This window comes from Polaromonas sp. P1_F8, from assembly GCF_056405635.1.
This window is the reverse complement of sequence record NZ_JBFUBS010000001.1, coordinates 846969-960378: the sequence shown is the minus strand read 5'-3', so window position 1 is coordinate 960378 and position 113410 is coordinate 846969. Positions and strand designations below refer to the sequence as shown.

Annotated in this window: 103 protein-coding genes and 2 tRNA genes (1 of these 105 running past the window's edge); 66 read left to right on the top strand and 39 right to left on the bottom strand. The window is 60.9% G+C overall.

Translation table 11 applies throughout. The annotated features are described in order from the left end of the window. Nucleotides 1-108 precede the first annotated feature (108 nt). The 11 genes from AC1D1J_RS04530 (at nucleotide 109) to AC1D1J_RS04480 (ending at nucleotide 11060) form a co-directional block, all read left to right on the top strand. Nucleotides 109-540, top strand: a complete 432-nt coding sequence (locus AC1D1J_RS04530) for a gamma-glutamylcyclotransferase family protein (RefSeq protein ID WP_477693987.1) — start codon at nucleotides 109-111, stop codon at nucleotides 538-540. A 316-nt stretch (nucleotides 541-856) separates the two neighbouring features. Further along, nucleotides 857-2176, top strand: coding sequence for an isocitrate lyase (gene aceA / locus AC1D1J_RS04525; protein ID WP_477693986.1), 1320 nt, complete (start codon nucleotides 857-859; stop codon nucleotides 2174-2176). A gap of 639 nt (nucleotides 2177-2815) precedes the next feature. Further along, nucleotides 2816-4723 (top strand): threonine--tRNA ligase, encoded by a 1908-nt coding sequence (gene thrS / locus AC1D1J_RS04520; protein ID WP_477693985.1) that lies wholly within the window; start codon nucleotides 2816-2818, stop codon nucleotides 4721-4723. A gap of 95 nt (nucleotides 4724-4818) precedes the next feature. After that, the gene (gene infC / locus AC1D1J_RS04515) at nucleotides 4819-5418 is read left to right on the top strand and encodes a translation initiation factor IF-3 (protein ID WP_457280968.1); all 600 of its coding nucleotides are present in this window, start codon (nucleotides 4819-4821) and stop codon (nucleotides 5416-5418) included. A 207-nt stretch (nucleotides 5419-5625) separates the two neighbouring features. Beyond that, nucleotides 5626-5829, top strand: a complete 204-nt coding sequence (gene rpmI, locus AC1D1J_RS04510; protein ID WP_007870723.1) for a 50S ribosomal protein L35 — start codon at nucleotides 5626-5628, stop codon at nucleotides 5827-5829. Nucleotides 5830-5854: 25 nt separating this feature from the next. Continuing rightward, the gene (rplT, locus tag AC1D1J_RS04505) at nucleotides 5855-6214 is read left to right on the top strand and encodes a 50S ribosomal protein L20 (protein WP_348046678.1); all 360 of its coding nucleotides are present in this window, start codon (nucleotides 5855-5857) and stop codon (nucleotides 6212-6214) included. A 175-nt stretch (nucleotides 6215-6389) separates the two neighbouring features. Then, on the top strand, nucleotides 6390-7454 hold the full coding sequence (pheS, locus tag AC1D1J_RS04500; protein ID WP_477685417.1) for a phenylalanine--tRNA ligase subunit alpha: 1065 nt from the start codon (nucleotides 6390-6392) through the stop codon (nucleotides 7452-7454). 32 nt (nucleotides 7455-7486) lie between these two features. Next, complete coding sequence (pheT, locus tag AC1D1J_RS04495) at nucleotides 7487-9913, top strand: phenylalanine--tRNA ligase subunit beta (protein WP_477693984.1); 2427 nt, start codon at nucleotides 7487-7489, stop codon at nucleotides 9911-9913. Nucleotides 9914-9961: 48 nt separating this feature from the next. After that, nucleotides 9962-10288 carry an integration host factor subunit alpha gene (locus tag AC1D1J_RS04490; RefSeq protein ID WP_457280348.1) on the top strand — a complete coding sequence of 109 codons (327 nt, stop codon included), beginning with the start codon at nucleotides 9962-9964 and terminating at the stop codon, nucleotides 10286-10288. A 171-nt stretch (nucleotides 10289-10459) separates the two neighbouring features. After that, nucleotides 10460-10948, top strand: coding sequence for a MerR family transcriptional regulator (locus AC1D1J_RS04485; RefSeq protein WP_477685419.1), 489 nt, complete (start codon nucleotides 10460-10462; stop codon nucleotides 10946-10948). 35 nt (nucleotides 10949-10983) lie between these two features. After that, a tRNA-Pro gene (locus AC1D1J_RS04480) sits at nucleotides 10984-11060 on the top strand. A 177-nt stretch (nucleotides 11061-11237) separates the two neighbouring features. Here AC1D1J_RS04480 and AC1D1J_RS04475 read toward each other — a convergent pair. The 3 genes from AC1D1J_RS04475 to AC1D1J_RS04465 all read right to left on the bottom strand — a co-directional run bounded on the left by AC1D1J_RS04475 (nucleotide 11238) and on the right by AC1D1J_RS04465 (nucleotide 14036). Further along, complete coding sequence (locus AC1D1J_RS04475; protein ID WP_477693983.1) at nucleotides 11238-12431, bottom strand: amidohydrolase family protein; 1194 nt, start codon at nucleotides 12429-12431, stop codon at nucleotides 11238-11240. Nucleotides 12432-12461: 30 nt separating this feature from the next. Beyond that, nucleotides 12462-13160, bottom strand: coding sequence for a TetR family transcriptional regulator (locus tag AC1D1J_RS04470; protein WP_477685421.1), 699 nt, complete (start codon nucleotides 13158-13160; stop codon nucleotides 12462-12464). 102 nt (nucleotides 13161-13262) lie between these two features. Then, on the bottom strand, nucleotides 13263-14036 hold the full coding sequence (locus tag AC1D1J_RS04465) for a ferredoxin--NADP reductase (RefSeq protein ID WP_477685422.1): 774 nt from the start codon (nucleotides 14034-14036) through the stop codon (nucleotides 13263-13265). Nucleotides 14037-14398: 362 nt separating this feature from the next. Between AC1D1J_RS04465 and AC1D1J_RS04460 the strand changes: the two genes are divergently transcribed. The 10 genes from AC1D1J_RS04460 to AC1D1J_RS04415 all read left to right on the top strand — a co-directional run bounded on the left by AC1D1J_RS04460 (nucleotide 14399) and on the right by AC1D1J_RS04415 (nucleotide 27292). Continuing rightward, on the top strand, nucleotides 14399-16036 hold the full coding sequence (locus tag AC1D1J_RS04460; protein ID WP_477694468.1) for a 6-hydroxynicotinate reductase: 1638 nt from the start codon (nucleotides 14399-14401) through the stop codon (nucleotides 16034-16036). A gap of 11 nt (nucleotides 16037-16047) precedes the next feature. Continuing rightward, complete coding sequence (locus AC1D1J_RS04455; RefSeq protein ID WP_477685423.1) at nucleotides 16048-16956, top strand: UPF0280 family protein; 909 nt, start codon at nucleotides 16048-16050, stop codon at nucleotides 16954-16956. A gap of 22 nt (nucleotides 16957-16978) precedes the next feature. Next, entirely contained in the window at nucleotides 16979-17620 is a 642-nt protein-coding gene (locus AC1D1J_RS04450; RefSeq protein ID WP_477685424.1) for an amino acid synthesis family protein, read from the top strand. A 46-nt stretch (nucleotides 17621-17666) separates the two neighbouring features. Further along, complete coding sequence (locus AC1D1J_RS04445; RefSeq protein WP_477685425.1) at nucleotides 17667-18251, top strand: amino acid synthesis family protein; 585 nt, start codon at nucleotides 17667-17669, stop codon at nucleotides 18249-18251. An 82-nt stretch (nucleotides 18252-18333) separates the two neighbouring features. Then, entirely contained in the window at nucleotides 18334-19539 is a 1206-nt protein-coding gene (locus tag AC1D1J_RS04440) for an ABC transporter substrate-binding protein (protein ID WP_477685426.1), read from the top strand. Nucleotides 19540-19690: 151 nt separating this feature from the next. Next, nucleotides 19691-21586: an ABC transporter permease gene (locus AC1D1J_RS04435; protein ID WP_477685427.1), complete on the top strand. Its 1896-nt coding sequence runs from the start codon at nucleotides 19691-19693 to the stop codon at nucleotides 21584-21586. After that, nucleotides 21583-22362, top strand: coding sequence for an ABC transporter ATP-binding protein (locus tag AC1D1J_RS04430; RefSeq protein ID WP_477685428.1), 780 nt, complete (start codon nucleotides 21583-21585; stop codon nucleotides 22360-22362). Before AC1D1J_RS04435 ends, AC1D1J_RS04430 begins: the two co-directional genes overlap by 4 nt. Next, entirely contained in the window at nucleotides 22362-23099 is a 738-nt protein-coding gene (locus AC1D1J_RS04425; RefSeq protein ID WP_477646605.1) for an ABC transporter ATP-binding protein, read from the top strand. The genes AC1D1J_RS04430 and AC1D1J_RS04425 overlap by 1 nt, the downstream gene beginning before the upstream one ends. Before the next feature lie 57 nt (nucleotides 23100-23156). Beyond that, nucleotides 23157-23651, top strand: a complete 495-nt coding sequence (locus AC1D1J_RS04420; protein WP_477685429.1) for a (2Fe-2S)-binding protein — start codon at nucleotides 23157-23159, stop codon at nucleotides 23649-23651. Next, complete coding sequence (locus AC1D1J_RS04415; RefSeq protein ID WP_477685430.1) at nucleotides 23648-27292, top strand: molybdopterin cofactor-binding domain-containing protein; 3645 nt, start codon at nucleotides 23648-23650, stop codon at nucleotides 27290-27292. The genes AC1D1J_RS04420 and AC1D1J_RS04415 overlap by 4 nt, the downstream gene beginning before the upstream one ends. Before the next feature lie 6 nt (nucleotides 27293-27298). On the opposite strand, the gene AC1D1J_RS04410 is transcribed toward AC1D1J_RS04415, so the two are convergent. The 12 genes from AC1D1J_RS04410 to AC1D1J_RS04355 form a co-directional block, all read right to left on the bottom strand. Further along, a complete protein-coding gene (locus tag AC1D1J_RS04410) occupies nucleotides 27299-28009 on the bottom strand; it encodes an aspartate/glutamate racemase family protein (RefSeq protein WP_477685431.1) in 711 nt (236 codons plus the stop codon). A 19-nt stretch (nucleotides 28010-28028) separates the two neighbouring features. Then, on the bottom strand, nucleotides 28029-29015 hold the full coding sequence (locus AC1D1J_RS04405) for a recombination-associated protein RdgC (RefSeq protein ID WP_477685432.1): 987 nt from the start codon (nucleotides 29013-29015) through the stop codon (nucleotides 28029-28031). 147 nt (nucleotides 29016-29162) lie between these two features. After that, nucleotides 29163-29717: an NUDIX hydrolase gene (locus AC1D1J_RS04400; RefSeq protein ID WP_477646458.1), complete on the bottom strand. Its 555-nt coding sequence runs from the start codon at nucleotides 29715-29717 to the stop codon at nucleotides 29163-29165. Between the two features lie 130 nt (nucleotides 29718-29847). Then, nucleotides 29848-30816 carry an MBL fold metallo-hydrolase gene (locus tag AC1D1J_RS04395; RefSeq protein ID WP_477693982.1) on the bottom strand — a complete coding sequence of 323 codons (969 nt, stop codon included), beginning with the start codon at nucleotides 30814-30816 and terminating at the stop codon, nucleotides 29848-29850. Nucleotides 30817-31095: 279 nt separating this feature from the next. Beyond that, a complete protein-coding gene (locus AC1D1J_RS04390; protein ID WP_477685434.1) occupies nucleotides 31096-32148 on the bottom strand; it encodes a TRAP transporter substrate-binding protein in 1053 nt (350 codons plus the stop codon). Nucleotides 32149-32229: 81 nt separating this feature from the next. Then, nucleotides 32230-33549 carry a TRAP transporter large permease gene (locus AC1D1J_RS04385; RefSeq protein WP_477693981.1) on the bottom strand — a complete coding sequence of 440 codons (1320 nt, stop codon included), beginning with the start codon at nucleotides 33547-33549 and terminating at the stop codon, nucleotides 32230-32232. Beyond that, nucleotides 33546-34055, bottom strand: a complete 510-nt coding sequence (locus tag AC1D1J_RS04380) for a TRAP transporter small permease (RefSeq protein ID WP_477685436.1) — start codon at nucleotides 34053-34055, stop codon at nucleotides 33546-33548. The genes AC1D1J_RS04385 and AC1D1J_RS04380 overlap by 4 nt, the downstream gene beginning before the upstream one ends. 193 nt (nucleotides 34056-34248) lie before the next feature. Beyond that, complete coding sequence (locus tag AC1D1J_RS04375; RefSeq protein WP_477693980.1) at nucleotides 34249-34944, bottom strand: fumarylacetoacetate hydrolase family protein; 696 nt, start codon at nucleotides 34942-34944, stop codon at nucleotides 34249-34251. After that, nucleotides 34941-36035 (bottom strand): gentisate 1,2-dioxygenase, encoded by a 1095-nt coding sequence (gtdA, locus tag AC1D1J_RS04370; protein WP_477693979.1) that lies wholly within the window; start codon nucleotides 36033-36035, stop codon nucleotides 34941-34943. The genes AC1D1J_RS04375 and gtdA overlap by 4 nt, the downstream gene beginning before the upstream one ends. Nucleotides 36036-36071: 36 nt before the next feature. Then, nucleotides 36072-37430 (bottom strand): FAD-dependent oxidoreductase, encoded by a 1359-nt coding sequence (locus AC1D1J_RS04365; protein ID WP_477693978.1) that lies wholly within the window; start codon nucleotides 37428-37430, stop codon nucleotides 36072-36074. A gap of 218 nt (nucleotides 37431-37648) precedes the next feature. After that, on the bottom strand, nucleotides 37649-38647 hold the full coding sequence (locus AC1D1J_RS04360; RefSeq protein WP_477693977.1) for a Bug family tripartite tricarboxylate transporter substrate binding protein: 999 nt from the start codon (nucleotides 38645-38647) through the stop codon (nucleotides 37649-37651). Between the two features lie 26 nt (nucleotides 38648-38673). After that, nucleotides 38674-39867, bottom strand: a complete 1194-nt coding sequence (locus AC1D1J_RS04355; protein ID WP_477685441.1) for a 3-hydroxybenzoate 6-monooxygenase — start codon at nucleotides 39865-39867, stop codon at nucleotides 38674-38676. Between the two features lie 102 nt (nucleotides 39868-39969). Between AC1D1J_RS04355 and AC1D1J_RS04350 the strand changes: the two genes are divergently transcribed. After that, entirely contained in the window at nucleotides 39970-40413 is a 444-nt protein-coding gene (locus AC1D1J_RS04350) for a MarR family winged helix-turn-helix transcriptional regulator (protein WP_457280374.1), read from the top strand. 89 nt (nucleotides 40414-40502) lie between these two features. On the opposite strand, the gene AC1D1J_RS04345 is transcribed toward AC1D1J_RS04350, so the two are convergent. From AC1D1J_RS04345 to AC1D1J_RS04330, 4 genes are read right to left on the bottom strand one after another with little or no spacing between them, the layout of a single operon-like run. Further along, nucleotides 40503-40805, bottom strand: coding sequence for an antibiotic biosynthesis monooxygenase family protein (locus AC1D1J_RS04345; protein WP_477685442.1), 303 nt, complete (start codon nucleotides 40803-40805; stop codon nucleotides 40503-40505). Between the two features lie 19 nt (nucleotides 40806-40824). Next, nucleotides 40825-41163 carry a 2Fe-2S iron-sulfur cluster-binding protein gene (locus tag AC1D1J_RS04340; protein ID WP_477685443.1) on the bottom strand — a complete coding sequence of 113 codons (339 nt, stop codon included), beginning with the start codon at nucleotides 41161-41163 and terminating at the stop codon, nucleotides 40825-40827. Between the two features lie 10 nt (nucleotides 41164-41173). Continuing rightward, complete coding sequence (locus AC1D1J_RS04335) at nucleotides 41174-42658, bottom strand: glutamine synthetase family protein (RefSeq protein WP_477693976.1); 1485 nt, start codon at nucleotides 42656-42658, stop codon at nucleotides 41174-41176. Beyond that, a complete protein-coding gene (locus AC1D1J_RS04330) occupies nucleotides 42655-44067 on the bottom strand; it encodes a Rieske 2Fe-2S domain-containing protein (protein WP_477693975.1) in 1413 nt (470 codons plus the stop codon). Before AC1D1J_RS04330 ends, AC1D1J_RS04335 begins: the two co-directional genes overlap by 4 nt. 52 nt (nucleotides 44068-44119) lie before the next feature. Here AC1D1J_RS04330 and AC1D1J_RS04325 point away from each other — a divergent pair, with 52 nt between their 5' ends. Further along, nucleotides 44120-44842 carry a GntR family transcriptional regulator gene (locus AC1D1J_RS04325; RefSeq protein ID WP_477685446.1) on the top strand — a complete coding sequence of 241 codons (723 nt, stop codon included), beginning with the start codon at nucleotides 44120-44122 and terminating at the stop codon, nucleotides 44840-44842. 14 nt (nucleotides 44843-44856) lie between these two features. Here the strand turns inward: AC1D1J_RS04325 and AC1D1J_RS04320 are convergent, their stop codons facing one another. Both AC1D1J_RS04320 and AC1D1J_RS04315 read right to left on the bottom strand, forming a co-directional pair. Then, entirely contained in the window at nucleotides 44857-46134 is a 1278-nt protein-coding gene (locus AC1D1J_RS04320) for an SGNH/GDSL hydrolase family protein (RefSeq protein ID WP_477693974.1), read from the bottom strand. A 13-nt stretch (nucleotides 46135-46147) separates the two neighbouring features. Continuing rightward, complete coding sequence (locus AC1D1J_RS04315) at nucleotides 46148-47377, bottom strand: MFS transporter (RefSeq protein ID WP_477693973.1); 1230 nt, start codon at nucleotides 47375-47377, stop codon at nucleotides 46148-46150. 120 nt (nucleotides 47378-47497) lie between these two features. Between AC1D1J_RS04315 and AC1D1J_RS04310 the strand changes: the two genes are divergently transcribed. Then, nucleotides 47498-48451 carry a LysR family transcriptional regulator gene (locus AC1D1J_RS04310; protein ID WP_477693972.1) on the top strand — a complete coding sequence of 318 codons (954 nt, stop codon included), beginning with the start codon at nucleotides 47498-47500 and terminating at the stop codon, nucleotides 48449-48451. Between the two features lie 145 nt (nucleotides 48452-48596). Continuing rightward, nucleotides 48597-49085, top strand: coding sequence for an Lcl C-terminal domain-containing protein (locus tag AC1D1J_RS04305; protein ID WP_477685450.1), 489 nt, complete (start codon nucleotides 48597-48599; stop codon nucleotides 49083-49085). A gap of 38 nt (nucleotides 49086-49123) precedes the next feature. Here AC1D1J_RS04305 and AC1D1J_RS04300 read toward each other — a convergent pair whose 3' ends face one another. Continuing rightward, nucleotides 49124-50158 (bottom strand): NADP-dependent oxidoreductase, encoded by a 1035-nt coding sequence (locus tag AC1D1J_RS04300; protein ID WP_477685451.1) that lies wholly within the window; start codon nucleotides 50156-50158, stop codon nucleotides 49124-49126. Between the two features lie 283 nt (nucleotides 50159-50441). On the opposite strand from AC1D1J_RS04300, the gene maiA reads away from it, so the two are divergent. Both maiA and pgeF read left to right on the top strand, forming a co-directional pair. After that, on the top strand, nucleotides 50442-51080 hold the full coding sequence (gene maiA / locus AC1D1J_RS04295; protein WP_477693971.1) for a maleylacetoacetate isomerase: 639 nt from the start codon (nucleotides 50442-50444) through the stop codon (nucleotides 51078-51080). A gap of 115 nt (nucleotides 51081-51195) precedes the next feature. Then, complete coding sequence (pgeF, locus tag AC1D1J_RS04290) at nucleotides 51196-52005, top strand: peptidoglycan editing factor PgeF (protein ID WP_477693970.1); 810 nt, start codon at nucleotides 51196-51198, stop codon at nucleotides 52003-52005. Here the strand turns inward: pgeF and AC1D1J_RS04285 are convergent. Further along, nucleotides 51913-52251: a hypothetical protein gene (locus AC1D1J_RS04285; protein WP_477693969.1), complete on the bottom strand. Its 339-nt coding sequence runs from the start codon at nucleotides 52249-52251 to the stop codon at nucleotides 51913-51915. The genes pgeF and AC1D1J_RS04285 overlap by 93 nt on opposite strands. A 110-nt stretch (nucleotides 52252-52361) precedes the next feature. On the opposite strand from AC1D1J_RS04285, the gene phaC reads away from it, so the two are divergent. From phaC to AC1D1J_RS04265, 4 genes are all read left to right on the top strand, one after another. After that, a complete protein-coding gene (phaC, locus tag AC1D1J_RS04280) occupies nucleotides 52362-54128 on the top strand; it encodes a class I poly(R)-hydroxyalkanoic acid synthase (RefSeq protein WP_477693968.1) in 1767 nt (588 codons plus the stop codon). Between the two features lie 68 nt (nucleotides 54129-54196). After that, nucleotides 54197-55375, top strand: coding sequence for an acetyl-CoA C-acetyltransferase (locus AC1D1J_RS04275; RefSeq protein ID WP_477685455.1), 1179 nt, complete (start codon nucleotides 54197-54199; stop codon nucleotides 55373-55375). A 139-nt stretch (nucleotides 55376-55514) separates the two neighbouring features. Then, entirely contained in the window at nucleotides 55515-56252 is a 738-nt protein-coding gene (gene phbB, locus AC1D1J_RS04270; RefSeq protein WP_477685456.1) for an acetoacetyl-CoA reductase, read from the top strand. Between the two features lie 235 nt (nucleotides 56253-56487). Further along, entirely contained in the window at nucleotides 56488-58200 is a 1713-nt protein-coding gene (locus AC1D1J_RS04265) for a cation:proton antiporter domain-containing protein (protein WP_477693967.1), read from the top strand. Here the strand turns inward: AC1D1J_RS04265 and AC1D1J_RS04260 are convergent. From AC1D1J_RS04260 to AC1D1J_RS04240, 5 genes are all read right to left on the bottom strand, one after another. Then, the gene (locus AC1D1J_RS04260; RefSeq protein ID WP_477685458.1) at nucleotides 58197-58817 is read right to left on the bottom strand and encodes a DsbA family protein; all 621 of its coding nucleotides are present in this window, start codon (nucleotides 58815-58817) and stop codon (nucleotides 58197-58199) included. The two genes, AC1D1J_RS04265 and AC1D1J_RS04260, sit on opposite strands and share 4 nt — an antisense overlap. 33 nt (nucleotides 58818-58850) lie before the next feature. Beyond that, nucleotides 58851-59570 carry a glutathione binding-like protein gene (locus AC1D1J_RS04255; protein ID WP_477693966.1) on the bottom strand — a complete coding sequence of 240 codons (720 nt, stop codon included), beginning with the start codon at nucleotides 59568-59570 and terminating at the stop codon, nucleotides 58851-58853. A 33-nt stretch (nucleotides 59571-59603) separates the two neighbouring features. Then, the gene (locus AC1D1J_RS04250; RefSeq protein ID WP_477685460.1) at nucleotides 59604-60137 is read right to left on the bottom strand and encodes a cupin domain-containing protein; all 534 of its coding nucleotides are present in this window, start codon (nucleotides 60135-60137) and stop codon (nucleotides 59604-59606) included. A 75-nt stretch (nucleotides 60138-60212) separates the two neighbouring features. Further along, nucleotides 60213-60608 (bottom strand): RNA-binding protein, encoded by a 396-nt coding sequence (locus AC1D1J_RS04245; RefSeq protein ID WP_477693965.1) that lies wholly within the window; start codon nucleotides 60606-60608, stop codon nucleotides 60213-60215. Nucleotides 60609-60812: 204 nt separating this feature from the next. Further along, on the bottom strand, nucleotides 60813-62615 hold the full coding sequence (locus AC1D1J_RS04240; protein WP_477693964.1) for a M14 family metallopeptidase: 1803 nt from the start codon (nucleotides 62613-62615) through the stop codon (nucleotides 60813-60815). Nucleotides 62616-62905: 290 nt separating this feature from the next. On the opposite strand from AC1D1J_RS04240, the gene AC1D1J_RS04235 reads away from it, so the two are divergent. From AC1D1J_RS04235 to AC1D1J_RS04210, 6 genes are all read left to right on the top strand, one after another. After that, complete coding sequence (locus AC1D1J_RS04235; protein ID WP_477693963.1) at nucleotides 62906-63391, top strand: hemerythrin domain-containing protein; 486 nt, start codon at nucleotides 62906-62908, stop codon at nucleotides 63389-63391. A 75-nt stretch (nucleotides 63392-63466) separates the two neighbouring features. Next, nucleotides 63467-64537 carry a tRNA dihydrouridine(20/20a) synthase DusA gene (gene dusA / locus AC1D1J_RS04230; RefSeq protein WP_477693962.1) on the top strand — a complete coding sequence of 357 codons (1071 nt, stop codon included), beginning with the start codon at nucleotides 63467-63469 and terminating at the stop codon, nucleotides 64535-64537. Then, a complete protein-coding gene (locus tag AC1D1J_RS04225) occupies nucleotides 64530-65477 on the top strand; it encodes a DMT family transporter (protein ID WP_477685463.1) in 948 nt (315 codons plus the stop codon). Before dusA ends, AC1D1J_RS04225 begins: the two co-directional genes overlap by 8 nt. Nucleotides 65478-65929: 452 nt before the next feature. Next, nucleotides 65930-67852 (top strand): PrkA family serine protein kinase, encoded by a 1923-nt coding sequence (locus tag AC1D1J_RS04220; RefSeq protein WP_477651075.1) that lies wholly within the window; start codon nucleotides 65930-65932, stop codon nucleotides 67850-67852. Nucleotides 67853-67915: 63 nt separating this feature from the next. Continuing rightward, on the top strand, nucleotides 67916-69190 hold the full coding sequence (locus AC1D1J_RS04215; RefSeq protein WP_477685853.1) for a YeaH/YhbH family protein: 1275 nt from the start codon (nucleotides 67916-67918) through the stop codon (nucleotides 69188-69190). Further along, entirely contained in the window at nucleotides 69187-70746 is a 1560-nt protein-coding gene (locus AC1D1J_RS04210) for a SpoVR family protein (protein WP_477685464.1), read from the top strand. Before AC1D1J_RS04215 ends, AC1D1J_RS04210 begins: the two co-directional genes overlap by 4 nt. Nucleotides 70747-70779: 33 nt before the next feature. Here the strand turns inward: AC1D1J_RS04210 and AC1D1J_RS04205 are convergent, their stop codons facing one another. Continuing rightward, nucleotides 70780-71415: a GntR family transcriptional regulator gene (locus AC1D1J_RS04205; protein ID WP_477646492.1), complete on the bottom strand. Its 636-nt coding sequence runs from the start codon at nucleotides 71413-71415 to the stop codon at nucleotides 70780-70782. A gap of 220 nt (nucleotides 71416-71635) precedes the next feature. On the opposite strand from AC1D1J_RS04205, the gene scpA reads away from it, so the two are divergent. The 9 genes from scpA to AC1D1J_RS04160 are packed head-to-tail and all read left to right on the top strand — an operon-like array spanning nucleotide 71636 to nucleotide 81093. Next, nucleotides 71636-73801 (top strand): methylmalonyl-CoA mutase, encoded by a 2166-nt coding sequence (gene scpA, locus AC1D1J_RS04200; protein WP_477693961.1) that lies wholly within the window; start codon nucleotides 71636-71638, stop codon nucleotides 73799-73801. A gap of 7 nt (nucleotides 73802-73808) precedes the next feature. Beyond that, nucleotides 73809-74285, top strand: a complete 477-nt coding sequence (locus AC1D1J_RS04195) for a GNAT family N-acetyltransferase (protein WP_477685467.1) — start codon at nucleotides 73809-73811, stop codon at nucleotides 74283-74285. A gap of 20 nt (nucleotides 74286-74305) precedes the next feature. Next, nucleotides 74306-74800 (top strand): hypothetical protein, encoded by a 495-nt coding sequence (locus tag AC1D1J_RS04190; protein ID WP_477685468.1) that lies wholly within the window; start codon nucleotides 74306-74308, stop codon nucleotides 74798-74800. Nucleotides 74801-74804: 4 nt separating this feature from the next. Next, nucleotides 74805-75824 (top strand): methylmalonyl Co-A mutase-associated GTPase MeaB, encoded by a 1020-nt coding sequence (gene meaB / locus AC1D1J_RS04185; protein ID WP_477693960.1) that lies wholly within the window; start codon nucleotides 74805-74807, stop codon nucleotides 75822-75824. Then, on the top strand, nucleotides 75821-76693 hold the full coding sequence (locus AC1D1J_RS04180) for an alpha/beta hydrolase family protein (RefSeq protein WP_477685470.1): 873 nt from the start codon (nucleotides 75821-75823) through the stop codon (nucleotides 76691-76693). Before meaB ends, AC1D1J_RS04180 begins: the two co-directional genes overlap by 4 nt. Nucleotides 76694-76724: 31 nt before the next feature. Further along, entirely contained in the window at nucleotides 76725-78257 is a 1533-nt protein-coding gene (locus AC1D1J_RS04175) for an acyl-CoA carboxylase subunit beta (protein WP_477693959.1), read from the top strand. Between the two features lie 10 nt (nucleotides 78258-78267). Continuing rightward, nucleotides 78268-78564, top strand: coding sequence for a helix-hairpin-helix domain-containing protein (locus AC1D1J_RS04170; RefSeq protein WP_477693958.1), 297 nt, complete (start codon nucleotides 78268-78270; stop codon nucleotides 78562-78564). 4 nt (nucleotides 78565-78568) lie between these two features. Beyond that, complete coding sequence (locus AC1D1J_RS04165) at nucleotides 78569-80620, top strand: acetyl-CoA carboxylase biotin carboxylase subunit (protein ID WP_477693957.1); 2052 nt, start codon at nucleotides 78569-78571, stop codon at nucleotides 80618-80620. Then, entirely contained in the window at nucleotides 80617-81093 is a 477-nt protein-coding gene (locus tag AC1D1J_RS04160) for a VOC family protein (protein ID WP_477693956.1), read from the top strand. The genes AC1D1J_RS04165 and AC1D1J_RS04160 overlap by 4 nt, the downstream gene beginning before the upstream one ends. A gap of 7 nt (nucleotides 81094-81100) precedes the next feature. Here the strand turns inward: AC1D1J_RS04160 and rsxB are convergent, their stop codons facing one another. Then, nucleotides 81101-81790, bottom strand: coding sequence for an electron transport complex subunit RsxB (gene rsxB, locus AC1D1J_RS04155; RefSeq protein WP_477685474.1), 690 nt, complete (start codon nucleotides 81788-81790; stop codon nucleotides 81101-81103). Between the two features lie 51 nt (nucleotides 81791-81841). Beyond that, nucleotides 81842-83254, bottom strand: a complete 1413-nt coding sequence (locus AC1D1J_RS04150; protein ID WP_477685475.1) for a polyhydroxyalkanoate depolymerase — start codon at nucleotides 83252-83254, stop codon at nucleotides 81842-81844. A 272-nt stretch (nucleotides 83255-83526) separates the two neighbouring features. On the opposite strand from AC1D1J_RS04150, the gene ygiD reads away from it, so the two are divergent. Continuing rightward, complete coding sequence (gene ygiD, locus AC1D1J_RS04145; RefSeq protein ID WP_477693955.1) at nucleotides 83527-84381, top strand: 4,5-DOPA-extradiol-dioxygenase; 855 nt, start codon at nucleotides 83527-83529, stop codon at nucleotides 84379-84381. A gap of 133 nt (nucleotides 84382-84514) precedes the next feature. On the opposite strand, the gene AC1D1J_RS04140 is transcribed toward ygiD, so the two are convergent. Further along, entirely contained in the window at nucleotides 84515-85114 is a 600-nt protein-coding gene (locus AC1D1J_RS04140; RefSeq protein WP_477685854.1) for a nucleotidyltransferase family protein, read from the bottom strand. Then, complete coding sequence (locus tag AC1D1J_RS04135) at nucleotides 85111-86307, bottom strand: amino acid aminotransferase (RefSeq protein WP_477693954.1); 1197 nt, start codon at nucleotides 86305-86307, stop codon at nucleotides 85111-85113. The genes AC1D1J_RS04140 and AC1D1J_RS04135 overlap by 4 nt, the downstream gene beginning before the upstream one ends. A gap of 230 nt (nucleotides 86308-86537) precedes the next feature. On the opposite strand from AC1D1J_RS04135, the gene uvrB reads away from it, so the two are divergent. The 10 genes from uvrB to AC1D1J_RS04085 all read left to right on the top strand — a co-directional run bounded on the left by uvrB (nucleotide 86538) and on the right by AC1D1J_RS04085 (nucleotide 95311). Then, a complete protein-coding gene (gene uvrB, locus AC1D1J_RS04130; protein ID WP_477685478.1) occupies nucleotides 86538-88661 on the top strand; it encodes an excinuclease ABC subunit UvrB in 2124 nt (707 codons plus the stop codon). Between the two features lie 268 nt (nucleotides 88662-88929). After that, on the top strand, nucleotides 88930-89466 hold the full coding sequence (iscR, locus tag AC1D1J_RS04125) for a Fe-S cluster assembly transcriptional regulator IscR (protein ID WP_457280416.1): 537 nt from the start codon (nucleotides 88930-88932) through the stop codon (nucleotides 89464-89466). A 106-nt stretch (nucleotides 89467-89572) separates the two neighbouring features. Continuing rightward, nucleotides 89573-90790 carry an IscS subfamily cysteine desulfurase gene (locus AC1D1J_RS04120; protein ID WP_457280417.1) on the top strand — a complete coding sequence of 406 codons (1218 nt, stop codon included), beginning with the start codon at nucleotides 89573-89575 and terminating at the stop codon, nucleotides 90788-90790. Nucleotides 90791-90823: 33 nt separating this feature from the next. Further along, entirely contained in the window at nucleotides 90824-91210 is a 387-nt protein-coding gene (gene iscU / locus AC1D1J_RS04115; protein ID WP_007867013.1) for a Fe-S cluster assembly scaffold IscU, read from the top strand. Between the two features lie 52 nt (nucleotides 91211-91262). Next, nucleotides 91263-91586 carry an iron-sulfur cluster assembly protein IscA gene (gene iscA, locus AC1D1J_RS04110; RefSeq protein WP_074575253.1) on the top strand — a complete coding sequence of 108 codons (324 nt, stop codon included), beginning with the start codon at nucleotides 91263-91265 and terminating at the stop codon, nucleotides 91584-91586. A gap of 76 nt (nucleotides 91587-91662) precedes the next feature. After that, nucleotides 91663-92181 carry a Fe-S protein assembly co-chaperone HscB gene (gene hscB / locus AC1D1J_RS04105; RefSeq protein ID WP_477685479.1) on the top strand — a complete coding sequence of 173 codons (519 nt, stop codon included), beginning with the start codon at nucleotides 91663-91665 and terminating at the stop codon, nucleotides 92179-92181. A gap of 30 nt (nucleotides 92182-92211) precedes the next feature. Continuing rightward, nucleotides 92212-94074, top strand: a complete 1863-nt coding sequence (hscA, locus tag AC1D1J_RS04100) for a Fe-S protein assembly chaperone HscA (protein WP_477685480.1) — start codon at nucleotides 92212-92214, stop codon at nucleotides 94072-94074. A gap of 14 nt (nucleotides 94075-94088) precedes the next feature. Then, nucleotides 94089-94427, top strand: a complete 339-nt coding sequence (gene fdx, locus AC1D1J_RS04095) for an ISC system 2Fe-2S type ferredoxin (RefSeq protein ID WP_477685481.1) — start codon at nucleotides 94089-94091, stop codon at nucleotides 94425-94427. 55 nt (nucleotides 94428-94482) lie between these two features. Continuing rightward, nucleotides 94483-95190, top strand: coding sequence for a DNA polymerase III subunit epsilon (gene dnaQ, locus AC1D1J_RS04090; protein WP_477693953.1), 708 nt, complete (start codon nucleotides 94483-94485; stop codon nucleotides 95188-95190). Between the two features lie 46 nt (nucleotides 95191-95236). Continuing rightward, nucleotides 95237-95311, top strand: a tRNA-Val gene (locus tag AC1D1J_RS04085). Between the two features lie 105 nt (nucleotides 95312-95416). On the opposite strand, the gene AC1D1J_RS04080 is transcribed toward AC1D1J_RS04085, so the two are convergent. From AC1D1J_RS04080 to AC1D1J_RS04070, 3 genes are all read right to left on the bottom strand, one after another. Continuing rightward, nucleotides 95417-97099, bottom strand: coding sequence for a PhoH family protein (locus AC1D1J_RS04080; protein ID WP_457280422.1), 1683 nt, complete (start codon nucleotides 97097-97099; stop codon nucleotides 95417-95419). Between the two features lie 178 nt (nucleotides 97100-97277). Beyond that, entirely contained in the window at nucleotides 97278-97754 is a 477-nt protein-coding gene (locus tag AC1D1J_RS04075; protein ID WP_092128171.1) for a peroxiredoxin, read from the bottom strand. Nucleotides 97755-97877: 123 nt separating this feature from the next. After that, entirely contained in the window at nucleotides 97878-98276 is a 399-nt protein-coding gene (locus tag AC1D1J_RS04070) for an Mth938-like domain-containing protein (protein ID WP_477665775.1), read from the bottom strand. A gap of 197 nt (nucleotides 98277-98473) precedes the next feature. Here AC1D1J_RS04070 and AC1D1J_RS04065 point away from each other — a divergent pair, with 197 nt between their 5' ends. The 6 genes from AC1D1J_RS04065 to moaD all read left to right on the top strand — a co-directional run bounded on the left by AC1D1J_RS04065 (nucleotide 98474) and on the right by moaD (nucleotide 104772). Continuing rightward, on the top strand, nucleotides 98474-99697 hold the full coding sequence (locus tag AC1D1J_RS04065; RefSeq protein ID WP_477685483.1) for a pyridoxal phosphate-dependent aminotransferase: 1224 nt from the start codon (nucleotides 98474-98476) through the stop codon (nucleotides 99695-99697). A 93-nt stretch (nucleotides 99698-99790) separates the two neighbouring features. Further along, nucleotides 99791-101113 (top strand): homoserine dehydrogenase, encoded by a 1323-nt coding sequence (locus tag AC1D1J_RS04060; RefSeq protein ID WP_477694467.1) that lies wholly within the window; start codon nucleotides 99791-99793, stop codon nucleotides 101111-101113. Continuing rightward, nucleotides 101113-102528, top strand: coding sequence for a threonine synthase (gene thrC / locus AC1D1J_RS04055; protein WP_477693952.1), 1416 nt, complete (start codon nucleotides 101113-101115; stop codon nucleotides 102526-102528). The genes AC1D1J_RS04060 and thrC overlap by 1 nt, the downstream gene beginning before the upstream one ends. A 95-nt stretch (nucleotides 102529-102623) precedes the next feature. After that, the gene (gene mobB / locus AC1D1J_RS04050) at nucleotides 102624-103172 is read left to right on the top strand and encodes a molybdopterin-guanine dinucleotide biosynthesis protein B (protein WP_477685485.1); all 549 of its coding nucleotides are present in this window, start codon (nucleotides 102624-102626) and stop codon (nucleotides 103170-103172) included. Between the two features lie 60 nt (nucleotides 103173-103232). Further along, nucleotides 103233-104498 carry a molybdopterin molybdotransferase MoeA gene (locus AC1D1J_RS04045; RefSeq protein ID WP_477693951.1) on the top strand — a complete coding sequence of 422 codons (1266 nt, stop codon included), beginning with the start codon at nucleotides 103233-103235 and terminating at the stop codon, nucleotides 104496-104498. A 22-nt stretch (nucleotides 104499-104520) separates the two neighbouring features. After that, nucleotides 104521-104772, top strand: a complete 252-nt coding sequence (gene moaD, locus AC1D1J_RS04040) for a molybdopterin converting factor subunit 1 (RefSeq protein ID WP_477693950.1) — start codon at nucleotides 104521-104523, stop codon at nucleotides 104770-104772. A gap of 32 nt (nucleotides 104773-104804) precedes the next feature. Here the strand turns inward: moaD and dapA are convergent, their stop codons facing one another. Beyond that, nucleotides 104805-105716, bottom strand: coding sequence for a 4-hydroxy-tetrahydrodipicolinate synthase (gene dapA, locus AC1D1J_RS04035; RefSeq protein ID WP_477693949.1), 912 nt, complete (start codon nucleotides 105714-105716; stop codon nucleotides 104805-104807). Nucleotides 105717-106034: 318 nt separating this feature from the next. Here dapA and AC1D1J_RS04030 point away from each other — a divergent pair, with 318 nt between their 5' ends. The 3 genes from AC1D1J_RS04030 to AC1D1J_RS04020 all read left to right on the top strand — a co-directional run bounded on the left by AC1D1J_RS04030 (nucleotide 106035) and on the right by AC1D1J_RS04020 (nucleotide 110563). Further along, complete coding sequence (locus AC1D1J_RS04030) at nucleotides 106035-106607, top strand: molybdenum cofactor biosynthesis protein MoaE (RefSeq protein WP_477685489.1); 573 nt, start codon at nucleotides 106035-106037, stop codon at nucleotides 106605-106607. A gap of 147 nt (nucleotides 106608-106754) precedes the next feature. Next, nucleotides 106755-109355 carry an ATP-dependent chaperone ClpB gene (clpB, locus tag AC1D1J_RS04025; protein ID WP_477693948.1) on the top strand — a complete coding sequence of 867 codons (2601 nt, stop codon included), beginning with the start codon at nucleotides 106755-106757 and terminating at the stop codon, nucleotides 109353-109355. A 275-nt stretch (nucleotides 109356-109630) separates the two neighbouring features. Then, complete coding sequence (locus AC1D1J_RS04020) at nucleotides 109631-110563, top strand: histone deacetylase family protein (protein WP_477693947.1); 933 nt, start codon at nucleotides 109631-109633, stop codon at nucleotides 110561-110563. Between the two features lie 37 nt (nucleotides 110564-110600). Here the strand turns inward: AC1D1J_RS04020 and AC1D1J_RS04015 are convergent, their stop codons facing one another. Then, nucleotides 110601-111317 (bottom strand): YebC/PmpR family DNA-binding transcriptional regulator, encoded by a 717-nt coding sequence (locus AC1D1J_RS04015; RefSeq protein WP_477685492.1) that lies wholly within the window; start codon nucleotides 111315-111317, stop codon nucleotides 110601-110603. 286 nt (nucleotides 111318-111603) lie between these two features. After that, on the bottom strand, nucleotides 111604-113410 hold the 3' portion of the coding sequence (locus tag AC1D1J_RS04010) for a PAS domain-containing hybrid sensor histidine kinase/response regulator (RefSeq protein ID WP_477694466.1). The gene runs 86 nt beyond the window's last position; 1807 of the gene's 1893 nt are visible here — the last part of the coding sequence; the start codon falls outside the window, past its right edge; its stop codon occupies nucleotides 111604-111606.

The following is a 113410-nucleotide window of genomic DNA, read 5'->3' as shown; positions in this document are numbered from 1 at the left end:
AGGTTGAAATCATGCCTTAATTTTCTAATGGGTATGGCTGCGCACCTTGCCGGGCAAGCCACAATCCAATCACTGACATCTCTCGCGACGTCCTGAAACCTTCCAGCAATGCCTCAGCCTCTCGTCCGTTATGTTTTTGTTTATGGCACCTTGCGCAAGGGCGAGCAGCGCGATATCAACCGCCTGCAGCCGCCACCCCGCTGGATAGGGCGCGCCCGTGTGGCGGGCGTAATGCACCACCTGGGCAGCTACCCCGGCCTGACACTGACCGGCCCGGGTACGGTTTACGGTGAGGTGTATGCCGTGTCGCCCGAACTTGAGCGTGTACTGGACGAGATCGAAGAGGTCTGGCCGCAGCAGACTGGTGAGTACACCAAACGGGAAGTGGCCGTACAGCTGGAACCGGCATCGGAGTCCGGCCAGCCAGGGCACGCGACGGAACTGGTGTGTTTTCTCTATGAGATCGCCCCTGAGCGGATTCATGAAAAACCGGTGATTGCACTGGGGGATTGGGTTCTGCATCGCACCAGCGACAGCTGACCCGGCTGTGAGGACTGGCCCTTGGAATGCGAGCGTCTTGCGGTGACGTGGCCTGCCAATCAGGGGCGGGCGGTTCTATTTCACAATCCAATAAATCAATTTCGCAATGCGGGATAAGTAAATGCTGCAGTGCAAAATTTTTTCTCAATATGGGAGATGGATTTTTGTATTACGGGATAATCATTAAATGCCGTTGATTTTATTCAGCTTTATTTTTATCTTATATAAGACATAAGAGCTTCACAAGGTCTTGTAGAAGACTTAAAGTTGATCCATCGAATTCGCCATTTCTTTATTTCAACTTACGGAGCCCACCATGCCGCAAACCTTGACCGAACAATTAAGCCGTGATCAGCAAATTTCTGCCCTGGAAAAAGACTGGGCCACCAACCCACGCTGGAAAGGTATCAAGCGCGGCTACAGCGCTGCCGACGTGGTGCGTCTGCGCGGCTCTTTCCCGATTGAGCACACGCTGGCCCGCCGCGGTGCTGAAAAGCTGTGGGACCTCCTGCACAACGAGCCTTATGTGAATTGCCTTGGTGCGCTGACCGGCGGCCAGGCCATGCAGCAGGTGAAAGCTGGCGTTAAAGCCATCTACCTGTCGGGCTGGCAGGTTGCTGCCGACAACAACAGCTACTCCGCCATGTACCCCGACCAGTCGCTGTACCCGGTGGACTCGGTTCCCAAGGTCGTTGAAACCATCAACAACACTTTCCGCCGTGCGGACGAGATCCAGCACTCCAAAGGCATTGATGCTGGCGACAAGGAGTACATCGATTACTTCGCGCCTATCGTGGCGGATGCCGAGGCCGGTTTTGGCGGTGTCCTGAATGCATTCGAACTCATGAAAGCCATGATCAAGTCTGGCGCTGGCGGCGTGCACTGGGAAGACCAGTTGGCTTCAGTCAAGAAGTGCGGCCATATGGGCGGCAAGGTATTGCTGCCCACCCGCGAGTCTTGCCAGAAACTGATCGCCGCCCGCATGGCTGCCGACGTCTGCGGTGTGCCTACGCTGGTGATTGCCCGCACCGACGCGGAAGCCGCCGACTTGCTGACCTCCGACTACGATGAGATCGACAAGCCTTTCCTGACCGGCGAACGCACGGCTGAAGGTTTTTACAAGACGCGCAAAGGCCTGGAGCAAGCAGTAGCCCGCGCTAACGCCTATGCCCACTATGCCGACCTGGTGTGGTGCGAAACCGGTACGCCTGACCTTGACTTCGCGAAGAAATTCGCCGATGCCGTGCACAAGGTTCACCCCGGCAAGATGCTGGCCTATAACTGCTCGCCGTCTTTCAACTGGAAGAAAAACCTCGACGATGCGACCATCGCCAAGTTCCAGCGCGAGCTCGGCGCGATGGGTTACAAGTACCAGTTCATCACGCTCGCCGGCATCCACTCCATGTGGTACAACATGTACGACCTGTCGCAGGACTACGTCAAGCGTGGCATGACGGCATACATCGAGAAGGTGCAGGAGCCCGAATTCGCAGCACGCGACCGCGGCTACACCTTTGTGTCGCACCAGCAGGAAGTTGGCACCGGTTACTTCGACGAAGTGACCACCGCGATTCAGGGCGGCAAATCCAGCGTGACCGCACTGACCGGCTCTACCGAAGAAGAGCAGTTCCACTGATCCGGTCCACCCATTTGGCGATTACCCAGACGCTCGCCTCTTTTTGAGGCGCAGCTTTTAGCCTGGACAGGACTTAGGGCCTGACCGGGCTTTTTTATGGACGTTTTTAGCGTAGAGTGCAGTTTGTTACACAGAACACACTAAGTGCATCATTAACTGGAGGAGGTTGCCGTGTCGGAATTAACCGTGGGTTTCAAACGTGTCCCCTGTCCCGATTGCAATGGCACTGGCGAACTGCGCATTGAAAGCGAAAACATCAATGAGCATTTTGAAGTCGAAAAACAAACGGTGATCACCGAATGTCCGCGTTGCCTTGGCCTGGGATTTTTGCCGCCGGCCTCACCGCAATAGGGCTTTGTGGCGTGCGGCAAACAGGCCGCCGGCGAGCTGTCTGCAAGCTGCCGTAAAATAGCCGCATGCAATCAATCAAGCTGGAAACAGGAAGGATCGTTCGGGTTATGACACCGCGAACTACGCCCTCGTCCGTTTTCTGGAGTCATCCAGGGCGCTAGTCCGCACCCCTTGGTGATTGTTAGCTACTGATTTCATAGCTTAAATCCATATCCCCCCATCAAAGCGCGGCAGGTTCCGCGCTTTTTTGTTTTTCCTGATTCCAGCCTGCTTATAAAAGTTATTCCCATGATTCAAATCACGCTCCCCGATGCTTCCAAGCGCGAATACCCCCAGGCCGTCACGGTGGCCGAAGTCGCTGCATCAATCGGCACCGGCCTGGCCAAAGCGGCCCTGGGCGGCAAAGTTGACGGCAAGGTGGTCGACACCAGCTACCTCATCGACAAGGACAGCTCGGTTTCCATCATCACAGCCAAGGATGCCGATGGGCTGGACATGATCCGCCATTCCACGGCCCACTTGCTGGCCTACGCCGTCAAGGAGCTGTTCCCGGATGCGCAGGTCACCATAGGTCCGGTGATTGAAAACGGGTTTTTCTATGATTTCTCCTACAAGCGTCCGTTCACGCCGGAAGACCTGGTGGCGATCGAAAAGCGCATGACCGAACTCGCTGCCAAAGACGAACCGGTAACCCGCCGCGTGCTGCCGCGCGATGAAGCCGTGGCGCATTTCAAGAGCATAGGCGAGCATTACAAGGCTGAAATCATTGCGAGCATTCCCGCCAATGAGGATGTGTCTCTCTACCGTGAAGGCGCTTTTGAAGACCTGTGCCGCGGCCCCCACGTGCCCAGCACGGGCAAGCTGAAGTTCTTCAAGCTCATGAAAGTGGCCGGTGCCTACTGGCGCGGCGATCACCGCAATGAAATGCTGCAGCGGGTTTACGGCACGGCCTGGGCCACGAAGGATGAACTCCAGCAGTATCTGACGATGCTCGAGGAGGCTGAAAAGCGCGACCACCGCAAGCTCGGCAAGGAACTGGACCTGTTTCACATCGACGACCACGCGCCCGGCCTGGTGTTCTGGCACCCCAAAGGCTGGACGGTCTGGCAGGGCGTCGAGCAGTACATGCGCAAGGTCTACCAGGACAACGGCTACCAGGAGGTCAAAGGCCCGCAGATCATCGACAAGACGCTGTGGGAAAAAACCGGCCATTGGGACAAGTACCGTGACAACATGTTCACGACCGAGAGTGAAAAGCGCGAATATGCGCTCAAGCCCATGAACTGCCCCGGCCATATCCTGATCTTCAAGCAGGGCATCAAAAGCTACCGCGACCTGCCGCTGCGCTACGGCGAGTTCGGCCAGTGCCACCGCAACGAGCCTTCGGGCGGGTTGCACGGCATCATGCGCGTGCGCGGCTTCACGCAGGACGACGGCCATATCTTCTGCACCGAAGATCAGATCCTGAAGGAATGCGTGGACTACACGACCTTGCTGCAGAAGGTGTACACAGATTTCGGCTTCAAGAACATCATCTACAAGGTCGCCACCCGTCCCGAGGCCCGCATCGGGTCGGATGAAAGCTGGGACAAAGCCGAGCACGCCTTGATGGAAAGCCTGCGCGCGTCCGGTTGCGAGTTTGAGATTGCCCCCGGCGACGGCGCTTTTTACGGCCCGAAGATCGAATACACACTGAAAGACGCCATTGGCCGCCAGTGGCAGTGCGGCACCATGCAGGTCGATTTTTCGATGCCGGAGCGTCTTGACGCCGAATATGTGGGTGAAGACGGCGCCCGTCACCGCCCTGTGATGCTGCATCGTGCGATTGTGGGCAGCCTGGAGCGTTTTATCGGGATTTTGATCGAAGAGCATGCCGGCGCACTGCCGACCTGGCTGGCTCCCGAGCAGGTCTCGGTGCTCAATATCACCGATTCCCAGGCTGAATATGCCCGGGAAGTTGCCAAAACACTGCAAAATCAAGGGCTTAGGGTCAATCTGGACCTGCGCAACGAGAAAATTACGTATAAAATACGGGAGCACTCGATGAAAAAGCTGCCGTATATCCTTGTCGTAGGCGATAAGGAGAAAGCGGCAGGTGCCGTTGCAGTGCGCGCCCGGGGTAACAAAGACCTTGGAGTGATGCCTCTCGAAGCCTTCGCTGAAACGATCGCTTCCGACATCGCGAAAAAAGCCTGATTTTTAACAAAATTGTTGATGAATTTGGCCTGTCGTCCTTACGGGACGGGCGCAAGCAGCTATAGCTTTTATAGCAAGAGTTAAAGGATAGAACCATCGCTACTGAATTTCGTGACCGCCGTCACCGTGAAGAACGCAAGCATCGCTTGAACCGTGAAATCATGGCCCCTGAAGTACGTCTGAGCGGGCCAGACAATGAGCCGCTGGGCATTGTCAGCATCACCGAGGCACTGCGCCTTGCGGGTGAGGCCGATGTGGACCTCGTCGAAATCTCCCCCACAGCGGTTCCACCCGTGTGCCGGTTGATGGATTACGGCAAGTTCAAGTACGCCGAGCAGAAGAAGGCGGCGGAAGCGAAGTCCAAGCAAAAAGTGATCGAGATCAAGGAAATCAAATTCCGGCCCGGCACGGACGATGGGGACTACAACATCAAGTTGCGCAACATCAAGCGCTTCTTGGAAGAAGGCGACAAATGCAAGATTACCTTGCGTTTTCGCGGTCGCGAAATCACGCACCAGGAACTGGGCTTGGCCCTGCTGGCGCGTATTCGTGATGAGTTGGCCGATTTGATTGTGGTGGAGCAGTTCCCCAAGCTTGAAGGCAGGCAGATGGTCATGATGATCGCGCCGGGCCGTAAAAAACCGGGTGCTGCCAAGCCGGCGGCCGAGACGGCTCCGGCACCGTCCGCAGCCTGAGGCTGGCGGGCAGAGGGTAAAGATAAGGGGCGCTTTGCGGCGTTCCGGTGAAAGCAGGTGCAAGCCGGCTTTCCAAAAGCAGAAGGGTCAAACCTTTTGCGAGCAGTGAGAAGTCGCAAGATTTCTCGCTTAACAAGTGTCTCGGGGCCATCAAGTCTGCGGAAGGTTCGCAGCGCCTCACGAGCACAAATGAAAAGGAGCATTTACATGCCCAAAATGAAGACCAAGAGCGGCGCTAAAAAGCGTTTCCGCGTTCGTCCGGGTGGTACCGTCAAGCGCGGCCAAGCCTTCAAACGTCACATCCTGACCAAGAAGACCACCAAAAACAAACGCCATCTGCGTGGTGCGGTGACTGTTCATGAGACCAATATGGGTCACATGGCACAGATGCTCCCAGGCCAGGGCATTTAATTAACGACGAACAAGGAGTACACACATGCCTCGCGTCAAACGTGGTGTAACGGCTCGCGCCCGCCACAAAAAAGTTTTAGCCCTTGCAAAAGGTTTCCGCGGCCGCCGCGGCAATGTCTTCCGTATCGCCAAAGAAGCGGTAATGAAGGCTGGGCAATATGCCTACCGTGACCGCCGTACCAAGAAACGCGTGTTCCGCCAGCTGTGGATCGCCCGTATCAACGCTGCAAGCCGTTCATTCGGCTTGACGTACAGCCAGTTTGCCAATGGCCTGAAGAAAGCCGGCATCGAGATCGACCGCAAGGTTCTGTCCGATATGGCCATTCATGACAGCGCTGCTTTCGGCGCCATCGTTGAACAGGTGAAAGCCAAGCTGGCTGCCTGATTTTCAAGCCGGGCAGTGTTGGTGCTATTAAATCAATAGCTGCTTGCGCAAGAAAATAAAGGGCTGGAGCTTGAAAAGGCTCTGGCCCTTTTTCATGGCCCTTCCTGCAGTATTCCCGGAACAAGAGTGCTGCTGAAAGCGCCTTCGCTATTTTGTATTTCGAACAAGAGAACACATGACTCAACCCGATGCCCTCCAGGAACTGGTCAGCAGCGCCCAGGCCAGTTTTGCGCAGGCCAACACACCCGCCGATCTGGAAAACGCCAAGGCGCAGTTCCTGGGAAAAACCGGCCGCGTCACGGAATTGATGAAAGGCATGGCCGCGCTCAGCGTCGAAGAGAAGAAGTCCCGTGGCGCCGCCGTCAACCTGGCCAAGCAGGCCATCGAAGCCGCGTTGACCGAGCGCCGTCAGGCTCTGGCGGACGCCGAATTGCAAAAGCAGCTCAAGGCCGAGGCGCTCGACGTGAGCCTGCCCGGCCGTCAGCGCACGCAGGGCGGCTTGCATCCCGTGTCACTGACGCTGGAACGCATCGAAGGCATTTTCAGCTCCATGGGTTTCGACGTGGCCCAAGGTCCCGAGATCGAGACCGACTGGTTCAATTTCACTGCGCTCAATACACCTGAAGACCATCCTGCACGTTCGATGCACGACACCTTCTATGTGGAGGGCGGCACCGAGACAGCGCCCAACCTGCTACGCACCCACACCAGCCCCATGCAGATCCGCTATGCCGTCCAGCATGTCAAAAAGCACCGCGCGCTGATCGATGCCGGCGGCCGCATGCCGGAGATACGTGTCATCGCGCCGGGCCGCACTTATCGCGTCGACAGTGACGCCACCCACTCCCCCATGTTCCACCAGTGCGAAGGCCTGTGGATTGGCGAGAACGTCAGCTTCAAGGATCTCAAGTTCGTCTTTACCGATTTCTGCCGCACCTTCTTTGAAAGCGACGACCTGGTGCTGCGTTTCAGGCCCAGCTTCTTCCCCTTCACCGAGCCCAGCGCCGAGATCGATATTCAGTTTCAGACTGGCCCACTCGCAGGCCGTTGGTTGGAAGTAGCCGGCTCTGGCCAGGTGCACCCGAACGTGGTGCGCAACATGGGGCTGGACCCCGAGAAATACATCGGCTTTGCCTTCGGCATGGGCCCTGACCGCCTGACCATGCTGCGCTACGGCGTGAACGACCTGCGTCTTTTCTTCGACGGCGACATCCGCTTCCTCTCCCAGTTTCAGTCCTGAAATAACAAGAACAAGAAAAACAAGGTTAGACCATGCAATTCCCAGAATCCTGGTTGCGCGAATTCTGCAACCCGCCTTTGATGACCCAGCAGCTCGCCGACACACTCACCATGGCCGGCCTGGAGGTCGAAGAACTCAAGCCGGTGGCGCCTCCGTTCACCAGGATTGTTGTTGGCGAAATCAAGGAAGCCGTCCAGCATCCGGATGCCGATCGCCTGCGCGTCTGCCAGGTCGACGTGGGGCAGGGCAGCCTGCTCAACATCGTTTGCGGTGCACCCAACGCCCGCGTCGGCATCAAGGTGCCATGTGCCCTGGTCGGCGCCGAGTTGCCTCCCGGTGAAGACGGCAAGCCCTTCCTGATCAAGGTCGGCAAACTGCGCGGCGTGGAAAGCCAGGGCATGCTGTGCTCCGCGCGCGAACTCAAACTCTCCGAAGACCACGGTGGCCTGCTCGAACTGGCGGCCGATGCGCTGCTGGGCCAGGACATCCGTGAATACCTAAAGCTCGACGACACCCTGTTCACCCTCAAGCTCACGCCCAACCTGGCGCATTGCCTGAGCGTGTATGGCGTCGCGCGCGAAGTCGCGGCGCTCACGGGTGCCCCGCTGAAGACGCCGGCCATTCACGCCGTGACGGCCGCTGACACCACGAAGTTGCCGGTCAAGATCAGCGCGCCCGACTTGTGCGGCCGCTTTTCCGGCCGCGTGGTGCGCAACGTCAATACGAAAGCCACCACACCACAATGGATGGTCGATCGCCTGGCCCGCTGCGGCCAGCGCAGCGTGACGGCGTTGGTCGACATCTCCAACTACGTGATGTTCGAGCTGGGCCGTCCCTCGCACATCTTTGACCTCGAAAAAATCCATGGCGGGCTCGATGTCCGCTGGGGCAAGCCCGGCGAGACGCTCAAGCTGCTTAACGGCAATACCGTGACGGTTGACGAAAAGGTCGGCGTGATTGCCGACAACGCGCAGGTGGAGTCGCTGGCCGGCATCATGGGCGGCGATGCGACCGCCGTCTCGGACGACACGAAACATGTCTACGTCGAAGCCGCCTTCTGGTGGCCCAAGGCCATCGCTGGTCGCTCGCGCCGTTATAACTTCTCGACCGACGCAGGCCACCGTTTTGAGCGAGGCGTTGATCCCGGGCAGACCGTCGAGCACATCGAGCGCATCACCCAGCTGATCATCGACATCTGCGGCACACCGGAAACGGTGTGCGGCCCCATGGATGACCAGCAGATTAACGTTCCCAAAGCGGTGCCAGTCACTTTGCGGGTGGCGCGTGCAGCCAAGGTGATCGGCATGCCGCTCACACAGGCTCAATGCCTCGATGCGCTCCAGCGCCTCGGCCTGCCGGTGACGCAGGGCGAGGGCACGTTGACCGTGACACCGCCCAGCTACCGCTTTGATCTGCAGATTGAAGAAGATCTCATTGAAGAAGTGGTGCGCATGGTGGGCTACAACCAGCTTCCCGAGACGCCGCCGCTGGCCCCCATCACCGCCAGGTTGCGCGCTGAAGCCGAACGCAGCCCCTTTGGCGTGCGTCGCGCCCTGGCGTCACTGGGTTACCAGGAAACCATTAACTTCAGCTTCGTGGAAGAGCGCTGGGAGCATGAGCTTGCCGGTAATCCCAACCCCATCAAGCTGCTCAATCCCATCGCCAGCCAGATGAGCGTGATGCGCTCCTCGTTGCTGGGCTCGCTCCTGCAGGTGCTCAAGTTCAACCTGGACCGCAAGGCGCCCCGCGTGAACGTGTTTGAACTGGGCCGCGTTTTCCTGCGTGACGCAGATGCCCAGAACACCGATACCACCGTGGCCGGCTTCAACCAGCCCATGCGTGTGGCTGGCTTGGCCTATGGCCCTCGGGCGGCACTGAACTGGAGCCAGCCTGACAAGGGCGTGGATTTTTTCGACATCAAGGGCGACGTGGAGGCTTTGCTCGCGCCGCTTCAGGCTGTCTTTTCGCCTGCGGCGCACCCCGCCATGCACCCCGGCCGCTGCGCGAGCGTGTCTGTAGGCGGCAAGTCGATCGGCTTTGTGGGCGAGCTGCACCCGCAGTGGCGCCAGGGCTACGACCTGGCCCAGGCGCCGCTCCTGTTTGAGCTGGAATTGGATGCCGTGCTGCAACGGCCGGTGCCCGAGTTCAAGCCGGTCAGCAAGCTACAGCCGGTAGAGCGTGATATCGCCGTCATCGTGGCGGAGGGTGTCAGCCATGCCGCGCTGATGTCGGCCATCCATGGCGCCAATACGAAAGGACTGCTCAAGGGAGCGACGTTGTTTGACGTCTATCGGCCGCAGCAGGCAAGCGCGAACATGCAGCTCGGCGAAAAAAGCCTGGCGGTGCGCTTGGTGCTTTCGAGCGGCGCCGCTACACTGACAGACGAGGAGATTGAGGCGGCCGTTCAGTCGGTGCTCGACAATCTGCAAGGTCAGTTGGGTGCCCGCTTGCGGGCCTGACCTTTCACGAATACCGCTCACAATAAAAGTCGCCAGGAGTACCGTTGCATGGATTTTTCTGTAGAAAGCCTGGAAACCCCGGCGCTGACAAAGGCGCATCTGGCCGAACTTCTGTTTGAACAAATAGGGCTCAATAAACGCGAATCAAAAGACATGATCGACGCGTTTTTTGACTTGATCTCGGACAGCCTGGTGGACGGAAATGACGTGAAAATTTCCGGATTTGGTAATTTCCAGATTCGCACCAAAGCTCCTCGCCCCGGTCGCAACCCGCGAACCGGGGAAGCCATCCCCATTGAGGCCCGCAGGGTGGTGACATTTCACGCCAGCCATAAGCTCAAAGACCAGATCCAGGGCGAAACTGTTGCCGAATAAGTACTAAACCCGGTGGCTTCGTCCGCCGGATTTACGTATACGAGTAGGTGTTTGTAATTAAATGTCACCTGTGTGACGGAACAACACATACCAAAAAACCAGCGCAACTCTTTGCGCTAAGTTTCGACTTAGAGTAGATTTGGAGGTTTCCTCCTTAGCGCATTGATTTAATTGGAGAAAACGCTCCCACCCATTCCCGCGAAACGCTATTTCACCATCGGTGAAGTCAGTGATTTGTGCGGTGTCAAACCTCACGTGCTCCGTTATTGGGAGCAAGAGTTCACGCAACTACGCCCGATGAAAAGGCGTGGCAACCGCCGCTACTACCAGCACCATGAGGTGCTGATGATCCGCCGGATCCGTGATTTGCTCTATGACCAGGGCTTCACCATCAGCGGCGCACGCAACAAGCTTCAGGAAATCGTTCAGACCGAACGCGACAAGCGCCGTAATGGCGAAGTCATGCTTGATGGCGTGGAGGTGCTGGAAGGCGGCGAATCCCTGCTGGAGGATTTTGAGGATTCCAGTGACCACTCGGACTTCGAAGACAGCGAGCCGGATGGCGCGGATTTGCCCAGTGGCAGCGCGGCTCAGCAACGACTGCAATTGGTACGGCGCGAGTTGTTTGAAATTCGTGATCTCCTCAGCGCCGGGCACTGAGAAGCATTTTCGGCACGCTATAATAAAAGGCTTGTCGGTGTGTGGCGCAGCCTGGTAGCGCACTTGCATGGGGTGCAAGGGGTCGAAGGTTCGAATCCTTTCACACCGACCAATAAAACCAACAGATAGCCGGTTAGCTAACGCTAACCGGCTTTTTTGTTTGGATCGAATATTTGTTGAAGTATCCGGTCGGCGGTCTTTGAGATCGACGTCAGAGGATTGCCCGAAGATTAGCTCGACGCAATCGTGTCTGGGGAAAACGCGATGGCAAGTCGCAAGCGCCTGCGTATCAGGCCGGAACAATGCTGGGGATCTGCGTGGCCGGCGGGGTGTTGCGGCTGCGGCCGCAGCGAACCAGGCCGTCAATCATCACCATCCCAACGCCGGGAATATCCCCGCGTTGCACGCTGTCCAGCAGGTTGAGTCCCGCTGAGTGCTGGGCTTTGTCCATGAAGACCAGATCAGCATCACGGCCTGTTTCTATCAAGCCGCAATTGAGTTTGCGAATGCGCGCGGTGTTGCCCGTGGCAAAGCAAAAAACCAGCTCCGCCGGGATATTGCCCAGGCTGGAAAGGAGAGCGATAAGGCGCAGCATGCCCAGCGGCTGGACACCGGACCCCGCGGGCCCGTCCGTGCCGAGGATGACGCGGTGGGGGCACTTGAGTTGCAGTGCCGCCTGAGCGGCAGCAATCGCGACCTTCTCATTGCCGTTGTGGACAATCTCAATGGCGCGTGACGATTTCTCGCAGAGTTCGCAAACATGTGCTTCCGATAGCGCCGTGTGACCGCCATTGATATGGCCGATGACATCGGCGTCCGCTTCCAGCACCACGTCCTTGTCAATCAGGCCTGAGCCGGGAATGGAAGGGCCACCGGTGTGAATGGTGCTCTGGATGCCGTATTTCCGCGCCCAACCCACCATCTCCTTGGCTTCGTAGCCCGCCTTGACTGAACCCAGGCCCACCTCGCCTAGTAAGGTTACGCCGGCGTCGGCAAGGTCCTTGAAATCCTGTTCGGTCATGCCTTTTTCGATGATGGGTGCACCGGCAAGTACCTTGACGCCGCCTGGGCGGAAGTTGTCGAATGCCCGTTGTGCGGTTATGGCCAGCGCCTTGAGGCCGACAATGTCCTTGGGACGCCCCGGCAAGTGAACCTCGCCAGCGGAAATCATGGTGGTGACGCCGCCGTGCATGGTGGAGTCAATCCAGCCGATCTGGTTCTGGCGCGGCGTCCAGTCGCCAAAAACCGGATGCACATGGCTGTCGATCAAGCCAGGTGCCACGCAAGTCTGGTGCGCGTCAATCACGGTCTGCGCATGCACCGTATCGCAGTCCTTGGCCTTTCCGATAGCCACGATGAGGCCGTCATTCACGACAATGGTGTCCGCGTCCAGGACAGGTTGGTCGATGTCTCCGGAGAGCAGCAGGCCAATGTTCCTGATGACGACCTTTCCTGATTTTCCGCTTGATGCCGCTTCTGCCATGGGTGGCCTTTCAAATGCGTGGGGTTGAGCTCAAGGATTCAGCATGACGGTGCGCAGCACGGTGCTGATGATGAAGGCCTGCCATTGCGCCAGTGCCTCAGGCGTCTGCAGGTCTTCGCCGAGGAAGGCTGACAGCGTGTGGCGGTTCGAGATGTAGAAGTAGCCGGTGGCGGCGATCAGCAGATAGACATTGCGGGCGGAGATATCTGCCCGGAAAATTTTCTTGCGCACACCGCTTTCCAGCAGTTGCCGGATGATGGCGATGGCGGGAGACGAGTAATCCCGGGCGCGCTGGGATTTGGCAATGTGCTTGCCGCGGTGCAGGTTCTCGGTGTTGAGCAGCGTGATGAACTCCGGATTTTTGCTGTAGTAGGACACCACGAAGCAAATCACGTCTGTCAGTGATTCCACGGGGTGCTCGATGTCCAGCGACAACTCGAGCTCGGCATCATTCATGCGGCGGTACATGTCTTCCAGCACTTCGATGAACAAGCCTTCCTTGCTGCCGAAGTAGTAATAAATCATGCGGTCAAATGACTTGGCCGACCTGGATATTTTCTCTACGCTGCCGCCGTCATACCCGTAGCGCGCGAAGACGCGGGTGGCTGCGCGCAAAATGTTGTCGCGCGTGGTCTGGGCGGCTTGCTCCCGTACTCCGGGCCGCTTGGCTACCGTGCGTTTGTTTGTGGCAGTGCGCGGCTTGATGGTTTTGGCCGTCTTCGCTGTCATCTAGAGGTGTCCAGTCGCGGTTTATGCGTGATCAAGCGAGAAGGTGTGAGGAGCAATTTCCCACGGTAATGCAATGAGTTGAAAGCAAACGCTGGGCCATTTTTACTGTTCGGCAAAGGCGCGTTCGATCACAAAATCTCCCGGCTTGGATGTATTGCCTTCGATGAAGCCCTTGCCTTCGAGCATGTGCTTGAGGTCCTTAAGCATCGCGGGGCTGCCGCAGATCATCACCCGGTCATGCGCCGGATCCAGTGCCGGCAACTGCAGGTCGGTCAACATCTTCCCGCTTTCGATCAGGTCGGTGACCCGGCCCATGTTGCGGTAAGTCTCTCGCGTAACGGTAGGGTAGTACAGCAACTGCCTGGAGATCAGCTCACCGAGAAACTCATGTTGGGGCAAGTGGTCCACAACCAGGTCGTGATAGGCCAGCTCGTCTGCCTGCCGCACGCCATGGACCAGCACGATCTGTTCAAACCGTTCGTAAGTCTCCGGGTCCCGGATGATGCTCATGAACGGCGCCAGGCCCGTGCCGGTCGAGAGCAGGTAAAGCCGTTTTCCCGGCAGCAGGTAATCAATCACCAGTGTGCCGGTTGGCTTGCGCCCAACGATGATTTTGTCGCCGACCTTGATGTGTTGCAGCCGCGACGTCAGGGGGCCTTCCGCGACCTTGATGCTGAGGAACTCGAGATGCTCTTCATGATTGGGGCTCACGATGCTGTAGGCACGCAGCAAAGGCTTGTCGTTGACCCTTAACCCGATCATGGTGAAGTGGCCGTTGCTAAAGCGCAGTGAGGCGTCGCGTGTGGTGGTAAAGGTAAACAGGCGATCAGTCCAGTGATGGACGGACAACACGGTTTCTTCATTGAAAGCGCTCATGGTGTTATCAAGGAGTGACGGTGAATTAGAGCGGTTGCGTTAGTGTCTCGTAGCTTCTCGACCAGGATCTGCCAGTTTACGAGTCGATTTTTCCATTGCGCGGCCGATGGGAATGCATGTGACGGCCAAACGGCGTCGCTACAGGGGGAATGTGCCACACTAATGTAGTGAACGCAACATTTAAATTCAGTGTGCACAACATTTTTAGATAAGTTTACGAAGGCCATGTAAATACTATTGCATGAGAAATCCGTATGCGCTACATTGAATCTTACATGTAGTGAATGCAACATGTAAATTAAGTGAGCACTACATTGGTGAATTCGCCCCGGAATGGTGAAGGCGGCAGAAAGACGAGCACGATGACTGAACATACAAAGACGGACGGCTTGCCAGGCATGGATGCCTTGACGTTTCCGCAGGTTTTGGAAAAGGCCCGGCCGCGAAACGAGCGAATGAACAGCGAGAAAATCGAGTGCAATGCCTGCCCGGTTCTATGCCAGATTTCCGAGGGCCGCAGCGGAGCCTGCGATCGCTATGCCAACCATTGCGGAACGCTTGTCCGGGTCGACCCGGTGTTGCTGTTGCGCCGTACGCTGTCCGGCGAGGGGGCGCATATTGTGCCGTTTGCGGGGCGCACTGATGCCGGACTTTCCGCGCCGGAGAATCTGTCCGGTGACGTGGATGGTGCGTCAGTGGTTTCGTGGGATGGCGATCTTCTGCTGGCTGACGAAGTCTTTGTCACGGGTGTGGGTTCGTCCACAACCTATCCCGACTACAAGCCAGCGCCATTTATCGTTTCATCGAAAGCGGCCGGTGTTGATCTGGTCACTGTGGTCACCGAAGGAATTTTCAGCTACTGCAGCTTCAAGGTGAAAATTGACACTGACCGCTTCCTGGGTTCCGAGCAGGCCAATGTACGCTGCAAGGGGGAGGTAATCGGGCATGTGACGACGGCCGAGTATGGCTCGCAGATGTTGTCCCTGGGGGGGGTGCACCACCTGACGGGAGGCAGCAAGAAAGAGGGCCGTGTCACGGTCGAAATGATGAAGGCGCTCGGTAACAAGCAGGCCGTGGAGTTCACGATTGACGGTGGTTCCCAGATACTGATTCAGGCTGGCCGTGCGCCTGTCGTGAATGGCGTTGAGGAAGAACGCATGCGCGTGGGTTGCGGGTCGGCTACGGTCGGAATTTTTGCGAAGCAGTTATTCGGCAAGCTTGACGAGGTGGTGGTGGTCGACGACCACATTACCGGTGTGCTGACCGAGCATCAGGCGGGGCGTTGTCTCGATATGCGTGCGTCAGGTATCCGGATGCGCGGACGAAAGTCCACGCCGGGGCGATATTTTCAGGTGGCCAATCCCGGAACGGGCTGGGGTGGGACAGATATCGCCGATCCCCTGTCCATCATTGAGGCATGGGACGGGAACGTCGCCTGGCCAGGCCTGCGCCTGTTGATGACATCCACTACCGGTGAGCATGCAAGCTGGTATGTGCTCAATGAGGAGCTCGTTCCCGTTGAGCAAGAGATGCCGACGGAAGTACGCCATGTCGTTGAGCGTATCGGTGAAAACTGCGAGCCCTCGCTGGCGACGGTGCTCTTTCTTGCCGGAGCCGGCGGCAGCCTGCGGGCGGGCGTTACTGAAAATCCGGTTTTGCTGACCCGCGCCATCAAGAATTCCCTGGTGAATGTGACCTGTGGTGGGGCTCCTGCCTACGTCTGGCCCGGTGGAGGGATCACCCTGATGGCTGATGTCATGCGCATGCCGGACAACAGCTTCGGAACCGTTCCCACGCCGGCCATCGTGGCTCCCATTGAATTCAGCATGAAGCTTGACGACTATCGCGCGCTGGGCGGGCACATGGACTATGTGCGCACGCTGGAGGATGTGTTGCGTCGCGGTGCCTGGCACAACGAGGGTGCACCTGTAGCCCTGGAATGGGCCAAACTGCCTTCCGCCAACCCTTGGCCTCTGGCGCGTCCTCCCTTATTGGGCTGAGGCGCTTGCACATGAACCCTCAACGCATGCAACTTCCCGATGGGCGCTGGCATTTCCAGCACGGGCCGATGGATATCGTTATTGGCGCCCACGGAAGGCCGGCTGCGGTCGAGGCCGCACATGCCAAAGCGTGGGAGCGTTTCCGCAGTATCCTCGGCGAGCTGGTCGGGGAACTTCATCTTCTGCGGCAGCCGGTACTGGATGAATGCCATCTGGAAGGAGGCATTGCCCGGCGCATGTGGAATGCATGCCACCCTTACCGGCGTGATTTCATCACCCCGATGGCGGCCGTTGCAGGTGCGGTCGCGCAGGAGCTGGTCGCCTGTTATGCCAATAGCGGAATAGACCGCGCCTGGATCAACAACGGCGGCGATATTGCCCTGCATTTGGCGCCGGCGCAATCGGTGCGAATCGGGCTGTATGCGGATCTGGCACGCCTTGATGTAAACGAGGTATTGGCCGGTGTTCATACGGACGGGCAATTCGAGGTTTCCAGTGCAATTCCAGTTCGCGGCGTCGCTACCAGCGGTTGGCGAGGGCGAAGCTTTTCGCTGGGTATTGCCGACAGCGTCACAGTCCTCGCGCGTACCTCCGCGCAAGCGGATGCCGCAGCCACCATGATTGCGAATGCGGTCGATGTTGCCGATGTGCGGATCAAACGCAGCAGAGCTTGTGACCTGAAGGACGACACCGACCTTGGCGAAATGCTGGTGACAGTTGAGGTCCCGTTGCTGGAGGCGGAGACGGTTCGGCGTGCACTGCGCGCCGGGCTTGAACGCGCCCAGGCTCTGCAGGCGGCGGGACTGATTTGGTCGGCCGCGCTGGTTTGTCAAAACCAGCTGATAACCACCTCTGATAAAACATCGCAGCGATTGCAAAAACACAGGGCTGCAGTGCCGGCTGGTTCGGTATTTGCTTAATGAAATGAATGGACCCTACACCATGATTGAAATCCGGCGTATTTTTACGCACGTGGAGCAGATACGGCATGAATTCGGTCCGGTAGCGCCGGTGCCTCTGCTTCGCGGCGCAATTGGCGCGGTGCTAACCAACCCGTTTGCGGGGCGGTATGAGCCCAACATCCTGCCAATGATGGATCAGCTTCAGCCCGTGGGTATCCAGATGGCTGAGCGTTTGCGCGCCGCGATGGATGTGCCAGCCGAACATATTGAGGGTTACGGAAAAGGAGCGATTGTGGGCGCGGCCGGGGAACTGGAGCATGGTGCGCTCTGGCATGTGCCTGGCGGGTACGCGATGCGTGAACTGCTGGGCTGGAAAGGCGATCGCAACGCTTATGCCCGTGGACAGGCCGAGGAAAAAACCGGCCAGCCCGGTAACGCCTTGTCCATTGTTCCTTCCACAAAAAAGGTGGGTGCGCCGGGTACGGCGCTTGATGTTCCCTTGACGCACATCAATGCCAGCTATGTCCGTAGTCATTTTGATGCGATGGAGGTGCGCGTGCCGGGCGCCCCCTTGCCGGACGAAATTGTTTTTATTCTGGCCATGAGCACGGGGCCGCGCATTCATGCCCGGGTAGGCGGCCTGGCCGCCAGCGCCATTGCCAAATGGGATGGTTTGCGTTAAAGCCAATGCACCAGATACCTAGCACGCACTGAGACAAGGAAACACTATGGCAGCCATGATTCGAAAAATTGTTGTGCAGATCGACGAAACGCATATCGAAAATGGGAAAACCGTCACTCCGCCGACACGAAGGGCGTTGGCGATGGCAGTGATCGAAAATCCTTTTTCCGGGGTGTACGCGGAAAAACTCGATGCGCTGATGGACATTGGTGAGGAGCTTGGTGGGTTGCTGGGGCAAAAATGTGTGCAGGCCCTCGGGATTTCGCCGGGTCAGGCCCATAGCTACGGCAAGGCTGCCATCGTGGGCGAGGCGGGCGAGCTCGAGCATGCGGCCGCGATCCTGCATCCCAAACTGGGCGCACCGCTGCGCCTGGCGGTGGAAAAAGGCGCGGCACTGGTGCCCTCAAGCAAAAAACGAGGTGGCCTTGGTACCGCTATTGACGTGCCGCTGGGACACAAGGATGCCGCGTTTGTGCGCAGCCATTTCGATGCCATGGAAGCCCGCATCGCCGACGCTCCCCGCGCCAACGAAATTGTGGTGGCGGTCGTCGTTACGGACAGCGGCCGGCCCCTGCCGCGTGTGGGGGGGCTTCAAACCAGTGAAATCAAGGGGGAGGATGGGTTAAGGTAGCCCCGGGCTGCCAATCCATCGCTCACCGTCATGACCCATCGCCTTTCGCCTTCCATCTGACCCAAGACAACCAGGAGTACTTATGAAGCTGCACCACAAAATGCTGAGCACCGTCGCTTTCCTCGGGCTGATCACCTCATTCGTGAACGCGCATGCCCAAGGCGTCATCAAGATAGGGGAAATAAACAGCTACAAGGCCCAGCCTGCTTTCCTGGAACCGTACAAGAAAGGCATGGAACTGGCCGTTGAGGAAATCAATGCCGGTGGTGGCATCAACGGCAAGAAGGTCCAGCTGATTATTCGCGACGACAACGCAAACCCAGGCGATGCGGTTCGTGCGGCCGAAGAGCTTGTTTCGCGCGAAAAAGTCGACGTGCTGACGGGTTCCTTCCTTTCCAATATCGGTCTGGCGCTGACCGATTTTGCCAAGCAGAAGAAGTTCTTCTTTCTGGCGGCTGAGCCTCTGACAGACAAAATCGTCTGGCAAAACGGCAATCGCTACACATTCCGCTTGCGGACCTCCACCTACATGCAGGTTGCCATGCTGGTCCCGGAAGCCGCCGCGATGAAGAAAAAACGCTGGGCGGTGGTGTATCCCAACTACGAGTATGGGCAGTCCGCAGCAGCAACGTTCAAGACCTTGCTGAAAGCCGCGCAGCCCGATGTGGAGTTCGTGGCCGAGCAGGCGCCTCCATTGGGCAAGGTCGACTCGGGCAGTGTGGTGCAGGCCATGGCGGACGCCAAGCCGGATGCCATCTTCAACGTTCTTTTTGGTGCCGACCTCTCGAAGTTTGTTCGTGAAGGCAATACCCGCGGCCTGTTTCAGGGGCGTGAAGTCGTCAGCCTGTTGACGGGTGAGCCCGAATATCTCGATCCGCTCAAGGAAGAAACGCCCAACGGCTGGGTGGTTACCGGCTATCCGTGGTACGGCATCCAGACACCCGAACACAAGGCTTTCTTTCTTGCTTATCACGGCAAGTACAAAGACTATCCGCGCCTGGGTTCCGTAGTCGGCTATAGCGCCATCAAGTCCCTGGCCGAAGGCATGAAAAAAGCCAAATCAACCGATACGGAAAAGCTGATTACCGCTTTCCGCGGCCTGAACGTGACAACACCCTTTGGTCCCGTGGTTTTTCGCCCGGAAGACCACCAGTCCACCATGGGTGCCTATGTGGGACGCACAAAAAATGAAGGCGGCAAGGGCGTGATGGTCGACTATCGATATATCGATGGTTCAAAAGTTCAGCCCAGCAACGTCGAAGTGAAAAAAATGCGCGCTGCCGACTAGACCGAGGCAAGTGTTGACGGCGGCAGGTGCCGCACCTCGTGCATGCACTCATGGCGGTTGGCCGGCAGTTCCGGTGCCGCAGTCATGTTAAAGGTGTGTCCGCTGTGCGCTGCTTGCTGGCCATGCTATCCCGCAGAAAAAAGGTTTGTTCATGAGCTTCTCAGGCTTTATCGTGCAGTTGCTTAATGGCCTGGCCGGTGCATCGTCGCTGTTTCTCGTGGCGGCTGGTTTGTCGTTGATCTTTGGTGTTACCCGGATTGTCAACTTTGCCCATGGATCTTTTTTCATGGTGGGCATCTACGTTGCCTATTCATTGGTCAGTGCTCTCGGCAATACCTTGGGTTTCTGGCCTGCCTTGCTGATTGCCGCTTTGGCTGTTGGTGTTCTCGGCGGCCTGGTCGAGGTTTTGTTGCTGCGCCGTATTTACCGTGCACCGGAACTCTTTCAGTTGCTTGCAACGTTTGCGCTTGGCCTGGTGATCAAGGATGGCGTGCTGTGGTTTTGGGGCCCCGAGGAGCTGCTTGGCCCCCGGGCTCCCGGCCTGACCGGCTCTGTGTCGATCCTTGGGCGTCAGTTTCCTTCCTATGATCTTTTCCTGATCGTCGCGGGACCTGTCGTCCTCGGCCTGCTTTGGCTTCTGCTCACCAAAACCCGATGGGGTACCCTGGTTCGGGCGGCCACCCAGGACCGCGAAATGGTCAGCGCGCTGGGTGTGAACCAGGCGTGGCTGTTCACAGCCGTTTTTGCGTTGGGCGCACTTCTGGCGGGCCTTGGCGGCGCGCTTCAGCTACCGCGCGAACCGGCTAACCTGGAAATGGATCTCAACATCATCGGCGCCGCATTTGTGGTGGTGGTGGTCGGGGGCATGGGCTCCATCCCGGGTGCCTACGTGGCAGCACTGCTGATTGCCGAACTCAAGGCCATTTGCATCTGGCTGGGGCTGGTCGAAATTGCGGGCATCAGCATCTCTTTTTCCAAGCTGACCCTGGTGGTGGAATTTCTGGTGATGGCCGTTGTCCTGGTAGCCCGCCCCTGGGGGTTGTTCGGCAGGCCACAGGCACCCAGCCGGCATGCAGGTGTGGCCGAAGAGCCGCTGCGCCGGCCACACCGCTTGTACGCCTGGGGTTGTGCGGGCCTGCTGGCGTTGCTGGCTTTGATGCCTGTGCTGGCGGCACAGTCCCCTTACGTCACCGTGTTACTGATTGACTTGCTGGTTGCTGTCCTGTTCGCCTGCAGCCTGCATTTCATCATGGGGCCTGCCGGGATGCATTCCTTTGGGCATGCCGCTTACTTCGGCCTTGGGGCCTATGGCGCCGCGTTGCTGGTACGCAGCCTGAACATGCCCATGGAGCTGGCGCTGGTCGTCGCACCCTTCGTGGCGGCGCTGGGTGCTTTTGTCTATGGCTGGTTCTGCGTCAGGTTGTCCGGTGTTTACCTCGCCATGCTGACGCTGGCCTTTGCGCAAATTACCTGGGCGATTTGTTATCAATGGGACGTGTTCACCGGCGGCAGCAACGGATTAACCGGTGTATGGCCTTCCGAGTGGCTGGCGGACAAACGCATTTATTACTACCTCACCCTTGTCTTGGTGGCCGGGGGGGTCTTGCTGATGCACCGCATGCTGTATTCACCGTTTGGCTATGGCATGCGTGCTGCGCGCGACTCGGTGCTGCGCTCGGATGCCATCGGCATGAATGTCAAACGCCTGCAATGGGTCGCATTTGTGATTGCGGGCTCATTTGCGGGGCTCGCTGGGGCGCTTTATGCCTTTTCAAAAGGGAGTATCTCGCCCGAAAGCCTGCACGTCAGCAAGTCGATCGACGGTCTGGTGATGGTTTTGCTGGGCGGAATCCAGACGCTTTTGGGGCCTGTTGTGGGTGCAGTCACATTCACATGGCTGCACGATACCGTGGCGCGAAACACCGACTATTGGCGAGCCATGCTGGGCGCCATCATCCTGGTTCTTGTGCTGCTGTTTCCCCAGGGAATTGCAGGCTTTGCCAAACAGCTGCTGGCCCGCCGCCGCGGTGCGGGAGAGAAGTCATGAGCTTGCTGAAGGTGTCAGGGCTGGGTAAATCGTTCGGCGGTGTCAGAGCTGTCGATGGCGTGAACTTTGAGCTGGCAGCGGGCGAACTGCTGGCCTTGATCGGGCCCAATGGAGCCGGGAAATCAACCACGTTCAATATGGTCAACGGCCAGCTGCGCGCAGATACAGGCTCCATCCAGCTGGACTCGCAGGAGCTGATCGGCTTGGCTCCCCGTGAAATCTGGCGGCGCGGTGTCAGCCGGACATTCCAGATTGCCGAAACCTTTTCTTCACTCACGGTCGTGGAGAACGTCCAGATGACCTTGCTGTCCGCAGACCATCGGCTTTTTTCCATGTGGCGCCGTGCCGCTGATTACAAGCGCGACGAGGCCATGGCGCTGCTTGAGCAGGTCAATATGAAGCCGCAGGCTGACCGCCCTTGCAGCGTGCTGGCATATGGAGATGTCAAGCGTGTGGAATTGGCCATGGCCATGGCCAACAACCCCAAGTTGCTGCTCATGGATGAGCCGACAGCCGGTATGGCTCCCAGGGAGCGAAACGACTTGATGGCGCTGACCAAACAACTGGTCATTGACCGGGGCATGGCGGTGCTTTTTACCGAGCACAGCATGGACGTGGTGTTTGCCTATGCTGACCGCATGATCGTGCTGGCGCGTGGCCGGTTGATTGCGGAAGGCAAGCCGCAGGATATCCGCGACCACCCCAAAGTCCAGGAAGTCTATTTCGGCAGTGGCAAAACCTTCGAGAAAAAGGCCATTGAAAAGGAAGCAGCGTGATGGGCAACGGCAACAATATTCTGCTGGAGGCGAAAGACCTGTCGGCCTGGTACGGCGCGGCGCAAATACTGTTTGGCGTCAACCTTGCTGTAGGGCGCGGCGAAGTCGTCGCCCTGATGGGGCGCAACGGCGCCGGAAAATCAACCACGTTGAAGTCGCTGATCGGGATGCTCGACAAGCGTCGTGGCAGTGTGGCCTTTCTCGGTAAAGACATCTCCAGCAGTGAACCACACCATGCTGCCCGGATGGGCCTGGGCTTTGTGCCGGAAGACCGGCGGATCTTCACCGACCTGACAGTGACCGAAAACCTGGAAGTAGGGCGGCAGGCGCCGCGCCGCTGGCCCGACGGCAGTGAGGCCCCCTTGTGGACGCCGGAACGCCTCTTCAAGCTGTTTCCCAACCTGGGCGAGATGCCCACGCGTCCCGGCGGCCGCATGAGTGGTGGCGAGCAGCAAATGCTGACAGTGGCCAGGACCTTGATGGGCAATCCCTATCTGGTTCTGCTTGACGAGCCCTCTGAAGGCGTGGCGCCCGTCATTGTGGAGCAAATGGCCAACATGATCCTCGAGCTGAAGGCCCACGGCGTCAGCATTCTGTTGTCCGAGCAAAACATGCATTTCGCCGAACTGGTGTCCGACAGGGCGTATGTGCTGGAGAAAGGGCAAATCCGTTTTGAAGGATCCATGGCGGATCTGGCTGCAAATGAAGAAGTGCGCCGTGCCTATCTCAGTGTGTAGGCCGTATCTCATCGATATTGAGAAATCACCACGCGAGCCAGCTCTGGTTCGGTAAATATGGGTTTCATCGTCACACTGTCCGTTAACCAGCTGGAGCGTACGCTGCCCGTTGCGGAGCAGGCCAGCCTGCTGACGGTGCTGCGTAACGATTTCGCGCTGAATGGCCCGAAATATGGCTGCGGTCTGGGAGAGTGTGGCGCATGCACCGTGCTGGTCGACGGTGTGGCGGCACGCGCTTGCGTTATTCCGGCGTGCGGCGTGACGGGCCGCGAAATCACCACCCTTGAGGGTCTGGGTACGCCGGCGGCCCTTCACCCGGTCCAGCAGGCGTTTATTGAAGAGCAGGCCGCCCAGTGCGGCTACTGCCTGAACGGCATGATCATGATGACTGTCGCCTTGCTGGCGCGAAACTCCGCACCTGGCGAGGACGACATACGCAGCGAACTGTCCGGCAATCTCTGCCGCTGCGGCACGCACCTGGAGATCGTGAAGGCTGTATTGCGTGCGGCAGAGCTGACGCGCCAAAGCCTTGCCCGGGGGAACTCGCCATGACGCGTCGCGCCGATGCGCCCCTGACACGCGCCGATTTTCATGCGGCCAGCGGCGTCTTGCTGGTGAGTCGCGAGCCGCCGCCGGCGCCTCCACCCGCCCGTGGCCAACCTGCACTGGTCAGCGCCAATCCGCAAGAGGGCGTTGAAATACTGGTTGCCGTGTGGGATGACGGCAGCGTGACGGCCCTGAACGGCCATGTAGACCTTGGCACCGGTATCCGGACGGCCCTGGCGCAGATCGTGGCTGAAGAGCTGGACGTTGCGCTCGGGCAGGTCAACATGGTTCTTGGGGACACGACGCGCGCGCCCAACCAAGGGGCCACGATTGCCAGCGCGTCCATCCAGGTTCATGCCGTCCCTTTGCGGGCCGCGGCGGCGCAGGCACGCGCGTGGCTGGTGATGCGCGCAGCCGGCGTACTGCAGGCGGATCCCTCCCTGCTCGCCGTGCGAGACGGCGTTGTTTCTGTGGTGGGGCAGGAAGATAAATCGGTGACGTATGGCGCATTGCTGGCCAATGAGCATGCACATCTCTCGCTGGTGCCGGGCACTCCTGTCAAGGATGCAGCCGACTACCGCCTGGTGGGGACCAGCGCGGCACGCCTGGATATCCCGGCCAAGGCCACCGGGGCACTGACATTTGTGCACGACATGCGCTTGCCCGGCATGCTGCACGGCCGCGTCGTGCGGCCGCCCTATGCCGGGGCTGATCACGGCGACTTCATTGGCAATACGCTGGAATCGGTGGACGAATCATCGATTGCCCACATTCCGGGCATTCGCGCCGTGGTGGTGATCCGCGACTTTGTCGGCATCGTCGCAGAGCGGGAAGAGCAGGCCGAACAGGCGCTGCGTGAATTGCGTGTCAGCTGGAAGCCGTGGCCCGGTCTCGCCAATCTGGGCGACCTTGAGCAGGCGATCCGCAACAACCCGGCCACGCAGCGCAGGCTTGTCGACGACGGCAACGTGGACACCGCGATGGCAAGCGCGGCACAAGTCCTGGCGCGCAACTACGTATGGCCCTATCAAATGCATGGCTCCCTCGGGCCTTCGTGTGCCGTGGCCGATTGGCAGCAGGAGCGTCTGACGGTATGGGCAGGAACCCAAAACCCCCACGTGCTGCGGGCTGACCTGTCGCGCCTGACAGGCCTGGCCGATGTCGCCATTGACGTGATCCGCATGGAGGCGGCGGGCTGCTACGGACGAAATTGCGCTGACGATGTGGCGGCAGATGCCGCGCTGCTTTCGCGTGCTGTTGGCAGCCCTGTGCGTGTGCAGCTGACGCGTGAGCAGGAACATGCGTGGGAGCCCAAAGGCGCAGCCCAGCTCATGCAGGTCAACGGTGGCCTGAATGCCGACGGGTCGGTTGCCGCGTATGACTTCCAGACCTCCTACCCTTCGAATGGCGCGCCCACGCTGGCGCTCTTGCTCACCCGCACCATCGAACCGGTCGCGCAGGCCTATGAAATGGGCGACCGAACCGCCCGGCCACCCTACGAATACGCCAACATGCGCATCGCCGTCAATGACATGGCGCCGCTGTTGCGGGCGTCATGGTTGCGTGGTGTTTCGGCGCTGCCCAATTCATTCGCGCATGAGTCCTACATCGACGAACTGGCAACAGCAGCGGGTGTCGATCCGGTGGAGTTTCGGCTGCGGTACCTGAAGGAGCCGCGCGCCGCCGAGCTGGTGCGTGCCACGGCCGAGCGCGCCGGCTGGATGGCGCATACGACACCGCAGCAGCAGCCGGCCGCGCCTGGTGATCCACAGGACGTCGTGCGCGGCCAGGGCTTTGCGTATGCCCGCTACATGCACAGCAAATGGCCGGGGTTTGGGGCGGCGTGGGCGGCCTGGGTGGCCGACGTCGAAGTGAATCGCAAGACGGGCGAGGTGCATGTCCGGCGCGTGGTGGTGGGGCATGACGCCGGCACGCTGATCAACCCCGCCGGGGTTCAGCACCAGATCCATGGCAATGTAGTGCAGACGACCAGCCGTGCACTCACGGAGCAGGTCATGGTGTCGCCCAAAACAAATCAGGTGACCAGCCTGGAGTGGGGAAGTTATCCCATCCTGAACTTCCGGGACGTGCCGGTGATTGAGGTCGTGACCATGGCGCGCCCCGGTGAGCCACCGCTTGGCGCCGGAGAGTCGTCTTCGGTGCCGGGTACGGCTGCCATCGCTAACGCCATTTTTGATGCCACCGGCGTGCGTTTTCGCCAGCCGCCTTTCACGCCGGAAGTCGTACGTGCTGCGCTCAACCCGGGGCTCGCGGCCGAGCCAGCCATTCCGGCGGCTCCGGCCCGGTTGCCCAATCCCGTACCTGAGGGCGCGGCATGGCCGAAAGGCGTGGCCTGGTGGTCCCGCGCAGGCGCCTTGCTCGCGGGGGTTGTGGGCATCGTGTGGGCGCTGGCAGGTGGCCGGTCGGTCATCGCCCCGGTGGTGCAAAGCGGCGCATCCGTTTACACCGCCGCCACGCTGGAACGCGGCCGGCAGCTCGCGGCCGCGGGCGATTGTGTGGTGTGCCATACAGCACCTGGCGGCATACCCAATGCCGGTGGCAGGGCCATGGATACGCCTTTTGGAAAGATCATCACCACCAACCTCACGCCCGATGCGGACACCGGCATAGGCTTGTGGTCCTTCAGCGCCTTCCAGCGCGCCATGCGTGAAGGAATTTCCCGCGATGGCCACTATTTGTATCCCGCGTTTCCCTATACCGCGTTCGCCAAAACCAGCGATGAAGACCTGACCGCGCTGTATGCCTACCTGATGGCCCAGCCCCCCGTGCGATCAGAACCACCGGCCACACGGCTGGCCTTCCCCTTTGGTGTGCGGCCGCTGATGGCTGGATGGAATGCTCTGTTTCATGACCCGGCACCTTACAGAGCCGACCCGGCGCAGACTGCCGAATGGAGTCGTGGTGCCTACCTGGTCAACGGCCTTGGCCATTGCGGCGCCTGCCATACGCCGCGCAATGCCGCGGGTGCCGAGCGCAGCGGAAAGGCCTTTTTAAGCGGGGCCGTGGTGGATGGCTGGGACGCTCCGGCGCTGACCGCGCTCTCGCGTGCGCCCGTGCCCTGGAATGCTGCGGAGCTGTACCGCTACCTGCGTAGCGGCTACTCACCGCAGCACGGTATTGCCGCGGGCCCGATGGCGCCTGTGATCAAGGAACTGGCCGCCTTGCCTGAAGAAGATATTCGTGCGATGGCGACATACCTGGTATCTTTTAACGAGCCAATTGCAGAAACCGAAAGCGTCCAGCGTGCCAGTCAGGTCGTCTTGTCTGCGCAGCAATCTGCCGGCAGCTTACCGGGTCCTGGCCAGCGCCTGTTCAATGGCGCTTGCACATCGTGTCATCACGATGGCGACGGCCCGCGACTGCTGGGGGTGAACGTGCCCCTGGCCCTTAACAGCAAGCTGCACAGCGAGCGGCCCGACAACCTGGTGCGGGTGATCCTTGAGGGAATTCAGTCACCGGCGAGCAAAGACATCGGTTTCATGCCGGCGTTTCGCCATAGCCTGGATGATGCCCAGGTCGCAACGCTGGCTGCGTATATGCGCGGCCGCTATGCACCCTTGGAACCGGCCTGGCAGGATTTGCCGACAACCGTTTCACGGCTTCGCGCTACGCCGGGCCAGCACTGAATCTTTTCAATCAGGCGAAGGTCGCGCGGCCTGCGTCGCCCTGACAAGCGCCGCGCGCGCCAGCAGGCGGGTGGAGTCCAGAGTCGGCAGGGGCGAGTTTGAATCGCTCATGATCAGGGGGATCTCCGTGCAGCCCAGGACGACAGCATCGCAGCCGTCGCTTTTCATCCGTTCGACGACTTTCTGAAAATACGCGATCGCCTCGGGCTTGAAGACGCCATACACCAGCTCATCCATGATGATGCGGTTGATCTCGTCTCGCTCGGCGTCGGTGGGGCGCAGGTATTGCAACCCGCGCGCCGTGAGCTTTTCGGGGTAGACCTCGCTGTTCGTCAGCCATCGCGTGCCGGTGATGCCGATGCGCCGGGACCCGCGCCTGGCCGCTTCTTCGGCAACGACTTCTGCGATATGGAGCCAGGGCAGGGGGGATCGTTCCTGTACGTAGGCAAACGCCTGGTGAATGGTGTTATCGGGGCAGACCAGGAAGTCAGCTCCGGTTTTTGCGAGCTTGTGCGCGGAAGCGAGCATGATGTCGCCCACACCGTCCCAGTCGTTGCGATAGATGCACGCCATGTAATCTGAAAGCGACGGCGTATGCATCGACACTTCAGGATGGGCATGCGGCCCCAGGGTCTTGGCGCCTTCCACGCAGATGGTTTGATAACAAAGCGCAGCGCCTTCGGCGGAGCAGCCGACGATACCGATGTGTTGGGGCATGACCTGTCTTCCTTATTTGCTACGCGGGCTCTGGTACCGGGTCGGCAGCAGGCGAGGTGGCCGGGTGCGGTGTGACTTCTCCCTCGGCGAGTTCCCCGCCCAACGCCTCCAGCATGTCCGGAATCAGCGAAGACAGTTCCCCCGTGATGATGGCCGCGTCGGTGTCAAAACCGTCGTCGTCCTTGCCGCTTTCCTGAACGCCGTCCAGCACCACATCGAGCAGCTTGAGTTTTTTCAGCTGCGCGGTTTCCGTCAGCACAAAAGACACGCGCTCGTTCCACGTCATCGCCAGCTGTGTGGGCAGTTTGCCGGCGGCAATGTGCTGGGCCACTTCGTCGATCTCCAGCGTGTGGCGCGAGTAGCGCACCGTGGATTTCTGGTCGTCCGGCGTCTTGAGCTCGCAGTCGCGGTCTACCGTGAAGTTATAGGGCGCTTCGCGCGTCGACAGCCAGTGCGACATGGCGGCAGCGGCCGACATCTGCGTCTGGACGGGGCTGGCCTTCAGGCCGGGCAGGGCGCCCGGCACCTCGCTCAACGCTTCCACAAAGTAACTCACGATCTTGTCGGCGCCTGTGAGGTTGCCGGAGTCAACCACCAGGAATTTGTTGACTACGTCGATCCAGAGAGTGGTGGTCGAGCGTTTGGTGAAGGCGCGTGGCAACAAGTCCAGCATGACTTCCTGCTTGAACTCCTTCTTGATCTTGGCGCCCACACGCTCACGGCCGGTTTCTTCCTTGTATTTCTCGATGCGTTCTTCCACCGCGGCTTTGATGGCGGACGAAGGCACGGGGCGGCGCTCGGTGCACAGGCGGGCGATTAACTGGCGGCCCACGCTTTCGAGCAGTACGGTGCTTTTGTTACCGCGCGGCGGCACCCAGCCACTGGATTCAGGCTCTGTTGCGCCGCAGGGAACGAAACGGTGGGACTGGAAAATTTCTTCAAGCACGTCCAGCGGAGGAAGCACAAAATCGTCGGCAATGCGGAAAAAAATTGCGGTGTTGAACATGAAATCCGGGGAAGAGGTTAGAAAAAGAGACTGCCGGAAGGCCGATGAGGGGGCAGAAAATCCGCGGTGAGAACCAGCCGGATACAGAGAAATTCTACCGGGCGCCCTGCCTGCAGAATGTAACGGCCGGCACGGGCTTGAAGGCCTTCATTCAATATCAAACGAATGGATGCCGTAAGCACCCTTGCGGCGGTCTTCGAAGTACTGCTCCAGTGTCTGCTTGACCGTCTTGAAGGCAATTTCGTCCCAGGGAATTTCGGCCTCAGTGAACAGTTTGGCCTCCATGGTCTCATGGCCTGGATTGAATTCGGTGCTCAAAAGCCGCGCCCGGTAATACATGTGCACCTGCCCGACGCGCACCACGTTCATGACCGTAAAAAGGCCCAGCATCTCATATTGGGCGCCGGCTTCTTCATCGGTCTCCCGGGCTGCGCCCTGCGAAGTGGTTTCGCCCAGTTCCATGAAGCCGGCGGGCAAGGTCCACTTGCCCCGGCGCGGCTCGATATTGCGTTTGCAGAGCAGCACTTGCGCGCCGTCCTCGCCCCAGCTGGGCACGGTGCCGACGACGTTGAGCGGGTTTTCGTAGTGAACCGTGTGGCAGGCCGGGCAGACGGCCCGCTCTTTTGTGTCGCCGTCGTCCGGCAAGCGATAAGCCACGGCGGTGCCGCAGACGCGGCAGTGGTTCAGGGGCGGTCGTTGCATCAGATGAGTGTAGCGGCTTTGCGCCCGCCCAGGCCTGCCGGGGCGCACGGCAGGCTTGCTGCAGTGCTATCAAAAAAGTAGCTGCTCGCGCCCGTTTTTATTGGCCTTAACGCGTATTTTGTTTATTTTCTTATTTCAGCGACGAGTAATTCACCGGTACCCAGGTGTAAGCCTTGCCCGCGCCCTTGCGCACGTGGCCCAGACCGGGGAAGGCGATATGCGCCGCGCCGACCAGATAGCCGTTTTTCGCGGCATCGGCGTAGGCCTTGGCGCGCTCTTTAGCGGCTGGGGGCGATTCCGAATCAAACTTGATCGTGACTTCCGGGTTGTCGAACTGGACGGCCGCCACGTGCATCAAGTCGCCCCACAACACCAGTTTTTCGCCCTTGCTTTCCACCACATACACGCTGTGGCCGGCGGTGTGGCCGTGGGTGGGCTGCGCCTTCACGCCGGGCACGAGCTCGGTGGCGCCTTCAAAGGTCTTGAGCTTGCCGGCCGTTGCGTAAGGCTTGATGGACGCCATGGCACCCTGGAAGAAGCCCTGGGATTCTTTGGGCGCTGCGTTCATTTTGGCTTCATCCAGCCAGAAGTCGGCGTCCGCCTTGTCCACACGCACCACGGCATTCGGAAACGCCATGGCGCCGTTCACCACCAGGCCGCCCACGTGGTCGGGATGCATGTGGGTGATATAGATCTCGTCGACCTGCTCGGGTTGGTAGCCGGCGGCTTTGAGGTTGGCCTGCAGGCTGCCCAGCGTCGGGCCGAAGAGGCCGGACGCACCCGTGTCGATCAGCACCAGCTTGCTGCCGGTGTTGATGAGGTAGGCATTGACTGAAGTCTCGACTGCGTCAGGTAAAAATGAACGCTTCAGTGCCGCGCCGACTTTCGCCGGCGTTGTGTTGGTGAGCAGGTCTTTCACGGGCAGCTTGACGGTGCCGTCCGACAGGGCGGTGACTTCAAAATCGCCCAGTGTGACGCGGTAGTAGCCGGGCGCCTGAGTCTTGACCATGGGGCCGGCCGCAAAAGCGGGCAAGGTGAAAGAAGCGCTCAGGCTTGAGGCCAGGATGGTGGCTGCCAGGGTTTTCAAAAAGCGTGACATGAAAGAACTTCCTTGGGGTAAATGGAATGATGGACCGGACTCACCCGCCATACGGGGACCGGGTGGATTCTTATGCAGGCGCGCCATGAATGAAGCCGCAGCCGCAGTAACCCGGCTGTCATGCAGGTTTTGCCTGAAGTGGTGTGCTATCAAATCAGGAGCTTATTGCGCCCGTATTCATTGGTCTGAAGGCCAAAAAGGCACAAGAACATAGGTGAAGCATAAAAAAACCGGACATAAGCCCGGTTTCATGAAAGCGCACCTGGCGCGGCCTGTTGATCAGGCTTTCGTCGTCTTGGTGTGCTTTTCGATCAGGCTGCGTGCTGTGTCCAGCAGTTTCTTGCCGTCAAAACCCTTCTTGTTCATGTCTTCCACCCACTCGACTTCCACCGTGCGTGATTTGCGGCGGAATTCCTGGGCTTCGGCCGCGCTCACGGTGTAAATCGTGTTGCCGCGGTCGCTGGCGGTCTTGCGGCCGGGAACGTCGTTGCCCTGCTGCACCTTGCCCAGCCAGGCCGAGGTGGCCATGCCGGAGTTGTTGTCGATGACCTTCTTGAGGTCGGGTGCGAGCGAGTTGTATTTCGCCTTGTTCATGGCCATCACAAAGGTGGTGGTGTAAAGGCTGCCGCCGGCGGGGTCGAACTCGGCGTGGAACTTGGTGAGCTCGTTGACCTTGACCGAAGGCACGACTTCCCAGGGAATCACGCAACCTGTAATGGTGCCCTTGCTCAGCGCGTCGGGAATCTGCGGCAGCGGCATGCCGACGGGCGTGGCGCCCAGCACGCCCATGAGCTTGGTGACCTGGCGGGTCGGCGCGCGCAGCTTGAGGCCGCGCATGTCGGCAATCGACTTGACGGGCTTGTCGACCGTGTGGATCACACCGGGGCCGTGCACCTGCAGTGCCAGCACCTGCGTATCCTTGAATTCATCGGGTGCAACGGTTTGCACGTATTCCCAAAATGCCTTGGAAGTCGCTTCGGCGTTGGACATCATGAAGGGCAGCTCAAACACCTCGATGCGCGGGAAGCGGCCGGCCGTATTGCCGGGCAATGTCCACACCACGTCAACCACGCCGTCTTTGGCCTGGTCGTAGAGCTGCACCGGCGTGCCACCCAGCTGCATGGCCGGGTAGCCTTCAAACTTGATGCGGCCACCGGATTCTTTTTCGACTTTTTCCATCCAGGGCTTGTGCATGGCCAGCCAGACATTGGATGAGGGCGACATGAAAGTATGGAACTTCAGGGTTATGGCCTGCTGGGCCAGGCCGGACAGCGCCGGTGCGCCCAGGGCGGCAGCGGCGCTGGTCTTGAGAAGGGTTCGTCGCTGAATCATGGCGTGTCTCCTGTGAACAATTTGACTAATTTAAGGCAAGCGGATGGGTTTGAGAAGCGGTGAAAGCCCTAGCCATAGGCGCTAGCTGATGTATTTCACCAGCCACAGCGATATGCCTGGGAACAGCAGCAACAAGGTGGTGCGGAGGGTGTCGCTGATGAGGAATGGCATGACACCTTTGTAGCTTTCGCTGATAGGCACGTCTTTGGCCAGGCCATTGACCACATAGACGTTCAGGCCCACCGGCGGCGCCAGCATGCCGAAGCCGACGGTCATCAGCACCATGATGCCGAACCAGATCGCGGTGTATTCCTTGCTCATGCCGAAGTCCAGGCCCATCACCATGGGGAAAAAGATGGGAATCGTCAGCAGCAGCATGGACAGCTCGTCCATCACCGCGCCCAGCACCACGTAAAACAGCAGGATGGCCGTGACAACCATCAGTGGCGACAGTCCCCAGCCGCCGACCACGCCGGCGAGCTGGTTAGGCACCTGCGTCAGGGCCAGGGCGGAGTTCATGAGGTCGGCGCCTATAAAGATCAGGAAGATCATGGCAGAGCTTTCCGCCGTGGCATAAAAGCACAGCTTGAATTTGGCCCAGGTGATCTCGCGCTTGAGCAAGGCGGCTACGAAAGTGGCGGCGGCACCCACCGCAGCGCCTTCAGTCGGCGTGAACAGGCCGCCGTAAATGCCGCCGAAGACGATCAGGAAGATGATGGCGATGGGCAGTATGCCCAGCATCGAAGCCAGCGTCATAGATGGTCGGTCGTTGTCCACTTCGGGCGCCTGTCCGGGCACCAGCCGCACGTAGATGGCAATGGCCACCATGTAGCCGAACATCGCGATAATGCCCGGCACCATGGCCGCCGCAAACAGCTTGGCGATATTCTGCTCGGTGAGGATGGCGTAAATCACCAGAGGCACCGAGGGCGGGATCAAAATGCCCAGCGTGCCGCCGGCTGCCAGCGTACCCGTGGCGAGGCGGCCCGAGTAGCCGTGGCGCTTCATCTCGGGCAGCGCCACGCCGGTGATGGTGGCGGCCGTGGCCACCGAGGAGCCGCAGATGGCGCCGAAAGCCGCACAAGCCAGGATGGACGCCATGGCCAGACCGCCCTTGAACCGGCCCATCACACCCGCTGCGAACCCGAAGAGGGCGCGGCTGATGCCGCCCTGCGTCGCGAAATGTCCCATCAGGATGAAGAGCGGGATCACCGACAGGTCGTAGCTGGCAAAGCGCGCGAAGGCCTGAGTGTTGAGGAAGCTGGAAAACGGCCCCCAGCCGGTCTGCATCACGTAACCGATGGCGCCTGCGGCAAACATGGCAACTGCGATGGGCACACGCACGGCCATGAAGGCCAGCATGATGCCGAAAATGACCAGGGCGAGCGTGATGGAGCTCATACGTGTGCCTCCAGCTCGTCCAGCGGATTGTGCGGCGCATGGGCGTCGCCGAAGCCGAAGAGGGATTGGCAAATACCGATCACGCAGGTCAGCACAAAGGGCGGAACCATGGCGGCATATACCGTCCATTCGGGAAAGCCCAGGATCTGGGTTTCAGAGTGCGTGTTGTAGGAGTTGAGGCCGCCCAGCACCGTGCGCCAGGCCAACAGGGCAAACACCAGGCCCAACAGCAACGCACCGAAACGGTCCAGCCTGTCGTTCGAGGTTTCGCCCAGTTTGGCGGTGAAGAAGTCGACGATGATGTTGCCGCGTTTGATCTGGCAAAGGGGCATGAAAAGCGCGATGGCCGCGCCGGTGACCACCCCGGTGAGTTCAAAGTCGCCGACGAGGGTAGCGCCCAGCAGGTTGCGGCCGATCAGGCTGGCGCAGGTCATGAGCGTGATCACCGTGAGCAGAACGCCCGCCAGCACAGCGCAGAATTTCGCAAGGGACTGCAGGATTTTCAAGAAGGCTCTCCAAAAAGCAGGTCTTGGCATTTGGGAGCTCCCAAAAAACCGGGTAAGCCGATTATCAGAATTGAGGAGGCAAGCAGTCAGGCGGGTTACCCCGGGTAAAGCGGGGTATTTGCGCGGTGATTAAAGCAGCTGCGCGGTTATCGCGCAGCTGTCCCGCCGTGACATGCGCTTGCTAACCCCGTGTTCAGATGACTTTGACGGTGAGTGTTTCCAGCCCCGCCACACCGCCGACCATGGTGTCGCCCGAAACCACAGCCGCGACGCCTTCAGGCGTGCCGGTATAAATCAGGTCGCCCGGTTGCAGCTCCCATGCTGCCGACAGGTGTTCAATGGTTTCCGCGATGTTCCAGATCAGCTTGGAGACATGGCTGCGCTGGCGGTCCTTGCCATTCACCTGGATGTAGAGCTCGGCATTGGCCACATCGCCGGCCTGGGCAGCGGGTGTGATGGGGCCGATGGGCGCGGAGTGGTCATAGGCTTTGCCAATGCACCAGGGGCGGCCCTGCTTTTTCATCTCGCCCTGCAGGTCGCGCCGCGTCATGTCCAGGCCCACGGCATAACCGTAGATGTGCTTTTGCGCATCGGCCGCCTTGATGTTTTTACCGCCGGTGCCAATGGCCACGACCAGCTCGATTTCGTGGTGCAGGTTCTTGGTCAGCGATGGGTAGGGAATGGTGCCGGTGACGCCGGCGTCCACCACGACAGCGGCATCTGCGGGCTTGAGGAAGAAGAAGGGCGGCTCACGGCCTGTAAAACCCATTTCCTTGGCGTGCTCTTCGTAGTTGCGGCCCACGCAGTAAATGCGGTGAACCGGAAAACGGTCTTTTGTGCCCACAACAGGGACGGACACTGCGGCCGGTGGGGTGATGACAAAACTCATGACAACCTTTCTTCTCTGTGTATGCCCAATGCCTGATGCACCGGGCGGTCTGAAAAACTGAACAGCACACAACCTTGCGCCGAACGCAATTGCGCAGTGTGCCACGACGGAATCACAAAATGGTCGCGCGGGCCGAACTCGAACGTCCGGGTTTCGCCGTTCCGTTCAATGTCAACGGAGCCCGTGCCCTCGACCACGCTGAACACGGCGCCGTCGGTTTGGCGCCACGGCTTGCCCGCAAAGCCCGCCGGCAGGCGCTGCATGAAGGTGGCCATGGTCGGCATGGGTGAGCCGCCGGTGGCCGGGTTCACATAGCGCAGCTTGACGCCGTCCCAAGCGTCGGTGTCGCCATGGGTTTCCAGCTGGTGCAGGGTCTCGCGCGTGCGGTCGTAGGGGTAGCTGAAGATGGGCGAGGTTTCACCGAACGGGGCGTCATACCGCATCGGCAGCATGTTGGCGCCGTAGCGTTGGGTGCTGATGCCTTGGGGCTTGGTGACTTCCTGTTGCTTGGCCGTGCCGTTTTCGGCAAAGCCCGCATCGAAGAAACGCAACATGGGAATGTCCAGCCCGTCCAGCCAGACCACGGGCGTATCCGATTCCATGCGGCCTTCGTGGCCGTGGTCGTGCCAGGTCCAGCTCGGGGTGATGATGAAGTCGCCTGGTTTCATCTGTGTTCGCTCGCCATCCACGGCGGTGAAGGCGCCATGGCCTTCCACCACGAAGCGCAATGCGCTTTGTGTGTGGCGGTGGCTGGGCGCTATTTCACCCGGCATGATGACCTGCAGACCTGCGTACAGCGACTGCGTGATGCACGACTGCCCACGCAGGCCGGGGTTCTCCAGGATCAGCACGCGGCGTACCGCTTCTTCAGCGGTGATCAGCTCGCCCGACTTCATCAGGAAGGGATGCACGTCGGCGTACTTCCACAGCGCCGGCTGGCAGGGGGTGCTTGGCGATTGCGGCACCAGCGCGTGCAGCACTTCCCACAGCGGCGTCATGCTGTGCGCCGAGATGGCTTCATAAAAGGCCTTGCGTGCAGCGCCGTGGGGTGCTGAGGGCTGGCCTGGGGCGGTAGGGGGCGTCATGTCCATGATGGATGTCCAGTCTCTGGGGTGAAAGATCGCCGCTTAAAGGTCGTTATCGAAATACACGCCGTCCCGCGTGAGCAACTGCTGCAGCTGCTTCACATCGGTATCGGCAAAGGCCTGCCCGGTGCCCGGCATCGCCGCCGCCGTACCCGCTGCCTGACCCATCACAAAGCAACCGCCGCTGGCTCGCGCGGCCGACTGGCCTTCGTGTGTCATCGACGCGCACCGGCCGGCCACCAGCAGATTGGTGACACCTTGGGGCACCAGCATGCGCCAGGGCAGGTCGTTGTAGGCGCGGCCTTCAGCCGCATCCACATTGTGCGGAAATTGCCAGTCGATCCGGCCATCCGCATGCAGCTCCATCGGCCAGGCGTTGATGCCGATGGTGTCGTCAAAGCGCGCCGACGAGAGGATGTCTTCGCCGCTCAAGGCATAGAGCCCTTGGATCCGGCGCGTCTCGCGGATACCGACCTGCGGCGCGATGTCGACGATGGCCGAATCCGCAAAACCCGGCACTTCATGCTTCAGGAAGCGGAAGTATTCGGTGATCTGGCGCCGGCCTTCGAGCTCGCCCTCGCTGAGCTGCCGCGCGTCGGTGGCATCCATGGCCGTACCTTGCGCGTTGCGTATCTGCGTGACGTTGGCGCGCCATTCGGTCGGGTTCTTCTGGGGGCGGAGGATGGCACCTTCGCGGGGGAACTTGTAGCGGCCCGGCTCGCGCGCCTGGCTCTCGGCCATCAGGGTGTTGATGGCTTTGAATTCGCCCACAGCCGCCAGCGCACGCGGTGCATCGACATGGCCGACGCGAAACATGGTGGAGGGAAACAGCGCGCTGCCATGCCCGTCACCCAGTTCAAACGGCACGCCGGCAAAGTTCGCCACATCGGCGTCGCCCGAACAGTCGATGAAACGCGCGGCACGGATTGCCTGGCGGCCGGATTTGGTCTCGACCACCAAAGCGCTGATGCGGTTGCCCTCCATCACCACCGCAGCAGCCCAGGCATGGAAAAGGATTTGCACACCGGCCGCCACCAGCAACTGGTCGGCTGCGCACTTGTAGGCCGACACGTCATAAGAGCGCACGCGGATGCGGCCCTGCATGCCGTCCTGCGGCGCGTTCAGGCCGCCCAGCGCGTCAATGCGCTGCAGCAGGTCGTCGGCCACGCCGCGCACCACCTGTTGCATCTGGCCATTCTTGCGGCCGTAGAGGCCCGCGAAATTGGTGACGCCGCCGGCTGTGCCCATGCCGCCGAGGAAACCGTAGCGTTCCACCAGCAAGGTGCGCGCGCCGTGCCGTGCTGCGCTGACGCTGGCGGCCAGGCCCGCGGGTCCGCCGCCCACGACCACAACGTCAAATTCTCCGTAGACGGGCAGGGTGCGTGCGGGCTCTGTGATCAAGTTGCACCCCCGTCCAGGCTCACTGCGTGTAGCCTGTTCCCCCCTCGAGGGGGCGGCGCCTGCGGTCTGGCAAAGCCAGTCCCGCGGCCCCCACTGGTAGTGTCCAAAGAATTCTTCAACCCAGCATGAGCCGCGGAACCGGCTTTGCCGGGCCGCAGGCTGGCGGCCCCCTCGGGGGGCAGGGAGTTACACGAAGTGAACGACCGTGGGGGCATCATTTACTCCAGTTTGATGCCGCGCGACTGAATGATGCCGCCCAGGATGGCGGCTTCGTCTTTGACGCGGCTCTTCAGGCCGTCGGGCGACGTGCCCACAGCCTGCCAGCCCTGGTTAAACAACTTTTGCCGCGTGTCGGCGTCGCGGATGATGCGCGGCACCTCTTGCGCCAGCCGGGCCTGCGCGGCTTTGGAGAGACCCGCCGGGCCGATCAGCGCCGTCCAGACTTCGAGGTTGACGTTGGTCACGCCTGCGTCGGCCAGCGGCGGCACCTCGGGCACCAGCGAAGAACGTCCGCCGGCCAGGCCAACCGCCCGGAGCTTGCCCGACCGCACATGCGGCATGGCCACGCCGGGCGGGATCAGCGCCATCTGGATCTGGCCGCCCAGCATGGCGGTCACCACCTGCGGGTTGCCGGCGAAGGGCACGTGAACTGGTGTGACGCCGGGCATGCGGCTTTTCAGCAGCTCCATGCCCAGGTGCGCCACCGAGCCGTTGCCGACCGAGCCGTAGTTCCACTGGCTGCCGCCCTGGCGCGCGGCAGCGAAGAATTCGGCGCCGCCAGGCTGGCCCGCAGGGGCTACCAGTACCAAGGGCGCTGTGGTCAGCAGTGAAATGGGCGCAAAGTCTTTGGCCGGGTCATAGGGCAGTCTGGAGTACAGCAGCTTGGCCGAGGTCAGGTTGCCGTTGATGACGACGCCCAGCGTATGGTCGTCAGTGGCTTTGGCAACCTGGTCGGCCGCGATGTTGCCTGACGCGCCGGGCCTGTTTTCCACAATCACGGGTTGGCCGAGGGCGTGGCTGAGGGGTTCTGCCAGGCTGCGCGCCGCCATATCGGGTGTGGAGCCGCCCGGAAACCCCACCAGGATGCGCACCGGCCTGGTCGGCCAGGCCGTATTTTTTAAGTCTTTTGGGGCTGCAGCCCAGGAAGTATGGGCGCAAGCAGCTATCAAAAGGGTAGCAATTATCCTGAGAGCAGCAGTGCTGGGAAGAAGAGTCATGACAATTCCTGGGACTTTTGAAACCGTCATTGGAACAGTTTTGACGGCTCGATTCCGTCGTACATCCACTTCAGGCCTGCGAAACCCGCGCTCTCGGTGCCGCTCTGGAACATCTGGTTGCGCAATTCGCGTTGAACACCGGCCGCATGGTAAATATCACCGTAAAAACGGGCGGTCAATTGCACGCGGCCGGTACGCAGGTAGCGCTTTTGCTGGTATTTCTGGAAGGCTTTTGGCACATCGCCGCGGGTAAAGCGCAGCGCTTCACGCAGCACGACGGCGTCTTCAATGGCCTGGCCGGCGCCTTGGGCGAGGTACTGCAGCATCGGGTGGGCGGCATCGCCCAGCAGGGTCACGCGCCGGTCGGTCCAGTTTTTCACGGGTTCGCGGTCGCACAGCACCCACATCTTCCAGGTCTCGATTTTCCCCAGCAGTTCCTTGACTTGCGGGCAGGCATCGGCGAAACGCTCGTTCAGCTCGGCCGTATCGCCAAAGGTGTTCCAGCCCTCGTCGTATTTGTTGCTGTGAAAAACCGCCACCAGGTTGAAGAGTTCGCCGCGGCGCAGGGGGTAGTGAACCAGATGGGTTTTCTCGCCGCCCCAAAGCAGCACATCGTCGCTCCACAGATGGGCCGGCACATCCTCGCGCTTGAGCACGGCGCGGTAGGCGATATGGCCCGACACGCGGGGTTTGCCGTCGCCCACCACGGCTTCACGGATGCGGCTCCAGATGCCGTCTGCGCCTATCAGCGCGCTGCCTTCGACGGTTTCGCCGCCTGCAAGGTGTACGGTCACGCCGCTTTCCGATTGGTCAAACGACTCCACCTTGGCGCTGGTGCGCAAGGTGATGTTGGGCTGGGCCCGGCAGGCATTGAGGAACACCTGGTGCAGGTCGGCGCGGTAAATCACGCCATAAGGAAACCCATAGGTGGCGCGGGCCAGGTCGCCAAGCGGGACACGGACAACCTTCTCGCCTGTGCGCACGTCGTTCATGCCAAGGCCGGTGGGAAAGAACGCCACACGGTTGACGGCTTCAGTGAGGCCCAGGTAGTCAAACATGCGGAAAATATTGGGGCCGAGCTGGATGCCGGCGCCGATCTCGCCAAAACTCGCCGCCTGCTCCATGAGCGTCACGGCGCGCCCGTCCTGCGCGAGCACCAGGGCCGCGGCCAGCCCGCCAATGCCGCCGCCCGAGATGAGGATGGGGGATGTGTGTGACATGTATGAGAGGGTATCAGGGGGGCTTTGACAATGATAAGTATGCTTATCATGTATGTCCCTAGTACATACCCTGAGCGCAAAGCTGAACGGTAAACTCGGCAAATGGCAAAAAGCTTTAACTTCAGCGAGGCCCCCGGGCACTTGATCCGCCGGGCGCAACAACTCGCGGTTGCGATCTTCATGGAGGAGACGGCCGGGTTTGATGCGACGCCCGTGCAGTTCGCCATCCTGAATGCGCTGATGGACGACCCGGGCGAAGACCAGATCACACTGTCGGGCCGCGTTGCCTTTGACCCGGCCACTTTCGGGTCGGTGATCGGTCGGCTGGAGGCCAAAGGCTGGGTCAAGCGGGAGGCTGACCCATCCGACAAGCGCCGCAAACTGCTGTGGACGACGCCCGAAGGGGAAAAAGTTGCACTGCAGATGAAACGCGCGGTCAGCAAGGCACAGCAGCGCATCGTGAGTCCGCTGGATGATGACGAGCGGGTGCAGCTCGGCCTGTTGCTTGGCAAGCTGATCAGCGGCCACGAAAACGCGGCCAGGTAGCCAGCATCAGAACTGCGCGCAGACAATAAAAACGGGGCAGTCAGCCCCGTTTTTATTGTCTGCCTGTTTGCCAGGCCCTGGCCCAAGGCTCAGGCTGACTTGGCCACCAGGTCGAAATGCTCCACCGTGGGCGGGCCGGCAAAGAAGGGCCCGACAATGGCTCGCCAGTCGGCAAAGGCGGGCGACTGACGAAAGTCGACAGTGTGGTTTTCCAGTGTGTCCCAGAAGATCTGCAGGATGTAGCGCTCAGGGCTTTCAATGCCCTTGTTGACCTTGAAGCCCTGAAAGCCCTTGGCTTTGGAAATGACTTCGCGGATGCCGCGCTGGATAGCTTCGTCAAAGGCGGCTTGCTGGCCCGGGTGAATGCGGATGTCGGCGAGTTCGAGAATCATGAACAACTTTCTGGGGTAATTAATACTGGGTAGACGGCAACTCTACCGTCAAACCGTCCAGCGCGGGTGTGAGCTTGATCTGGCAGCTCAGCCGGCTCGTGGGCTTGCGTGGCGCGGCGGTGAATTCAATCATGCCCAGTTCTTCACCGTCGGGTGGCGGCAGAGTGCTGGCATCCGAGGCAAAAGGTTCCTGTACGTACACGTGACATGTCGCGCAGGTCAGCAGCCCGCCGCAGTCGGCGGCAATGCCGTCAATGCCGGCTGAGACGGCCGCCTCCATCAGGCTTTTGCCAATCTTGCCGCTTATCCGCGTGGTACTTCCATCTGCTGCTATTAAATTGATAGTGATGGTGCTCATGAGGCGATTCTCAAATGCGGCTGAAATACTCGCGGCGCTGCCACTCGTCTTTGTTTTCGGCTTCGGCATGGCGGGCGATTTCGGCTTGCTTGATGCGTGTGAGGCAGCTGACGAAGGTCTCGCCAAAGGCTACCGTCAAAGCGGTGTCGGCTTTCAGTGCGTCCAGCGCCTCGCCGAGGCTGGTGGGGATTTTTTCTGCCGCAGCGCCATACGGTGCGTCAGTCGCTGGCGGCGCTTTGAGTTGGCGGGCGATGCCATCCAGCCCGGCATGAATCTGCGAGGCAAGGTAGAGATAGGGATTCGCCGCCGGCTCGCCAAGGCGGTTTTCGATGCGCGTGCCGTTGTCATCGCACTGGCCCACCACGCGCAGCATGGCGCCGCGGTTGTCGCGGCCCCACAGGATGGATTGCGGCGCGAGTGCGTTGGGCCGAAAGCGCCCGAAGCCGTTGATGGTGGGTGTGCAAAACGCCGTCATGCCGCGCGCATGCGCCAGCAAACCGGCCAGGTACTGCTCACCAACTTCCGACAGCGTGTATTGCGCGTCGGCTGGTGTGCTTCCGGTTGCAGGAGCGCTGCGCTTGAACAGGTTGGCGCCGGTTTTCAGGTCCACCAGCGATTGATGCAGATGCCAGCCGCTGGACATGATGTTGGGAAAGGGCGGGCGGCACATGAAGGTAGCGTGGTAACCGGCACGCCGCAAGGCCTGCTTTACCGCACTGCGAAACAGCACCATGTTGTCGGCGGCTGTCAGCGCATCGGTGGCTTCAAACACCGCCTCGACCTGGCTGGGCCCCAGTTCGATTTCGAGTGACAGCAGGGGTAGCCCCAGCGCCTGCGCCGTGCGCTGCACGATGCGAAGCGGCTCTTCGGCCATGTCCACCCATTGCTCTGACAGGAGGTGGTAGCCGGGATGGATCATGCTCACCTCTGGCGGCAAGCCCGGCCAGTCGGCCAGCGCCGGGTCAAGTTGGGGAGCGCTGCCACCCTCGGAAATCCGGTAAATGTGGAACTCGATCTCCAGCCCGCACTTCATGCTGTAGCCGGCTTCAGCCAGTTTTGCGAGTGCGCCTTGCAGTACCCGGCGCGTGTCGAGTTCTACCGGGCGGCCGTCGGGAAACCATGGCTGGCATTGCACCCAGCCGGTTTTGTCGGCCCAGGGCAATTCCTTCAGGCTGACCGGGTCGGCCAGCAGCATCACATTGCCGCCAAATTCAAAACCCGGCAGTTCGTCGGCGCCGCCGGCTTCGAACACCTTGTACGCGGTGCGGTCGGCGGTGTCCTTGAGCAGCAATGTGCTCACCATGCCGACGCCGTCCGTCATGGCTTGTCCGGCTGCAGAGGCCACCAGTGTCTTGCCGCGCAGCATGCCGTGCAGGTCGCACCAGGCGAAGCGCACCAGCTCCAGGCCGCTCGCCTCGATGCGCCGCGTGGCATCAGCCAGCGCAGCCTGCCTTTCGGCGTCGCTCACGCCGCATTGCGCTGCAAAGCTGCTCATGGTTGCGTGACGGTGCTGGGTGAGTCGGCGGCGGCTTTGGCGTCCAGCCACGGCGCGCCCTCGCGCTTGGCGCACGCGGTTTGCTGCCACCACTGAGACCATTCGCCCGCTGGCGCAATGCCGTCCACCGTGTCCGGGCCGGTGATCGCCGCGGCTAGCGCAGGGTCGGCAATGCCGGGTGCTACGCCGCCGTTTTGCACTGTCTCAATCGCCTTGAGCAGCACGCGCCGGTTGGCCATGATGACTTTGTCGGAGGTGCCCAGGTGCTCGCGTGTGCGGTCCTGAATGGTGCCCATGCTTTCCACGGCCCACTGGTCGTGTACGTTGATGTCTTCTTCGCCCATGCCCAAGTAGGTGGTGCTCATCTGCTCCTTGGCGTTGAAACCCCAGTTGTTGTGGCGGCCGGCGTTGGGAATGTAGTCGGGCAGGGCGATGAATTGCTGGCGCTGCGCGCGCATGCTCTCGCGGTCCAGCGGGCCGCCAAAGCTGGTGAAGAAGGTGTACCAGTAGGTGTTCGTGTCGTCTACCGGCACATGCATCTGCGTGATGGTCATGGTTTCCGACAGCGGAATCACAAAGGTGGCCGGGAAGATCGCGTTGGTCACGCGCACATGGGTGAGCTTGTCGGTCATGGCACGCAGCGCGGTCAGCTGCATGCCCCAGGGCTTGTTCTCAAAGCTGATGTCGGGCTGGGCGAACTCGCGCATGATGCGCGTCATCGGCCACTGCTCGCCGTCCTTCGTGCCGGCGCTGGCGCTGCGAAACTGCTTGCCGGCCGGGTTCTGGCCGATTTCATCGAGTGGGTCGTCTTGCAAAAAGCGATGCAGGAAAGACGGGTGCGCCGGGTCGATGCCTACCTCAAAAGCCTGCAGCCAGTTGGCGTTCCACAAACCCTTGAAGGCAAAGCTATGTGTCGCGGGCGCGGTAAAGCAGTCAAAAGCGGGGAAGGGTGGTGGTGCGCTGCCCTCGTCGCCCAGCCAGGCAAACAGCACGCCGGCTTTTTCAATCACGGGGTAGCTGCGCTGGCGTATGCGTTCGCACAGCTTGCTGCCCGTGGGCTCGGCCGGTGTTTCCAGGCAGCGGCCGTCGGTGGCGAACTTCCAGCCGTGAAAAGGGCAGCGCAGGCCGCCGCCTTGCACTGCGCTTTCGCGGCGGCCAAACGACAGGTCGGCGCCGCGGTGTGCGCAGTCGCGGTCCAGCAGGCCCCATGCGCCGGAGGCGTCCTTGAACAGCACCAGATCCTGGCCGAACAGTTTGAGCGCCTTGACCGGGCGAAGCTCCATGCGCGGGTCCAGCGCTGGGTTGAACTCATCGACCAGCGCGGCGGGCTGCCAGTACTGGCGCAGCAGCTTGCCGCAGGGCGTGCCCGCGGTGATGCGGGTGAGCAGTTCGTTTTGTTCAGCGTTCATGGGGACCTCAAAACGGTATACCAAAATTAAAATTCAGTGTACATTCCCGGGCATGAACTTGCAAGAAACCGTTTTGATGCAATTGCGCGACCTGATCCTGCGCGGCGAGTTCGAGCCCGGCCAGCGTCTGGCCGAGCAGCAACTGGCCGAGCGCCTGGGCGCCTCGCGTACACCGGTGCGGGCCGCATTGGTCACGCTGGAGCAGGAAGGCTTGGTCGAGGCCAACGACACCGGCAAATACCTGGTGCGCCAGTTCACCCCGCGCGAAGTGGCCGATGCGATTGCAGTGCGCGGCCATCTGGAGGGCATGGCGGCGCGGCTGGTGGCGGAGCATGGCGTGTCGCGCCAGTTGCAGCTCGATTTGCAGTCTTGCCTGGATGAAGGCGACCGGGCGCTGGCGGCGAATCCGCTGGGCTATGACAACTACGCGGCCTATGCATCCATGAACGACCGCTTCCACGCGCTCATCCTGGAAGCCAGCGGCAACCGCGCGCTGCAACGCGCCATCGAATTGAACGACAAGCTCCCCTTTGCGTCAGCCTCGGCCATGCTGCCCATGCAGTCCACGCTGGAGCAGGACCGCGACTGGATGCACTACGCGCACCGCCAGCACCACATGCTGTTTGCAGCGCTCAAGGCTGGGGAGGGCGCGCGTGCCCAGGCACTGGCGGTGGAGCACACTGAGGTTGCGCAGATGAACATGCGCATGGCGCTGCAGCGGCGCGCCGAAACCGAAAGCCTGATGCCTGGTTTGCGCCTTGTGGTGGGCGGCTAGCGCCTGCCCGCGGTCTAGCGCTCACCCATTAATAACTTCAGGTCGATGGATTCAGCAACCGCCTTATTTCCGGCATCACCTAGGTGCAGGTGGTCGCCCGAGTCATAGGCGGGCAGGATGCGCAGCGGGTTCTGCGGATCGCGCGCCACCGCATCAAAATCCAGCACCGCATCGAATTCGCCGTTGTCGCGTATCCATGCGTTGACGCGCTGGCGCACCGCGTCTTTTGCGGGGCTGTAGTAATTGGCAATCGGTGAGCCCGGCATTGTCAGCGCGCCCTCGAATGGGGTCAGCGTGGCGCCGACGATGCGCACGCCGCGGCTCCTGGCGCGAGCAATCAGCTGCCGGTAGCCGGCGATCAGTGCGTCAGTCTGTGTGGCGGGCTCCTTGGGTTCAAGGGTGCTGCCTGGCCAGCTGATGTCGTTGATGCCCATGAGCAGCACTACGGTGGCAATACCGGGCTGACCCAGCACGTCACGCTCGAACCGGGCCAGTGCATTCATGCCCATGTGGTTCTTGAGCACCCGTCCGCCCGAAATACCCGCGTTGAGCACGGCCACGTTTTGACTGGCCAGGCGGCGCGCCAGAAAATCCGGCCAGCGCTGGTCGGCGCCCGGCGTGGACGCCGCACCGTCGGTGATGGAGTCGCCAAAGGCCACCACGCCGCGTGTGCCCGGTGCGGCGTCGACCAACACCGCGCTGAGGAAGAGGCGGCTGTTCACTACGCTATCGGCCTTGAGGACGCTCGCGTTCACGGCATTGCCTGCAGCAATCTGCGCGGGCTGCAGGCCGTCCCAGTGAATGGTGGTGAGTGGTGTCGGTTGCGGAAAATACAGGCTGACCGATAGGCGGCCGAGCGGTGCGACTGGAATTTCGACCGGGTCACTCATCACGACAGCGCTTGCAGGTACGGTGACTGTCTGTTGACCGCTGAAGGTCAATGCCTTGCCGGGTCTACCGATACTGCCCGCAGCATCGCCTGCGAGTGCGATGTGAGCCGCGCCAATCTGCAAAGGCTGCGCGCCATATTCGTTGGACAGCACGATGCGCACGCGTGAGCCGCCTACGCTGGCCCGGACGGTCTGGCGCGCGGTCTGGTCGTGAAGCGTGGCGGGAAGGCCCAGCGGCAGCACAAAGTCATTGCTCCAGATGGGTTGGGGGCTTGCCGTCCAGCTTGGCATCCACACGCCGGCACCAGCTGCCTGCGCCTGCGGTAAAGCACTGGCAAGCAGCAACGCGAATGAAAGAACGGCTTGCAGCGCGCGCCGCTTTGGAAAGAAAAATGTGTTCATGGCGAGGGCTCTTTCAGCAAGTGACAGGGATGCCCCGCGGCTCGGACTTGTCGCGCGACAGGCTGTACAAGGTGACCGCGATGCCGGCCACGGTGATCAGCGCGGCCAGCCAGCTCAGGCCGCCCAGACCGAAGGAACTGCTGACAACCAGGCCGCCCAGCCAGGCGCCCAGCGCATTGCCCACATTGAAGGCGCCGATGTTGAGGCTGGCCGCCAGGTTCTGGCCCGCGCCGTGCGCCTGCTGCAGCACGCGCATCTGCAGCGGCGCCACGGTGGCAAAGGAGGCCGCGCCCAGCAGGCCGACAAACACCACGGTGGCCACGGGCGAATGCAGCACAAGCCCCATCACGCCCAGCACCAGCGCCAGCGCGCCCAGGGTGACCAGCAGCGACATGCGCAGCCCGCGGTCGGCCAGGCGCCCGCCCAGCAGGTTGCCCACAAAAAAGCCACCGCCAAATACCAGCAGAATGGGTGACACCGCCGCTTCGCTGAAGCCGGTGATCTGCGTGAGGATGGGCTGGATGTAGGTGAAGATCGCAAACAGGCCGGCGAAGCCGAGCACCGTCATCAAGAGGCCCAGCAGTACTTGCGGGCGGGCGAGCCCGGCCAGTTCTTGCCGGATGGTCGAGGTACCGTTTTCAGCCGCGCTGCGCGGCACAAAAATGGCCAGCACCACAAAGGCGAGCAAGCCGATCAGCGTGACCACCCAGAAGGTAGAGCGCCAGCCGTAATGCAACCCCAGCCAGGCGCCAGCGGGCACGCCGAGCAGGGTGGCCAGCGACAGCCCGCTGAACATGATGGCGATGGCCGAGGCCTTGCGCTCGGGCGCGACCAGGCCGGTGGCCACGATGGAACCCACGCCAAAGAAGGTGCCGTGCGCCATCGACGTGATGATGCGGGCCGCCATCAGGCTGCCGTAGTCCGGCGCCAGCGCACAAGCCAGGTTGCCCAGCGTGAAGATGGCCATGAGCGCCAGCAACACGGTTTTGCGCGGCAGCTTGCGCGTGGCCAGCGTCAGCACCGGCGCACCCACCGCCACGCCCAGGGCGTAGCCGGAAATCAGCAGCCCGGCCGAGGCGATGGTGACGCCCAGGTCGGCTGAGACCTGCAGCAGCAGGCCCATGATGACAAATTCGGTCGTACCGATGCCGAAGGAGCCGGCGGTGAGGGCCAGAAGGCCTAAAGGAAGTGAAGGGAGTGAAGGGAGTGAAGGGAGTGAAGGGAGTGATTTGCGCGCATCCATGAAAGTCGCCTAAAAAGAGGATGTGCTGAGTGTGAAGACTAAGTGCTATCTTGACTAGAATGCAGTGAAGACAATCATTTGTGAATTCAATTCACAATAATTCGCGCAAAGTAACAGCTAATGCCCCGCATAGACGTCAACCGCTCCGGCGAGATGGAGGCCTTTGTTCAGGTTGTGGACAAGGGCGGTTTTTCGGCCGCCGCCCGGCAGCTGTGCATGACTCCTTCGGCCGTCAGCAAGCTGGTGACGCGGCTGGAGGCGCGGCTGGGTACGCGGCTTGTCAACCGCACTACGCGCAAGCTGCAGCTCACACGCGAAGGCGCGACGTTTTACGAGCAGAGCACGCGCGTGCTGGCCGACATGGACGAGGCCGAACGCGGCGCGGCCGCCGGCGCCATGCCGCGCGGGCGCGTCAGCATCAACGCCAGCATGCCCACCGCGCACTGCTTGCTGCTGCCGCTGGTGCCGGCCTTTCACGAGCGCTTCCCGGATATTTTGCTGGACATTACCTTGACCGACCGCGTGGTCAACTTGCTGGACGAGCGCACCGATGTGGCAATCCGCTGGGGCGCACTCGCGTCGTCCCAACTGGTGGCGCGGCGCCTGGGTGATACGGCGCAGGTGATTGTCGGCAGCCCTGATTACCTGGCGCGACATGGCACGCCGCAGACGATGGAAGAACTCGAAACCCATCAGCGCCTGGCCCATACCTTCAAGCGCAATATGCATTACTGGCCGGTGCGGGTAGACGGGCAGGTTCAGCAGTTGCCGATCACCGGCTATGCGCGCGCCAGTGACGGTGAGGCGCTGCGCCACCTGGTGCTGGCGGGCGCCGGGCTGGCCCGCATGTCGATGTTCCACGTCGGCCGCGATATTGACGCGGGCCGCCTGGTGCCGGTGGCTGAAAGCCTGAACCCGGGCGAACGCGAACCCATCCATGCGGTGTTTGTCGGCCGGGGCGGGCGCCTGCCGGCGCGCGTGCGCGTGCTGCTGGATTTCCTGGTTGAGCAGGTCACGCAAGAGGTTCTTGATGGTGGCGGGCTCGGGCGTGACTACCAGCTGCATCAGCCCTGACGCCTGGATGCGACCGCACACAAACAGTGCGTGAGTGCTAAGTACTACCCCCTACATAGGTTCCCTATGGTTGCAGCGAGATAACTTGCCTAGTATTGGTAACAAGTCGTAAGGCTGCAAGGCCGCTCCGGCCATGGAGATTTCTATGCACCGCATTTCCGTCCACACCTTGGGTCTTGCCCTTTTGCTGTTGGCTTTGTCCAGCGCAAGTTTTGCGCAAGAGCGCTTCAGCGTATCCGCAGACAACCAGGAAGTCACCGATAGCCGCACCGGCCTGGTCTGGCGGCGCTGCGCGGAAGGCATGGTCTGGAAGGGCAAGACCTGCACCGGGCAACCGGCTTTCCTGAGCCATCCCGATGCGGCCGCGCGTGCCAAGGCGGCTTCCGCGCCGGAGGCCGAATGGCGCTTGCCGATTCTCAAAGAACTCTCCAGCATCGTCTCTGCACGAGAGGCTGACGTGGACAAGGCGGCGATAGATCCCAATGCTTTTCCGGGCACGCCCGTGGCGCGCTTCTGGACATCGAGCAGCACCGGCCCGGGCTATTTCACCTTTGTGGGCTTTAGCGACGGCAGCGCCGGTGAAGCCCCGCGTGCCACGGCGGCCGTCGTGCGCCTGGTGCGCAATGCGAAGTAAGCGGCACCCAACGCCGGCAGCAGCCGGCGCATCGGGCCTCAGTCTTTGGCCACCTGCAGTACCAGTTTGCCGAAGTTCTCGCCGTTGAAAAGCTTGAGCAGTGTTTCCGGGAAAGTGTCCAGTCCCTCGACGATGTCTTCCTTGCTTTTCATGGTGCCGGCCTTGAGATAGCCGGCCATCTCCGCCACACCGACGTGGTAGCGGTCGGCGTAATCAAATACCACGATGCCTTCCATGCGGGCGCGATTGACCAGCAGCGATAAATAATTGGCGGGGCCCTTCACGGGCGTGGTGTTGTTGTATTGGCTGATGGCGCCGCAGATGATGATGCGGGCACCGCGCGCCAGCCGCGCCAGCACCATGTCCAGGATCTCGCCGCCCACGTTGTCGAAGTAGATATCGATGCCCTTGGGGCAATGTTCCTTCAATCCGGCACGCACGTCGCCGTTCTTGTAGTCGATGCAGGCGTCAAAGCCCAGTTCCTTGACCACCCAGTCGCACTTGGCCTTGCCCCCGGCAATGCCCACCACCCGGCAACCCTTGAGCTTGGCAATCTGGCCCACTGTCTGGCCCACCGCGCCGGCCGCGCCGGAAACCACGACGGTTTCGCCGGCCTTGGGCAGGCCGACTTCCAGCAGGCCGAAGTAGCCTGTCATGCCGGGCAGGCCCAGCACATTAAGCCAGGATGTGAGGCCCAGGCGCGGGTCGATCTTGAACATGCCGCTGCGCTTGATCTGGTCGGCCGGGATCAGGCAATATTCCTGCACGTCGAGTGCGGCGTTCACGTAGTCGCCCACGGCAAAGGCCGGGTTTTGTGAGGCGATCACTTTGCCCACGCCGCCGGCGCGCATCACGGCGCCGATTTCCACCGGCGGGATGTAGCTCTTGGCGTCGTTCATCCAGCCGCGCATGGCCGGGTCCAGCGACAGGTACAGGGTTTTGACGAGCACGCCGCCCGGGCCGGGTTCGGCCACGGGCTCGGTGGTGAAGCTCCAGTTGTCGCGTGTGGGCAAGCCGACGGGGCGGCTTGCCAGGCGAATCTGGTGGTTGGCTAAGGTGGCGATGGCGCTCATGGGTGTCTCCGGGAGTGGCGAATGCAAAAAGGCAATGGTAGTGGCGGACTGCCCGCGCGTCAGTCGCCCACGCGATTGCCCTGCCACTGATGCTCGCTCAACCAGCTCAGCTTGAAGCCGCACGAAGTGCGCGACGGCGGGGAGGTATTTAACCCAGCCGGGGCCGCGGAACCGGCTTTGCCGGGCCGCAGGCGCAGCGCCCCCTTTCGTGATGAAAGGGGCAGGGAGATGCCGCAGGCTCACGAAGTGCGCGACCGTGGGGGCCATCGTTTATGCTTTAGAGATGAAACTCCACAACTATTTCCGATCTTCTTCGTCGTTTCGTGTACGCATTGCGATGGAGCTGAAGGGCCTGAGCTACGACTACATTCCCGTGCACATTGCCAAAGGGGAGCACAAGCAGCCGCCTTACGCCGCCCTGGCCGCCGACACCCTGGTGCCCCTGCTGGAAGCCGATGGGGAAAAGCTGTCGCAGTCGATGGCCATCATCGAATATCTCGACGAAAAACACCCCGAGCCGGCTTTGCTACCGGCCGATGCGATGGGCCGTGCCAAAGTGCGCGCGCTGGCGCAGTCCATTGCCTGCGAAATCCACCCCGTCAACAACTTGCGCGTCCTGAAGTACCTGGTCAAGGAACTCAAGCTCGACGAAGCTGCAAAGAACGCCTGGTATGTGCACTGGTGCCGTGAAGGCCTGGAGGCCTTTGAACGCCAGCTGGCCCAGTTGCCTGCGTCGATCTATTGCTATGGCGACACGCCCACGCTGGCCGACTGCTGCCTGGTGCCGCAGATATTCAATGCCAAACGCTTTAACGTGAGCTTTGACGGCTTGCCCCGCACCATGGCTGCGTTCGACGCCTGCATGGCGCTGCCGGCCTTCCAGAAGGCCCAGCCTTCGGCCTGCCCCGACAACGAAGCCTAAATATGTGGCCCCCACGTTCCCCACTTCTTGTGGTTCACTGCCCCTTCCTGATATGTTCCAGGGCTCGTTTCCTGGGGGCGGCCCGTCGGAAAATTGGCCTACCGATCCGGTTGATATGGACGCACGCTGGCTGATCCCAGACTGGCCGGCGCCTGCCGGCGTGCGTGCAGTGTTCACCACACGTGGCGGTGGCGTGTCGCCCGTTCCCTATGACAGCCTGAACCTGGGTGACCACGTCGGCGACCAGCCGGCCAATGTTGCGGCGAACCGTGATGTGCTGCAGCGGGCAACGGGTAGCCACCCGGTATTCCTTCAGCAGGTGCATGGCAGCGAGGTACTGGTGTTGAGCGCCGATGCCGCTGACGGCCAGTCAGCCGATGCCTGCGTGACGGATCAGGCGGGACTTGCCTGCACGATCATGGTGGCCGATTGCTTGCCGGTGCTGTTCGCGAGCGAAGACGGCGCTGTGGTGGCCGCAGCGCATGCGGGCTGGCGCGGGCTGGCAGGAAGGCCGACGGGCCCGCACGGTGTACTTGAGGCAGTTTATGAGTCATTTCGGGCTCTGGCTCAACAAGCACGGGCGCAAGCAGCTATTAAAACAATAGCATGGCTCGGTCCGTGCATTGGGCCTGCAGCGTTCGAAGTCGGCGCTGAAGTCAAGGCCGTGTTCGAAACCGTGCAGCCTGACGCCGGCCGCTGCTTTACGCCGTGCGGCAGCGGTAAATACCTGGCCGACTTGCCGGCGTTGGCGCGTTTGCGCCTCAAGGCGATAGGGATTACACAGGTGTACGGCAATGACGGCAGCGATGCCTGGTGCACCGTGGGCAATCCGTCAAGATTCTTTTCCCACCGGCGGGATGCCGGCGTTGCCGGCAATGGGTTTGGCACCACGGGGCGCATGGCCGCCTGCATCTGGCGCGTGTGACGGTGAGGGTTTGTCTGGGGCTGCGTCCACGCCTGCAGTTTGCTGCAGGCGCTCTGCTGCTGCGCGTTTCTTGATCGCCTTGCTGCGGGCAGGGGCGCCCATCAGGTAAACCACCAATGCCACAGGACCCAGTCCATAGAGTACAAAGGTGACCAGTGCCCCCAGAAGTGTGCCGTTGCTGTTGGTGGCTTCGGCAACACTCATCATGAGCACAACGTAAATCCAGGCGATGACAATCAAATACATAAATACGTGCAACTCCGCGGCCCTGGTGAGCAATTTGTAATGCAAATCCTACGATACTGTTGGTGTGCTCAAAAGAGTCACCAGGACTCAACATGGATCGGGGAGACAAGATGAATTTTGACGCAAAGCAGGCCGAAGCGGCCCGGCAGATGCAAGAGACCTTTGCGGCAGGCCTGCAGCAGGCCATGAGTGTCATGGCGAACGCCGGATCAAGCGCCGGCTTCAATACTGGTGCCAACAACGGATTCGCACCATTGGGTGCGTTCAGCCCAGGCCAAACCCCACCGGCACTCCAGTTCGATCCGGCCAGGCTCCAGGAATTGCAGCAGCGCTATATCGCGGACGCCTCAGCCCTGTGGAACCAGGGGTTGCAGGAGGGCGCCGATACGCTAGTGTCTTCTGACCGCAGGTTTTCCAGCGCGGCCTGGAAAACCAACCCCGTCTCGAAATTTTCGGCTTCCACCTATCTGCTGAACGCCCGCACCATCATGGCCCTGGCCGACGCCGTCGAAGGCGACGCAAAGACCCGCGCACGCGTGCGCTTCGCGGTCGAGCAATGGATGGCGGCCACGGCGCCCAGCAATTTCCTGGCGCTCAATGCAGAGGCCCAGCAAAAAGCCATCGAGAGCCAGGGCGAAAGCATCGCCCAGGGTCTCACCAACCTGCTGCACGATCTGAAGCAGGGCCACGTGTCCATGACCGACGAGCGTGTGTTCGAGGTCGGTAAAAACGTTGCCACCACCGAAGGCGCGGTGGTGTTTGAAAATGAATTCTTTCAACTGCTGGAATACAAGCCCCTGACGGCAAAGGTGTACGAAAAGCCTTTCCTGTTGATCCCGCCGTGCATCAACAAGTTCTACATCCTTGACCTGCAACCCGAGAACTCGCTGATCCGCTATGCCGTCAGCCAGGGCCATCGCACCTTCGTGGTGAGCTGGCGCAATCCGGATGAGTCGATGGCCCAGAAGACGTGGGACGACTACATCGAGCACGCCGCCATCAAGGCGATCGAGGTGGTGCAGGAGATCACCGGCGCCAAAACCCTGAACGCACTGGGTTTTTGCGTGGGCGGCACCATCCTCGGAACAGCGCTGTCCGTGCTGGCCGCACAGGGTAAAAAGCCGGTGGCCAGTGCAACGCTGCTCACCTCGTTTCTTGATTTCACCGACACCGGCATCCTTGATATCTTCATCGACGAAACCTCGGTCAAGTACCGCGAGGCCGAGATGGGGGAGGGCGGCTTGCTCAAGGGGCAAGACCTGGCTTCCACCTTCAGCTTCCTGCGACCAAACGACCTTGTCTGGAATTACGTGGTCGGCAATTACCTGAAGGGCGAAACACCGCCTCCGTTTGACCTGCTGTACTGGAACAGCGACTCCACCAACCTGCCGGGCCCGTTTTACGCCTGGTACCTGCGCAATACCTATTTTGAGAACAATCTCATCAAGCCGGGCAAGACCGTGGTGTGCGGCCAGAAAGTAGACTTGCGCAAGGTCGACATTCCTGTGTACATCTACGGCTCGCGTGAAGACCACATCGTGCCGATTGGCGGCGCCTATGCCTCCACGCAGCACTTGCCTGGAAAAAAACGTTTTGTCATGGGTGCTTCCGGCCATATTGCGGGTGTGATCAACCCGCCGGCCAAGAAAAAACGAAGCTACTGGACCCGTGACAAGCTGCCACAGGGGAAGTTTCCCGCGACGCAAGCCGGTTGGCTCGAAGGCGCGACAGAACATCCTGGCAGCTGGTGGACGGATTGGTCGGAATGGCTCAAGGGCCATGCTGGCAAGCAAATTGCTGCACCCAAAACCTATGGCAGCCGCAAGTACAAAGCCATTGAGGCTGCGCCGGGCCGCTATGTCAAGGCAAAAGCCTGACGCAGCAAGCCGCGCCTCCCTAGACCGCATTCATAAACGCATCCTAAAACTTCAAAAAGGGACACATCATGGAAGATATCGTTATCGTTGCAGCCGGCCGCACCGGCGTCGGTAAATTCGGCGGCTCGCTCGCCAAAATACCCGCAACCGAGCTCGGCGCAGCCGTTATCAAGGGTGTGCTGGAGCGTTCCGGCCTCAATGCCGACCAGCTCGGTGAGGTCATCATGGGCCAGGTATTGACGGCCGGCGTCGGCCAGAACCCGGCGCGCCAGTCGGTCATCAAGGCAGGTTTTCCCAACGGCATTCCGGGCCTGACCATCAATGCGGTTTGCGGCTCTGGCCTCAAAGCCGTCATGCTGGCGGCGCAGGCTGTGGCCACGGGTGACAGCGAAATCGTCATTGCCGGCGGCCAGGAAAACATGAGCGCCGCGCCGCACGTACTCAACGGTTCGCGCGACGGCCAGCGCATGGGCGACTGGAAGATGATCGACTCCATGATCGTCGACGGCCTGTGGGATGTCTACAACCAGTACCACATGGGCATTACCGCCGAAAACGTGGCAAAGAAATATGAGATTAACCGCGAGGCGCAGGACGCCCTGGCGCTGGGCAGCCAGACCAAGGCTGCGGCCGCGCAGGACGCCGGCAAGTTCAAGGATGAAATCATCCCCATCACCATTCCGCAGAAAAAGGGCGACCCGGTGGTGTTTGCCGCGGACGAATTCATCAACCGCAAAACCAGCGCCGAAGGCCTGGCGGGCCTGCGCCCGGCGTTTGACAAGGCCGGTGGTGTGACGGCCGGCAATGCCTCGGGCCTGAACGACGGCGCTGCCGCAGTGATGGTCATGACGGCCAAAAAAGCCGCCGCCCTGGGCCTCAAGCCATTGGCGCGCATCGCCAGCTACGCAACCACCGGCCTCGACCCGGCCTACATGGGCATGGGCCCGGTACCCGCGTCGACCAAGGCACTGCAGCGTGCAGGCTGGAAGGCCCAGGACCTCGACCTGCTCGAAATCAACGAAGCCTTTGCTGCCCAGGCCTGCGCGGTGAACAAGGAGATGGGCTGGGACACCAGCAAGGTCAACGTCAACGGCGGCGCCATCGCGATCGGCCACCCGATCGGCGCATCCGGCTGCCGCATCCTGGTGACGCTGCTGCACGAAATGGCGCGGCGCGATGCAAAAAAAGGCATTGCCAGCCTCTGCATCGGCGGCGGCATGGGGGTTGCCCTCACGCTGGAACGCTGAATGTAAGGTAAAAGAGGCTGAGACTGGCTTGCACCGTGCGCTAGCAGCTATTAAATCGATAGCGAACCACGGTGGGCCGTTCGGCAGGGAAGTCATCAGGTAACGGTTTCAAATAATTCACAAAATCAAGGAGAGCGAAATGGCAAAGAAAGTAGCGTATGTCACGGGCGGTATGGGCGGCATTGGAACTGCCATCTGCCAACGGCTGGACAAGGACGGGTTCACGGTGATCGCCGGTTGCGGCCCCACGCGCGACTTCACCAAATGGCTCGACGAGCAAAAAGCCCTGGGCCATACTTTTTATGCTTCGGTGGGCAACGTTGGCGACTGGGATTCCACCGTCACGGCCTTTGACAAGGTCAAGGCCGAGCATGGCCCCGTGGCAGTGCTGGTCAACAATGCCGGCATCACGCGCGACGGCCAGTTCCGCAAGATGAGCAAGACCGATTGGGATGCCGTGATCTCCACCAACCTCAACAGCATGTTCAACGTGACCAAACAGGTCATCGAGGGCATGATTGAAGCGGGTTTCGGGCGCATCATCAACATCTCGTCGGTCAACGGCCAGAAGGGCCAGTTCGGCCAGGTGAACTATTCCACCGCCAAGGCCGGCCTGCACGGCTTCACGATGGCGCTGGCGCAAGAGGTGGCGGCCAAGGGCGTGACGGTCAACACGGTAAGCCCCGGCTATATCGGCACCGACATGGTCAAGGCCATACGCCCTGACGTGCTGGAGAAAATCGTCGCAGGCGTGCCCGCCAAGCGGCTCGGCCAGCCCGAGGAGATTGCCTCCATCATTTCCTGGATCGCGTCCGATGAAGGCGGCTACGCCACCGGCGCCGACTTCTCGCTCAATGGCGGCCTGCACATGGGCTGAGCACCGTCGTTCGAGCAGTTGATCAAAACCCGCTTCGGCGGGTTTTTTAATGCGTGGCTGTTTGGCGTAAACAACCTGCGAACGCGTGGGGAATTGGCCATGGGCCATTTCAATCGTCTGTAGTAAATTAAAGAGACATGTTCTACGGGGACAGCCCGCATGCCGGGCTGCGTCGCAGGCTTTCCCTGGAGTCTGAACGGGCTCTTAACCGCTTTCCAGAAGGAATCCCTTTCGCATGCCCCATAGCGTTTCCCTGATCAGCACGATTGCCGCAGGCTTGGGTCTGGCCCTGATTTTTGGTTTTCTCGCCGTGCGGCTGCGTTTGCCCGCGCTGGTGGGTTACCTGTTCGCAGGTGTGATCATCGGACCGTTCACGCCCGGCTTTGTGGCGGATGCGGAGATCGCGAGCCAGCTCGCTGAAATCGGGGTGATGCTGCTGATGTTCGGCGTCGGGCTTCATTTCTCGCTGGACGACCTGTTGGCGGTGCGCAAGATCGCGGTGCCTGGCGCCATCGTGCAGATGACGGTCGCCACCGCGCTCGGCATGGGCCTTGCGCACTGGTGGGGCTGGAACCTTGGCGGGGCGCTGGTGTTTGGACTGTCGCTGTCGGTCGCCAGTACCGTGGTGCTGCTTCGGGCCCTTGAAAGCCGCGGCATCCTCGACTCGGTCAATGGGCGGATTGCCGTGGGTTGGCTGGTCGTGGAAGACCTGGCCATGGTGCTGGTGCTCGTGCTGCTTCCGCCGCTGGGCGGCTGGCTGTCGGGCAAGGTTGATGCCGATGTCAATGCGCTGTGGAAAACACTGGGCATTACGCTGCTGCAAGTGGGCGGTTTTGTGGCGCTGATGCTGGTGGTGGGGCGCCGCTTCTTCCCCTGGGTGCTGTGGCAGGTGCAGCGCACCGGCTCGCGCGAGCTGTTCACGCTGTGCGTGGTGGCCGCGGCCGTGAGCATCGCGTTCGGCGCGACGGCGCTGTTCGGCGTGTCCTTTGCGCTCGGCGCCTTCTTCGCCGGCATGGTGATGCGCGAATCTGAATTCAGCCACCGGGCGGCCGAAGAGTCGCTGCCTTTGCGCGACGCTTTCGCCGTGCTGTTTTTCGTGTCGGTGGGCATGCTGTTTGACCCCTGGGTATTGCTGGAGCGGCCACTGCAGGTGCTGGCCGTGGTGGGCATCATCATCGTTGGCAAGACATTGGCGGCCGGCTTGCTGGTGATGGCATTTCGCTATCCGCTGAACACCGCGCTCACCGTCTCGGCCAGTCTCGCGCAGATCGGCGAGTTCTCGTTCATCCTGGTGGGCCTGGGTGCATCGCTAGGCCTGCTGCCCCCCGAAGGGCAAAGCCTGGTGCTGGCGGGTGCGCTGATCTCGATTGCACTCAACCAGCTGGTCTTCAAGGCGGTTGAGCCCTTGCAGCAATGGATCCTGGCGAAGTCACCCCTGGCGCGCAAGCTGGAGGCCCGCGATGACCCGACGGCGGAGCTGCCGGCCACGACCGACCCGAAGTATTTGTCGAATCATGTGGTGCTGGTGGGCTATGGACGGGTAGGGCGGCGTATCGCCGATGCACTGAAGGCTCATCACGTTCCGTTTGTGGTGGCAGAGCAGAATCGCGAGGCAGTGGAACGGCTTCGGGAGCAGGGTATTGCGGCCGTGTCTGGCGATGCGGTGGAGGCGGAAGTTCTGGTTCAGGCGCACATCGCGCAGGCGCGCATGCTCGTGATCGCGACGCCCGACACGCTGGACGTCAGGCGCATGGTCGCCACTGCGCGTTCACTGAATCCGGCCATTGAAACCGTGGTGCGTACCCACAATGAGGCTGAGGCGCGCCTGCTCGACAACGAGAAGGCCGGCAAGGTCTTCCTCGGTGAACAGGAGCTGGCGCAGTCCATGGCGCGCCATGTGCTGGAGCGCGTCGGTGCCACCGCCGGCGCGTCAACCGCAGCGCATTAGGCGCCTGCTCTGGCCCGCAACACAGCGGAGCGCACCAGCGCAAGCCTGTCGCTGCCGAAATACATGTCGTCGCCCACAAAAAAGGTGGGTGAGCCGAACGCACCGCGCCGGATCGCTTCGTCGGTGTTGGCTTTGAGTTGCTCCTTGATGTCGGGCCTTGCGATGCCAGCCTGAAACGCTGCGGGATCAATGCCAACTTGCCGGCAAATCAATGCCAACACTTCATCCTGCGAGATGTCTTCCTCACGTGTGAAATAGGCTGCGAAGGTAGCCTCGATAAATTCAAGGTAGTGTGGCTCGGCCAAGGCATCCTGTGCAATCCACAGGCAGCCCCGCATGGCCTTGACGCTGTTGACCGGGAACACCTTGGGCGGGAAGGCGATCTTCAGTCCTGCTTCGCTTGCGCTGTCCTGTACGTCCTTGAGCATGTAGCGGTTCTTCGGCGTGTTCATGTCTTCACGCGCCGCATAAATTCCTTTGTTGACGGTGTTGAAAATACCGCCCACCAGTACCGGCCGCCAGCGGATGGTTTCTTTGAGTTCGGCTGCCAGCGGCTGGATGTTGCGAAAAGCGATGTAGGTCCAGGGGCTGGAGCAGTCGAAGAAGAATTCAATCATGGGTATCCCGGTTTTTGAGGAAGGAAAAGGGGGTCAGGAAACCTTGTGCGCGCCGTCCCGTACGCTTTGCGCTGTCTGGCCAAACAGGGCCTTGCGTGCATCATCGGTCAGCGCCGGTGCGCGCAGTTCCTTGCCCAGGTTCAGCCCGCGTTTGACGGCAGGCCTTTCAAACAGGGTGTCGTACCAGCGTTTTACATGGGGGAATTTTTGCAAGTCAACCTGCTGAGCCTTGTGTGTACGCACCCAGGGAAAGATGGCCATGTCGGCGATGGAGTAAGCAGCACCCGCCACATGCGCACCGGTTCGTGCCAGTTGCGCATCGAGCACGCCGTAAAGGCGGTCCACTTCCTTGCTGTAGCGCTCGATCGCATAGGGGATTTTGTCCGGCGCATACAAAAGAAAATGCCCGTTTTGCCCCGCCATGGGACCGAGTCCACCCATCTGCCACATCAGCCACTGCATGGCCTGGTAGCGCTCGCGCAATTCGGCAGGCAGAAAGCGGCCGGTCTTTTCGGCCAGGTACATGAGGATGGCGCCGCTTTCAAATACCGCCAGAGGCGTGCCGCCGCTGGCGGGTGCGTTATCAACGATGGCCGGCATGCGGTTGTTGGGGCTGATGGCGAAAAATTCTGGCGTGAACTGCTCACCCTTGCCGATGTTCACCGGGACCAGCCGGTAAGGCAGGCCGCATTCTTCCAGCATGATGGAAATCTTCCATCCGTTGGGTGTAGGCCAGTAATGCAGGTCAATCATGGGAAATCCTCGGGTTCTTGAACTTGTTGAGCGCTAGATCAATGGCGCCAGCTGCGGATGGTCGGCGGCGATTTGCCGGGCTTCGTTGCCGCCAGACTCCATCATCCGGAAGTCGGAAAAATCAAAACCCGGACCCACCATGCAGGCCATGAGGGTGTAGCCCGCCGCGGCATTCGCCTGTGGCCTGGCCGCCTGCCAAAGGCCGGCAGCCACAACGTGTTGAGGGGTGGTTGCCGCACTGACAGGGCCCAGCGCCGTGCGGCTCAAGCGGTTGTCCTCCGCGTTCCATGTCCAGAGATCGAGTGATGCGCCCTCCAGATGGACCCACACCTCGTCGGAAAGAACGCGGTGCCACCGTGAGTGTTGGGTGGCGTCAAGCAAAAAGTAAATCGAGGTCAGGGCATTGCGCACCGGTCTTCCGTCCTGCGGCGCCACTTGCTGTGTGGAGCGGAACACCTCGCAGTACCAGCCTCCTTCCGGATGCGGTTTCAGCCGCAGCTGTTCAATGAGCTGGCGAGCGCGGGGCGTCGTAGTGGGCAGGTCTGGAGTGTGGCTGGACTGGGGCATGAGGCGCAGTGTGCCTTAAACCCGGGCCGGTTTTCAACCTGCCCCGATTGTCCTTGGGCACCTGCGGGACGGGCGTTACTCCAGGTCCTCGATCGCCAGGCTGTGGTACTTCTGCGCATAGGAAAAAGGCACTGTCCGCACGACTTCCATGATGCGCTCCGTAGCGTCTTTGGACGGCACCGGAATCATCAGCGCATGGTGGCCTTCCCGTGCGAGGTCCACGTACTTGTGGACCGTCGCGCCCTCGGTGCCGACACGCGGCAGGTTCACGTCCGAATGGCCATCCGCCTTGCCGATGTCCTCGAGGATGTCTTCCGGTGTCAGCAGCATGATGCCGTTGCTGGCTATTTCCAGTTCGTGGGCCACGTGCCTGGCGTCTTCAAGGTCCGGGAACATGATGAAGGCGTAGCCGGTGGGGTAAAAGACACCCCCCATACTGAGCATTTTTTTGGTCAGTTCGAAGTTCTTCATGGCGAGTCCTTTCATGCATTGCGTTGGTTCAACGAATCATTAAGGCGCGAAAACTGTAAATTTCCGGTCAGCCATGACATCCTCTTCCTGTCAGACGCAGACGTCAAGTCAGGCCCGAGACTCATCTCTTATGCCAGCAGGGGCCGCAGGCGCAGCGGCCCCTTCGGGGGGCAGGAAGCTACACGAAGTGAGCGACCGTGGGGGCTACAAGTCCTCTAGCTTGATGGTCGGCTCAGCCATCACACGTACCGTGCTTTGCAGTCCCTGCAGGAGCTGGTTGGCGAAGTAGCTGCTCTGGGTGTCGGGCTCCAGTGCAGCAAACACCAGGTTGCCAAGCGGTTGATTCAGCGGCACGTAGTAGCTGCCGCGAGGCACGTCCACCACGCCGCGTGTCAGGCTGACCTGGACCTTGAGAACGGCTTTGCCGTCGGCGATGGTGCCGCGCACGTCCTGGCGTTCACCCGAGGTGCTGGACGTTTCCCGATAGCTGTCGCCGAGCATGGAACCCTGTTCGGCAACGCGCTGCACCTGGACGCCGTGCAACCGCAGCCGGTCGACGGCCACGGTGGAGGCTGCCGACAGCCAATAGCCGCAGGGGCGTGCACGGGCTTTAAGGCTGCGCAGCGCAAGGGCAGAATCCCAGTCCACGGACACAGTCTTGTCGGCGCCTGTCACGGGGTCGAGCATGAGCAAGTCGTACTGTGCGGAAGTAGGCGCTGCCTCCACGACAGCTTCCTCCTTGCAGGCTTTGGCGCCGACCTCCTTGTCGAGGTAGGGCCGCAGCTGTTGCAGCTCGTTCGCGCGCTGGGCGGTGCTCGCCAGCGCACTGGTGATGGCTGTCACGTGGGTGTGAACGCGCCGCTGGATATGCAGGCGGCCAATGCCAACTCCGCGTGTTTCGATCAGCAGGCTGATGGCGTTTTTCAGTCCATAAACATTTCGGCCGGTGTCGGGTTGGGTGCCGCCCATCGAGATTTTTTTGTCGGCCAGGTCGCTTGAGGTGGTGTAGTACCACTCCGTGGTGAGGTTTTGGCCCTTGAGGGCTGCCAGCAGAGGGCGCCGGTACCACTCTTCCGCGGCCTTGGTCAAAAACTCGGGCAGGTTGGCGGTGGTGGCGTACTGGAACAGCGCGTCGAATTTCTGCACGCTGCCGAACTTCTGCAGGAAGCGCCCCACGACCGTGTACTCATGGGCGTCGACTACCACGGTGGGGTGGTAATCGCGGGCGAGCCTGGCAAGCGCCTGGGCTTCCGGTGTGTTGAGCAGCATGTGGTCGCGGTTCATGTCCAGCCCGCCTGTGGTCGCACGTTGCTCATTCGCTGCACCATCAGGATTGGCGCGCGGAACAATCACCACATTGATGCGGTCCAGCGCGGGCCGCAGCAAACCTTGGGCAAGCTCCCGGGCGATGACCAGCAGCGCTTCGCTGCCGGCAGGCTCGTCGCCGTGCTGCTGGCCTACCAGCAGCACCGTGGGCTTGCCTGCTGACTGCATTACCGTGGGGTCCGTGCCGCCAGCGCGGGTCAGGACCAGTGCTTCAAGTGTTTCACCGCGCTGTGACCGGCCTATGGGCAGCACGGCAGCCCTGACCCCGGGCGTGCGGGAAGCTGCGGCGGCCTGCTCGCGCAGCCATGCCTGGATCTCGGCCTGCGTGGTGAACGTGGTGCGGCCGGCTTGAAGCCCTGGCGTGTTGTAAACAACGGAGGGTGCCGGAAAGCGCGCGGCAACCGCGTCGCTATAAGGTGCGGGTTGGCCGACCGTTGCTGTTGGGGGCGCGACGGGCGAGGTCTGGACCGCAGCGGCCGCAGGCGCAGGACGTTGCGCGGCGGGCGCTGGGGCTGGTGAGGGCGCAGAAGTCTGTGTGGAGGGTGGCGTCCATGGCGGAAGCGGTACCGAAGTGCAGGCGATTAGCAACGTCAGCGGAAGCAGTGCGACAAGCGGATGTATCCGGAATGTGGGCGGAACGTGTGCGTGTGAGGTGGAGTTGTGCGGCATGGTCGGCGTCATTTGTTCCTGCACTTCAGGGCCTGAACTGTTCGGAGAGGTGTAGCCGCCCATATTACCCGCTTGGCAGCCCGCAGCGCGCGGGTTCGGGCGAATTAGACGGACCTCTGCAGCAAGGCCGCCACGGTTTTCGCTCGGCTCCGCCAGGTTCCTGTATTCCTACAAAAGCGCTCCCGTGTTTCCCACAAATCTCGCGCGAGCGTCGGCCTAAATTGGCTGGGCGATTGGTTTTGCCGGCCGCATTGAATTTCAACCCACAAACAGACTGACCATTAACCCCAAAGAGGATCCCCATGAGCAAAGCACCTCCAAAAAAGCACGATGCTGTAGATCTGCTGGATGCCGACCATATTGCCGTTAAAAAGCTTTTCACCACATTCAGGAAGTTATGCGACAGCCATGCGTCCGGCGAGGAGAAGCGCGAAGTAGCCGACAAGATCTGCCAGGAGCTGACGGTACACGCGCAAATTGAAGAAGAAATCTTCTATCCTCAAGTTCGCGCGGCCATCAACGACGACGCGCTGCTCGACGAGGCGGAAGTGGAGCACGGTACGGCCAAGGACCTGATCGCACAGATATCGGGCATGGATCCGGAAGACGACCTGTATGACGCCCGAGTGACGGTACTGGGCGAATACATCGACCACCACGTGAAGGAAGAGCGCGAGGAAATGTTCGTCAAGGCCCGCAAGTCCAGGCTGGACCTGGTGGCATTGGCCGACGCGCTGAGCCAGCGCAAAATGGAACTCATGGACGAATTCAAAACCGCCGAGGTCTGACGGGGTTTTGGGCGGGCTTCTCCGGGCCAAAACCCTGCGCCGCTGCGGGTGCGTCCTTTCTGGGAAAATGGGACTATGTCAGCCCTATTCCCATTTCCCGCTGCGCCTGTATCCGGCGCCTCCGCCGCATTGCCGGGCCATCCCTGGCGGCTGAGCGTGGCGCCGATGATGGACTGGACCGACCGGCATTGCCGCCACTTTCACCGGTTGCTGTCGCGCCACGCCTTGCTCTACACCGAAATGGTGACCACGGGTGCCTTGATCCACGGTGACGTGGAGCGGCACTTGCGCTTCAACGCCGAAGAACATCCCGTGGCGTTACAGCTGGGCGGCAGCGAGCCGGCGGATTTGGCTCGCTGCGCCCAGCTGGGCGAGCAATGGGGCTATGACGAAATCAACCTCAACTGCGGGTGCCCCAGCGAGCGCGTGCAGCGCGGAGCTTTCGGTGCCTGCCTGATGGCCGAGCCGCAGCTAGTGGCCGATTGCGTGAAAGCCATGGTCGATGTGGTCGATGTGCCGGTCACGGTGAAGCACCGCATCGGCATCGACAAGGCTGAAAACTATGAGTTTGTGCGCGATTTTGTGGGCACGGTCAGCGAGGCCGGTTGCACGGTCTTTATCGTGCATGCGCGCAATGCCTGGCTCAAGGGCCTTTCCCCCAAGGAAAACCGCGAAGTACCACCTCTGCGTTATGAGTTGGTGCACCGCCTCAAGAAGGAATTCCCGAGCCTGATCATCTGCATCAACGGCGGCATCAATACGCAGGAAGAGGTGGCCGGGCATTTAGCCGCGCTTGACGGCGTGATGATTGGCCGTGAGGCCTACCATAACCCCTGGTGGCTGGCCTCCTGGGATAGCGCCTTCTTCGGCACCGCCGAATCCCTGCCGACCCGTGAAGCTGTGGAGTCGCAGATGTGCGACTACATGGTGCGCGAGGCTGCTGAGCATGGCACGCCCAAGAGCGCCATTGCGCGCCACATGCTGGGCCTGCGCAACGGCCTGCCCGGCGCGCGGCGCTGGCGTCAGGTCTGGAGCGACCACCGCCTGCGCGACCTGCCGCCGCATGCCGTGATGGCGCTGGCACACGAAATGCCGGCTTCATCGCCATCGACGCTGGCCGACACCACCGCCATGGCCGATGCCTGATTCCGCGCAAAAACAGGCGCGCCAGGCGTTGGCCTTACTCTGGTTGGTACCGGCGCTCTGGACGGTCAACTACATCGTGGCGCGCAAGGCGCCGGGCGTGATAGGCCCTTATCTGCTGGCTTTCGGGCGCTGGGGCCTGGCGGCGTTGCTTCTGCTCGTGCTTACGCGGTCCGAGCTGTGGCGCCAGCGCGGCCACATCGCCAAAGTGTGGTGGCAGTACCTGGTGCTCGGTACCCTGGGCATGGTGATTTGCGGCGCCTGGGTTTACCAGGGGGCGCGGTCCACCGGTGCGATGAATATCGCGCTTATTTATGCGGCGTCGCCGGTGCTGATAGGTCTGGGGGCAGTGATCTGGCTCGGTGAGCGCCTGGGCCTGCGTCAGGGCCTGGGGGTGCTGCTGGCCATCGCCGGTGTGGTGCACGTCGTGGTCAAAGGCCAATGGACCGCGCTGGCTGGCGTACAGTTCTCGGCGGGAGACCTGTGGATCGTGGCCGCCACTGTGTCATGGGCTGCCTATGCCTTGCTGCAAAAGCAGTGGCCCAGCCCGCTTGGCGCCACGGCCCGGCTGGCGGTCATCTGCGTAGGCGGTAGCCTGGTGTTGCTTCCCTTGACTGTGTGGGAAATGTCGCGGTCCGATGTCCTGCCGTTAAGCGGCTACGGGCTGTGGCTGATCGTGGTGGCCGCGATTGTGCCGGGGCTGGGCGCTTACTGGATTTACGGCTGGGCGCAAAAAATCCTGGGTGCCAGCCGTGTTGCAGTGTCGCTGTACCTGGGGCCTCTCTATGCGGCGCTGGCTGCCTGGGGCGTGCTGGGCGAACCGTTGGGCTGGCACCACGCGGTGGGTGCCGCATTGATACTACCCGGCGTATTTTTTGTAACGGGCGCCGACAAAGGGCTGACTAAAAAACATTCAGGGCCGATACTGACAGAAGGCACTTGAAATTCCTGACACGCATTGGTGACTTCAGCTTGCGGCCTGCTGTTTGTCCATGCAATGCGTGTGTCTGATTTTTGTCTGTTGAATGCGCTCCGGCTTTGAAATGAATCGCGGCCAGCGATTTGCATTCTTCAACAAAACCTTCAATGCAGCCTGATCGCCTGCGCACTAAGCTATTAAAAAAATAGCAAACTTAACGACCATGAAGACAGACGTGCGATGGTGCCGGCATGGCGCACACACGCATACATATCGTCCGCATTCGTTAAAAAATACGCTGTACCTATTCGCGCATTTGGAAAATAATGGAGACGATTGTTCCCTGGAACTTTCCGTTGACGCTGCGATCTATCAATCGCATGGTGTGAGATAACAGTCGATGCATTGCGCGGAATCTGAAGCAGATTTCCATCACGAGTAGGGGTGCTTCGGTTCCCGCGCGCAAAGGAGTCTTTATGGATGTCGTCCGTAATTTTCTGACGCGTTATGAACAGACGCGAGAAGAGGAGCTGTCCATCGAGGACTACCTCGACGCCTGCAAGCGCAGTCCTCTCGTCTACGCCACCGCGGCTGAGCGGATGCTCGCCGCCATTGGCGAGCCTGAACTGCTGGACACCCGGCATGACCAGCGCCTGTCGCGCCTGTTCGGCAACAAGGTCATCAAGATCTACCCGGCGTTCCGCGACTTCTACGGCCTGGAGGATCCCATCGAGCAGGTGGTCTCCTACTTCCGCCATGCCGCGCAGGGCCTGGAAGAGAAAAAACAAATTCTGTACTTGCTAGGCCCGGTGGGCGGCGGCAAGTCGTCCATCGCCGAGCGGCTAAAACAGCTGATGGAGCAGGTACCTTTTTACGCCTTGAAGGGCTCGCCTGTTAATGAGTCTCCGCTCAGCCTGTTCAATAATGCAGAGGACCTTCCGTTGCTCGAGTCCCAGTACGGCATTGCACCGCGTTACCTGCAGCGAGTCATGTCGCCGTGGGCGGTCAAGCGCCTCGAGGAGTACGGTGGTGATATTCGCCGGTTCCGTGTGGTCAAGCGCTTTCCTTCCATACTGAAGCAGTGCGCCATTTCCAAAACAGAGCCTGGCGACGAGAACAACCAGGACATCTCTTCGCTGGTCGGCAAGATCGACATCCGCAAGCTGGAGACTTACGCCCAGGACGATCCGGACGCCTACAGCTATTCTGGTGGCCTGTGCCTGTCCAACCAGGGCTTGCTTGAATTTGTGGAGATGTTCAAGGCGCCCATCAAAGTGCTGCATCCCTTGCTGACCGCCACGCAGGAGGGCAACTTCAAGGGCACGGAGGGCTTTGGCGCCATTCCCTTCGACGGCATCGTGATGGCGCACTCCAACGAAAGCGAGTGGAAGGCTTTCAAGAACAACAGGAACAACGAGGCTTTCCTGGACCGGATCTACATCGTCAAGATTCCGTATTGCCTGCGTGTGTCGGAGGAGGTGAAGATTTATGAAAAGCTGATTCACAACTCCTCGCTGCACAACGCCATCTGCGCGCCCGGCACCTTGAAGATGATGGCGCAGTTTGCTGTGCTGACGCGCCTGAAGGAGCCCGAGAGCTCCAGCATTTTCAGCAAGCTGCAGGTGTATGACGGCGAAAACCTCAAGGACACCGACCCGAAAGCCAAGAGCTACCAGGAATACCGCGACTACGCGGGCGTCGACGAGGGAATGAACGGAATCTCGACGCGCTTTGCCTTCAAGATTTTGTCCAAGGTGTTCAACTTCGACTCCACCGAAATCGCGGCCAACCCGGTGCATTTGATGTATGTGCTGGAGCAGCAGATCGAACGCGAGCAGTTCCCGCCTGAAACCGAGCAGAAGTACCTGGCCTATATCAAGGAAATCCTGGCCATGCGTTATGCCGAGTTCATCGGCAAGGAAATCCAGACGGCCTACCTGGAGTCCTATTCGGAATACGGGCAGAACATTTTCGACCGTTACGTGACCTACGCCGACTTCTGGATCCAGGACCAGGAATACCGCGATACCGATACCGGTGAAATCTTCGACCGCTCGGCGCTCAATGCCGAACTCGAGAAAATCGAGAAGCCCGCCGGCATCAGCAACCCGAAAGATTTCCGTAACGAGATTGTCAATTTCGTGTTGCGCGCACGCGCCAACAACGCGGGCAAGAACCCGGTCTGGACCAGCTACGAAAAACTCCGCACCGTGATCGAGAAAAAGATGTTCTCGAACACCGAAGACCTGTTGCCGGTGATTTCGTTCAATGCCAAGGCCAGCGCGGACGAGCAGCAAAAACACGAAGACTTCGTCAACCGCATGGTCGCCAAGGGGTATACCACGCGGCAGGTCCGGTTGCTGTGCGACTGGTACCTGCGGGTACGCAAGAGTTCCTGAGGCCCGCGGTGCGCCGTGGCGGCGCGTCCTGTGTCAGGTGTAGTCATGTGTATGTGACCGGAGATCAACGTGCTCCAGCAAGTCATTGACAGGCGGTTGGCGGGAAAGAACAAGTCCATCGGCAACCGCGAGCGTTTCCTGCGCCGATTCCGTGGGCAGATACGCGACGCCGTGCGCCGTGCTGTCGCGGGCCGCAGCATCCATGACATCGAGCAGGGGGAAGACATCACCCTGCCGCGGCGCGACGTTTACCAGCCGGTGTTTGGGCACACCGGCGGCACGCGCGAGACCGTGCATCCCGGTAACCGCGAATACGTCCGCGGCGACCGCATCGCGCGGCCGCAGGGCGGCAGCGGCGGCGGGTCGGGCGGTGAGGCCAGTCCCGACGGCGAGGGTGAGGACGACTTTGTCTTTCGCATCACACGCGAAGAGTTCATGCAGTACTTCTTTGACGACCTTGCGCTGCCCGATCTCATACGTACCCAGCTTTTGCCCGATGCGCCGGAATGGAAGTCCCGCCGCGCCGGTTTCATCTCGGATGGAACGCCGACCAACCTTCATGTGGTGCGTTCGTTGCGGGTCGCGCTCAGCCGGCGCATCGCCATAGGCGGGGAGACGCGGCGGCAGGTGCATGAGCTGGAGGCGCAGCTGGCGCTGGCCCTGCGCGACGCGCCGGACCTGCCTGACGAGATTCTTTCCTTGAGGACACAAGTCGACGCGCTTCGCCGGCGCCTCAAGGCCATCCCGTTCTTCGATCCCTTCGATCTGCGTTACCGCAACCGGGTCCGGGTGCCGCAGCCCAGTGCCAAGGCGGTCATGTTTTGTCTGATGGATGTGTCGGGCTCCATGGACGAAACGCGCAAGGACATCGCCAAGCGGTTTTTTATCCTGCTGTACCTGTTCCTGAGGAAGCATTACGAAAAGACCGACGTCATCTTCATTCGCCATCACACCCAGGCGACCGAGGTGTCCGAAGAGGAGTTCTTCCAGTCCACCGAAACCGGCGGCACCGTGGTGTCCAGCGCCCTGGCCTTGATGCACCAGATCATCCAGGAGCGTTATCCGCCGGGTGACTGGAACATCTATGGCGCCCAGGCTTCGGACGGCGATAACTGGCACCAGGATTCAGCACGCTGCCGCGAGTTGCTGGTCGGCAAGCTGCTGCCGGTGTCACGGTATTTCGCCTATGTCCAGGTCGGTGAAGAGGACCAGAACCTCTGGGAGGAATACACCCAGGTGCAAGAGGACAACCGGAATTTCGCGATGCGCAAGGTCGCAGCCGCGGACGAGATTTTCCCGGTGTTCAGGGAGTTGTTCAAAAAAGGCGTCAAGCCATGACAAAGAGCGAGAGAAAGCCTGCCGAAGTGGCGGCGCCTGGCTTGTCCGGCACCGGGCGCCGGAATGCCTGCCTGCCCAGCCCGTCCGACTGGTCCTTCGAGTTGATCGAGCTCTACCACGGCGAGATTGCGCGAAAGGCAAAGTCCTTCGGCCTGGACACCTACCCGGTGCAACTCGAGGTCATCACGGCCGAGCAGATGATTGATGCCTATGCCTCGGTGGGCATGCCGGTGAACTACCGGCACTGGTCCTTCGGCAAGCAGTTCATCTCGACGGAAAAAAATTACCGGCGCGGCCAGATGGGGCTGGCTTACGAAGTCGTGATCAATTCCAACCCCTGCATCGCCTACCTGATGGAAGAAAACACCATGCCCATGCAAGCGCTGGTGATGGCCCATGCCTGCTACGGCCACAACTCCTTCTTCAAGGGAAACTACCTGTTCCAGATGTGGACCGACGCCGGCGCCATCGTCGACTACCTGGTGTACGCGCGGGCCTACATTGCCGAGTGCGAAGAGCGCCACGGCTGGGAGGCGGTCGAGCAGCTGCTGGATTCCTGCCATGCGCTGATGAGCCACGGCGTGGACCGTTACCAGCGTTCGCAGAAGCTGTCGCTGGCGGAGGAAGAAGCCCGCCGCAAGGACCGCGAGGCTTATCTGCAGCAGCAGCTCAATGACCTGTGGCGCACAGTCCCCAGGTCTGCCGACAAGCCGGCCGAAAAAACCCATCGCCGTTTTCCGCCGGAGCCGCAGGAAAACATCCTGTATTTCATCGAGAAGAACGCGCCCCTGCTGGAGCCCTGGCAGCGCGAGGTGATCCGCATCGTGCGCAAGATCGGCCAGTATTTTTACCCACAGCGCCAGACGCAGATCATGAATGAAGGCTGGGCCACCTTCTGGCATTACACACTGCTCAATTCCCTGTACGACGAGGGCTTGCTGACCGACGGCTTCATGATCGAATGCCTGCGATCCCACACCAATGTCATTTACCAGCCGCCGGTGACACATCCGGGCTACAACGGCGTCAACCCGTATGCGCTGGGCTTTGCCATGTTCAGCGACCTCAAGCGCATTTGCGAGTCTCCCACGGAAGAAGACCGGCAGTGGCTGCCGGACGTTGCCGGCTCCAACTGGCTGGAGACGCTGGACTACGCGATGCGGCATTTCCGCGACGAGAGTTTCATCGGGCAATACCTTTCGCCGCGGTTGATACGCGAATTCCGCCTCTTCTCAGTGGTGGATGACGCGAGCAAGTCCGAGCTTGAAGTGGCGGCCATTCATGACGACGCGGGTTATCGGCATGTACGCGAGGCACTGTCACGCCAGCATGACCTGAACTACCGCGAGCCCAACATACAGGTCTGGGACGTTGACGTACGTGGGACCCGCTCCCTGACCTTGCGCCACAGCCGCCACAACGACCGAACGCTCACGGACGATGTCCAGGAGGTGATCAAGCATGTTGCGCGCCTTTGGGGTTTTCCCGTCCTGCTTGAAAGTGTGGACAAGCATGGCAAGGTGGTGCAGCACTGGGAGGCGGTGCCGCAGGCCTGATTCCATTCAGGGGTCGGCCGGAAGGCCGGGTTGTCAGGCCGCCGCTTCCAGTCCGTTCCTGAAGTGCTCCCGCATGCGCTGCGCGGTGGCATTCGCGTCGCCTGACGACAGCGCCTGCATGATGGCGCGATGCTCGGCAAGCGACTCTTCAATGCGGCCACTTTTGAGCAGCGAGTTGTGGCGGTTGAGCTTCATGACCTTGCGCAGGTCGGCCACCATTTGGTCGCGCCAGCGGTTGTTGGCGATTTCCAGCAGCCGCATGTGAAAGGCTTCATTGATCTCGAAGAACCGCTCACGGTTGCCGACGGCTTTCTCGAGTTCGTTGTGCAGGCCCTGCAGTTCCTTGAGCTGGGAAGGCGTGGCCTGGGTGGCCACCACACCGGCCGCGTCGCTCTCCAGCAGCGCAAGCAGGTGATACACGTCGGCCAGGTCCCGCTCAGACACTTCGGTCACATAGGCGCCGCGCCGCACCTTCATCGTGACCAGGCCTTCGGTGGCCAGCACTTTCAGGGCTTCGCGCAGCGGTGTGCGGCTGATGCCGTATTCCTCGGCCAGCTTGAGTTCGTCAATCCAGCTGCCCGGCGTCAGCTCGCGGTTGAAGATACGCTGGCGCAAGAGCTCCGCCACTTCTTCGTAAAGCGCTCGAGGGGTCAGGGACACTGCGGCCATGGGCATAAAGGTTTTTTTTGAATGTGCGAAAGCTTCGAGTGGGCGCTGCTTTCGATCAGCGCTGCACGCGAGTTAGTGGGCATCTTACTTTAAATTGAATTTTGCATCAATAATTATAAATGATGTAAACTTGACCGGATTCATGACTTCCTCTCATGCTGAGCCTATGCTGTTCTATCGCAGCACCCGGCGTGAAGACCCGTTACGGTAAACCCATCCCATGTCCAAGCCCAGCAAAGAACCTGAATTTCCCGCAGCCAGCCTCGATGCATGGGTCAGAGCCGCTGCTAAATCAGCGCCCGGCGGCGATGTCGGCGCGCTGAACTGGCAGACGCCGGACGGCATCAGCGTCAAGCCGCTGTACACCGCTGAGGACACCAAAGACCTGCCTCATACCGACACCCTGCCGGGCTTTGAGCCCTTCATCCGCGGCCCACAGGCCACCATGTATGCGGTGCGCCCCTGGACGATTCGCCAGTACGCCGGCTTTTCCACGGCCGAGGAGTCGAATGCTTTCTATCGCAAGGCTTTGGCCGCGGGCGGGCAGGGCGTGTCGGTGGCGTTCGACCTGGCCACGCACCGCGGCTACGACAGCGACCATCCACGTGTGACCGGCGACGTGGGCAAGGCCGGTGTGGCGATTGACTCAGTCGAGGACATGAAGGTCCTGTTCGACCAGATTCCCCTGGACAAGGTCAGCGTCTCCATGACCATGAACGGCGCGGTGCTGCCGGTGCTGGCGGGTTATGTGGTCGCGGCCGAAGAGCAGGGCGTGAGCCAGGAAAAATTGAGCGGAACCATACAGAACGACATCCTCAAGGAGTTCATGGTCCGTAACACCTACATCTTTCCGCCCCAGCCCAGCATCCGCATCATCGGCGACATCATTGAATACACGGCGCAGAACATGCCCAAGTTCAATTCGATCTCGATCTCGGGCTATCACATGCAGGAGGCCGGTGCCAACCAGGCGCTTGAACTGGCCTTCACGCTGGCCGACGGAAAAGAGTATGTGAAAACCGCGCTGGGCAAGGGCCTGGACGTAGACGAATTTGCCGGGCGCCTGAGTTTTTTCTGGGCCATCGGCATGAACTTCTACCTTGAAGTCGCCAAGATGCGCGCTGCCCGCCTGCTGTGGTGCCGCATCATGAAGGGCTTCAACGCCAGGAGCCCCAAGAGCCTCATGCTGCGCACGCACTGCCAGACTTCGGGCTGGAGTCTGACCGAGCAGGACCCTTACAACAACGTGGTGCGCACCACCATCGAGGCGATGGCTGCTGTCTTTGGCGGCACGCAAAGCCTGCACACTAACTCGTTTGATGAAGCGATTGCGCTGCCCACCGAGTTCAGTGCCCGTATCGCCCGCAACACCCAGCTCATCATCCAGGAAGAAACCCACATCCCCCACGTGATCGACCCCTGGGCCGGCAGCTACATGATGGAAAAGCTCACGCAGGACATGGCTGATGCCGCCTGGGCCATCATTGAAGAAGTCGAGGCCATGGGCGGCATGACCAAGGCCGTCGACAGCGGTTGGGCCAAGCTCAAGATCGAAGCGGCTGCCGCTGAAAAGCAGGCGCGCATCGACAGCGGCAAGGACGTCATCGTCGGTGTCAACAAATACAAGCTCAAAACCGAAGACGCCATCGAGTCGCGCGATATCGACAACGTGGCGGTGCGCGACGGGCAGATCACAAGGCTCAAAGCCATCAAGGCCAGCCGCGACAACGCAGCGGTGCAAGCGGCACTGGACGCCTTGACGGCCGCCGCTGAAAATAACAACGGCAATCTGCTGGACCTCAGTATCAAGGCCGTGCGCCTGCGCGCCACGGTGGGTGAGGTCAGCGATGCCCTTGAGAAAGTCTACGGGCGCCACCGCGCCGATACCCAAAAGGTGACTGGTGTGTACGCTGCCGCTTATGACTCCGCCGAAGGCTGGGAAACCCTCAAGACAGAAATCAACGCGTTTGCTGAAGAGCAGGGCCGCCGCCCACGCGTGATGATCTCCAAACTTGGCCAGGACGGTCACGACCGGGGCGCCAAGGTGGTGGCCACAGCCTTTGCCGATTTGGGCTTTGACGTGGATATGGGACCGCTCTTTCAGACACCCGAAGAGTGCGCCCGCCAGGCGATTGAAAACGATGTACATGCCGTGGGCGTCTCTACGTTGGCAGCCGGCCACAAGACACTGGTGCCTGCCATCATCGCCGAGCTCAAGAAGCAGGGTGCCGACGACATCATCGTGTTTGTCGGCGGCGTTATTCCGCGGCAAGACTACGAGATGCTGTACGAAGCCGGCGTGAAGGGCATCTACGGCCCGGGCACGCCGATCCCGGCCAGCGCCAAGGATGTGCTGGAACAGATTCGCAAAGCTGTTGCGAAGTGAGTGTGTGGTGACGGACATCAGTTCCCGCCTGTCCTTGCAGCCGGTTATCGCCGGTGATTTCGAGGAGATGCTGGCCTTGCGCATCGATGCCATGCGCCCCAGTCTGGAGCGCGTCGGCCGCTTTGACTTTGCGCGCTCGCGAGAACGTTTGTCAGCCGGTTTTTTGCCGCAGTACATGCAGCACATCCTGCTCGGCGGCGAGCGTGTGGGTTTTTTCACGCTCAAGCCTGAAGGCGAAGCGGCCCTGCGGCTTGATCACCTGTATTTGCGCAGCAGTGCCAGTGGCCAGGGTGTAGGTTCGTGGGTGCTGCGGCGGGTGCTGGCCCAGGCACACGAGCGCGGCCTGGCTGTCAGGTTGACTGCCCTGAAAGAAAGCGATGCCAACCGCTTCTATGTGCGCCACGGCTTTGTGTTGCGAGGCGAAGAGGGCGTTGACTTGCACTATGAGTGGCCAGTCACGCCAGTCACGGAGACGGCAACGTGATGGCCGCACGGAGGCTCAGTTTGATCGTGCTTCTTGCTGGCGCGTCAAATGCGTATGCAAACCCCCAAGAAGTGTGGATCAGGACAACCAAGGCCGACCCAGCGTTGATTTGCAGCGAATTGCAGTCGTCTTTTCCGAAAAAGTTAAGTGCGGCTGTCGCTTTAGGCGGTGTGAAAAATCAGGCGATCGAGTCGACCGCGGAATACTGCGAACCGGAAAATACCTGCGAGATAAGGACGCTCGACTTTCCAGGGTTGAACGCCAGGTTGCTGGTAACGAAGAAGTCGCAGGCCATAAGCGTTTTGACCTTGAAAGTGAACGAAGCCCGTTGGCGCTTTTTCAGGAAAATTCAAATGGGGGAGACGCTTTCATCTGTTGGCCAGAAATTTGGAGTCTCGATCAATTCCAGGATGCCTTCCCCTATAAAACTGGTGGGAGAGTGCGCCGGCCTGATGCTGGGGCACAGGAATGGACGGGTCACCAGCATTGATATTGATTGTCAGGCCTGCTGGTAAAGCGATGAGTGACCTGACCACCCTGCTAGACGGCGATGCTATGGCCCAGCGCCGCGCTATCGCCAAAGCCATTACCCTGCTCGAATCCACCCGTGCCGACCACCGCGCCCAGGGCGATGAACTGCTCACGGCCCTGTTGCCGCACACCGGCAAGTCTTTCCGCCTGGGCATCAGCGGCATGCCCGGTGTGGGCAAGTCCACCTTCATCGAGGTACTGGGCCTGTACCTGATCACCCAGGGCCACCGTGTGGCCGTGCTCACGATCGATCCTTCTTCTTCCGTCTCAGGCGGCTCCATCCTGGGCGACAAGACCCGCATGGAAAAGCTCTCGGTGCATGACCGTGCCTACATCCGTCCCAGCCCTTCCAGCGGCAACCTGGGCGGTGTGGCCGAGAAGACGCGAGAGGCCATGTTGGTGTGCGAGGCCGCCGGGTACGACGTGGTGATCGTAGAAACTGTCGGTGTGGGGCAGAGCGAAACCGCCGTCGCCAATATGACCGACATGTTTGTGCTGATGCAACTACCCAATGCCGGCGACGACCTGCAAGCCATCAAAAAAGGCGTGATGGAGTTGGCTGATCTGGTCATCATCAACAAGGCCGACATCGATGCCGACGCGGCGATGCGGGCCGAGGCGCAGATCACTTCGGCCATGCGCTTGTTTGGTCTCGTCAATAACGCCATGGGCAGTGAACAGGCGGCGAACTTTGACAAGACCTGGCACCCGCAGGTCATCCAGCTCAGCGCGCTTCACAACAAGGGCGTGGACGTGTTCTGGAAGGCCGTGACCCAGTTCAAAGCCCTCCAGACCACCAACGGCCAGCTGGCAGCGCGCCGCCAGCAGCAGTCGCTGGCCTGGATGTGGGAACGCATTGATGCGGGCCTCAAGCAGGCTTTCCGTCAAGACCCACAGGTGCGCGAGCGTTTGCCCGGCCTGCTGGCCGAAGTGGCGCGCGGAAAAGTGGCGGCATCGACAGCCGCCAGGAGCTTGCTGGCCCTGGCATCCAAAGGGTGGAACGCATGAAGAAAATCACCATTCTTTGCGCGCTGCTTCTGCAGGCCTGTCTGGCCTGGGCGGGCGGCATGGTTGCGGGCGAGCCGCAAAGCTTTGTCTTCACGGACAAAGGCTATTTCGCGGACAAGCCCGTCACGGTGCATTACTACAAGGCGCGCAGCGCTGGTCCGGATGCGCGGGTGATGATGGTGATCCACGGCGCGGAGCGGCAGGGCTCGCGCATGCGCGACAACTGGATGCCCTTTGCGGAGAAAAATAAACTCATCGTGCTGGCCCCGGAGTTTGACGAGGCGCGGTTTTCTTCCAGGTTGTTCAACATGGGCGGCATTGAAAGCCGTGATCGTGCCCAGTGGTCTTTCCAGATCGTCGAGCATCTTTTTGATTTTGTCCGTGCTGGTGAGGGCCTCGCGGCGAGCGACTACCTGCTGTTCGGCCACTCGGCAGGTGGGCAGTTTGTGCACCGCTTCATGCTGCTGACCGAGGCACCCCGCGTTTCAGTCGCCGTGGCGGCCAATGCCGGCAGTTACACCATGCCCCGCTATCCAGGTCTGATGGAAGACAAATTCCCTTACGCGCTTAACGAAAGCATTGTCAGCCCCGACAAACTCAGGCAGGTTTTTGCCCGCAAGCTGATCGTGCTGCTCGGTGAAACTGACATAAAAACCGATGAGGCCAACCTTCCCAAGGCCAGGCAAGCCACCGCCCAGGGCGTGAACCGCTTTGAGCGCGGCACCCACTTCTTCGAGCAGGCCCAGACGCAGGCGCAGAAGCTGGGCACCCCCCTGGCCTGGGAGCGTGTCACCGTGCCGGGCGTGGGGCATGACTCACGCCGTATGAGCCAGGCCGCCGCGCGCCTTTTGTTTGAACCTGTTAAATAAATTTCACCGTCCCACCATTGCGGAATACACCATGCAAGAAATCCTTGAACAACTCGAAAAGAAACGCGCTGCGGCGCGCCTGGGCGGCGGGCAAAAGCGCATCGATGCGCAACACGGCAAAGGCAAGCTGACGGCGCGCGAGCGGCTGGAACTGCTGCTCGACGAAGGCACGTTTGAAGAATGGGACATGTTTGTCGAGCACCGCTGCACCGACTTCGGCATGGAAAACAACAAGGTTCCCGGCGACGGTGTGGTCACTGGCTACGGCATGATCAACGGCCGTTTGGTGTTTGTCTTCAGCCAGGATTTCACCGTGTTCGGCGGTGCCCTGAGCGAAGCCCATGCCGAGAAAATCTGCAAGGTGATGGACCAGGCCATGAAGGTGGGCGCACCTGTTATTGGCCTCAACGACTCGGGCGGCGCCCGCATCCAGGAGGGCGTGGCTTCGCTGGGCGGTTATGCCGATGTGTTTCAGCGCAACGTGATGGCCAGCGGCGTGATTCCGCAGATCAGCATGATCATGGGGCCGAGCGCCGGCGGCGCCGTGTATTCCCCCGCCATGACCGACTTCATCTTCATGGTCAAGGACAGCTCCTACATGTTTGTCACGGGTCCTGAGGTCGTCAAGACCGTGACCCACGAGGAAGTCACGGCCGAGGAGCTGGGCGGCGCCACCACCCACACCACGCGCAGCGGCGTGGCCGACCTGGCATTCGAGAACGACGTCGAGGCGCTTCTGATGCTGCGTCGCCTGTACAACTACCTGCCGCTGAACAACCGCGAAAAGGCTCCGGTGCGCCCCAGCGCCGACCCGGCTGGCCGCATGGACCTCAGCCTGGACACGCTAGTGCCCGAGAACCCGAACAAACCGTACGACATGAAGGAGCTCATCGTCAAGACGGTGGACGACGGCGATTTCTTCGAGATCCAGCCCGAGTACGCGAAAAACATCATCATCGGCTTTGCCCGCATGGAAGGGCAGACGGTCGGCATCGTCGCCAACCAGCCGCTGGTGCTGGCCGGTTGCCTGGACATCAAAAGCTCCATCAAGGCCGCACGCTTTGTGCGCTTTTGCGATGCCTTCAACATTCCGGTGATTACCTTTGTCGACGTGCCCGGCTTCATGCCCGGCACATCACAGGAGTATGGCGGCATCATCAAGCACGGCGCCAAGCTGCTCTATGCGTATGCCGAATGCACCGTGCCCAAGATCACGGTGATCACCCGCAAGGCTTATGGTGGCGCTTATGACGTGATGGCTTCCAAACATTTGCGCGGCGACGTCAACTTCGCCTGGCCCAACGCCGAGATCGCTGTGATGGGCGCCAAGGGCGCGGTGGAAATCATCTTCCGCGAAGACAAGGGTGACCCGGCCAAGCTGGCCGCCAAAGAGGCCGAATACAAGGCCCGCTTTGCCAACCCCTTTGTGGCCGGTGCGCGCGGTTTTATCGACGACGTGATCCTGCCGCACGAAACGCGCAAGCGCATTTGCCGGTCACTGGTGATGCTGCGCGACAAGAAGATTGAGAACCCGTGGCGCAAGCACGGGAACATTCCACTGTAGGGATCGCGTGATGACCAAGGCAATGCATGCTGCAGAGGTGAGAGTATTGACCGACATACCCAATATCGGGAAGTCGCTGGCGGCGGATCTGCAGTCCGTCGGCATTCAAACCCCGTCGGATGTGAAGCGCATGAACGCGTTGAAGATGTACGAGGCCTTGCGTGATCCCATGGGCCGGCGTCACGACCCATGCGTTCTTGACACCTTCATGGCAGCGAAAAAATTCATGAACGGCGGACCGAAACAGCCGTGGTGGGACTTTACGGCCGAGCGCAAGGCGCTGCTCGCCAAACAGGACAGGAAGTAAAAAAATGTTTACCAAAATACTGATTGCGAATCGGGGCGAGATCGCTTGCCGCGTCATCCTCACCGCCCGCAAGATGGGCATCCGGACCGTCGCGGTGTATTCCGACGCCGACAAGGACGCACGCCATGTCGAGCTGGCGGACGAAGCCGTCAACATAGGCCCGGCGCCCAGCCGTGACAGTTATCTGCAGGCTGACAAGATCATCGCGGCTTGCAAACAGACGGGTGCGCAGGCCGTGCACCCTGGCTATGGCTTTCTGAGCGAGAACGCAGGCTTTGCCAAACGAGTCGAGGAAGAGGGCATCATCTTCATCGGCCCCAAGCACTATTCGATTGCCGCCATGGGCGACAAGATCGAGTCGAAGAAGCTGGCGGGCGCGGCGGGCGTGAATTGCATTCCCGGCGTCAATGATGCGATTGAAACTGCCGAGAAAGCCGTGGAGATTGCCAAGGGCATTGGCTACCCCGTGATGATCAAGGCCAGCGCGGGTGGTGGCGGCAAGGGTTTGCGTGTGGCTTTCAACGACAAGGAGGCGTTTGAAGGCTTTACCTCTTGCCGCAACGAAGCGCGCAACAGCTTTGGCGACGACCGCGTCTTCATCGAGAAGTTTGTCGAAGAACCCCGTCACATTGAAATCCAGTTGCTGGGCGATAGCCATGGCAATGTGGTTTACCTCAATGAGCGCGAGTGTTCCATCCAGCGGCGCCACCAGAAGGTGATTGAAGAGGCGCCGTCGCCTTTCATCAGCGACGCGACCCGCAAGGCCATGGGCGAGCAGGCGGTGGCGCTGGCCAAGGCGGTGAAGTACCAGAGCGCGGGCACGGTGGAGTTTGTGGTCGGCAAGGACCAGAGTTTTTACTTTCTTGAGATGAATACCCGGCTGCAGGTGGAGCACCCTGTGACGGAATGCATCACCGGGCTGGACCTGGTGGAGCTGATGATTCGTGTGGCGGCCGGCGAAAAACTGCCGATCGCGCAGAAAGACGTGCAGCGCAATGGCTGGGCGATTGAATGCCGTATCAACGCTGAAGATCCGTTCCGCAGCTTCCTTCCGTCCACGGGCCGGCTGGTGCGCTTTCAGCCGCCCAAAGAAACCATGTTCGCGGCAGACACCTCGCAGTTGTACGGCGTGCGCGTGGATACCGGCGTACAGGACGGCGGCGAGATCCCGATGTTTTATGACTCGATGATTGCCAAGCTCATCGTGCACGGCAAGGACCGCAAGGAGGCGATTGCCAAGATGCGTGAGGCGCTCAACGGCTTTGTGATCCGCGGCATCTCCAGCAACATTCCTTTCCAGGCGGCCTTGCTGGCGCATCCGAAATTCGTCGCCGGCGACTTCAACACAGGCTTTATTGCCGAGAACTACAGCAAAGGCTTTCATGCCGAAGATGTGCCGCATGAAGACCCGGACTTCCTGGTGGCGCTGGCGGCTTACGTCAATCGCCGCCAGCTGGGCCGCGCTGCCGGCATCAGCGGCCAGATGCCCGGCCATGGCGTGACGGTAGGCGAGCAGTTTGTGGTGGTCGCGCTGGGTGCCGCCGGGCAGAACACGCAGCATCCGGTGACAGTGCGCGACTATGTGGCCAAAACAGGCTCCAGCGTAGTAGAGACGGGCGCAACCAGCTATGAAATTTGTAGCAACTGGCATTTAGGCGGTGCGCGCATCCGGGGCACTGTGAACGGCCGGCCATTCGCTGCGCAGGTCGAGCGCGGTGTCGGGCGCAACCCGCTGGCCATCCGCATCGCACACAACGGGACCAGGCTTGATGCCTTGGTGCTGTCGCCGCGTGCGGCGCAACTGCATGCGCTCATGCCCTACAAGGCGCCGCCGGACATGAGCCGCTATGTGCTGTCGCCCATGCCGGGCTTGCTGGTGGACGTTGCCGTGCAGGTGGGACAGAAGGTGCAGGCTGGCGAACGCGTGGCTGTGATTGAAGCGATGAAGATGGAGAACGTGCTGTTCGCTGTCGCTGACGGCGTGGTGGGAAAGGTGTTGGCAGCCAAGGGTGAATCGCTGAGCGTGGACCAACCGATTGTGGAATTTCAGGCATGAGCACCGGACGCCCTTTCAAGGTGCTAGGCATCCAGCAGATCGCCATTGGCGCCACCAGCAAAGACCGGTTGCGCACGCTGTGGGTCGACATGCTGGGCCTGGAAGTCACCGGCAATTTCGTGAGTGAACGCGAGAACGTCGACGAAGACATCTGCGCGATCGGCAGCGGTCCTTTCAAGGTCGAGGTCGATTTAATGCAGCCGCTGGATGTGGACAAGAAACCCGCGGTGCACACCACGCCGCTGAACCATGTGGGCCTGTGGATCGACGACCTGCCCAAGGCTGTGGAGTGGCTGACAGCCAAGGGCGTGCGCTTTGCACCCGGCGGGATTCGCAAGGGCGCCGCGGGTTTTGACATCTGCTTTCTGCACCCCAAGTCGAACGACGAGTTTCCCGTATCGGGCGAGGGGGTCTTGATCGAATTGGTTCAGGCGCCAAACGAAGTGATCAAGGCGTTTTCCGTGCTGGGCTGAAGCCGGCTTATGGTTTCTTGCCGCCCGCTTCGCGCTGCGCCCGGGCGCGTGCCAGCGCAGCTTCGATTACTGCGCGCTTGCGGTCTGCCACGGCGGGGTCGGCCTCGGGACGCGCGGCCAAAGCCGGCAGGGGAATTGGCTGCGGATTGACGGATTTGGTTGCACTCTTACCTTCAGGGCTGGCGCCTTTGCGGCCTCGGAGCTGATGGAATTCATAGCGTGCTTTGGCTGTGTCGGCCTCTTTTGGAGACCAGGCACTCCAGCCAGTGCGCGTGCCGGTGACGTTTTCCAGGCTGATGCAGTCCACCGGACAAACCGGAATGCATAGCTCACAGCCTGTGCACCAGGGCTCGATGACGGTGTGCATCATCTTGTTGCTGCCCATGATGGCGTCGGTCGGGCAGGCCTTGATGCACAAGGTGCAGCCTATGCACCAGTCTTCATCGATGAAGGCAACAGCGCGCGGGCCTTCGGTGCCGTTGGCAGGATTAAGGGGTTGCACGGGCTGGCCCGTGATGCTTGAGAGGCGCTGCACGCCTTCAGTGCCGCCCGGCGGGCATTGGTTGATGGCGGCGCCAGCTGAAGCAATGGCCGTTGCGTAAGCCGCGCAATCGGGATAACCGCAGCGGGTGCACTGGGTTTGGGGCAGGGCGGCGTTGATGCGCTCGAAAAGGCTGGAGTCGGAGGGGGAGATCACCCGCCTATTGTCCTACCAGTCATGACCCACTCTACCTGCTTGCCGCCGCCTTCAAGCCTTCTTGCTGCGCACTGCTTTTTTTGCCGCCGGCTTTGCTGCGGCCTTCGGGGCGGCTTTGGCGGCAGGCTTTGCTGCTGCGGTGCGCACTGGTTTTGCTATCGTTTTGGTAGCTGCTGGCGCACGCTTGGCCTGGGCTGGAGCCCGATTGTTCTCAAGAATGAATGCCTTGACCTGCGGATAGACAATCTCGCGCCAGCGGCGGCCGCTGAAAATCCCGTAGTGGCCCGCACCCTTGACTTCCAGGTGCTTTTGCAGCGCCTTGGGGATGTTGTGGCAAAGACCGTGTGCCGCCTCGGTCTGACCGGAGCCCGAGATGTCGTCCAGTTCGCCTTCGACCGTGAAGTGGGCGGTGGTCTTGATGTCTTCGGGCCGCACACGCTCGACCTGACCGTCCACGCCCTTGACGTCCCAAGTGCCGTTGACCAGCTTGAACTCCTGGAACACCGTTTTGATGGTGTCGAGGTAGTAGTCGGCGTCCATGTCGAGCACGGCGTTGTACTCGTCGTAGAACTTGCGGTGCGCTTCGGCACTGGCGTCATCACCTTTGAGCAGGTCCTTGAAGTAGTCGTAGTGGCTGCTGGCGTGGCGGTCCGGGTTCATCGCGACGAAGCCGGTGTGCTGCAAAAAGCCGGGGTAGACGCGCCGGCCAGCGCCCGGGAAGTTGCTGGGTACGCGGTAAATCACATTGTTTTCAAACCACTCGTAGCTCTTGTTCATGGCCAGGTTGTTCACGGCCGTAGGCGATTTTCGGGCATCGATCGGGCCGCCCATCATGGTCATGCTCAGGGGCGTCGCTTCGCCTCGGGAGGCCATCAGCGACACGGCAGCGAGCACCGGCACAGTGGGCTGGCAGACGCTGATGACGTGGCAATTGCCGTAAATACCCTGGAGGTGGCGAATGAATTCCTGGACGTAGTTGACGTAGTCGTCCAGGTTGAATGAACCTTCGGAAAGCGGCACGGTGCGCGCATTTTTCCAGTCGGTGATGTAGACCTTGTGGTCTTTGAGCATGGTCTTGACTGTGTCCCGGAGCAAGGTGGCATAGTGGCCCGACAGCGGCGCCACGATCAGCACGGCGGGCTCGCCCTTCAGGCCTGTCAGCGTGGCGGGATCGTCGGTGAAGCGCTTGAAGCGGCGCAGCTCGCAAAAGGGCTTGTCGATTTCCACGCGTTCGTGGATGCTGACCTCGGTGCCGTTGACATCCACCGTCCGGATGTCAAAAGCCGGTTTTTCGTAGTCTTTGCCCAATCGGTAAATCAGGCTGTAGCCGGCAGCGACGCGTTGTGCAAACGGGTTTTGGCCCATGGGCGACAGGGGATTGCCGTAGAGCTTTGCAGCGGCTTGCGCAAAGTCGACAAAAGGCTCCATCAAGGTGCGTTGGGCTTCATAGACTTGGTACAGCATCGGGGGTCGACCTTGGGTTTAGGGTTACTTCGGTAAATCGTAATATGTTGCAGTGCAATATAACAGGGGGTTGCCGCACTGATTTGAGGATAACCACCAATACCGGGCGGTTTTCACACTGTTGACGCCAAAAGCACCACGATGGTGCTAGCTTGGCTTGCGGACCGATAAACCGCTACCACCTGCGGAATTGAAAGAACACTTACCATTCTGCCTGCAGCCGGTGGTTTTTGCCCGCCCTGAAGCTGCAGCCCTTCAACAGGAAAAACAACATGCTTCCCCCGATTGACGTCTCCGCACTGGAGCAGCTGGCCTCCCTGAAGAAATCAGACCGGATGCCGGTGCTTTTTGTGGGCCACGGCAGCCCGATGAATGCCATCGGCGACAACGAGTACCGGCGCAGCTGGCAGGCGCTGGGCGCCGAGTTTGGGTCGAAACTCCCCAGGCCGCAGCTGATTCTGTGCGTTTCCGCCCATTGGCTGACCGAAGGCTGGTGGCTGACGGCCATGGACAAGCCCAAAACCATCCACGACTTTGGCGGCTTTCCGCAGGAGCTCTTCGACCAGCAATACCCCGCGCCCGGCGACACCGCGGCGGCGCAGGTGATCAGCCAGTTGGTCAGGCAGCGCGCATCGGCGCCGCTCGGCCTGGACGAAGGCGAATGGGGGCTGGACCACGGTGCCTGGTCGGTGCTCAAGCCCATGTTTCCCGATGCGGACATTCCGGTCATCCAGCTCAGCATGGATTACAGCCGGGCGCCCGACGAGCACTATGCGCTGGCAAAGCAGCTGAAGGCCTTGCGGGATCGCGGCGTGCTGATCGTGGCCAGCGGCAATATCGTGCACAACCTGCGCCAGATGCAGCGTGGGGCTGCGGGCAACCAGGCTTACGACTGGGCGCTGGAGTTCGACCAGACGATCGGTGGCTATCTGCAGCAGGGCAACCTGGACGCACTGCAGAACTTCCAGAAGCTGGGGCAAGTGGCGAAGATGGCGCACCCCACCCATGAGCACTACCTTCCGCTGCTGTACACGGCGGGCGCGGTGGATGCGAAGGAGCCGATACGGTTTTTCAACACCAGCTTCCAGGCCGGCTCCATTTCCATGCGGTCGGTTGTTTGGGGATGAGTCTGTTGGAGCGGAGTGTCAGGTAGCTTGAGGCGCTATTGAATTGATAGCTGCTTGCGCCCGTCAGTCATGGGCTGTAACCTGTTTTGACTGAGAAATATTTGGGTTTTACCGTTGCCGCGTCTTGGGCCAGTCAGGCCACTTGCGGATGGATAACCTGCAGCCAGCTCCAGCGATCCTGATAAGCCTTCGCTTTTTGCTCGAACAACGGCAGGTGGTTGCACAGCGGGTTGGGGCTCAGTTTGCCTTGGTACAACTGCGCCAGTCCGTTGGGCGCATAAAGCTCTACATCCGCCAGCTCCGCAGTATTTGCCTTCAAGCCGACGCAGGTGCAGCTCACCAGAAACCGGTTAATACCATCGCGGGAGCTTTGCAGGGCGGGGTAGGGGAAACCGAAATACTCCTCATACCAGGTATGGACCCTGGCCTGGTTTTTGGCTTCCACCACAATGCCCCGGCCCGCAAAGCGGGCGCTGACACGTTCATTGACGGCTGCTTCGCCCGCGCCTGAAAGGTCGGCAGGATCAAAGTAAAACAGGTCGTAGTCTTTGATGTGGGCTTCGGGCGGCTGCCCCGAATGCAGGTTCCAGATTGTCTGGAAGAGGCATCCCGCCACCAGCCATGCGTCGGGCAGTCCCAGCGCAGGCAAGTGTTCCAGAATGAACCGGTTGTGGCGGTTTTTCAGCGCGTCCCGGATGAATTCGTCCGGGCTTATGGCGTCAGAGGGGATCAGACGACCTTGGCAATCGACGCGCAGACGTAGTCGATGTTCTTGCTGTTCAGGGCGGCCACGCACATGCGGCCGGTGTCGGTGCCGTAAACGCCGAATTCATTGCGCAGGCGCACCATCTGGTCCTTGCTGAGGCCCGAGTAGCTGAACATGCCGATTTGCGCGGTGATGAAGCTCATGTCCTGCTTGACGCCGGCGGCCTTCAGGCCGTCCACGAGCTTTTGGCGCATGGCCTTGATGCGCACGCGCATTTCCGCCAGTTCCTGCTCCCATTGGGTGCGTAGCGCGGGGGTATTGAGCACCGTGGCCACCACCATACCGCCATGGATCTGCGGGTTGCTGTAATTGGTGCGAATGACCAGCTTGAGCTGCGACAGCACGCGGTCGGCTTCGTCTTTGGATTCGCAAAGTACCGACAGGGCGCCCACGCGTTCGCCGTAGAGGCTGAAGCTCTTGGAAAAGGACGTCGACACGAAAAAGCTCAGGCCGGCAGCCACAAATTTACCGATGACGGCGCCGTCTTCCGCAATGCCGTGGCCAAAGCCCTGGTAGGCCATGTCGAGGAAAGGCGTGAGCTTGCGCGCCTTGACGGCGGCGATCACCTGGTCCCACTGGGCCGCGGTGATGTCGTAGCCGGTCGGGTTGTGGCAGCAGGCGTGCAGCACGACGATGGTGCCTTCGGCGGCGGCATGGAGGGCGGCGAGCATCCCGTCGAAGTTGACGCCGCGCTTGGCTGCGTCATAGTAAGGGTAGCTTTCAACCACGAAACCGGCCTGACTGAAAAGCGCGCGGTGGTTTTCCCAGCTTGGGTCGGAAATCAGCACCTTGGCATTGGGGCTGAGCTTTTTGAGGAAGTCGGCGCCCACCTTGAGGCCGCCCGTGCCGCCTATGCCCTGTACGGTGGCGACGCGCCCGCTCTTGACGGGCTCGCTGTCCGCGCCGAAGACCAAGCCCTTGACGGCCGCGTCGTAGGCGGCAATGCCGTCGATGGGCAGGTAGCCGCGGGCCTTGGGGTCGGCCATCATCTGCTTCTCAGCCGCCTGCACGCACTGCAGCAGGGGGAGTTTGCCGTTGTCGTCGTAGTACACGCCTACGCCCAGGTTGACCTTGGCGGGATTGGGGTCGGCATTGAACTGCTCGTTCAGGCCCAGGATGGGGTCACGCGGGGCCATTTCGACAGCGGTAAACAAAGACATGAAATATCCTCAGAGAAGTGAAAAGAAGGCGAAAGCGACGATAGGGGGTTCAGGTCACGGATTTAGGTCACAAGCTGACCGGAAAAAAGGCTACAAGAGGTGTCAAAAAGGCGATAGCGGGGCAACTACAAGGCGAAACAAGGCGAATGGGGATTGCAATTTCCATTTTCGGCCGAATGTCGTATTCTGTTTGGTTGCCCTGAATTTTAACGGGGCCTGATCGAGGTTTTATGCCAGAAGCTATGGAAGTCATAACTGATTCAGTCAACACCGACCCCACTGTGGGCCAGTTCGTCCGTTTCCCGGATTCGCCGTTCGAGCTGTTCCAGCCCTATCCGCCTGCGGGCGACCAGCCCACGGCGATTGACCAGCTGGTCGAGGGCATCAACGACGGCGAGGTGTTCCAGACACTGCTGGGCGTGACCGGCTCCGGCAAGACCTTCACCATGGCCAATGTGATTGCCCGGCTGGGCCGGCCGGCCATTGTGTTTGCGCCCAACAAGACGCTGGCCGCGCAGCTTTACAGCGAGTTCCGCGAGTTCTTCCCGAAAAACGCGGTCGAGTATTTCGTCAGCTACTACGACTACTACCAGCCTGAAGCCTATGTGCCGCAGCGCGACCTTTTCATTGAAAAAGACTCGGCCATCAACGAGCACATCGAGCAGATGCGTCTGTCGGCAACCAAGAGCGTGCTGGAGCGGCGCGACACCATCATCGTCGGCACGGTCAGCGCTATTTACGGCATAGGCGCGCCCGAGGATTACACGCAGATGCGGTTCATTGCACGCATCGGCGACAAGATGGGCCAGCGCGACGTGATCGCCCGGCTGATCCGCATGCAGTACACACGCAACGAGCAGGATTTCGCCCGCGGCACGTTCAGGGTGCGCGGGGACGTGATCGATATTTTCCCGGCCGAGCATTCCGAGCTGGCCATACGCATCGAGCTGTTCGACGACGAGATCGAGTCGCTGCAGTTGTTTGACCCGCTGACAGGCCGCATACGCCAGAAAATCCCGCGCTTTGTGGTCTACCCCAAGAGCCACTACGTCACGCCGCGCGACAAGGTCATGACCGCCGTGGAAACCATCAAGCTGGAGCTGTCCGAGCGGGTGGCCCAGTTTGTCGCCGACGGCAAGCTGGTCGAGGCCCAGCGCATCGAGCAGCGCACCCGGTTCGACCTGGAGATGCTCAGTGAAATCGGCCACTGCAAGGGAATCGAGAACTACACCCGTCATTTGAGTGGCTCGCCGGCGGGCTCGCCCCCTTCGACGCTGTGCGATTACCTGCCCAAGGATGCCGTGATGTTTCTCGACGAGAGCCACGTCATGATCGGTCAGCTCAACGCCATGTACAACGGCGACCGCGCACGCAAAACCACGCTGGTGGAATACGGTTTTCGCCTGCCGAGCGCGCTGGACAACCGGCCGCTCAAGTTCGAAGAGTTTGAAGCCAAGATGCGCCAGGCCGTTTTTGTCTCGGCCACACCGGCAAATTATGAGAAAGAGCACGCCGGCAAGGTGGTGGAGCAGGTGGTCAGGCCCACCGGGCTGGTGGATCCGCAGGTGGAAGTGAGGCCGGCTACCCATCAGGTCGACGACGTGCTGCAGGAAATCCGCATCCGGGTCGAGAAAAACGAGCGGGTGTTGATCACTACGCTGACTAAGCGCATGGCTGAGCAACTGACGGACTATCTGAGCGACAACGGTGTGAAGGTGCGCTACCTGCACAGTGACGTGGACACGGTCGAGCGCGTGGAAATCCTGCGCGACCTGCGGCTGGGGGCCTTTGATGTACTGGTGGGTATCAATTTGCTGCGTGAAGGGCTGGACATTCCGGAGGTGTCGCTGGTGGCCATCCTGGACGCCGACAAGGAGGGCTTTTTGCGCGCCGAGCGCAGCCTGATCCAGACCATTGGCCGGGCGGCCCGCAACCTGAACGGCCGTGCGATTTTGTATGCAGACCGCATCACGGACTCCATGAAAAAAGCCATGGATGAAACCGAACGGCGGCGCAACAAGCAGATTGCCTTCAACCTGGAGCACGGCATCACGCCGCGCAGCGTGGTCAAACGCATCCGCGATTTGATCGACGGCGTCTACAGCGAGAAATCCGGCAAGGAAGCCGAAAAGATCGAGATGCAGAAGGCGTTGGTGGAAGACATGAGCGAGAAGGACATCGCCCGCGAAATCAAGCGCCTGGAAAAGCAGATGATCGAACACGCCAAGAATCTCGAGTTTGAAAAAGCCGCGCGGGTCCGGGACCAGCTGCACATCCTCAAGGAACAGGCTTTTGGTGCGCCTGGCACCGATAATGTCGTGCCGCTGACCTCTGCAGGCCAAGCCCGCGCCTAGACCCGGCAACCCCCTTGGGCCCATTTAATGCACAAAAATGGTGCGTTAAATGGCTCTGCCTACGGGTTAGTCCCCATGTTTGGGGCCGTCTCAGCGGGAAAAACCCTGCTTGTGTTATACTTGACGAAAACAGTCAAGAACAATACCAGAACAACAAAAAGCCCCCGCGATACCGGTTGACTGACCTGGGCGGCTGGAGGAAGAGTTCCCTGTAAGCCACAAGCTTTCAGGGTGAAAACGACAGTCAAGCCATTTAAAGGAGCTTGTTATGCGCCTCACGACCAAAGGCCGCTTTGCGGTCACCGCGATGATTGATTTGGGATTGCGTCAGAACAACGGCCCGGTCACGTTGGCCGCCATCAGCCAGCGCCAGCAGATTTCCCTTTCTTACCTCGAACAGCTGTTCGGCAAACTGCGCCGTCACGAACTGGTGGAATCCACCCGTGGTCCCGGCGGCGGTTATACGCTGGGCCGCAAGGCTTCCGAGATCACCGTGGCGGACATCATCGTGTCGGTGGACGAGCCGATCGACGCCACCCAGTGTGGCGGCAAGGAAAACTGCCTGGGCGAAGGCGGCCGCTGCATGACGCACGAGCTGTGGGCTTCACTGAACAGCCGCATGGTGGAGTTCCTGGACTCCGTGACCCTGCAAAAACTGGTGGAAGACCAGCTCGCCAAGGGCGTGGTGATCGAGAACACCCCGCAGGTCAAAAAAGCCATTTTCACAGCGCCGGTTGTCAAGCCGATCCGCGTGAATGCGCCGAATTCGGTCTTCGCACTGGGCAATGCATTTTCCAAATCCTGATGGAGCGATGCCGGGCGTCTGCCCGGCACCATCCTTTTGTGAACCGACTGCATTGACTTCATCGATCGCGCTGCCAGCCAGCCTGTGAATTTAAAGAGCTAGCCACATGGACACTCCACACTTTCCCATCTACATGGACTACAGCGCCACGAACCCCTGCGACCCGCGGGTGGTGGACGCCATGATTCCCTGGTTGCGCGAGCATTTCGGTAACCCTGCTTCGCGCAGCCATGCCTGGGGCTGGGAAGCAGAAGCCGCCGTCGAAAAGGCGCGCGAGCAAATCGCCGACCTGATTGGCGCCGACCCGCGCGAGATCGTCTGGACCAGCGGTGCGACCGAGTCCAACAATCTGGCCCTGAAGGGCGCGGCCCATTTCTACAAGACCAAGGGCAAGCACATCATCACGGTCAAGACCGAGCACAAGGCTGTGCTGGACACCTGCCGCGAACTGGAACGCCAGGGTTTTGAAGTGACCTACATGGACGTGCAAGCCGACGGCCTGCTTGATCTGGAGGCGCTCAAGGCCGCTATCCGCCCCGACACCATTTTGGTCAGCGTCATGTTCGTCAACAACGAAATCGGCGTGATCCAGGACATCCCGGCCATCGGCGCACTGTGCCGTGAAAAAGGCATCATCTTCCATGTCGATGCCGCGCAGGCTACGGGCCGTGTTGATATTGACCTGGCGACCTTGCCGGTCGACCTGATGAGCCTGACCTCGCACAAGACCTATGGCCCCAAGGGCATTGGCGCCCTGTATGTGCGCCGCAAGCCGCGCGTGCGCCTTGAGGCGCAAATGCATGGTGGCGGCCACGAGCGCGGCATGCGTTCGGGCACGCTGCCGACGCACCAGTGCGTTGGCATGGGCGAGGCTTATCGCATCGCCAAGGCCGAGATGCATGAAGAGAACAAGCGCATCCTTGCCCTGCACGAGCGCATGCTCAACGGGCTCAAGGATGTGGAAGAAGTGTTCCTCAATGGTCATGCCGACAAGCGCGTGCCGCACAACCTGAACATGAGCTTCAACTTCGTCGAGGGCGAATCGCTGATCATGGGCATCAAGGGTCTGGCCGTGTCCAGCGGCTCGGCCTGCACGTCGGCCAGCCTGGAGCCCAGCTATGTGCTCCGCGCTCTGGGCCGCAGCGACGAACTGGCGCACAGCAGCTTGCGCATGACGATTGGCCGCTGGAGCACCGAAGAAGAAATTGACTACGCGGTCGCCACCATCAAGGAAAACGTGGCCAAACTGCGCGAACTGTCTCCCCTGTGGGAGATGTTCAAGGATGGCGTGGACCTGTCCACCATCCAGTGGGCTGCCCACTAGGCAGCGCGTCGAACAGTTAAAGAGGTAAACAAAATGGCATACAGCGAAAAAGTGGTAGACCACTATGAAAACCCCCGCAACGTCGGTTCCTTTGAAAAGGGCGATGAATCGGTAGGCACCGGCATGGTCGGTGCGCCGGCTTGCGGCGACGTGATGAAGCTGCAGATCAAGGTCAACCCGGTCACCGGCGTGATTGAGGATGCACGTTTCAAGACCTACGGCTGCGGCTCCGCGATTGCTTCCAGTTCGCTCGTGACCGAGTGGGTCAAGGGCAAGACGCTGGACGAAGCTGCAAGCATCAAGAACAGCGCGATCGCTGAAGAGCTGGCGCTGCCGCCTGTGAAGATTCACTGCTCCATCCTGGCGGAAGACGCCATCAAGGCCGCCGTGAACGATTACAAGCAAAAGCACGCGCACTGATTAGCTTGCGTTAAGCATCACCCGTCACCTGTTTTATTTTCGAGTGATTTAAATGTCCGTTACCCTCACTGATGCTGCTGCCCGACACGTGACCCGCTACATGACCAAGCGCGGCAAGGGTGTGGGCGTTCGCCTTGGCGTGAAGACCACCGGCTGCTCCGGCCTGGCTTACAAGCTGGAATACGCCGACGAGATCGCACCGGAAGATGTCGTGTTTGAAGACAACGGTGTCAAGGTGCTGGTTGACCCGAAAAGCATGGCCTACATCGATGGCACCAAGCTCGACTTTGTGCGCGAAGGCCTGAACGAAGGCTTCAAGTTCATCAACCCCAACGAACGTGATCGTTGCGGCTGCGGCGAAAGCTTCCGGGTTTAACGGGCGAGCGGTCCACCCTGTGCTGCACCCTTACCCAAGCCGCCTCCACTGATTGTGCTGGCGGCTTTTTCTCGGCATGAATCTCCAATCCAACGACTTCGAACTTTTCGGCGTGCCCCAGCGTTTCGCGCAAGACCGCGCAGCGCTTGATGCCCGTTGGAAGGATTTGCAGCGCGAGGCGCACCCGGACAAGTTCGCGGCCCAAGGCGCGGCCGCCCAGCGCGTGGCCATGCAGTGGTCGGTGCGCATCAATGAAGCTTATCAACGGCTGAAGGATCCTCTCAAGCGGGCGAGCTATTTGTGCGAGCTCAATGGCGCGCCCATCAATGCCGAGAACAACACCGCGATGCCGCACGATTTCCTGATGCAGCAGATGCAGTGGCGTGAAGCGCTCGATGATGCCGAAACAAGCGAAGATTTTGAAGAAATAGCCTCCCAAGCCACAGCTGACGGGCGCAAGCAGCTATCAAAAATAGAGCAACTGCTGGACGTGGACAAGGACTTTCCTGCCGCAGCCCAGCAGGTCAGAAGCCTTATGTTTATTGAGCGCTTTGCCAGTGAGGTTGATGCACGCATCGACCAGCTGGGACAATAAAGCATTACAGAAAAAGTACGACAACCGCGCATGGCACTCCTGCAAATTTCCGAACCCGGCCAGACGCCCGACCCGCACCAGCGACGCATCGCGGTGGGCATAGACCTGGGCACTACACACTCACTGGTCGCCAGTGTGCGCAGCGGCGTGTCCGAATGCCTGCCAGATGAGCAGGGACGGGTGCTGTTGCCCAGCGTGGTCCGTTACCTTGAAGGCGACAAGCGCCAGATCGGCTATGAGGCCCTGGCGGCGCAAGTAGAAGATCCGCGCAACACCATTTCCTCGGTCAAACGGTTGATGGGCCGCGGTATTGACGACATTGGCAGCCGCGCCCAATTGCCTTACGAGTTGAATGACAAGCCTGGCATGGTCACGCTGCAGACTGTAGCTGGCGAGAAAAGCCCTGTGGAAATCAGCGCCGAGATTCTGGCCACGCTGCGTTACCGCGCCGAAGACACCTTCAACGAGGACATCTACGGAGCAGTCATTACGGTGCCCGCCTACTTTGACGACGCCCAGCGTCAGGCCACCAAAGACGCCGCGCAACTGGCTGGCCTCAATGTATTGCGCCTGCTCAATGAACCCACGGCTGCTGCCATTGCCTACGGGCTGGACAACGGTAGCGAGGGCGTCTATGCCGTCTATGACCTGGGTGGTGGCACCTTTGACATTTCCATCCTGCGCCTCACGCAAGGCGTCTTCGAGGTTGTGGCTACCGGTGGCGATTCCGCATTGGGCGGTGATGACTACGACCGTGCGCTGGTTGACTGGGTGCTGGCCAAAGCCGGGCTCGCAGCAGACACGCTCACGCCGTCCGATAAGGCGGCCTTGCAGCGTACCGCCCGGAACTGCAAGGAGGCGTTGTCGTCTGCGAACCCCGTGCCTTTTTCGGTGCAGTTGGCCAAGGCCCTCGTCAATTTCGAAATGAAGGCGGAAGATTTTGAAACCGCCACCGCCCACCTGACCCAGCGTACCCTTGCTGCTGTTCGCAAGGCGTTGCGCGATGCCAAGCTGGCGAAAGAAGATATTCAGGGCGCAGTGCTGGTAGGTGGCTCCACGCGCATGCCGCAAGTGCGCAAGGCGGTTGCCAGTTTCTTCGGGCGTGATCCGCTGGTTAACCTCAACCCCGATGAAGTGGTGGCGCTGGGTGCGGCCATTTCCGCCAATCAGCTCGCTGGCAACAACACGGGCACAGACCTGCTGCTGCTCGACGTGATCCCGCTGTCGCTGGGCATCGAGACCATGGGAGGGCTGGTCGAGCGCATCGTGCCGCGCAACCAGACCATCCCCACGGCGATGGCGCAGGACTTCACCACCTACCAGGACGGCCAGACCGCGCTGGCGCTGCATGTAGTGCAGGGTGAACGCGACCTGGTGGCCGACTGCCGCAGCCTTGCCCGTTTCGAGCTGCGCGGCATTCCGCCCATGGTGGCGGGTGCCGCGCGCATCCGCGTGACGTTTACTGTCGACGCCGACGGGCTGCTTAGCGTGAATGCGAAAGAACAGGTCAGCGGCGTTGAGGCCCGCATCGACGTGAAGCCTTCCTACGGGCTGTCGGACGACGATATTGCGCGCATGTTGCAAGACAGCTTTTCAACCGCCCAGCAAGATATGCAGGCGCGCGCCCTTGCAGAAGCCCAGGTCGATGCCGATCGAATGATCCTGGCCACGCAAAGCGCCCTGGCAGCGGATGTCGACCTGTTGAGTCCCAATGAACGAGCGCAGATCGACAGCCTGATCGTCGGCCTGGCCGACACGCGTGCACATGGCGATGCAGCCGCCATAGAAGCGGCCACCCAGGCGCTGGCCAAAGGCACCGAAGGCTTTGCTGCCCAGCGCATGAACCGGGGCATCAAGCAAGCCCTGGCCGGTAAAAACATCGAGGCGGTCTGAACCGTACTGACAACATGCCCATCATCAAAATACTGCCTCATCCCGAATACTGCCCACAAGGCGCTGAAATCAGCGCGCCTGCCGGCACATCTATTTGCGAAGCCCTGCTCGACAACAAGATCAACATCGAACACGCCTGCGACCTCAGCTGCGCCTGCACGACCTGCCATGTCATCGTCCGTGAAGGCTTTAAATCACTGAACGAGCTCGACGAGAGCGAAGAAGATCTGCTGGACCGCGCCTGGGGCCTGGAACCCAATTCGCGCCTGAGCTGCCAGGCGTTTCTGGCCCAGGCTGATGTGACGGTGGAGATACCCAAATACTCCATCAATCACGCAAAAGAGAATCACTGAATTTTTGGGGTAGTTCAAGACGGATTTCCCCCTGTGCGGAGGCGATAATCCAGCCATGCGCCAAATCGTCCTTGATACCGAAACCACCGGTCTTTCCGCTGAAAACGGCGACCGCATCATCGAAATCGGTTGCGTCGAACTGGTGGCCCGCAAGCTCACCGGCAACAACCGACACTTCTACCTGAACCCCGAGCGCGACAGCCACGAAGACGCACTCAAGGTTCACGGCATCAGCAACGAGTTCCTGAAGGACAAACCCAAGTTCGTGGCCGTGGCCGATGAATTGCTGGAGTACCTGCAGGACGCCGAGATCATCATCCACAACGCGCCTTTTGACGTGAGCTTCCTGAACAAGGAGCTTGAACTCATCGGCAGGCCGCCCATCAAGCATTGTGTGGCCAAGGTCACCGACAGCCTGATGATGGCCAAGGAGCTGTTCCCGGGCAAGCGCAACTCGCTGGACGCCTTGTGCGACCGGCTCGAGGTCGACAATTCGGGCCGGACCTTGCATGGCGCCTTGCTGGACGCCGAACTGCTGGCCGATGTCTACATCAATCTGACCCGTGGCCAGAATGCGCTGGTGATGGATGTTGGGGATAGCGCCCGGGAAGGCGATAGTGACATGCCCCAGATTGATCTCAGCACCTTTGACCTGCCGCTGCTCGCTGCCAACGATCAGGAGATCGCCGACCATGAAAAGCTGCTGGTAGATATTGACAAGGCCAGCAAGGGTAAAACGGTTTGGCGTGTTTTGGCGGCCTAGGCCATAAAGCAGCACGAAACAGCATATAATCTTAGGCTGACCAATAGGGCGGTTAGCTCAGGGGTAGAGCACTGCATTCACACTGCAGGGGTCGCAAGTTCGAAACTTGCACCGCCCACCAGAATTTGAAGAACAAAAAAGGCCAAGTCTTGCGACTTGGCCTTTTTTCATTTCGGCGCCGTAAACACCGATAAGCGCCAATAAGCGCCGTTTTTCGCCGTCTTGCTTAGAGCACTTCGCTCGCGAAATCAGCCAGCCGCGAACGTTCGCCACGCGCGAGCGTGATGTGGCCGCCGTGCGGCCAGCCCTTGAAGCGGTCGACGGCAAAGGTCATGCCCGATGAGCCTTCGGTCAGGTACGGCGTGTCGATCTGCGCCAGGTTACCCATGCAGATGATCTTGGTGCCCGGGCCGGCCCGCGTGATCAGCGTTTTCATCTGCTTGGGCGTCAGGTTTTGCGCTTCGTCGATGATGACGTACTTGTTCAGGAAGGTGCGGCCGCGCATGAAGTTCATGCTCTTGACCTTGATGCGTGATCGGATGAGCTCGTTGGTGGCGGCGCGCCCCCATTCGCCCGAGCCGCTGTCGGTTTTGCCCAGCACCTCCAGGTTGTCGTCCAGCGCGCCCATCCAGGGGCCCATTTTTTCCTCTTCAGTACCCGGCAGGAAGCCGATGTCTTCGCCCACGCTCACCGTAGCTCTCGTCATGATGATTTCGGTGTAGCGACGGTCATCCAGCACCTGCGTGAGCCCGCTGGCCAGCGCCATCAGCGTCTTGCCCGTACCTGCGGTACCTGCCAGCGTGACGAAATCCACTTCCGGGTCCATCAGCAGGTTCATCGCGAAGTTCTGCTCGCGGTTGCGCGTGGTGACGCCCCAGACCGCGTTTTTGAGGTGGTTGTAGTCCTTAAGGGTCTTCAGGACGGCGGTTTTCGCCCGGATTTCCGTCACGCGGGCATACAGCGGAGGTTCGCCGGGGGCTTCAAAAAAAACAAACTGATTGATCAGCAGGCTGCCCACGATGGGGCCCGTGATGCGGTAGAAGGTGTGGCTGCCTTGCTGCCAGCTTTCGACGGTTTTGCTCTGGCGCGTCCAGAAGTCAGCCGGCAGGGCCAGCGAGCCCGAATACAGCAGGTCGCCGTCTTCCAGGGTTTTGTCGTTCTGGTAGTCGTCTGTGGCCAGACCCAGGGCGCGGGCCTTGACGCGCATGTTGATGTCCTTGGACACCAGAACCACCTCGCGCGGCGCGTATTCCTTGCGTAAGGCCTCGACCACGCCCAGGATCTGGTTGTCGGCCTTGCCCTGCGGCAGGCTCATGGGCAGGGTGTAATCCAGCGGTTTGGTCTGGAAAAACAGGCAGCCACCAGCTTCAGGGTGGCCGGTGGTGTCCAGTTTCAGGCCTTTGGCAATGTCAGCGCCCTGGGTGCCTGCCAGCGCGTCCAGCGTCCGGCTGGTCTGGCGGGCGTTGCGCGCCACCTCGGTCATGCCCTTTTTGTGGCCGTCGAGCTCTTCAAGCACGATCATGGGCAGGAAGATGTCGTGCTCCTCAAACCGGAACAGGCACATTGGGTCGTGCATCAGCACATTGGTGTCGAGCACAAACAGCTTGGTGGGGCCGGTGCGCTTGGCCTTTTTGGGCTTGGCTGCCGGCTGGGGCAGTGGAATGCTCTCTTTTTTATAGCTGCTTGCGCTCGTCCTTGAAGGGTTGGCAGGCTCTTTTCCTTGAAACGCTGACGGATGCTGGCTGCCATCCCCTGCTGCGCGGCTGTCAAACAGGTCCATCACCGGGGGTTTCTGGGCGGATTCGGCACTTTCCGTCTTTCGTGCTTTGGAGGGCGAGCGGGCGGGCGCATCAAGCGCGTCGGGGGAGAGCAGGGCGGCACGTTTGGTCGGGGCGGGGGGCAGGGGCATAGTGCTTAAAACTCTCTAAAAAAGAAGGGTTCCAGAAGCGAAAAAGCCGCCTTGAAACCAGGGCGGCTTGTTCTTTTGGCGCAGTTGCGAAGGTCAACAGCATGAGTTCATTATGCACAACTCGCGTGACAGGGCAATCCTTTGCAATTCTTTGTTGCTAACTGGCGTCAGGGCTGTTTCAGGCAGCCTTTTTGAGCGCCTTGACGGCCTTGAGCACGTCGTCCACATGGCCAGGCACCTTCAGGCCGCGCCACTCTTCTTTCAGCTGGCCGTCGGCACCCACCAGGAAGGTGCTGCGCTCGATGCCCTTGACCTTCTTGCCGTACATGATCTTGTTTTTGACCACGCCGAACATGTGGCACATTTTTTCTTCGGTGTCCGCAATGAGTTCGAACGGGAGTTCAAGCTTGGACTTGAACTCGTCGTGGGACTTCATGTTGTCGCGGGACACGCCGAACACGGTTGCGCCGGCCTTGACGAAGTCCTTGTAGCGGTCACGGAACTGCATGGCTTCCGTGGTGCAACCCGGTGTGTTGTCCTTGGGATAGAAGTACAGCACAACGACTTTGCCGAGGTGGGATGTGTTGGAAACCTTGATGCCGCCTGTGGCGATCGCTTCAAATTCGGGGAGTGGTTTATTGACGACGACTGCCATACTGAGTAGACCCTGACGAAAGTAGTTGTAATTAGCCGCGCCTTTTGGCAACCGGCCCGGGACGCGAGTCCTGGATGTGGTGCCAAGTGCAACCCTAGATTTTACCCTGAAAGAGAGGGCATTTCAGCCTTCTGTTCCTTCTGTTTCAATCAGCAGGGCAGCAATTACTTGCCGGCCTTCTCCCGCGAGGATGTTATAGGTACGGCATGCTGCCAATGTGTCCATGGTCTCAATGCCGATGCGGCGCTCCATCAGCGTGCGCAGGAAGGCCGGAGGCGGAAAGCGCAACCGGGAGCCGCTGCCAAAAATCACGAGTTCAGGCTGCGTCGCGGCAAGCAGGGCGAAATGCTCTGCCGTGAGTTGCTCAAAACGCGTGCAGTTCCAGTCAAACTTCTCGCCCCTTGAGCCAATCACGATGCTGTGTTCGATTTTCTCCGCGACACCATTGCTTCCCAGGCCGACCCAGCCTGGACCGTAGCCAAGGATGGACTGGACATCGAGACGGTCTGGTTGAAGTTTCATACGGGATTATTTGGGCGTTTCGATGGCGCGGAGGACGCCGGTGCACGGGGGCGTTTGACGGGTTTTGGAGGCGAAAACCCTCTTTTATGTGGTCAAATTATAGATTCCGCCCGAATTTCCCGCCGCAGTGCTGATGCTTCTTCCCCGTTGCCAGCATGGTGGGGCCCGAGGCCCTGCCCACATACCGATAAAACCGCATGAAACCGATCACCAAATCTGCCAAGCTGGCCAATGTCCTTTATGACATCCGCGGCCCGATCATGGATGCCGCCAAGCAGATGGAAGAAGAAGGCCAAAAGCTCATCAAGCTCAATATTGGTAATCTGGCGGTGTTCGGTTTTGATGCGCCCGAAGAAGTCCAGCAGGACATGATCCGCAACCTGCCTGCCTCGGCGGGTTATTCGGACAGCAAGGGTATTTTTGCGGCACGCAAGGCCGTGATGCATGAAACCCAGAAGCAGGGCATCAAGGGCGTGACGCTGGACGACATCTACCTCGGCAACGGCGCGAGCGAACTGATCTCGATGGCCACCAATGCCTTGCTCGATGACGGCGACGAGCTGCTGTTGCCCGCGCCTGACTACCCACTGTGGACGGCCTCCACCAGCCTCTCGGGCGGCACGCCGGTGCACTACCGGTGTGATGAAAGCAATGGCTGGATGCCCAGCCTGGACGACATCCGCGCGAAGATCACGCCAAAGACCAAGGCCATCGCGGTCATCAACCCCAACAACCCGACGGGCGCGCTGTATTCCGATGAACTGCTCAAAGGCATCATCGGTATCGCGCGCGAGCACGGCCTGGTCATCCTCGCGGACGAGGTCTACGACAAGGTGCTTTACGACGGCGTCAAACATACGGCCATCGCCAGCCTGTCCACCGACGTGCTCACGCTGACCTTCAATTCGCTTTCCAAGAGCTATCGCTCCTGCGGCTATCGCGCCGGCTGGCTGGTGGTGTCCGGCCCCAAGAAGCAGGCGCAGGACTACATCGAAGGCCTGAACATGCTGGCCAACATGAAGCTGTGCTCCAACGTGCCCGGCCAGTGGGCCATCCAGACTGCGCTGGGCGGCTACCAGAGCATCAACGACCTGACCTGCGAGGGCGGCCGCCTGCGCCGCCAGCGTGACCTGGCCTACGAACTGATTACCGCCATACCCGGCGTCACCTGTGTCAAACCCAGCGCCGCGCTCTACATGTTCCCGCGGCTTGATCCCAAGGTCTACCCGATCAAGGACGATCGCCAGTTTTTCCTGGAGCTCCTCAAGGAGACCAAGGTCATGCTGGTGCAGGGCACGGGCTTTAACTGGCCCGAGCCGGATCACTTCCGCATCGTCTTCCTCCCGCATGAGGAAGACCTGCGCGAAGCCATTGGCCGTATTGCGAAGTTCCTCGAGAACTATCGCAACAACCGGATTTGACCTGTATCCGGCTTTTTTTTGCGCACCTCTTTTGAGCGCGAGCATCCACGATCAACGAAAAGCAAGACCTCAGCGACTATGAAACCGACGAATTTGAGCCCCATCCGCGTAGGCCTCCTGGGCATCGGCACCGTGGGCAGCGGCACCTACAACGTACTGCGGCGCAACCAGGAAGAAATCCGACGCCGTGCCGGCCGCGGCATTGAGATCACCATGGTTTCCGCCCGCAACCTGGATCGCGCCCGCAAGATTGCCGGCGAGGGGGTGGTGGTCCTCGCCGATCCCTTTGAAATCGTCAACCACCCGGACATCGAAATTGTGGTGGAAGTCATCGGCGGCACCACACTGGCCCGTGAACTGGTGCTCAAGGCCATTGCCAATGGCAAACATGTGGTCACGGCCAACAAGGCGCTGCTGGCCGAATACGGCAACGAAATCTTCGCCGCTGCCCAGGCGCGCGGTGTGATGGTGGCTTTCGAAGGTGCAGTTGCGGTAAGCATCCCCATCATCAAGGCCTTGCGTGAAGGCCTCTCGGCCAACCGCATCGAATGGGTCGCCGGCATCATCAACGGCACAACCAATTTCATCCTGTCCGAGATGCGCGACAAGGGCCTCGGATTTGACGAGGTGCTGAAAGAGGCGCAACGCCTGGGCTACGCAGAAGCCGACCCGACCTTTGACATCGAGGGCATGGATGCGGCCCACAAGGCCACCATCCTGGCGGCGATCGCTTTCGGCATCCGCCTGCAGTATGACCGCGCCTATGTCGAAGGCATCACCAAGCTGGCGGCCATTGACATTCACTACGCGTTTCAGCTGGGCTACCGCATCAAGCTGCTGGGCGTTGCCAAACGCACGGCAAACGGTGTCGAGCTGCGCGTGCATCCCACGCTGATTCCCGTCAAGCGGCTACTGGCCAATGTCGAGGGTTCGATGAATGGCATCATGGTCAAGAGCGACGCGGCCGGCATCACCATGTACTACGGCGCAGGTGCGGGTTCCGAGCAAACGGCCTCAGCCGTGATTGCAGACCTGGTCGACGTTACCCGCCTGCATACCGCGGACCCCGCCCAGCGTGTGCCGCACCTGGCCTTCCAGCCCGACGCGGTGAGCGATACGCCGGTGCTGGCCATGGGCGACATCGTCACCAGCTACTACCTGCGGCTGAAAGTTGCCGACGAGGCTGGTGTGTTGGCAAAAGTCACCGGTATCCTCGCATCGTTCGACATCAGCATCGACGCCGTGCTTCAGCGCGAAGCTGACGATGTGGGTGGTGAAGGCTCCACCCAGACGGATCTCGTCATCCTGACGCACGATTGTGTCGAGTCCAGAATGAACGAGGCCATCGCCCAGATGCAGGCGCTGCCCACGGTGCTTGCGCCCATTACGCGCATCCGCAAGGAGGAGCTGGCCTGATGTTGTACATCTCCACTCGCGGCCACGCCGACCGCAAGCGTTTTTGTGAAATCCTGCTCGAAGGCCTCGCGCCCGACGGTGGCCTCTACCTGCCCGAGCAATACCCGCAGGTGGATGCTGCCACGCTGCAGAAGTGGCGCAGCCTGTCTTACGCCGAGCTCGCGTTCGAAGTCCTCTCGATCTATGTCGACGATATTCCAGCCGTCGACCTTAAGGCCATCTGCAACAAGACCTACACCGAAGAAGTGTTTGGCACCCAAGCCATCGTCCCGCTGAAAAAGCTTGAAGACGGCGTTTACCTCGAGGCCCTGTCCAACGGCCCCACGCTGGCCTTCAAGGACATGGCCATGCAGCTGCTGGGCAACCTGTTCGAATACGAACTGGCGCGCCGCGGTGAAGAGCTCAACATCCTGGGCGCCACCAGCGGAGACACCGGCAGCGCGGCCGAATACGCCATGCGCGGCAAAAAGGGCGTGCGCGTCTTCATGACCTCACCCAACGGCCGCATGAGCCCCTTCCAGCAGGCGCAAATGTTCAGCCTGCAGGATGAGAACATCCACAACATCGCGGTTGAAGGCGTGTTCGACGACTGCCAGGACATCGTCAAGGCCGTGTCCAACGACCTCGCCTTCAAGCGCCAGTACAAGATCGGCACGGTCAACTCCATCAACTGGGCGAGGCTGATGGCGCAGGTGGTGTATTACTTTGCGGGTTACTTTCAAGCCACGAGCAGCAACACTGAAAAAGTCGACTTCACGGTCCCTTCAGGCAATTTCGGTAATGTCTGCGCCGGGCACGTCGCCCGTATGATGGGCCTGCCCATCGCCAAGCTGGTGGTCGCCACGAACGAGAACGACGTGCTCGACGAGTTCTTCCGCACCGGCGTGTACCGCGTGCGCAGCAGCGCCGACACGCACGAAACCTCCAGTCCTTCCATGGACATTTCCAAGGCCTCGAACTTCGAGCGCTTTGTGTTTGACCTGCTGGGCCGTGACGGTGACAAGACGAAGGCGCTGTTCCATGACCAGATCGGCAGCCAGGGCTACTTTGACCTGAGCGTTGAGGCCGCCTTCAAGTCGGCCGCGCAGCGCTACGGTTTTGCGAGCGGCAAGAGCACCCATGCCGACCGGCTGGCCACCATCCGCGACACCTACAAACGCTTCGGCACCATGATCGACACCCACACTGCCGACGGCGTGAAGGTGGCGCGCGAGCAGCTCCAGCCGGGCGTTCCCATGATCGTGCTGGAGACTGCGCTTCCCATCAAGTTCGCGGCCACCATTGAAGAAGCCCTGGGCCAATTGCCCACGCGGCCGGCGAAGTTCGAAGGCATTGAGGCTTTGCCGAAACGCGTCAAGGTGCTGCCGGCCGATGCAGCTGTGATCAAACGCTACATCGCCGAAAATGTGCATTAAATCGGGCTGTAGCCATTATCTGACGGGCGCAAGCAGCTATATTTTTAATAGCAACCTGGGCGTCTTCCGGCCTTTCTTTCTGTGAGAGCGACATCATGAACGTGGTCGGATTTGCCGGGTATTCCGGTTCGGGCAAGACGACACTGGTCGAAAAGCTGATCCCGGCACTGAAGGCCAGAGGCCTGCGCGTGTCGGTGGTCAAGCATGCGCACCACAAGTTCGACATAGACCATCCCGGCAAAGACACTTTCCGGCATCGCCAGGCCGGTGCCTTTGAAGTGGTCGTGGCCTCGCCAAACCGGCTTGCGCTCATGCGTGAATTTGAAAAGCCGTCCGAGCTCACCGTTCACCAGCTGATCGCCGAGCTGTACGGCGGCGTGGACTGGGTGCTGGTGGAGGGCTTCAAGAGCAGCGACCTCCTCAAGATCGAAGTCTGGCGCGCCCCTTCGGCCGACTACGCCGGCAAGCCCCCGCTCTACCCGGACGACGACTTCATCGTCGCCGTCGCCACGGATGCCCCCGGCAAGCTGCCCCAAGCAACCTTGCGCCCGGTGCTGGATTTGGACGATGCCGACGCCGTGGCAGAGTACCTGGTCAACAATCAGGAACGCTTCTCCTATTCGTTTGAAGACCGTTTCGGTTAAGCGTTCGCCAAAGCAGGCTTTTTTCGTTCCGTTCATGTTTTTGTTCCGGACACCCCGACCATGAGTTCTGTTTCCTCCGCGCCCGCCGGCCCGGCGCTTGCGCCGCAGCCCGGCCGGGCCCCCTTGAAGCCGCTGGACCAGGCGCTGGCCGAGCTGCTGGGCCGCGCGGCATTGCTGCCCGGTGCCGAGACGGTTTCCACCTTCGATGCCGACGGCCGGGTGCTGGCCCAGGAGCTGGTGTCCAGCCTTGATGTGCCGGCACACGACAACAGTTCCATGGACGGCTATGCGGTGCGTGCTGCCGACTGGTCAGCCGATGCGGTGCTGCAAGTCAACCAGCGTATTCCAGCCGGCAGCAGCGGGCACATGCTCACGCCGGCCTCTGCGGCGCGCATCTTCACCGGCGCCCCCATTCCGTCGGGCGCCGACGCCGTGGTGATGCAGGAAGATTGCGAGGCGGGGGACGCGGGCGTGCGCATCAGGGTCCAGCCGCAGCCCGGCCAGTGGATTCGCCGTCGGGGCGAAGACGTCGCTGCCGGCGCCGTGGTGCTACGCCGTGGCGAGCGTCTGACGCCGGCCTCGCTGGGCCTGGCCGCCAGCATCGGTTTCGACAAATTGCAGGTCGCGCCCCGGGTGCGCGTCGCCCTGTTTTCCACGGGCGACGAACTTGTCATGCCTGGCGAGGTTGCACCCGCCGACATGAAGCCCGGCGCCATCTACAACTCCAACCGCTTCTTTTTGCGTGCGCTGCTGCTGCGCCTGGGCTGTACGGTCACTGACCTGGGCATCGTGCCCGACCGCCTGGACGCCACCATCGCCGCGCTCAAGGGCGCCAGCGAGCAGCACGACCTGATCCTCACCAGCGGTGGCGTGTCGGTGGGCGAAGAAGACCACATCAAGCCCGCCGTGCAGGCGCTGGGCGAACTGGCGCTCTGGCAGATCGCCATAAAGCCGGGCAAGCCCTTCGCCTACGGCAAGATTGCAGGCTCCCACTTCATCGGCCTGCCTGGCAACCCGGTGTCCAGTTTTGTGACTTTCCTGGTCCTGGTGCGGCCTTTCCTGCTCAAGTTGCAGGGCGCTGTCGAACCTGCCGTTCGCCCCATGGCTGCGACGGCGCATTTTGACTGGCCCAAAGCCGACAAGCGCCGCGAATTCCTGCGGGTCAGGCGCAACGCCGCCGGTGGGCTGGAGCTGTTCAACAACCAGAGTTCGGGCGTGCTGACTTCCGCAGTCTGGGGCGACGGTGTGATCGACAACCCGGCAGGCCAGACCATCGCGCACGGTGACGTGGTGCAGTTCATCCCGTTTTCAGCGCTGATGTCGTAGAGGCTCTTCGGCAAGGCTTCACATGAAAATCACCGTCAAATACTTTGCCTCGATCCGCGAAGCCATAGGGCAGGGCAGCGAGGTGCGCGACACCTCTGCCGCTACGCTGGCCGCCCTGCGCGACGAACTGCTGGCGGCCACGCCCGCGCACGCTGCGGCGCTTGCGCGTGGCAAATCGGTGCGCATGGCGCTCAACCAGGTCATGAGCGATGAGTCGGCCGTACTCAGCGAGGGCTGTGAAGTCGCCTTCTTTCCCCCCGTCACCGGCGGCTGATCCACTCACTCTCGGCGGCTCAACTCGGCGGCTCAAACCACCAGCGCATCCAGCTTCACAAGCCGCTCCACCAGCGCCGCAGACGCGCGCGTCATCGGGCTGCGCAACTCGTCACGCAGCAACTTTTGTCGCGCCAGCAATGCCTTGAGCGGGCCCGGATTGGGTTCTGCAAACAGGGCTTCAATCAGCGGCGGCAGCGGTTTCCACAAAGCCTCGGCCCCGGCCACGTCACCCGCTCGAAGGCGCTGAACAATTTCCGCAAATCGCGACGTATGCAAATGCGCCGCTGCCGCGATAGCGCCCCGGCCGCCTGCTGCCACAGTCGTGAAGATGTTCGCATCCTCACCGGCCAGCACCTGCAATTGCCCATCGGCGATCAGTGCCCGCGTTTTCGCCGTGTCACCCCCGCAATCCTTGACGGCCTGTATGCGCGGGTGCGCCGCCAGCGCCCGGATGGTCTCAAGCGCCATCTGGCTGCCTGTGCGGTAAGGGATGTCGTAAAGCACCACCGGCACCGCGCTGGCATCGGCCAGGGTGGTAAACCAGTCGATCAGACCCGCCTGCGAGGGCCGGATATAGCTGGGCGCCGGCAGCAAGATGCCCGCGAGGTTCAGTGGGCTCAAAGCACGAACGCGCGCAGCCGTTTTACCCAGGTGGTAGCCAGACAAACCCATGATCACCGGCAGGTCAGGGGCTTCGGCCATCACGGTTTGCAGCACATCAAGTTGCTCTTCATCGCTGAGCGCGGCAGCTTCACCCGTAGAGCCGCATACCACCAGCCCGGCGATGCCGCTGGCCTGGTAGTGCGCTACCAGGCGCTTCAAGGCACCGTAGTCGACCTTGTCCTGGTCAAACGGGGTAACGAGCGGGATCCAGAGTCCCGAGAAATCGTGAGTTGCCTGAGTGGCTTGATTTGCCTGATCGGCATTGAGCGCTGTTTGCATGAAGACACATCCCAAAAAACTGACCGGCTAAAAAGGCCGTCATCAGAACAAGTGAAGGTGTCCGCAAAAGACTCTGGAAAAGTAACCGGCGGTTCCATCGCTCATTCGACGACGGAACCGCAGCCCCGGTCAAATGAGCAACGGTTTTTTTGATTTGCTGGCGCACGCCTCAAACCCGCGGGCGCTGTCGTGCGTCCGGTTGGCAAGAAGGTGAATGTGGCCAGTCATGCTGCCATATTACTTGAGGGGCCGGGCTGTGGCACTGTTTCGGCATTGAATATGCACCGGCCTGCGTGGCCCAGTGGCAAAATTGCCACTATGGCCCAGTCTTCCCCCCGCGTCCTGATCACCACCGATGACTTCAACCTCGCCGATGAAGTTGCCGCGCTGCGCTCAAACGACAAGCGCGTCGGCGCCGTCTGCACCTTCACCGGCACGGTTCGGGACCGCAATATGGCCCCCACGCTCGGCACTGGCGTGTCCTCGCTGCCCCCCGAGGGGGCTGAACTTGCTCGGGGCGGCCCTTCGCTGCGTTCGTCGGCCGGCGCGGGAGAAGTACTTTCCATGGAACTGGAGCATTACCCGGGCATGACCGAAAAAGCCATCGAGGCCATGATCGATGAGGCGATGTCGCGTTTTGATATTTTTGGCGCCCGCGTCATCCACCGCGTCGGCCTGCTGCAGCCGCTGGACCAGGTGGTGATGGTGGCCGTAGTGTCAGCCCATCGCGGCGAAAGCTTCAAGGCCTGCGAATTCCTGATGGACTATCTGAAAACCCAGGCGCCGTTCTGGAAGAAAGAAGAAACGCCGGAAGGCGCCCGCTGGGTGGATGCCCGGGTCAGCGACGACGCGGCGCTGGCGAAATGGGGCATCAACGCCGGCAACGCCTGAACCGGGTGCGGGCTTGACGCACATCAAACGCGGCCCAATGGCTTGCCGTGCTTGCGGCTGAATGACTTGAAAAGGCGCGCAAAAGCCCCAAACTCGGCAATAACCGCTCCTTCGTGAGCCCCGGAGCCCCTTTGCGGAGTCAAATCAATGCGACAAGACAAACTAACCACCAAATTCCAGGAAGCCCTGAGCGATGCGCAGTCCCTCGCGCTGGGCAATGACAACGGCTATATCGAGCCGGTTCACCTGCTGGCCGCCATGCTGCGCCAGGAAGACGGCCCGCGTGCCCTGCTGGAAAAAGCCGGCGTTAACGTCGGCGGCCTCACGCAGGCAGCTGATGCGGCCGTTAAAAAACTGCCGCAGGTGCAGGGCCAGGACCAGATCCAGGTCAGCCCCGATCTCGCCAGGCTGCTGCAGGCCACCGAAAAAGAAGCCATCAAGCGCAATGACCAGTTCATTGCCGGCGAGCTGTTTTTGCTGGCTGTGGCCGACAGCAAGAGCGACGTGGGCCGGCTGGCCAAAGAAAACGGCCTGACTCGCAAGGCGCTGGAAGCGGCGATTGACGCCGTGCGCGGCGGGCAGGGCGTGAACAGCGCCGATGCCGAAGGCCAGCGCGAAGCCCTGAAAAAATACTGCATGGACCTTACCGAGCGCGCCCGCCTGGGCAAGCTCGACCCGGTGATCGGCCGCGACGATGAAATCCGCCGCGCGATCCAGGTGCTGCAGCGCCGCACTAAAAACAACCCGGTGCTGATCGGGGAGCCCGGCGTCGGCAAGACCGCCATCGTCGAGGGCCTGGCCCAGCGCATCGTCGCGGGTGAGGTGCCTGACTCGCTCAAGGGCAAGCGTGTATTGAGCCTGGACATGGCGGCGCTGCTGGCCGGCGCCAAGTTCCGCGGTGAGTTTGAAGAGCGCCTGAAAACCGTGCTCAACGAACTCGCCAAAGACGAAGGCCAGACCATCGTCTTCATTGACGAGCTGCACACCATGGTGGGCGCCGGCAAGGCAGAAGGCGCCATGGATGCGGGCAATATGCTCAAACCCGCGCTGGCCCGCGGCGAATTGCATTGCGTGGGTGCCACAACGCTCGACGAATACCGCAAGTACATCGAAAAAGACGCCGCGCTGGAGCGCCGCTTCCAGAAAATCCTGGTGGGCGAGCCGAGCGTGGAGGCGACGATTGCCATCCTGCGCGGCCTGCAAGAGAAATACGAAGAGCACCACGGCGTGCAGATCACCGACCCGGCCATCGTGGCCGCGGCCGAGCTGAGCCATCGCTACATCACCGACCGTTTCCTGCCCGACAAGGCCATCGACCTGATCGATGAAGCCGCGGCCAAGATCAAGATCGAGATGGACTCCAAGCCCGAGGTCATGGACAAGCTCGACCGCCGCCTGATCCAGCTGCAGATCGAGCGCGAAGCCGTGCGCCGCGAAAAAGACGAGTCTTCGAAAAAGCGCTTCGACCTGATTGAAGAGGAGATCGCCAAGCTGCAAAAAGAGATTTCCGACCTCGATGAAATCTGGCAGGCCGAAAAAGCCCAGGCGCTCGGCTCCAAGGACGTGATGGAAGAGATCGGCCGCATCCGCTTCCAGATCGAGGAATTCACCCGCAAGGGCGACTTCAACAAAGTCGCCGAGCTGCAATACGGCCAGCTGCCGGCGCTTGAAAAACGCCTGAAAGAAGCGCAGGACAGTGAAGCCAGCAAGGGGAAATCCAACGCCCCCACGTTGCTGCGAACCCAGGTCGGCGCTGAAGAGATCGCCGAAGTCGTGGCGCGCGCCACCGGCATTCCCGTCAGCAAGCTGATGCAGGGCGAGCGCGACAAGCTGCTGCTCATGGAAGGCAAGCTGCACGAGCGTGTGGTCGGCCAGGACGAAGCCATCGGCGCCGTGGCCAATGCCATCCGCCGCTCGCGTTCGGGTCTTTCCGACCCTAACCGGCCTACGGGGTCTTTCCTGTTCCTGGGCCCCACCGGCGTCGGCAAGACCGAACTGTGCAAGGCGCTGGCCGGCTTTTTGTTTGACAGTGAAGACCACCTGGTCCGCATCGACATGAGTGAGTTCATGGAAAAGCATTCCGTGGCCCGCCTGATCGGCGCGCCTCCGGGCTACGTGGGCTACGAGGAGGGTGGCTACCTGACCGAAGCCGTGCGCCGCAAGCCCTACAGCGTGCTGCTGCTCGATGAGGTGGAAAAAGCCCACCCCGACGTCTTCAATGTGTTGCTGCAGGTGCTGGACGATGGCCGCCTGACCGACGGCCAGGGCCGCACCGTGGACTTCAAGAACACCGTGATCGTCATGACCAGCAATATCGGCTCGCCCATTATCCAGTCCATGGTGGGGCAGCCTTACGAGGATGTGAAAGAGGCGGTGGAGGGCGAGCTGAAGAACTACTTCCGGCCCGAGTTCCTGAACCGTATCGACGAGACCGTGGTGTTCCATTCGCTCGACGCGAAAAACATCGAGTCCATCGCCCGCATCCAGCTGCGTACGCTGATAGCGCGTCTGCAGAAGATGGACCTCAACATGGAGGTGTCGGAAGCGGCGATTGCCGAGCTCGCCAAGGTCGGGTTCGACCCGGTATTTGGCGCGCGTCCGCTCAAGCGTGCGATTCAGCAGCGCATTGAAAACCCGCTGTCGAAGTTATTGCTTGAGGGCAAGTTCCCGCCCAAGAGCACCATCCCGGTGGATGTGGACCCGATCCAGAATCCGGGGGTGTTCAGCTTCGAAGCGTCGGCTGGATGAGGCCGGGCTGAGCGGCGCCTGCAGCTTGCTATCGGATTGATAGCTGCCCGCGCTCGCCAGCAGGGGGCTGGCGGCCATTTTTGATGTGAAAAATACGAAAACCCGTTCCTGCGCACGCAGGCAACGGGTTTTTTCTTGCTCGCCCTCTGAGGCGGCAAGCGGAGCCGCTTACCGCCATGATCCGTTAAAGTCATTCACGAGGCCGTACAAAACCCGCAGCCATGAAAGCCATCGGCTGCATGGCGGCGCCGGCGCTGCAAAGGAGACAAACGCCCATGAGCACCCTGATCTACACCCACGAAGCCTGTTTCGACCATCGTCCCGGCCCGCACCACCCGGAGTCGCCCGAGCGTCTTGAAGCCGTGCTGCAGGCACTGAAGACACCGGAGTTTGCGAAGGCGCTCTGGCGCGATGCGCCGCTGGGCTCGTTCGATCAGGTGCTCCACGTGCACACACCCGGCTATGTGGAGCAAGTGCAGGCGGTGTCGCCGGCCGAGGGCTACCGCGCGCTCGATGCCGGTGACACCATCCTGTCACCGGGCTCGCTGGAGGCGGTGATGCGTTGCGTGGGCGCAGCCTGTGCCGGCGTGGACGATGTGGTGACAAGGGAGGCGAGCAACGTTTTTTGCGCTACCCGCCCCTGCGGACATCATGCCGAGGCAGATCAGGCCATGGGCTTTTGCGTGTTCAACCAGGCGGCCATTGCCGCGCTGCATGCGCGCGAGCGGCACGGCATCCAGCGTGTTGCGGTGGTGGACTTCGATGTGCATCACGGCAACGGCACGCAGAACTCGTTCTACGACGACCCGGACCTGTTCTACGGTTCCTGCCACCAATCGCAGTTTTACCCCGGCACCGGCGCGCGCCATGAAACCGGCGTGGCCGGAAACATCGTGAATGTGCCGTTTCCGCGGGGCACCGGCTCCGCCGCCTTCCGCACCGCGATGACCGATCAGTTGTTACCGGCCCTGCGCAGGTTCGCACCCGGGCTGCTGATCATCTCCGCGGGTTTCGATGCCCATCATCTGGATCCGTTGGGCGGCCTGAAGTTCACGGACGACGATTACCACTGGATCACCCGGGAGTTGATGAAGGTGGCCGATGAAACTGCCAAGGGCCGTGTGGTTTCCGTCCTCGAGGGAGGCTACAGCCTGGAGGGCCTGGCCAGCGGCACGGCGGCGCATGTGCGCGCGCTGATGGGCAACTGATTCGGGAGCGCGCCCGCGGAACGCAAACAACCCAGCCCTAACTGCCCAAGCCCGCATAAATGGTCTGCACATCGTCATTGGCATCGATGGCGGCCAGGAAGGCTTCGACTTCCTCGAGTTCGGCGGCGCTGAGGGTTGCCGGATCGACCGGGTTTTTCGGCTTGTAGCCCAGTTTGGCCGACAGCACGCTGAAACCCTGGGCCGGCAATGCGCGGCTCACCAGGTCCAGGTCGACAGCATCGGTCAGGAACAGGGTGGTGCCTTCTTCTTCACCCGGCTCAAAGTCCTGGGCGCCTGCTTCAATGGCGGCCAGCTCGGGGTCGGAGCCTGCTGCTGCAGCGGGTTCGGCTTCAATCATGCCCACGTGGTCAAAATCCCAGGACACCGAGCCGGAAGTGCCCAGCTGCCCCTTGCGAAACAGCACGCGAACTTCGGAGGCGGTGCGGTTCAGGTTGTCGGTCAGGCATTCGACCATGACCGGCACGCGGTGCGGGGCAAAACCTTCGTAGATCACGTGTTCAAAATGAACCGCATCGCCCGTGAGGCCGGCCCCTTTTTTGATGGCGCGCTCCAGCGTGTCCTTGGGCATGGAGACCTTGCGGGCCTGCTCCACCACCAGCCGCAGGCGGGCGTTCAATGACGGGTCGGCACCGCTGCGCGCGGCCACCATGATTTCCTTGGCCAGTTTCCCGAATACCTTGCCCTTGGCATTTGCGGCCAGTTCCTTGCCTTTTGCTTTCCACTGCGCGCCCATGTTTGATCTTCCTTGGTATGCCGTGACGCTTCATGCGCCCGGCTTGATGCTTATTGATGTGAGGTGAGCGGCCACGCGCGGGGTGGGAAAAGCGCGGGACCGAGGGCTCTGGTTATACACCCATGATCGCGGTGGCCGGCCGGCGGGCCTTGCGGGCGGGCCAGACACATTGGCGTTTCTGGAGTTGCTATCTATTTGATAGCTGCTGGCGCTCGTTGCTATTAGGTTGCAGGCCTTTTTGATGCCTGAAAAGGGGCAGAAACAGCCTTCCTGGCCGCCCAAACGCTCAAACCACCACGCCGGCGGTCTGCAGAAATGCCTGCAGGGCGGTAAAGTCCAGCGGCTTGGTGAGGTGCTCGTCGAACCCGGCGGCCAGCGCGCGGCTTTTGTCTTCGTCCGTGCCGAAGCCGGTGAGGGCCGCGACCGTCACCTGCTCGCCGCCGTGCAGGGCGCGCAGGGCTGCCAGCACCTCGTAGCCGTTCATTCCCGGCATGCCGAGGTCCAGCAAAACGGCCTGGGGTGCCTGCTGGCGAAACATCTCCAGCGCAGCGGGGCCGTCATAGGCCACTTTCACCTGGCAGTCCATCAGCCTGAGAATCTCCGCCAGGCTGTTGGCTGCGTCGCGGTTGTCGTCCACCACCAGGATGGCCGCGCCCGGACCGCTTGCGTCATCGGTGCCGTGCACGCCTATCTGCGCATTGGGCAGGAAAAAAGTGAATGTGCTGCCGCGGCCTGGGCCCTCACTTTCAGCATGCAGTGCGCCGCCGTGCATTTCCACCAGGGAGCGTGCCAGCGTCAGGCCGATGCCCAGCCCGCTTTCCCGCGCGGCTGTCTGCGCGTCGCCCTGGGAGAACAGCTCGAAGATCTGGCTGAGCGCCTGGGACGACAGACCCAGCCCGTTGTCGCGGACCGAGGTATAGAGCTGCGTGCCCTCTTGCCAGACTTTCAGCTCGATCAGGCCCGCCTCGGGGGTGTACTTTGCGGCATTGACCAGCAAGTTCTGCAGGACCTGAGCAAGCCGTGTGGCGTCTCCCTGCACCAGCGGCGATGCGGCCGGGATGTCTGCCTTCAGGCGGTGGCGCCGCGCATCAAACAAGGGGCGCACGGCCTCAATGGAGCGGGCCACCACCTGGTTGTAGGAAACTTGCTCCGCCTTGAACCGGATCTTGCCGGTGGTAAGCCGCCCGACATCTAGCAGGTCGTCGACCAGGCGTGTCATGTGCGTGAGCTGCCGGTCGATCATGTCGCGGCTGCTTCGAACCAGCGGGCTGGGGGAGGGTTCCAGTTGCAGGATGGTGATGGCGTTGCGGATGGGGGCCAGCGGGTTGCGCAGCTCGTGCGCCAGCATGGCCAGGAACTCGCTCATGCGCTTGCTGGATTTTTCCAGCTCGTGCAGGCGCCGCCTTTCGGTCATGTCGCGTGTGACTTTGACAAAGCCGCGCAGTTGCCGGCCTGTGTCATACACCGGGGCAATCACCACATTGGCCCAGAACACCGAGCCGTCCCGCCGAACGCGCCAGCCTTCTTCCTCAGCCCGGCCATGCTCCAGGGCCGCCTTCAGTTCGGCTTGGGGTTTGCCGGCCTCAAGGTCTTCAGGACGGTAAAACAGGCTGAAATGTTTGCCGATGACTTCGCTCGGGCTGTAGCCCTTGATGAGCTGCGCGCCGCTGTTCCAGCTCTCGATCACGCCGTCGGGGCTGAGCATGAAGATCGCGTAGTCCCGCACCCCTTCGATCATGAACCTGAAGCGTTCCTCGCTCTCGCGCAGCGCTTCCTCGTGAGCCCGGCGCTCCGTGAGGTCGCGTGTGACCTTGCCGAAGCCGGCGAGTTGTCCGTTCTCGTCCCTGAGCGCGGTAATGACGACATTGGCCCAGAAACGGCTGCCGTCCTTGCGTATGCGCCAGCCTTCTTCCTCGAAGCGCCCATCTCTTTCCGCGCGGCGCAACTCCTCGGCGGGCCACCCGGCGGCGACCGCCTCTGGGGGGTAAAAGGTGGAGAAATTGCGGCCGATGATCTCGTCGGCCCGGTACTGTTTGATGCGCTGGGCGCCGATATTCCAGGACATCACGTTGCCCGCGGTGTCGAGCATGAAG

Coding starts and splice junctions, on each gene's coding strand:
- AC1D1J_RS04530 (WP_477693987.1), top strand. CDS start 109: ATGCCTCAGCCTCTCGTCCGTTATGTTTTTGTTTATGGCACCTTGCGC.
- aceA (WP_477693986.1), top strand. CDS start 857: ATGCCGCAAACCTTGACCGAACAATTAAGCCGTGATCAGCAAATTTCT.
- thrS (WP_477693985.1), top strand. CDS start 2,816: ATGATTCAAATCACGCTCCCCGATGCTTCCAAGCGCGAATACCCCCAG.
- rpmI (WP_007870723.1), top strand. CDS start 5,626: ATGCCCAAAATGAAGACCAAGAGCGGCGCTAAAAAGCGTTTCCGCGTT.
- rplT (WP_348046678.1), top strand. CDS start 5,855: ATGCCTCGCGTCAAACGTGGTGTAACGGCTCGCGCCCGCCACAAAAAA.
- pheS (WP_477685417.1), top strand. CDS start 6,390: ATGACTCAACCCGATGCCCTCCAGGAACTGGTCAGCAGCGCCCAGGCC.
- pheT (WP_477693984.1), top strand. CDS start 7,487: ATGCAATTCCCAGAATCCTGGTTGCGCGAATTCTGCAACCCGCCTTTG.
- AC1D1J_RS04490 (WP_457280348.1), top strand. CDS start 9,962: ATGGATTTTTCTGTAGAAAGCCTGGAAACCCCGGCGCTGACAAAGGCG.
- AC1D1J_RS04475 (WP_477693983.1), bottom strand. CDS start 12,431: ATGGCAGAAGCGGCATCAAGCGGAAAATCAGGAAAGGTCGTCATCAGG.
- AC1D1J_RS04470 (WP_477685421.1), bottom strand. CDS start 13,160: ATGACAGCGAAGACGGCCAAAACCATCAAGCCGCGCACTGCCACAAAC.
- AC1D1J_RS04465 (WP_477685422.1), bottom strand. CDS start 14,036: ATGAGCGCTTTCAATGAAGAAACCGTGTTGTCCGTCCATCACTGGACT.
- AC1D1J_RS04460 (WP_477694468.1), top strand. CDS start 14,399: ATGACTGAACATACAAAGACGGACGGCTTGCCAGGCATGGATGCCTTG.
- AC1D1J_RS04455 (WP_477685423.1), top strand. CDS start 16,048: ATGAACCCTCAACGCATGCAACTTCCCGATGGGCGCTGGCATTTCCAG.
- AC1D1J_RS04450 (WP_477685424.1), top strand. CDS start 16,979: ATGATTGAAATCCGGCGTATTTTTACGCACGTGGAGCAGATACGGCAT.
- AC1D1J_RS04445 (WP_477685425.1), top strand. CDS start 17,667: ATGGCAGCCATGATTCGAAAAATTGTTGTGCAGATCGACGAAACGCAT.
- AC1D1J_RS04440 (WP_477685426.1), top strand. CDS start 18,334: ATGAAGCTGCACCACAAAATGCTGAGCACCGTCGCTTTCCTCGGGCTG.
- AC1D1J_RS04435 (WP_477685427.1), top strand. CDS start 19,691: ATGAGCTTCTCAGGCTTTATCGTGCAGTTGCTTAATGGCCTGGCCGGT.
- AC1D1J_RS04430 (WP_477685428.1), top strand. CDS start 21,583: ATGAGCTTGCTGAAGGTGTCAGGGCTGGGTAAATCGTTCGGCGGTGTC.
- AC1D1J_RS04425 (WP_477646605.1), top strand. CDS start 22,362: ATGGGCAACGGCAACAATATTCTGCTGGAGGCGAAAGACCTGTCGGCC.
- AC1D1J_RS04420 (WP_477685429.1), top strand. CDS start 23,157: ATGGGTTTCATCGTCACACTGTCCGTTAACCAGCTGGAGCGTACGCTG.
- AC1D1J_RS04415 (WP_477685430.1), top strand. CDS start 23,648: ATGACGCGTCGCGCCGATGCGCCCCTGACACGCGCCGATTTTCATGCG.
- AC1D1J_RS04410 (WP_477685431.1), bottom strand. CDS start 28,009: ATGCCCCAACACATCGGTATCGTCGGCTGCTCCGCCGAAGGCGCTGCG.
- AC1D1J_RS04405 (WP_477685432.1), bottom strand. CDS start 29,015: ATGTTCAACACCGCAATTTTTTTCCGCATTGCCGACGATTTTGTGCTT.
- AC1D1J_RS04400 (WP_477646458.1), bottom strand. CDS start 29,717: ATGCAACGACCGCCCCTGAACCACTGCCGCGTCTGCGGCACCGCCGTG.
- AC1D1J_RS04395 (WP_477693982.1), bottom strand. CDS start 30,816: ATGTCACGCTTTTTGAAAACCCTGGCAGCCACCATCCTGGCCTCAAGC.
- AC1D1J_RS04390 (WP_477685434.1), bottom strand. CDS start 32,148: ATGATTCAGCGACGAACCCTTCTCAAGACCAGCGCCGCTGCCGCCCTG.
- AC1D1J_RS04385 (WP_477693981.1), bottom strand. CDS start 33,549: ATGAGCTCCATCACGCTCGCCCTGGTCATTTTCGGCATCATGCTGGCC.
- AC1D1J_RS04375 (WP_477693980.1), bottom strand. CDS start 34,944: ATGAGTTTTGTCATCACCCCACCGGCCGCAGTGTCCGTCCCTGTTGTG.
- gtdA (WP_477693979.1), bottom strand. CDS start 36,035: ATGGACATGACGCCCCCTACCGCCCCAGGCCAGCCCTCAGCACCCCAC.
- AC1D1J_RS04360 (WP_477693977.1), bottom strand. CDS start 38,647: ATGACTCTTCTTCCCAGCACTGCTGCTCTCAGGATAATTGCTACCCTT.
- AC1D1J_RS04355 (WP_477685441.1), bottom strand. CDS start 39,867: ATGTCACACACATCCCCCATCCTCATCTCGGGCGGCGGCATTGGCGGG.
- AC1D1J_RS04350 (WP_457280374.1), top strand. CDS start 39,970: ATGGCAAAAAGCTTTAACTTCAGCGAGGCCCCCGGGCACTTGATCCGC.
- AC1D1J_RS04345 (WP_477685442.1), bottom strand. CDS start 40,805: ATGATTCTCGAACTCGCCGACATCCGCATTCACCCGGGCCAGCAAGCC.
- AC1D1J_RS04340 (WP_477685443.1), bottom strand. CDS start 41,163: ATGAGCACCATCACTATCAATTTAATAGCAGCAGATGGAAGTACCACG.
- AC1D1J_RS04335 (WP_477693976.1), bottom strand. CDS start 42,658: ATGAGCAGCTTTGCAGCGCAATGCGGCGTGAGCGACGCCGAAAGGCAG.
- AC1D1J_RS04330 (WP_477693975.1), bottom strand. CDS start 44,067: ATGAACGCTGAACAAAACGAACTGCTCACCCGCATCACCGCGGGCACG.
- AC1D1J_RS04325 (WP_477685446.1), top strand. CDS start 44,120: ATGAACTTGCAAGAAACCGTTTTGATGCAATTGCGCGACCTGATCCTG.
- AC1D1J_RS04320 (WP_477693974.1), bottom strand. CDS start 46,134: ATGAACACATTTTTCTTTCCAAAGCGGCGCGCGCTGCAAGCCGTTCTT.
- AC1D1J_RS04315 (WP_477693973.1), bottom strand. CDS start 47,377: ATGGATGCGCGCAAATCACTCCCTTCACTCCCTTCACTCCCTTCACTC.
- AC1D1J_RS04310 (WP_477693972.1), top strand. CDS start 47,498: ATGCCCCGCATAGACGTCAACCGCTCCGGCGAGATGGAGGCCTTTGTT.
- AC1D1J_RS04305 (WP_477685450.1), top strand. CDS start 48,597: ATGCACCGCATTTCCGTCCACACCTTGGGTCTTGCCCTTTTGCTGTTG.
- AC1D1J_RS04300 (WP_477685451.1), bottom strand. CDS start 50,158: ATGAGCGCCATCGCCACCTTAGCCAACCACCAGATTCGCCTGGCAAGC.
- maiA (WP_477693971.1), top strand. CDS start 50,442: ATGAAACTCCACAACTATTTCCGATCTTCTTCGTCGTTTCGTGTACGC.
- pgeF (WP_477693970.1), top strand. CDS start 51,196: ATGGACGCACGCTGGCTGATCCCAGACTGGCCGGCGCCTGCCGGCGTG.
- AC1D1J_RS04285 (WP_477693969.1), bottom strand. CDS start 52,251: ATGTATTTGATTGTCATCGCCTGGATTTACGTTGTGCTCATGATGAGT.
- phaC (WP_477693968.1), top strand. CDS start 52,362: ATGAATTTTGACGCAAAGCAGGCCGAAGCGGCCCGGCAGATGCAAGAG.
- AC1D1J_RS04275 (WP_477685455.1), top strand. CDS start 54,197: ATGGAAGATATCGTTATCGTTGCAGCCGGCCGCACCGGCGTCGGTAAA.
- phbB (WP_477685456.1), top strand. CDS start 55,515: ATGGCAAAGAAAGTAGCGTATGTCACGGGCGGTATGGGCGGCATTGGA.
- AC1D1J_RS04265 (WP_477693967.1), top strand. CDS start 56,488: ATGCCCCATAGCGTTTCCCTGATCAGCACGATTGCCGCAGGCTTGGGT.
- AC1D1J_RS04260 (WP_477685458.1), bottom strand. CDS start 58,817: ATGATTGAATTCTTCTTCGACTGCTCCAGCCCCTGGACCTACATCGCT.
- AC1D1J_RS04255 (WP_477693966.1), bottom strand. CDS start 59,570: ATGATTGACCTGCATTACTGGCCTACACCCAACGGATGGAAGATTTCC.
- AC1D1J_RS04250 (WP_477685460.1), bottom strand. CDS start 60,137: ATGCCCCAGTCCAGCCACACTCCAGACCTGCCCACTACGACGCCCCGC.
- AC1D1J_RS04245 (WP_477693965.1), bottom strand. CDS start 60,608: ATGAAGAACTTCGAACTGACCAAAAAAATGCTCAGTATGGGGGGTGTC.
- AC1D1J_RS04240 (WP_477693964.1), bottom strand. CDS start 62,615: ATGACGCCGACCATGCCGCACAACTCCACCTCACACGCACACGTTCCG.
- AC1D1J_RS04235 (WP_477693963.1), top strand. CDS start 62,906: ATGAGCAAAGCACCTCCAAAAAAGCACGATGCTGTAGATCTGCTGGAT.
- dusA (WP_477693962.1), top strand. CDS start 63,467: ATGTCAGCCCTATTCCCATTTCCCGCTGCGCCTGTATCCGGCGCCTCC.
- AC1D1J_RS04225 (WP_477685463.1), top strand. CDS start 64,530: ATGCCTGATTCCGCGCAAAAACAGGCGCGCCAGGCGTTGGCCTTACTC.
- AC1D1J_RS04220 (WP_477651075.1), top strand. CDS start 65,930: ATGGATGTCGTCCGTAATTTTCTGACGCGTTATGAACAGACGCGAGAA.
- AC1D1J_RS04210 (WP_477685464.1), top strand. CDS start 69,187: ATGACAAAGAGCGAGAGAAAGCCTGCCGAAGTGGCGGCGCCTGGCTTG.
- AC1D1J_RS04205 (WP_477646492.1), bottom strand. CDS start 71,415: ATGGCCGCAGTGTCCCTGACCCCTCGAGCGCTTTACGAAGAAGTGGCG.
- scpA (WP_477693961.1), top strand. CDS start 71,636: ATGTCCAAGCCCAGCAAAGAACCTGAATTTCCCGCAGCCAGCCTCGAT.
- meaB (WP_477693960.1), top strand. CDS start 74,805: ATGAGTGACCTGACCACCCTGCTAGACGGCGATGCTATGGCCCAGCGC.
- AC1D1J_RS04180 (WP_477685470.1), top strand. CDS start 75,821: ATGAAGAAAATCACCATTCTTTGCGCGCTGCTTCTGCAGGCCTGTCTG.
- AC1D1J_RS04175 (WP_477693959.1), top strand. CDS start 76,725: ATGCAAGAAATCCTTGAACAACTCGAAAAGAAACGCGCTGCGGCGCGC.
- AC1D1J_RS04170 (WP_477693958.1), top strand. CDS start 78,268: ATGACCAAGGCAATGCATGCTGCAGAGGTGAGAGTATTGACCGACATA.
- AC1D1J_RS04165 (WP_477693957.1), top strand. CDS start 78,569: ATGTTTACCAAAATACTGATTGCGAATCGGGGCGAGATCGCTTGCCGC.
- AC1D1J_RS04160 (WP_477693956.1), top strand. CDS start 80,617: ATGAGCACCGGACGCCCTTTCAAGGTGCTAGGCATCCAGCAGATCGCC.
- AC1D1J_RS04150 (WP_477685475.1), bottom strand. CDS start 83,254: ATGCTGTACCAAGTCTATGAAGCCCAACGCACCTTGATGGAGCCTTTT.
- ygiD (WP_477693955.1), top strand. CDS start 83,527: ATGCTTCCCCCGATTGACGTCTCCGCACTGGAGCAGCTGGCCTCCCTG.
- AC1D1J_RS04135 (WP_477693954.1), bottom strand. CDS start 86,307: ATGTCTTTGTTTACCGCTGTCGAAATGGCCCCGCGTGACCCCATCCTG.
- uvrB (WP_477685478.1), top strand. CDS start 86,538: ATGCCAGAAGCTATGGAAGTCATAACTGATTCAGTCAACACCGACCCC.
- iscR (WP_457280416.1), top strand. CDS start 88,930: ATGCGCCTCACGACCAAAGGCCGCTTTGCGGTCACCGCGATGATTGAT.
- AC1D1J_RS04120 (WP_457280417.1), top strand. CDS start 89,573: ATGGACACTCCACACTTTCCCATCTACATGGACTACAGCGCCACGAAC.
- iscU (WP_007867013.1), top strand. CDS start 90,824: ATGGCATACAGCGAAAAAGTGGTAGACCACTATGAAAACCCCCGCAAC.
- iscA (WP_074575253.1), top strand. CDS start 91,263: ATGTCCGTTACCCTCACTGATGCTGCTGCCCGACACGTGACCCGCTAC.
- hscB (WP_477685479.1), top strand. CDS start 91,663: ATGAATCTCCAATCCAACGACTTCGAACTTTTCGGCGTGCCCCAGCGT.
- hscA (WP_477685480.1), top strand. CDS start 92,212: ATGGCACTCCTGCAAATTTCCGAACCCGGCCAGACGCCCGACCCGCAC.
- fdx (WP_477685481.1), top strand. CDS start 94,089: ATGCCCATCATCAAAATACTGCCTCATCCCGAATACTGCCCACAAGGC.
- dnaQ (WP_477693953.1), top strand. CDS start 94,483: ATGCGCCAAATCGTCCTTGATACCGAAACCACCGGTCTTTCCGCTGAA.
- AC1D1J_RS04080 (WP_457280422.1), bottom strand. CDS start 97,099: ATGCCCCTGCCCCCCGCCCCGACCAAACGTGCCGCCCTGCTCTCCCCC.
- AC1D1J_RS04075 (WP_092128171.1), bottom strand. CDS start 97,754: ATGGCAGTCGTCGTCAATAAACCACTCCCCGAATTTGAAGCGATCGCC.
- AC1D1J_RS04070 (WP_477665775.1), bottom strand. CDS start 98,276: ATGAAACTTCAACCAGACCGTCTCGATGTCCAGTCCATCCTTGGCTAC.
- AC1D1J_RS04065 (WP_477685483.1), top strand. CDS start 98,474: ATGAAACCGATCACCAAATCTGCCAAGCTGGCCAATGTCCTTTATGAC.
- thrC (WP_477693952.1), top strand. CDS start 101,113: ATGTTGTACATCTCCACTCGCGGCCACGCCGACCGCAAGCGTTTTTGT.
- mobB (WP_477685485.1), top strand. CDS start 102,624: ATGAACGTGGTCGGATTTGCCGGGTATTCCGGTTCGGGCAAGACGACA.
- AC1D1J_RS04045 (WP_477693951.1), top strand. CDS start 103,233: ATGAGTTCTGTTTCCTCCGCGCCCGCCGGCCCGGCGCTTGCGCCGCAG.
- moaD (WP_477693950.1), top strand. CDS start 104,521: ATGAAAATCACCGTCAAATACTTTGCCTCGATCCGCGAAGCCATAGGG.
- dapA (WP_477693949.1), bottom strand. CDS start 105,716: ATGCAAACAGCGCTCAATGCCGATCAGGCAAATCAAGCCACTCAGGCA.
- AC1D1J_RS04030 (WP_477685489.1), top strand. CDS start 106,035: ATGGCCCAGTCTTCCCCCCGCGTCCTGATCACCACCGATGACTTCAAC.
- clpB (WP_477693948.1), top strand. CDS start 106,755: ATGCGACAAGACAAACTAACCACCAAATTCCAGGAAGCCCTGAGCGAT.
- AC1D1J_RS04020 (WP_477693947.1), top strand. CDS start 109,631: ATGAGCACCCTGATCTACACCCACGAAGCCTGTTTCGACCATCGTCCC.
- AC1D1J_RS04015 (WP_477685492.1), bottom strand. CDS start 111,317: ATGGGCGCGCAGTGGAAAGCAAAAGGCAAGGAACTGGCCGCAAATGCC.